Annotated in this window: 105 protein-coding genes and 1 tRNA gene (1 of these 106 running past the window's edge); 47 read left to right on the top strand and 59 right to left on the bottom strand. The window is 40.7% G+C overall.

The annotated features are described in order from the left end of the window. On the top strand, positions 1-691 hold the 3' portion of the coding sequence (cfa, locus tag PSF42_RS08170) for a cyclopropane fatty acyl phospholipid synthase (RefSeq protein WP_272679810.1). The gene continues 473 nt to the left of window position 1, outside the view; 691 of the gene's 1,164 nt are visible here — the last part of the coding sequence; the start codon falls outside the window, past its left edge; the stop codon is at positions 689-691. Between the two features lie 51 nt (positions 692-742). Here cfa and torS read toward each other — a convergent pair whose 3' ends face one another. After that, positions 743-3,496, bottom strand: coding sequence for a TMAO reductase system sensor histidine kinase/response regulator TorS (torS, locus tag PSF42_RS08165; RefSeq protein ID WP_272679809.1), 2,754 nt, complete (start codon positions 3,494-3,496; stop codon positions 743-745). A gap of 93 nt (positions 3,497-3,589) precedes the next feature. Here torS and torT point away from each other — a divergent pair, with 93 nt between their 5' ends. Continuing rightward, on the top strand, positions 3,590-4,612 hold the full coding sequence (gene torT, locus PSF42_RS08160; protein WP_420793950.1) for a TMAO reductase system periplasmic protein TorT: 1,023 nt from the start codon (positions 3,590-3,592) through the stop codon (positions 4,610-4,612). Here torT and torR read toward each other — a convergent pair. Further along, a complete protein-coding gene (gene torR, locus PSF42_RS08155) occupies positions 4,585-5,286 on the bottom strand; it encodes a two-component system response regulator TorR (RefSeq protein WP_272679807.1) in 702 nt (233 codons plus the stop codon). The two genes, torT and torR, sit on opposite strands and share 28 nt — an antisense overlap. Before the next feature lie 136 nt (positions 5,287-5,422). Between torR and torC the strand changes: the two genes are divergently transcribed. The 3 genes from torC to torD are packed head-to-tail and all read left to right on the top strand — an operon-like array spanning position 5,423 to position 9,748. After that, on the top strand, positions 5,423-6,601 hold the full coding sequence (gene torC / locus PSF42_RS08150) for a pentaheme c-type cytochrome TorC (protein WP_102140009.1): 1,179 nt from the start codon (positions 5,423-5,425) through the stop codon (positions 6,599-6,601). After that, the gene (torA, locus tag PSF42_RS08145) at positions 6,591-9,137 is read left to right on the top strand and encodes a trimethylamine-N-oxide reductase TorA (RefSeq protein ID WP_272679806.1); all 2,547 of its coding nucleotides are present in this window, start codon (positions 6,591-6,593) and stop codon (positions 9,135-9,137) included. The genes torC and torA overlap by 11 nt, the downstream gene beginning before the upstream one ends. Continuing rightward, positions 9,134-9,748: a molecular chaperone TorD gene (gene torD, locus PSF42_RS08140; protein ID WP_272679805.1), complete on the top strand. Its 615-nt coding sequence runs from the start codon at positions 9,134-9,136 to the stop codon at positions 9,746-9,748. Before torA ends, torD begins: the two co-directional genes overlap by 4 nt. 98 nt (positions 9,749-9,846) lie before the next feature. Here torD and PSF42_RS08135 read toward each other — a convergent pair whose 3' ends face one another. Continuing rightward, entirely contained in the window at positions 9,847-10,797 is a 951-nt protein-coding gene (locus PSF42_RS08135) for an Rpn family recombination-promoting nuclease/putative transposase (protein WP_272679804.1), read from the bottom strand. 314 nt (positions 10,798-11,111) lie between these two features. Here PSF42_RS08135 and PSF42_RS08130 point away from each other — a divergent pair, with 314 nt between their 5' ends. Next, positions 11,112-11,648, top strand: coding sequence for a GNAT family N-acetyltransferase (locus PSF42_RS08130; protein ID WP_125891518.1), 537 nt, complete (start codon positions 11,112-11,114; stop codon positions 11,646-11,648). A 48-nt stretch (positions 11,649-11,696) separates the two neighbouring features. Here PSF42_RS08130 and PSF42_RS08125 read toward each other — a convergent pair whose 3' ends face one another. After that, a complete protein-coding gene (locus PSF42_RS08125) occupies positions 11,697-12,320 on the bottom strand; it encodes an SDR family oxidoreductase (protein WP_272679803.1) in 624 nt (207 codons plus the stop codon). Between the two features lie 479 nt (positions 12,321-12,799). On the opposite strand from PSF42_RS08125, the gene PSF42_RS08120 reads away from it, so the two are divergent. The 3 genes from PSF42_RS08120 to PSF42_RS08110 all read left to right on the top strand — a co-directional run bounded on the left by PSF42_RS08120 (position 12,800) and on the right by PSF42_RS08110 (position 18,068). Beyond that, complete coding sequence (locus PSF42_RS08120) at positions 12,800-13,546, top strand: Slam-dependent surface lipoprotein (RefSeq protein WP_272679802.1); 747 nt, start codon at positions 12,800-12,802, stop codon at positions 13,544-13,546. Positions 13,547-13,624: 78 nt separating this feature from the next. Then, positions 13,625-15,079 (top strand): porin family protein, encoded by a 1,455-nt coding sequence (locus PSF42_RS08115; protein WP_272679801.1) that lies wholly within the window; start codon positions 13,625-13,627, stop codon positions 15,077-15,079. Between the two features lie 25 nt (positions 15,080-15,104). Continuing rightward, a complete protein-coding gene (locus PSF42_RS08110; RefSeq protein ID WP_125891522.1) occupies positions 15,105-18,068 on the top strand; it encodes a TonB-dependent receptor domain-containing protein in 2,964 nt (987 codons plus the stop codon). A gap of 77 nt (positions 18,069-18,145) precedes the next feature. Here PSF42_RS08110 and PSF42_RS08105 read toward each other — a convergent pair whose 3' ends face one another. After that, complete coding sequence (locus PSF42_RS08105; protein WP_272679800.1) at positions 18,146-18,592, bottom strand: GNAT family N-acetyltransferase; 447 nt, start codon at positions 18,590-18,592, stop codon at positions 18,146-18,148. 811 nt (positions 18,593-19,403) lie between these two features. On the opposite strand from PSF42_RS08105, the gene PSF42_RS08100 reads away from it, so the two are divergent. From PSF42_RS08100 to PSF42_RS08085, 4 genes are all read left to right on the top strand, one after another. Further along, on the top strand, positions 19,404-20,192 hold the full coding sequence (locus PSF42_RS08100; protein ID WP_213914141.1) for a DUF3100 domain-containing protein: 789 nt from the start codon (positions 19,404-19,406) through the stop codon (positions 20,190-20,192). 12 nt (positions 20,193-20,204) lie between these two features. Further along, on the top strand, positions 20,205-20,681 hold the full coding sequence (locus PSF42_RS08095; RefSeq protein ID WP_004262394.1) for a hypothetical protein: 477 nt from the start codon (positions 20,205-20,207) through the stop codon (positions 20,679-20,681). Between the two features lie 18 nt (positions 20,682-20,699). Next, complete coding sequence (locus PSF42_RS08090; RefSeq protein ID WP_272679798.1) at positions 20,700-22,025, top strand: amidohydrolase; 1,326 nt, start codon at positions 20,700-20,702, stop codon at positions 22,023-22,025. A gap of 572 nt (positions 22,026-22,597) precedes the next feature. Beyond that, the gene (locus PSF42_RS08085) at positions 22,598-23,776 is read left to right on the top strand and encodes a M20 metallopeptidase family protein (protein WP_125891525.1); all 1,179 of its coding nucleotides are present in this window, start codon (positions 22,598-22,600) and stop codon (positions 23,774-23,776) included. 80 nt (positions 23,777-23,856) lie between these two features. On the opposite strand, the gene PSF42_RS08080 is transcribed toward PSF42_RS08085, so the two are convergent. The 5 genes from PSF42_RS08080 to PSF42_RS08060 all read right to left on the bottom strand — a co-directional run bounded on the left by PSF42_RS08080 (position 23,857) and on the right by PSF42_RS08060 (position 28,939). Beyond that, the gene (locus tag PSF42_RS08080; protein ID WP_125891526.1) at positions 23,857-24,834 is read right to left on the bottom strand and encodes a LysR substrate-binding domain-containing protein; all 978 of its coding nucleotides are present in this window, start codon (positions 24,832-24,834) and stop codon (positions 23,857-23,859) included. Between the two features lie 304 nt (positions 24,835-25,138). After that, positions 25,139-26,434, bottom strand: a complete 1,296-nt coding sequence (locus PSF42_RS08075) for an arsenic transporter (RefSeq protein ID WP_272679797.1) — start codon at positions 26,432-26,434, stop codon at positions 25,139-25,141. 128 nt (positions 26,435-26,562) lie between these two features. Then, the gene (locus PSF42_RS08070) at positions 26,563-26,898 is read right to left on the bottom strand and encodes a metalloregulator ArsR/SmtB family transcription factor (RefSeq protein WP_125891528.1); all 336 of its coding nucleotides are present in this window, start codon (positions 26,896-26,898) and stop codon (positions 26,563-26,565) included. A gap of 1,045 nt (positions 26,899-27,943) precedes the next feature. Next, positions 27,944-28,381 carry a type II toxin-antitoxin system YafO family toxin gene (locus PSF42_RS08065; protein ID WP_125891530.1) on the bottom strand — a complete coding sequence of 146 codons (438 nt, stop codon included), beginning with the start codon at positions 28,379-28,381 and terminating at the stop codon, positions 27,944-27,946. Positions 28,382-28,384: 3 nt separating this feature from the next. After that, positions 28,385-28,939, bottom strand: coding sequence for a hypothetical protein (locus tag PSF42_RS08060; protein WP_272679796.1), 555 nt, complete (start codon positions 28,937-28,939; stop codon positions 28,385-28,387). 154 nt (positions 28,940-29,093) lie between these two features. Between PSF42_RS08060 and PSF42_RS08055 the strand changes: the two genes are divergently transcribed. Both PSF42_RS08055 and PSF42_RS08050 read left to right on the top strand, forming a co-directional pair. After that, positions 29,094-29,285, top strand: a complete 192-nt coding sequence (locus tag PSF42_RS08055) for an Arc family DNA-binding protein (protein ID WP_125891632.1) — start codon at positions 29,094-29,096, stop codon at positions 29,283-29,285. Between the two features lie 14 nt (positions 29,286-29,299). Next, complete coding sequence (locus PSF42_RS08050; RefSeq protein WP_272679795.1) at positions 29,300-29,560, top strand: hypothetical protein; 261 nt, start codon at positions 29,300-29,302, stop codon at positions 29,558-29,560. 310 nt (positions 29,561-29,870) lie between these two features. Here PSF42_RS08050 and PSF42_RS08045 read toward each other — a convergent pair whose 3' ends face one another. Continuing rightward, positions 29,871-30,191, bottom strand: coding sequence for a DUF3024 domain-containing protein (locus PSF42_RS08045; RefSeq protein WP_272679794.1), 321 nt, complete (start codon positions 30,189-30,191; stop codon positions 29,871-29,873). A gap of 508 nt (positions 30,192-30,699) precedes the next feature. Here PSF42_RS08045 and PSF42_RS08040 point away from each other — a divergent pair. Beyond that, a complete protein-coding gene (locus tag PSF42_RS08040; protein WP_272679793.1) occupies positions 30,700-31,272 on the top strand; it encodes a HEPN family nuclease in 573 nt (190 codons plus the stop codon). A 108-nt stretch (positions 31,273-31,380) separates the two neighbouring features. Here the strand turns inward: PSF42_RS08040 and PSF42_RS08035 are convergent, their stop codons facing one another. The 10 genes from PSF42_RS08035 to PSF42_RS07990 form a co-directional block, all read right to left on the bottom strand. Next, positions 31,381-31,710, bottom strand: coding sequence for a hypothetical protein (locus PSF42_RS08035; RefSeq protein ID WP_272679792.1), 330 nt, complete (start codon positions 31,708-31,710; stop codon positions 31,381-31,383). Positions 31,711-31,847: 137 nt separating this feature from the next. Continuing rightward, positions 31,848-32,678 carry a hypothetical protein gene (locus PSF42_RS08030; protein ID WP_272679791.1) on the bottom strand — a complete coding sequence of 277 codons (831 nt, stop codon included), beginning with the start codon at positions 32,676-32,678 and terminating at the stop codon, positions 31,848-31,850. Positions 32,679-33,755: 1,077 nt separating this feature from the next. Further along, positions 33,756-34,427, bottom strand: coding sequence for a hypothetical protein (locus PSF42_RS08025; protein WP_110592221.1), 672 nt, complete (start codon positions 34,425-34,427; stop codon positions 33,756-33,758). 465 nt (positions 34,428-34,892) lie between these two features. Further along, positions 34,893-37,610, bottom strand: a complete 2,718-nt coding sequence (locus tag PSF42_RS08020; RefSeq protein WP_272679790.1) for a DUF927 domain-containing protein — start codon at positions 37,608-37,610, stop codon at positions 34,893-34,895. A 95-nt stretch (positions 37,611-37,705) separates the two neighbouring features. After that, positions 37,706-38,248 (bottom strand): hypothetical protein, encoded by a 543-nt coding sequence (locus PSF42_RS08015; RefSeq protein ID WP_272679789.1) that lies wholly within the window; start codon positions 38,246-38,248, stop codon positions 37,706-37,708. Continuing rightward, on the bottom strand, positions 38,248-38,556 hold the full coding sequence (locus PSF42_RS08010; protein WP_272679788.1) for a hypothetical protein: 309 nt from the start codon (positions 38,554-38,556) through the stop codon (positions 38,248-38,250). Before PSF42_RS08010 ends, PSF42_RS08015 begins: the two co-directional genes overlap by 1 nt. Further along, positions 38,553-38,741 carry a hypothetical protein gene (locus PSF42_RS08005; RefSeq protein ID WP_272679787.1) on the bottom strand — a complete coding sequence of 63 codons (189 nt, stop codon included), beginning with the start codon at positions 38,739-38,741 and terminating at the stop codon, positions 38,553-38,555. The genes PSF42_RS08010 and PSF42_RS08005 overlap by 4 nt, the downstream gene beginning before the upstream one ends. Then, entirely contained in the window at positions 38,734-38,940 is a 207-nt protein-coding gene (locus PSF42_RS08000; RefSeq protein WP_272679786.1) for a hypothetical protein, read from the bottom strand. Before PSF42_RS08000 ends, PSF42_RS08005 begins: the two co-directional genes overlap by 8 nt. Continuing rightward, on the bottom strand, positions 38,933-39,127 hold the full coding sequence (locus PSF42_RS07995; RefSeq protein WP_272679785.1) for a hypothetical protein: 195 nt from the start codon (positions 39,125-39,127) through the stop codon (positions 38,933-38,935). Before PSF42_RS07995 ends, PSF42_RS08000 begins: the two co-directional genes overlap by 8 nt. Continuing rightward, positions 39,120-39,323: a host cell division inhibitor Icd-like protein gene (locus PSF42_RS07990; RefSeq protein ID WP_250249813.1), complete on the bottom strand. Its 204-nt coding sequence runs from the start codon at positions 39,321-39,323 to the stop codon at positions 39,120-39,122. The genes PSF42_RS07995 and PSF42_RS07990 overlap by 8 nt, the downstream gene beginning before the upstream one ends. 142 nt (positions 39,324-39,465) lie before the next feature. Here PSF42_RS07990 and PSF42_RS20810 point away from each other — a divergent pair, with 142 nt between their 5' ends. Both PSF42_RS20810 and PSF42_RS07980 read left to right on the top strand, forming a co-directional pair. Then, positions 39,466-39,657: a toxin-antitoxin system HicB family antitoxin gene (locus PSF42_RS20810; RefSeq protein WP_442959222.1), complete on the top strand. Its 192-nt coding sequence runs from the start codon at positions 39,466-39,468 to the stop codon at positions 39,655-39,657. 3 nt (positions 39,658-39,660) lie between these two features. Then, a complete protein-coding gene (locus tag PSF42_RS07980) occupies positions 39,661-39,813 on the top strand; it encodes a hypothetical protein (RefSeq protein ID WP_272679855.1) in 153 nt (50 codons plus the stop codon). A gap of 82 nt (positions 39,814-39,895) precedes the next feature. Here the strand turns inward: PSF42_RS07980 and PSF42_RS07975 are convergent, their stop codons facing one another. The 7 genes from PSF42_RS07975 to PSF42_RS07945 form a co-directional block, all read right to left on the bottom strand. Further along, positions 39,896-40,690 carry an antA/AntB antirepressor family protein gene (locus tag PSF42_RS07975; RefSeq protein WP_272679784.1) on the bottom strand — a complete coding sequence of 265 codons (795 nt, stop codon included), beginning with the start codon at positions 40,688-40,690 and terminating at the stop codon, positions 39,896-39,898. 21 nt (positions 40,691-40,711) lie between these two features. After that, on the bottom strand, positions 40,712-40,987 hold the full coding sequence (locus PSF42_RS07970) for a hypothetical protein (protein ID WP_272679783.1): 276 nt from the start codon (positions 40,985-40,987) through the stop codon (positions 40,712-40,714). Between the two features lie 15 nt (positions 40,988-41,002). Next, positions 41,003-41,395 carry a hypothetical protein gene (locus PSF42_RS07965; protein WP_272679782.1) on the bottom strand — a complete coding sequence of 131 codons (393 nt, stop codon included), beginning with the start codon at positions 41,393-41,395 and terminating at the stop codon, positions 41,003-41,005. Next, positions 41,395-41,613, bottom strand: a complete 219-nt coding sequence (locus PSF42_RS07960; RefSeq protein WP_272679781.1) for a helix-turn-helix transcriptional regulator — start codon at positions 41,611-41,613, stop codon at positions 41,395-41,397. Before PSF42_RS07960 ends, PSF42_RS07965 begins: the two co-directional genes overlap by 1 nt. A gap of 290 nt (positions 41,614-41,903) precedes the next feature. Then, positions 41,904-42,731, bottom strand: coding sequence for a hypothetical protein (locus PSF42_RS07955; RefSeq protein WP_272679780.1), 828 nt, complete (start codon positions 42,729-42,731; stop codon positions 41,904-41,906). A gap of 215 nt (positions 42,732-42,946) precedes the next feature. After that, positions 42,947-44,158 carry a tyrosine-type recombinase/integrase gene (locus tag PSF42_RS07950; protein ID WP_272679779.1) on the bottom strand — a complete coding sequence of 404 codons (1,212 nt, stop codon included), beginning with the start codon at positions 44,156-44,158 and terminating at the stop codon, positions 42,947-42,949. 165 nt (positions 44,159-44,323) lie between these two features. Further along, positions 44,324-44,400 (bottom strand) — tRNA-Arg (locus tag PSF42_RS07945). Between the two features lie 187 nt (positions 44,401-44,587). Between PSF42_RS07945 and folD the strand changes: the two genes are divergently transcribed. The 5 genes from folD to fruA all read left to right on the top strand — a co-directional run bounded on the left by folD (position 44,588) and on the right by fruA (position 49,916). After that, complete coding sequence (gene folD / locus PSF42_RS07940; RefSeq protein ID WP_102139361.1) at positions 44,588-45,445, top strand: bifunctional methylenetetrahydrofolate dehydrogenase/methenyltetrahydrofolate cyclohydrolase FolD; 858 nt, start codon at positions 44,588-44,590, stop codon at positions 45,443-45,445. An 18-nt stretch (positions 45,446-45,463) separates the two neighbouring features. Then, positions 45,464-45,676 (top strand): ribosome-associated protein YbcJ, encoded by a 213-nt coding sequence (ybcJ, locus tag PSF42_RS07935; protein WP_004260239.1) that lies wholly within the window; start codon positions 45,464-45,466, stop codon positions 45,674-45,676. Positions 45,677-46,108: 432 nt separating this feature from the next. Next, positions 46,109-47,269 carry a fused PTS fructose transporter subunit IIA/HPr protein gene (fruB, locus tag PSF42_RS07930; protein ID WP_125891533.1) on the top strand — a complete coding sequence of 387 codons (1,161 nt, stop codon included), beginning with the start codon at positions 46,109-46,111 and terminating at the stop codon, positions 47,267-47,269. After that, positions 47,266-48,210, top strand: coding sequence for a 1-phosphofructokinase (gene fruK / locus PSF42_RS07925; RefSeq protein ID WP_272679778.1), 945 nt, complete (start codon positions 47,266-47,268; stop codon positions 48,208-48,210). The genes fruB and fruK overlap by 4 nt, the downstream gene beginning before the upstream one ends. 11 nt (positions 48,211-48,221) lie before the next feature. Continuing rightward, entirely contained in the window at positions 48,222-49,916 is a 1,695-nt protein-coding gene (gene fruA / locus PSF42_RS07920; protein ID WP_272679777.1) for a PTS fructose transporter subunit IIBC, read from the top strand. An 81-nt stretch (positions 49,917-49,997) separates the two neighbouring features. On the opposite strand, the gene PSF42_RS07915 is transcribed toward fruA, so the two are convergent. Continuing rightward, positions 49,998-50,768 carry a hypothetical protein gene (locus PSF42_RS07915; protein ID WP_272679776.1) on the bottom strand — a complete coding sequence of 257 codons (771 nt, stop codon included), beginning with the start codon at positions 50,766-50,768 and terminating at the stop codon, positions 49,998-50,000. A 310-nt stretch (positions 50,769-51,078) separates the two neighbouring features. Beyond that, positions 51,079-52,467, bottom strand: a complete 1,389-nt coding sequence (gene cysS, locus PSF42_RS07910; RefSeq protein WP_125891537.1) for a cysteine--tRNA ligase — start codon at positions 52,465-52,467, stop codon at positions 51,079-51,081. 268 nt (positions 52,468-52,735) lie between these two features. On the opposite strand from cysS, the gene ppiB reads away from it, so the two are divergent. The 5 genes from ppiB (at position 52,736) to PSF42_RS07885 (ending at position 57,075) form a co-directional block, all read left to right on the top strand. Continuing rightward, positions 52,736-53,230 (top strand): peptidylprolyl isomerase B, encoded by a 495-nt coding sequence (ppiB, locus tag PSF42_RS07905; RefSeq protein WP_125891538.1) that lies wholly within the window; start codon positions 52,736-52,738, stop codon positions 53,228-53,230. A gap of 10 nt (positions 53,231-53,240) precedes the next feature. Beyond that, positions 53,241-53,966: a UDP-2,3-diacylglucosamine diphosphatase gene (gene lpxH, locus PSF42_RS07900; protein ID WP_125891539.1), complete on the top strand. Its 726-nt coding sequence runs from the start codon at positions 53,241-53,243 to the stop codon at positions 53,964-53,966. A 156-nt stretch (positions 53,967-54,122) separates the two neighbouring features. Then, positions 54,123-54,638 carry a 5-(carboxyamino)imidazole ribonucleotide mutase gene (gene purE, locus PSF42_RS07895; protein WP_125891540.1) on the top strand — a complete coding sequence of 172 codons (516 nt, stop codon included), beginning with the start codon at positions 54,123-54,125 and terminating at the stop codon, positions 54,636-54,638. Next, the gene (gene purK, locus PSF42_RS07890) at positions 54,638-55,720 is read left to right on the top strand and encodes a 5-(carboxyamino)imidazole ribonucleotide synthase (RefSeq protein WP_125891541.1); all 1,083 of its coding nucleotides are present in this window, start codon (positions 54,638-54,640) and stop codon (positions 55,718-55,720) included. The genes purE and purK overlap by 1 nt, the downstream gene beginning before the upstream one ends. A gap of 116 nt (positions 55,721-55,836) precedes the next feature. Next, positions 55,837-57,075: an MFS transporter gene (locus PSF42_RS07885; protein ID WP_213913924.1), complete on the top strand. Its 1,239-nt coding sequence runs from the start codon at positions 55,837-55,839 to the stop codon at positions 57,073-57,075. A gap of 125 nt (positions 57,076-57,200) precedes the next feature. On the opposite strand, the gene PSF42_RS07880 is transcribed toward PSF42_RS07885, so the two are convergent. The 3 genes from PSF42_RS07880 to ybbA all read right to left on the bottom strand — a co-directional run bounded on the left by PSF42_RS07880 (position 57,201) and on the right by ybbA (position 61,940). Next, the gene (locus PSF42_RS07880) at positions 57,201-58,571 is read right to left on the bottom strand and encodes an esterase-like activity of phytase family protein (RefSeq protein WP_272679775.1); all 1,371 of its coding nucleotides are present in this window, start codon (positions 58,569-58,571) and stop codon (positions 57,201-57,203) included. A gap of 238 nt (positions 58,572-58,809) precedes the next feature. Next, positions 58,810-61,257: a putative ABC transporter permease subunit YbbP gene (gene ybbP, locus PSF42_RS07875; protein WP_272679774.1), complete on the bottom strand. Its 2,448-nt coding sequence runs from the start codon at positions 61,255-61,257 to the stop codon at positions 58,810-58,812. Then, positions 61,254-61,940: a putative ABC transporter ATP-binding protein YbbA gene (ybbA, locus tag PSF42_RS07870; RefSeq protein WP_213913918.1), complete on the bottom strand. Its 687-nt coding sequence runs from the start codon at positions 61,938-61,940 to the stop codon at positions 61,254-61,256. Before ybbA ends, ybbP begins: the two co-directional genes overlap by 4 nt. Between ybbA and tesA the strand changes: the two genes are divergently transcribed. The 5 genes from tesA to PSF42_RS07845 all read left to right on the top strand — a co-directional run bounded on the left by tesA (position 61,908) and on the right by PSF42_RS07845 (position 65,797). Continuing rightward, the gene (tesA, locus tag PSF42_RS07865) at positions 61,908-62,549 is read left to right on the top strand and encodes a multifunctional acyl-CoA thioesterase I/protease I/lysophospholipase L1 (protein ID WP_036958279.1); all 642 of its coding nucleotides are present in this window, start codon (positions 61,908-61,910) and stop codon (positions 62,547-62,549) included. The two genes, ybbA and tesA, sit on opposite strands and share 33 nt — an antisense overlap. 77 nt (positions 62,550-62,626) lie before the next feature. Continuing rightward, a complete protein-coding gene (locus tag PSF42_RS07860; RefSeq protein ID WP_272679773.1) occupies positions 62,627-63,430 on the top strand; it encodes an SDR family oxidoreductase in 804 nt (267 codons plus the stop codon). Between the two features lie 75 nt (positions 63,431-63,505). Further along, a complete protein-coding gene (locus PSF42_RS07855; protein WP_125891548.1) occupies positions 63,506-64,363 on the top strand; it encodes a co-chaperone YbbN in 858 nt (285 codons plus the stop codon). A gap of 13 nt (positions 64,364-64,376) precedes the next feature. Continuing rightward, positions 64,377-65,321 (top strand): SPFH domain-containing protein, encoded by a 945-nt coding sequence (locus PSF42_RS07850; RefSeq protein WP_004260315.1) that lies wholly within the window; start codon positions 64,377-64,379, stop codon positions 65,319-65,321. Beyond that, positions 65,318-65,797 carry an NfeD family protein gene (locus tag PSF42_RS07845; protein WP_125891549.1) on the top strand — a complete coding sequence of 160 codons (480 nt, stop codon included), beginning with the start codon at positions 65,318-65,320 and terminating at the stop codon, positions 65,795-65,797. The genes PSF42_RS07850 and PSF42_RS07845 overlap by 4 nt, the downstream gene beginning before the upstream one ends. Here the strand turns inward: PSF42_RS07845 and cueR are convergent. Beyond that, positions 65,751-66,161, bottom strand: coding sequence for a Cu(I)-responsive transcriptional regulator (cueR, locus tag PSF42_RS07840; protein WP_213913914.1), 411 nt, complete (start codon positions 66,159-66,161; stop codon positions 65,751-65,753). The two genes, PSF42_RS07845 and cueR, sit on opposite strands and share 47 nt — an antisense overlap. Positions 66,162-66,279: 118 nt before the next feature. Between cueR and copA the strand changes: the two genes are divergently transcribed. Further along, complete coding sequence (copA, locus tag PSF42_RS07835) at positions 66,280-69,213, top strand: copper-exporting P-type ATPase CopA (protein WP_272679772.1); 2,934 nt, start codon at positions 66,280-66,282, stop codon at positions 69,211-69,213. Positions 69,214-69,307: 94 nt separating this feature from the next. Here the strand turns inward: copA and PSF42_RS07830 are convergent, their stop codons facing one another. The 8 genes from PSF42_RS07830 to PSF42_RS07795 are packed head-to-tail and all read right to left on the bottom strand — an operon-like array spanning position 69,308 to position 78,122. Then, positions 69,308-70,939, bottom strand: a complete 1,632-nt coding sequence (locus tag PSF42_RS07830) for a sodium/sugar symporter (RefSeq protein ID WP_125891552.1) — start codon at positions 70,937-70,939, stop codon at positions 69,308-69,310. Positions 70,940-70,954: 15 nt separating this feature from the next. Further along, positions 70,955-71,713 carry an SDR family NAD(P)-dependent oxidoreductase gene (locus PSF42_RS07825; protein WP_125891553.1) on the bottom strand — a complete coding sequence of 253 codons (759 nt, stop codon included), beginning with the start codon at positions 71,711-71,713 and terminating at the stop codon, positions 70,955-70,957. A gap of 34 nt (positions 71,714-71,747) precedes the next feature. After that, positions 71,748-73,094 (bottom strand): MFS transporter, encoded by a 1,347-nt coding sequence (locus PSF42_RS07820; RefSeq protein ID WP_272679771.1) that lies wholly within the window; start codon positions 73,092-73,094, stop codon positions 71,748-71,750. Between the two features lies 1 nt (position 73,095). Continuing rightward, on the bottom strand, positions 73,096-74,013 hold the full coding sequence (locus tag PSF42_RS07815; RefSeq protein WP_125891555.1) for a dihydrodipicolinate synthase family protein: 918 nt from the start codon (positions 74,011-74,013) through the stop codon (positions 73,096-73,098). Then, on the bottom strand, positions 74,013-75,719 hold the full coding sequence (gene ilvD, locus PSF42_RS07810) for a dihydroxy-acid dehydratase (RefSeq protein ID WP_213913910.1): 1,707 nt from the start codon (positions 75,717-75,719) through the stop codon (positions 74,013-74,015). Before ilvD ends, PSF42_RS07815 begins: the two co-directional genes overlap by 1 nt. An 18-nt stretch (positions 75,720-75,737) precedes the next feature. Continuing rightward, positions 75,738-76,598 (bottom strand): SMP-30/gluconolactonase/LRE family protein, encoded by an 861-nt coding sequence (locus PSF42_RS07805; protein WP_272679770.1) that lies wholly within the window; start codon positions 76,596-76,598, stop codon positions 75,738-75,740. Beyond that, positions 76,598-77,242 (bottom strand): 2-dehydro-3-deoxy-6-phosphogalactonate aldolase, encoded by a 645-nt coding sequence (locus tag PSF42_RS07800; RefSeq protein ID WP_272679769.1) that lies wholly within the window; start codon positions 77,240-77,242, stop codon positions 76,598-76,600. The genes PSF42_RS07805 and PSF42_RS07800 overlap by 1 nt, the downstream gene beginning before the upstream one ends. Before the next feature lies 1 nt (position 77,243). Continuing rightward, complete coding sequence (locus PSF42_RS07795; RefSeq protein ID WP_125891559.1) at positions 77,244-78,122, bottom strand: 2-dehydro-3-deoxygalactonokinase; 879 nt, start codon at positions 78,120-78,122, stop codon at positions 77,244-77,246. A 341-nt stretch (positions 78,123-78,463) separates the two neighbouring features. On the opposite strand from PSF42_RS07795, the gene PSF42_RS07790 reads away from it, so the two are divergent. From PSF42_RS07790 to ybaK, 4 genes are all read left to right on the top strand, one after another. Next, entirely contained in the window at positions 78,464-79,198 is a 735-nt protein-coding gene (locus PSF42_RS07790) for a FadR/GntR family transcriptional regulator (protein WP_125891560.1), read from the top strand. A 203-nt stretch (positions 79,199-79,401) separates the two neighbouring features. Continuing rightward, positions 79,402-79,983: an HdeD family acid-resistance protein gene (locus PSF42_RS07785; protein ID WP_272679768.1), complete on the top strand. Its 582-nt coding sequence runs from the start codon at positions 79,402-79,404 to the stop codon at positions 79,981-79,983. 157 nt (positions 79,984-80,140) lie between these two features. Then, positions 80,141-80,941, top strand: a complete 801-nt coding sequence (locus PSF42_RS07780; RefSeq protein ID WP_248466856.1) for a TraB/GumN family protein — start codon at positions 80,141-80,143, stop codon at positions 80,939-80,941. A 21-nt stretch (positions 80,942-80,962) separates the two neighbouring features. Beyond that, positions 80,963-81,436 carry a Cys-tRNA(Pro)/Cys-tRNA(Cys) deacylase YbaK gene (gene ybaK, locus PSF42_RS07775; protein WP_125891563.1) on the top strand — a complete coding sequence of 158 codons (474 nt, stop codon included), beginning with the start codon at positions 80,963-80,965 and terminating at the stop codon, positions 81,434-81,436. 97 nt (positions 81,437-81,533) lie between these two features. On the opposite strand, the gene ushA is transcribed toward ybaK, so the two are convergent. Further along, positions 81,534-83,204: a bifunctional UDP-sugar hydrolase/5'-nucleotidase UshA gene (gene ushA / locus PSF42_RS07770; protein WP_272679767.1), complete on the bottom strand. Its 1,671-nt coding sequence runs from the start codon at positions 83,202-83,204 to the stop codon at positions 81,534-81,536. A 258-nt stretch (positions 83,205-83,462) separates the two neighbouring features. On the opposite strand from ushA, the gene PSF42_RS07765 reads away from it, so the two are divergent. The 3 genes from PSF42_RS07765 to PSF42_RS07755 all read left to right on the top strand — a co-directional run bounded on the left by PSF42_RS07765 (position 83,463) and on the right by PSF42_RS07755 (position 87,626). Continuing rightward, complete coding sequence (locus tag PSF42_RS07765; protein ID WP_213913904.1) at positions 83,463-84,686, top strand: MFS transporter; 1,224 nt, start codon at positions 83,463-83,465, stop codon at positions 84,684-84,686. 286 nt (positions 84,687-84,972) lie between these two features. Continuing rightward, entirely contained in the window at positions 84,973-86,721 is a 1,749-nt protein-coding gene (gene ybaL / locus PSF42_RS07760; protein ID WP_125891566.1) for a YbaL family putative K(+) efflux transporter, read from the top strand. A 113-nt stretch (positions 86,722-86,834) separates the two neighbouring features. Next, positions 86,835-87,626, top strand: coding sequence for an RHS repeat domain-containing protein (locus tag PSF42_RS07755; RefSeq protein WP_125891567.1), 792 nt, complete (start codon positions 86,835-86,837; stop codon positions 87,624-87,626). A 73-nt stretch (positions 87,627-87,699) separates the two neighbouring features. Here PSF42_RS07755 and PSF42_RS07750 read toward each other — a convergent pair whose 3' ends face one another. The 4 genes from PSF42_RS07750 to PSF42_RS07735 all read right to left on the bottom strand — a co-directional run bounded on the left by PSF42_RS07750 (position 87,700) and on the right by PSF42_RS07735 (position 91,599). Beyond that, on the bottom strand, positions 87,700-88,050 hold the full coding sequence (locus PSF42_RS07750) for a DUF1937 family protein (RefSeq protein ID WP_125891568.1): 351 nt from the start codon (positions 88,048-88,050) through the stop codon (positions 87,700-87,702). 110 nt (positions 88,051-88,160) lie between these two features. Further along, complete coding sequence (locus PSF42_RS07745; RefSeq protein ID WP_102139387.1) at positions 88,161-88,937, bottom strand: DeoR/GlpR family DNA-binding transcription regulator; 777 nt, start codon at positions 88,935-88,937, stop codon at positions 88,161-88,163. Between the two features lie 35 nt (positions 88,938-88,972). Beyond that, entirely contained in the window at positions 88,973-90,202 is a 1,230-nt protein-coding gene (locus PSF42_RS07740) for an NAD(P)/FAD-dependent oxidoreductase (protein ID WP_272679766.1), read from the bottom strand. Next, a complete protein-coding gene (locus PSF42_RS07735; RefSeq protein ID WP_272679765.1) occupies positions 90,199-91,599 on the bottom strand; it encodes an NAD(P)/FAD-dependent oxidoreductase in 1,401 nt (466 codons plus the stop codon). The genes PSF42_RS07740 and PSF42_RS07735 overlap by 4 nt, the downstream gene beginning before the upstream one ends. A gap of 241 nt (positions 91,600-91,840) precedes the next feature. Between PSF42_RS07735 and PSF42_RS07730 the strand changes: the two genes are divergently transcribed. Both PSF42_RS07730 and eutH read left to right on the top strand, forming a co-directional pair. Beyond that, complete coding sequence (locus tag PSF42_RS07730; RefSeq protein WP_213913901.1) at positions 91,841-93,280, top strand: FGGY family carbohydrate kinase; 1,440 nt, start codon at positions 91,841-91,843, stop codon at positions 93,278-93,280. A gap of 22 nt (positions 93,281-93,302) precedes the next feature. Then, entirely contained in the window at positions 93,303-94,553 is a 1,251-nt protein-coding gene (eutH, locus tag PSF42_RS07725; protein WP_125891572.1) for an ethanolamine utilization protein EutH, read from the top strand. 386 nt (positions 94,554-94,939) lie between these two features. Here eutH and PSF42_RS07720 read toward each other — a convergent pair whose 3' ends face one another. The 9 genes from PSF42_RS07720 to apt all read right to left on the bottom strand — a co-directional run bounded on the left by PSF42_RS07720 (position 94,940) and on the right by apt (position 105,410). Then, complete coding sequence (locus PSF42_RS07720; RefSeq protein ID WP_125891633.1) at positions 94,940-96,253, bottom strand: inosine/guanosine kinase; 1,314 nt, start codon at positions 96,251-96,253, stop codon at positions 94,940-94,942. A gap of 106 nt (positions 96,254-96,359) precedes the next feature. Then, the gene (gene wzz(fepE), locus PSF42_RS07715; RefSeq protein ID WP_272679763.1) at positions 96,360-97,481 is read right to left on the bottom strand and encodes an LPS O-antigen length regulator Wzz(fepE); all 1,122 of its coding nucleotides are present in this window, start codon (positions 97,479-97,481) and stop codon (positions 96,360-96,362) included. 123 nt (positions 97,482-97,604) lie between these two features. Further along, positions 97,605-98,570 carry a ferrochelatase gene (gene hemH / locus PSF42_RS07710; protein WP_125891573.1) on the bottom strand — a complete coding sequence of 322 codons (966 nt, stop codon included), beginning with the start codon at positions 98,568-98,570 and terminating at the stop codon, positions 97,605-97,607. Between the two features lie 182 nt (positions 98,571-98,752). Beyond that, a complete protein-coding gene (adk, locus tag PSF42_RS07705; protein WP_213913897.1) occupies positions 98,753-99,397 on the bottom strand; it encodes an adenylate kinase in 645 nt (214 codons plus the stop codon). A 192-nt stretch (positions 99,398-99,589) separates the two neighbouring features. Beyond that, a complete protein-coding gene (htpG, locus tag PSF42_RS07700; protein WP_272679853.1) occupies positions 99,590-101,458 on the bottom strand; it encodes a molecular chaperone HtpG in 1,869 nt (622 codons plus the stop codon). Between the two features lie 367 nt (positions 101,459-101,825). Then, positions 101,826-102,425 (bottom strand): recombination mediator RecR, encoded by a 600-nt coding sequence (gene recR / locus PSF42_RS07695; protein WP_213913895.1) that lies wholly within the window; start codon positions 102,423-102,425, stop codon positions 101,826-101,828. Further along, complete coding sequence (locus PSF42_RS07690; RefSeq protein ID WP_004260403.1) at positions 102,425-102,754, bottom strand: YbaB/EbfC family nucleoid-associated protein; 330 nt, start codon at positions 102,752-102,754, stop codon at positions 102,425-102,427. Before PSF42_RS07690 ends, recR begins: the two co-directional genes overlap by 1 nt. A 48-nt stretch (positions 102,755-102,802) precedes the next feature. Then, positions 102,803-104,746 (bottom strand): DNA polymerase III subunit gamma/tau, encoded by a 1,944-nt coding sequence (dnaX, locus tag PSF42_RS07685; protein ID WP_272679762.1) that lies wholly within the window; start codon positions 104,744-104,746, stop codon positions 102,803-102,805. A 112-nt stretch (positions 104,747-104,858) separates the two neighbouring features. Beyond that, positions 104,859-105,410 carry an adenine phosphoribosyltransferase gene (gene apt, locus PSF42_RS07680; protein ID WP_125891578.1) on the bottom strand — a complete coding sequence of 184 codons (552 nt, stop codon included), beginning with the start codon at positions 105,408-105,410 and terminating at the stop codon, positions 104,859-104,861. Between the two features lie 142 nt (positions 105,411-105,552). Between apt and priC the strand changes: the two genes are divergently transcribed. Both priC and PSF42_RS07670 read left to right on the top strand, forming a co-directional pair. Continuing rightward, positions 105,553-106,101, top strand: coding sequence for a primosomal replication protein PriC (gene priC / locus PSF42_RS07675; protein ID WP_102139397.1), 549 nt, complete (start codon positions 105,553-105,555; stop codon positions 106,099-106,101). Positions 106,102-106,119: 18 nt separating this feature from the next. Next, positions 106,120-106,296, top strand: coding sequence for a DUF2496 domain-containing protein (locus tag PSF42_RS07670; protein ID WP_213913892.1), 177 nt, complete (start codon positions 106,120-106,122; stop codon positions 106,294-106,296). Here PSF42_RS07670 and mscK read toward each other — a convergent pair whose 3' ends face one another. From mscK to acrR, 3 genes are all read right to left on the bottom strand, one after another. Continuing rightward, positions 106,297-109,677: a mechanosensitive channel MscK gene (gene mscK / locus PSF42_RS07665; protein ID WP_272679761.1), complete on the bottom strand. Its 3,381-nt coding sequence runs from the start codon at positions 109,675-109,677 to the stop codon at positions 106,297-106,299. Positions 109,678-109,784: 107 nt separating this feature from the next. Beyond that, a complete protein-coding gene (locus PSF42_RS07660; protein WP_125891582.1) occupies positions 109,785-110,138 on the bottom strand; it encodes a DsrE/DsrF/TusD sulfur relay family protein in 354 nt (117 codons plus the stop codon). A gap of 11 nt (positions 110,139-110,149) precedes the next feature. Then, positions 110,150-110,794: a multidrug efflux transporter transcriptional repressor AcrR gene (acrR, locus tag PSF42_RS07655; RefSeq protein ID WP_125891583.1), complete on the bottom strand. Its 645-nt coding sequence runs from the start codon at positions 110,792-110,794 to the stop codon at positions 110,150-110,152. A gap of 134 nt (positions 110,795-110,928) precedes the next feature. On the opposite strand from acrR, the gene PSF42_RS07650 reads away from it, so the two are divergent. Then, the gene (locus tag PSF42_RS07650) at positions 110,929-112,116 is read left to right on the top strand and encodes an efflux RND transporter periplasmic adaptor subunit (protein WP_125891584.1); all 1,188 of its coding nucleotides are present in this window, start codon (positions 110,929-110,931) and stop codon (positions 112,114-112,116) included. Positions 112,117-112,131: 15 nt separating this feature from the next. Further along, positions 112,132-115,290 carry an efflux RND transporter permease subunit gene (locus tag PSF42_RS07645; protein WP_125891585.1) on the top strand — a complete coding sequence of 1,053 codons (3,159 nt, stop codon included), beginning with the start codon at positions 112,132-112,134 and terminating at the stop codon, positions 115,288-115,290. The last annotated feature ends 53 nt before the right edge of the window (positions 115,291-115,343 follow it).

The following is a 115,343-nucleotide window of genomic DNA, read 5'->3' as shown; positions in this document are numbered from 1 at the left end:
AAAATTAAATTTAATCTGCGAAAAACTGCAATTAAAACCGGGGATGCGATTACTTGATATAGGTTGTGGCTGGGGAGGACTTGCAGCTTACGCAGCAAAGCACTTTGGTGTTTCAGTGACAGGGGTGACCATTTCTGCTGAACAACAAAAATATGCTCAAGCGCGTTGTGTAGGCTTAGATGTCGATATTAAATTAGAAGATTATCGGAATCTCAACGACCAATTTGACCGTATTGTCTCTGTCGGCATGTTTGAGCATGTCGGCCCGAAAAACTATGCGGCTTACTTTGATGTTATCCAACGCAATTTGAAAAATCATGGTTTATTTTTACTTCACACCATTGGCTCTAACCAAAGCAAAGTGAATGTCGACCCATGGATCAATAAGTATATTTTCCCAAACGGCTGCCTACCTTCTATACAAAACATTGGTGAAACCAGTGAAGGTAAACTGGTGATGGAAGACTGGCATAATTTTGGTGCTGATTATGACCATACACTGATGGCATGGTACTCCCGTTTTCAAGCTGCTTGGCCTGAACTCGAATTTAACTATACACCTCGCTTCAAACGCATGTTTTCCTATTATCTAAATGCTTGTGCAGGTGCATTTAGAGCTCGAGACATTCAGTTATGGCAAATACTTTGGAGCCCACACGGTGTTGACGGTGGCCTACGTGTTGCTCGCTAAGCTTTTGTCTTGAACATATATCTTCATTAACCTTACGGGCTAGTTAAAGAATCAATGTGTTTCATTCAACCATTGCTCAATAGCCTGTAAGCCTTGCTGCACATTATCTTTCAAGTGGGTACCCACCATTGGTTGCTGCTCTAATAACTCACACGTTTTTACTGCGCTTTGCATTCCTAAACTGGCACAACTGCTTTTTAACTGGTGAGCAAGACGCTTGACTTGTTCTGTGTTATTTTCTGCTCGTGCAATGTCAATTTGGTCGACCAAAGGCAAGGAATGCTGTTTAAAAATACTCACCCATTCGCGAATTTTCGGAAGTCCCATTAGCTCGGCATCACTAATAAGCTGTTGTAAATCTATAAATTTCTCCTGAATGCTAGGATCAGGCAATGTATATTCGCCGCCTGAAATATATTTAACGATTAATTGATTTAACATATCTCTTGGTACCGGTTTTTGAATAATACCGCGAAAAACTTGGCTGGTTCGTTGGCGCAATGTTTCATCAATCACATGAGCACTAAAACCAATCAAAATCAATGTAGGGTAAGTTCTCGCTATTTGTTTAGCCAAGGTGATACCGTCAATATCTGGTAAACCAAAATCCACCAATGCCGCGGTAAATTGTTGCCCAGTTTGTAGGGCTGCTAGCGCCTCAGCTGCAGAGCCAACAATAGTGACCTGTGCCCCGCTGCGGGTTAACATTTCCCCACTAATTTTCTGAGTCAATGGGTTGTCTTCTATGAGTAATAAATGCACGCCCAACATGTCTAATGGCAGATCAGCCGATTTACTTACGGGATGCGAGGCGATACATAACGGCAGTGTTAAACGAAAACAACTCCCGCTTCCTAATTGGCTGCTCACCGTTAATTCACCGCCCATCGCTTGCGCTAAACTGGCACTAATTGTCAGCCCAAGCCCTGTTCCGCCCCGCTGGCTATCCACTTGTACAAATGGCTTAAAAATATCCGTAAATCGTGAGCTATCAATGCCGCACCCTGTGTCTTCCACTTCAATAAACCAATATTTGCCATAACGGCAACTGCGTAACGTAATTTGCCCCTGCTGAGTAAAGCGCAATGCATTACTCAGTAAATTCGTGATAATTTGTCGGATCCGTAGCGGGTCCCCTTGTAAAGCAATCGGTAAATCATCCGCAATATCTGCAACTAACTGAATAGCAGGGTTTTTATTACTTGCATTCATTAAATACAGAGTGCTTTCTAATAGCGGCTTGGGTTCAAAAGGCTCATCATTGATAGAAACATTCTGTCCTCCTGCTTCAATGGAAGAGTAATCCAAAATGTCATTCAAAATCGCTAACAAGGATTCCCCAGAGTCAGTAATTGCATATAAATCATCGTGATACTCACTCAGTGTTTTATTTTCTAACAATAACTGTGCGGTACCCAAAATCCCATAAAGTGGAGTACGGATTTCATGGCTCATTGCCGCCAAAAATGCCGATTTGGCCTGATTGGCTTGTTCTGCTTCAGAACGAGCTTTACGGTGCTCAACAACCATCACGCGCAGTTCTGCCGTCCTCGCTTTGACTTCGTCTGCTAGCTGTTCACGCTGATGATTTAAGGCATGAACACTTTCCCGAAATGCATCCATTAAACGGCCAATCGTATCAAGCTCTTTCACCCCTGCGGTTTCAGGAAATGCAGAGTCAATATCACCCTCTAATAAGCGTTGAAGGGCTTGGGTTTGCTGTGCCAACGGTTTTGTCACTAAACGATAAACCACTCTCCAAAGGATCAAAACCAATGAGAGTAGAGAGACAATACTCAACGCTAACAACCAATTCTGCCCCCGCTCACTGGCTTGCTTAAGTTGCCCCAATGCGGTTTTATTACGAAGTTCAATAGTGTCAACTAATTGCGCTACTTCACTACTGAAACGGGCAAATTGGTCAATATTATTTTGCGATAAAATCTGTAAGCGCGTTGTGATGTCGTTATCTTGCCGATACAACGCAATTAACTCGGTATAGCGCTTAACGTTATTCAATACGTTCTCGACTTGGCCCCGTACTGTGGGATCTTCAATATACTTTTGCCGACGTTGTAAGATTTTAACGGCAGAACTCAACTGTTTTTCTAGTTCAGCCATATTACGATGGGGCTGGTTTGAACCTAAATTAAGTACCATTTGCTGTACACGCATAGCACTTAATCGAAGCTCATTCATTTGGCTGGCATATTCAAGGTCAATATCAATTAGTTGATCAAGGGCTTGTTGGGCTTGTTCCCCTTGTTTTCTTTCAATAAGGTCATAAATACTGACCTGAGTTGCTCCCGCTGAAGTGGCGGCATTATTTGCCTGACCATGTGCCATTTGGGCGATATCACCTGCCGCTGCAATTATATGCTGCCTTAATTGTTGTTGCTCTGCGCGCAGCTTTAACCGCTGCCCGACCAATTCACCCTGTTGGCTTAATGATTGAGCAATTTCTTTTTCTTGCTGTTCAATATCTTGTGTATTGAAACCTTGTTCTCGTAATGTTTTCAGTATATTCGTGATTTTCAGGCTTTGGGCTGTTAACATCCGCCCTTGTGCTAACCAAATACTTTCGCTATCCGCATTTGTGAGATTTTGCGCAGAAAATAATTCCCAAGCGCTGGCTTCGCTCAGTTGTCTTGCCATATTCATCGTTGGGATCAGAGCCTCGGTATTGGCCTGTTCAACTTGGCTAACAAAACGTAAGTTGTACCACCCCACAAGGGTGCTGATAAAGGTCAATGCGGCCATCAGCGCAAAGCCCATCCACAATCGTCTAGTTAGTGATAAATTCACGGTTTGGTTAGCCTAAAAATTAAAATGGTTGAGTTAACAGCAAGAAAGCATTTAGGATAACGGTTTCTGGTTTGTGAGGCTATCATGCGTGTATTGATTTTACTTCTGTTCATATTTCACTCGTTGTTGAGCCTAGCAATGGCACAGAATAATTCACTTATTCAGTGGCGCGATAACCTACATTTTAATCACCAAGCACATGATCCCGTAACCGCCACAAAAACCTGGAAGTTGTGCGCGCTTTACCCTAGTTTAAAAGATTCTTATTGGTTATCAATTAATTATGGTATGCAAAAAGCGGCAAAACACTATGGCGTTGACCTAAACGTACTAGAAGCCGGTGGTTATAACCAACTAGCAACCCAACAAAAGCAAATTACGCAATGCCAACAATGGGGAGCCGATGCTATTTTACTGGGGAGTAGCACCACAACCTTCCCAAACCTTAGCCAATTAGTGGGAAATACGCCTGTCATTGAAGTCATCAATGCCACCCACGATAACACAATAAAAACTCGTGTTGGTGTACCTTGGTTCCAGATGGGCTATCAGCCGGGGCGCTATTTAGTGCAGTGGAGTCAGGGTAAGCCATTGAAAGTTTTACTCATGCCCGGGCCATTGAATGCCGGTGGCAGCCATGAAATGGAACAAGGATTCCGAGAAGCTATTGCAGGTAGCCAAGTACAAATTGTGGACGTCGCACAAGGGGATAACGACCTTGAGGTTCAACGCAATTTGTTGCATGGAATGTTAGAGCGTAACCCTGATATTAATGTCGTCGTTGGCACAGCGATTGCCGCCGAAGCCGCAATGGGTGAAGGTCGTAACTTAACGAAGCCACTAAATATTGTTTCTTTTTACCTTTCTCATCAGGTCTACCGCGGCTTAAAAAGAGGCCGAATAATTATGGCCGCCAGCGACCAAATGGTTTGGCAAGGTGAGTTAGTGATTGAACAAGCCATCAAAGTACTACAAAAGCAGCCGGTGCCAAACAATATCAGCCCGCCGATTTTGGTGCTTACTCAACAAAATGCTGATAGTGAACACTTACGCAATTCATTATCTCCTGGAGGCTTTAGGCCCGTATATCAATATACATCCGCAGCTAAAAAATAACCTTCACCATGCTGAGTCACTAATAAATCCGCATTGATTTTATGGCGTAAACGGCGAATAAGTACATCCACGGTGCGTAAATCTGGGTGGTCAACGCGTCGGGCAGATAACATACGTAAAAGGCGCTCTCGGGTTAAGATCTCTCGCGGGTTCGTCACAAAAGCCACTAGCATTTCATATTCCGCCCGTGTGAGTTTGATAGCCTGATTTTCAAATTGGAGTGTATGCATTGAAACATTTAGGCAATAGCCAGCAAACTGATAACAGTTATCTTGAGAAGTAGCTTGGGTTTGCGATGGCTTAGCAAGGTCAATACGCCAAAGTAAATTTTTAACGCGAACGACTAACTCCCTCAATTCTAAGGGTTTAGTCACATAATCATCAGCCCCCATTTCTAATCCCACAATACGGTCTATTTGATCACAGCGGCTAGTGACTAAAATAATCCCTACAGTGAAACGCTCACGTATTGCTCTTGTTAACATTAATCCGTTTTCATCCGGTAAATTAATATCTAACAGAATTAAATCAACGGCTTGCTGATCCATAATTTCGCGTAGACCCGCACCGTTCCCCGTCACAGAAACACGATATCCTTCTTGCTCAAAGTAAGCCTGTAAGCGAGCCTGAGTAACGGGTTCGTCTTCAACAACCACAATATGATGTGATGTCATTGATACACTCTCTTCTGTTCATATCTGTTCATATTTACGCATATCTTGCCGTAAGCTGTTCATCCTGGCTAGTACCGCTATTCATATTAACTCAATAAGATCGCCTGTATTAAACCATATAATTACAGGGGCTATTATGCGGAAACTCTGGAGAGCGTTACGAAAACCAAGTGCTCGTTGGTCAATGCTAACGTTAATCGTTGTCGGGATTGCAGTGGGTGTTGCGTTAATCGTTGTCCCCCATGTTGGGATGAAAGTGACTAGCACCACTGAGTTTTGTGTCAGTTGCCATAGCATGGAACCCGTTTACGAAGAATATAAACAATCGGTACATTTCCAAAATGCATCTGGCGTACGCGCAGAATGCCATGACTGCCACATTCCCTCCGACCTTCCAGGCATGATTAAACGGAAACTCGAAGCAAGCAATGATATTTATCAAACATTTATTGCGCATTCGATAGATACCCCAGAAAAATTTGAAGCCAAACGCGCCGAACTTGCAGAACGTGAATGGGCTCGCATGAAAGAGAACAATTCAGCCACTTGCCGCTCTTGCCATGATTATGACTCGATGGATCACGCAAAACAAAACCCAGAAGCGGCTCGCCAAATGCAAATTGCTGCGAAAGAAAATCAATCCTGTATTGATTGCCATAAAGGAATTGCCCACCAATTACCGGATATGAGTAGTGGCTTTCGTAAACAATTTGATGAGTTAAGAGCGAAAGCAAATAGTGATGCTGACATTCTTTATTCACTTGATATTAAACCTCTTTATGCCAATAAAGGGGATAAAGACCCTGCTGGCTCGTTACTTCCTGCCTCAGAGGTGAAAGTCCTAAAACGTGATGGCGATTGGCTACAAGTTGAAATCACAGGGTGGACAGAAACCGATGGCCGTCAACGCGTTCTATCTGAATTTCCCGGTAAGCGAATTTTCGTAGCTTCGATACGCGGTGATGTTCAAGAAAATGTGAAAAATTTAGAAAGCACCGTTGTCGCTGCAACAGATACGTCATGGAGCAAACTGCAAGCAACCGCATGGATGCAACAAGGCGATATGGTCAATGATATCAAGCCAATATGGGCTTATGCAGATTCTTTATATAACGGTTCATGTAATCAATGCCATGGTGCGCCAGATATCGCCCACTTTGATGCTAACGGTTGGATAGGCACATTGAACGGTATGATTGGCTTTACCAGTTTAGATAAGCGAGAAGAGCGTACCTTACTGAAATACTTACAAATGAATGCATCTGATACCGCAGGATCTTCACACGGTGATAACGGAGTACAGAATGAAAAATAATCCAACTTTTCAAGCTTCTCGTCGACGCTTTTTGTTCCAGCTTGGCGGGCTCACTGTGGCAGGTATGTTAGGCCCTTCCCTATTAACACCGCGTAAGGCTAGCGCTGCGACAGTTGGCGAACAAACTGCGGTAGTACAAGAAGGCATTCTGACTGGGTCACACTGGGGTGCAATTCGCGCCACTGTAGTTGATGGCCGTTTTATCGAAGCAAAACCTTTTGAACACGATAAATTCCCATCAAAAATGATTGCAGGATTGCCTGACCATGTACATGGCACCGCTCGTATCCGTTATCCAATGGTTCGTGTTGATTGGCTACGTAAACGCCATTTAAGTGATACTTCTCAACGGGGTGATAACCGTTTCGTACGTGTTTCTTGGGATGAAGCCCTTGATTTGTTCTATCAAGAACTAGAACGTATTCAAACAACTTATGGGCCAAGTGGGCTGCTCACTGCAAATGGTTGGCAATCAACCGGAATGCTCCACAATGCTTCAGGCATGTTAGCCCGCGCCATTGCCCTGCATGGCAATAGTGTTAGTACTGGCGGAGACTACTCAACGGGGGCTGCACAAGTCATTTTACCTCGAGTCGTTGGGTCGATGGAGGTTTATGAACAACAAACCTCTTGGCCGCTAGTCCTCAAAAATAGTAAAACCATCGTATTATGGGGCTCTGACCTGATTAAAAACCAACAAGCTAACTGGTGGTGTCCTGATCATGACGTTTATGAATATTATGAACAACTGAAAGAGAAAGCGGCTAATGGCGAGATAAACGTCATCAGTATTGACCCTATAATCACCTCAACGCATGATTACCTTGGACGTGCAAATGTTCAACATATCGCTATTAACCCGCAAGCGGATGTCCCACTACAATTAGCCATCGCCCACACGCTTTACAGTGAAGGCTTGCATGATAAAACCTTCTTAAAAGAATACTGTGTCGGTTTCGACCAATTTGTTCCCTACTTAATGGGAAAAACGGATGGACAACCCAAAGATGCACAATGGGCAGCTGAAATTTGCGGCATTGATGCCGACACAATCCGAGCTTTAGCCCGCCAAATGGCAGCAGATAGAACCCAAATTATTGCAGGTTGGTGCGTTCAACGTATGCAACATGGTGAACAATGGTCATGGATGATTGTCGTTTTAGCTGCCATGTTAGGCCAAATTGGCTTACCAGGTGGGGGATTTGGCTTCGGCTGGCATTATAATGGCGCGGGTACACCAAGCCGTCAGGGGATTATTTTAAGTGGTTTTTCCGGCTCAACCAAAGTGCCACCTATTCATGATAACAATGACTACAAAGGCTACAGCAGCACCATTCCTATTGCTCGTTTTATTGATGCGATTTTAGAGCCCGGAAAAACAATCAACTGGAATGGTAAAGCGGTTAAATTGCCACCACTAAAAATGTGTGTATTTGCCGGAACCAACCCATTCCACCGCCACCAGCAAATTAACCGTATTATTGAAGGTTGGCGCAAGCTTGAAACGGTTGTCTCTATTGATAATCAATGGACATCCACCTGCCGCTTTGCTGATATCGTATTACCGGCAACCACGCAATTTGAACGAAATGACCTTGACCAATACGGTAACCACTCAAATCGTGGCATTATTGCGATGAAACAACTTGTTGAACCGCAGTTTGAGTCACGTAATGACTTCGACATTTTACGCGATCTATGTCGTCGTTTTGGTCGTGAAGAGGCCTTTACTGAAGGTTTAGACGAAATGGGCTGGCTAAAACGCATTTGGCAAGAAGGCAGCCAGCAAGGAAAAGGCCGTGGTATTCATTTACCCTCCTTCGATACGTTCTGGGAAAAAGAAGGCTATGTGGAATTTGAACATCCACAAATGTTTGTTCGTCATCAAGCGTTTAGAGAAGACCCTGACTTAGAACCGTTAGGGACACCGAGTGGTTTAATTGAGATTTATTCGAAAACCATTGCCGACATGCAATATGATGATTGCCAAGGTCACCCAATGTGGTTCGAAAAAGCAGAACGCTCTCATGGTGGTCCAGGTTCAAAAAAATGGCCACTACATTTGCAATCCGCACATCCCGATTTTCGTTTACACTCACAATTGTGCGAATCCCCTGTATTACGTCAATATTATTCTGTGAGTGGCAAAGAGCCGATCTTTATTAGCCCTCAAGATGCGAAAGCTAGAGGCATACAAAATGGTGATATTGTTCGTGTTTTCAACGACCGCGGGCAAGTGTTAGCAGGAGCCGTAGTTTCTGACTTATATACAGAAGGCGTTGCTCGTATCCATGAAGGAGCTTGGTATGACCCGACTAAGGGTGGAGAAATCAATGCCCTGTGTAAATACGGTAACCCAAACGTATTGACACTGGATATAGGAACCTCTCAACTCGCTCAAGCCACTAGCGCACATACGACGATCGTGGAGATAGAAAAATACACAGGGCAAGTGGATAACGTTAGTGCATTCGATGGGCCTATTGAAATGGTGGCTCAATGTGAATATGTTCCTGCATCACAGGTGAATAAATGACAAAACAAATCACTTTGTCGTCAGAAAAAATAGCCTGTGTTTATGCATGGTTAGCACAATTATTCTCACGTGAATTAGATAGTGCAACGATAGCGCAACTTCAATCTAGCGAAATGATGGATTGGTTTACGACTATCGAACAAGAACCAACTTTAGCTTCGTCTATTCAAGAGGTTAAAACTAAAATCCAATCGCTGGTAATGCGAACGGATGCAACGCTCGAGTTGGCAGCCGACTTTTGCAGCTTATTCTTAATGTCAGATAAGCAATCTGCTTTGCCTTACGCCTCTGTTTATCCAAATAGTGAGCATGGCAATGAACAGATTAAGTACCTATTAGTCGAGGCAGGAATGGAAACCAGTGAAGCATTTAACGAACCTTCTGACCATATTTCAATTTTTTTGGAGCTATTAAGTCACTTACATTTTTCATTAAATGAAGCCCATTTGGCGCAAGAAAAAGTGGAACAATTACGCCTAAAAACGTTGTCACTTTTACTGCAATGGCTACCGATATTTAGCCAAAATTGCCAACGATATGATGAATTTGGTTTTTATGCTGCTTTGAGTCAGCTGTCGTTAGCGCTAGTTCAATGGGATAAGCAAGCCTAATAGATGCCATTTAAATAATTTATATATTATTCAACTATTAAAAACAAAGGGATATTAATAAATAATATCCCTTTTAAATCTTAGTCATAACACCTGAGCTACTGTAAAGAAATAAGTTTTTCACGGCTCAGCCCAGTGCTTTTCATTATTATCTCAATATTAACTCCTTGCTCTAAAAGATTCCGTGCAGTTGTTATATTTGCCTCTTCTTGGCCTTTTTGAAATCCTTCTTGCAGCCCTTCTTGCCGTCCTTCTTGTCGTCCTTCTTGTCGTCCTTCTTGCCGCCCTTTATCTTGCAATCGTTGCGCAATATTCATGATTGTCTCCTTATGCTTTTCTGTCTGTTCCCCTAAAACTTGAATAACTTGTTCAAAATTATGCGAATCTAAAGCAATAAACAGATAATTTAGGATAGTTATGATGTCATTATCACTATTATAATGTTTATTGAGTGCCTTCGCCAAGAGAGGAAGTACCTGTTGGAATTCATCCCGAAGATATTTATGTTTCATCGCTAATTCCATTACCGCAATTTTTCGATGATTAACGAGTTCATTATCGTCAATAACGGTAATATCTACGAGTGGAAATGGTTGTGTGTATAACTTATGTGCAATCTCTGGTAATGGAAAACACTCCGTCCAAAGTTGTGTATATGGATAAGGCGAACGCCCCCCATGGTAAAATAATATCGGTACAACAATGGGTAATGTTGTTTTTCCTTGCTGCATATGCTGATTCATCGCTAAAAACGCATAATGCATTAAACGCCACGCCATGAGTTTATCGGGAGTTGATTGGTGTTCAACTAAAAGATAAATATACCCTTCCCCATGAGAGGTTTGTACTGAATACAATACATCCGATAACCGCGAGCGAAGTTGTTTATCAATAAACGAGGAATTTGTCAGCGATAACGTATTGAAATCACATAATGATTTTATATGTTCCGGTAAATGAATTTCAAAGAAGTCTCGCGCATTTTCAATGTTTGCCATAAATCCTTTAAAAGCCGCATCATGTATCGTTGATGTCGTTTTTTTCTTCATTCAATAATCCTTATTGAAAAGAGCAACGACCACACAATAAAGCAAAACACCTGGATTGTCTGTTCAGTATAACGACATGATAAAATTCGAAATTTTGGAGTGAAATAATATTTATAATGTCAATGTTATATTAATAAAAATAACGTTTGAGTAATACCACAAAGTATATCGATGGCTTTATTAAAAAGCACTAAAATAGTTTTTAACACTAGCACATTAAAATCACCACAACCTATTTTGAACAGCGATATACTACTCTACAAGCTTAACCATTTTTCCATTCTCTCCTCTTTGCAATTATTCCACGGTGCTAAATGACAATAGAATATAAACACAGACACACGTCTCAACTTTCAACAGAAAATAGAGAGGCCTTATATTCCGTGCTATATCAAAGCTTTGAGCAAGATTTTACCCATGATGATTTCGAACATGCTTTAGGGGGAATGCATGTTTTAGCCTATGACCATCAACAGATTGTTGGTCATGTTGCTATTATTCAACGCCATATGGCAATCGGTAACACGCCAATAACGGTTGGCTATGTTGAAGCGATGGCTGTACTAGAAAACTACCGTCGCCAAGGGATTGGTAAACAACTCATGCAGGCTACCAACCAAATTATTGCCAGTTGCTATCAGCTAGGCCTCCTTTCTGCATCAAATGAAGGCTTTCATGTATATCAATCTGTCGGTTGGCAGGTTTGGAATGGACCGTTGTATGAGCTCAACCAAGGCCATTATATCCACTCTGTGGATGAAGAAGGTGGTGTTATGGGGTGGTCAAAAAACAATTTAATTGATTTTTCACAGCCCCTATATTGTGACTTTCGCAGTGGAGACCAATGGTAGCCTATATGTGATAAAAGCCAGATAGGCTAAAAAACAACATTAGTTTTATTAAACGGGTGTTAGGCCGGGTTGTACCACGCTATAAATTTGTTTTTTCAATTCTTCTTGCTTAGCCAATTGGTAAACATGTGAAGCAACATCAGCACGCATCACTAAACCATGGACTTCAACCTCTTGTTGAAGAACTGCTTTTCCCGTTGGCTCACCATGTAATAACCCACCAGGGCGAACAATCACATAATCCAACGAGCTAGTTTGTAGCCATGACTCCGCAAGGGATTTTTCTCTCACTGCCTGACCAAACGCAGCACGTGACCGAGCAGACAAATAAGGCCATGAATCTCCACAACCTAGTGACGTGACCAGCACCATACGAGATATACCCGCTTGCTCAGCACAATCAATCACGGTACGGTGAGCTAAATAATCTTGCCCCCCTCCCATGGTTGAAATAACCGTAGCAGTTGTTCCTGCGGAATGACAAGCTGCCTTAACCACCTCACTATCACAAGCATCGCCAATTAACACTTGTACCCCTAAAGCCTCTAAACCTAATGCGGATTGCCTATTACGTACAACTGCGATGACTGGGCGTTTCTCTGCTATTGCTAACTGAGCAATCTGATGACCAACACCTTTTCCACCCGCGCCAAACATTAGCCATGGTGCCATTTTCTTCTCCCTTTTTTGAGTGATACATCAATCTGTTTGTGATTTAAAAATCTAAAATTACCACAATATAAATGATAATACGCATTATTAGCATTTATTATTTTGCTCTATTTGAACCACAAATGCCTATCACCAGTAATCAAACAATAAACAACACTAACATTAATGTTTTTTATATAATTCATTTAATCAAACTCATTAAAATGTGACTAGTTTAACTTTTTCGTAAAAAAACACTTATCATAAAAATTGATAAACTAACAAATTAATTACAAAAATAAATCGTAATATCAACAAGTAACAAAAAACAAAACACCACTATCTTATTGATACCCATAATACTTTTAATGTTAATGCGAAGAATTATCATTTGCATTTATATTATTATTTGATTTAATACCTACCGCCATATATATGCGAAATAATAATTTCCTAATCAATAGTATCGTTAATATCTTTAATAAAAATGGAGTATTTCGATGAAAAAGTTAACTATTATCGCCCTAGCATTCGCCACCACTGGGGTCACTTTTGCCGCTTCTGCTGAAGTCGGTTTTGACCAAAGCCAATCTTTCAATCCAAATGAACCGTCCATACGCGTTGGTAAAACAGAAGGCACTGGTGGTGGCCATGCCGGCGCTATCGGTGATCCCGGTATTGGAGTGCAAACTGTATATGGTGGAAAAATCATTTCATTCTCAGGACTAACAAAAATGGCGCCAAAAAAACAGGGAAATGAAGCGCATGTGATTTCCATGCCTAATGGCCCTGGTTCACATAACAAAATGGGAGTATTTAACTTTGCCAAAGTCGCGGATGCTGAGGTGTACTTCGGTGAATGGTCATCGACAGGGCAAGTTAATGACGCCACACACACGGCTTACTACTCAGGTAAAGACATCACCACCAATATGCCAACAGCGGGCACTGCGGAATACTCTGTTAAAGGAATAAGCCAATATAACGGAGGTGCAATGGCCGCAGGTACCCTGACAGCTAACTTTGGTACTAAATCTTTAGCAGGGAATATTGGTGCAACGAATATTGATGCCACCATTAAAAATAATGCGACCTTCGCAGGAGATGCGACACTTAATGGCGCATTAGGTGAAACCCGCGGGCACTTTTTTGGCGACCAAGCTAAACATATTGCTGGGGTAACTGAATTTAGCGACCACAGTAAAGATATGGCCTTTGGGGGAAGCCGTGGGAATATTTCCCAGTAACCCGTAGATCAATCTCGGTGGCCGCAACAAAGCATCACGCGTTGCTGGTCACCGCCCTTTATTACCGAAGCTAACCCTATGCAATATCTTTTATTAGCCCTTGCTATCATGGTTCCAATGGTCGTGCCCTCTGCATTTTCAACCAGTTTGGATACAGACCGTGAACAGTTGTTATGGCAAAAAGACAAACAAAATTATCGTGAAAAAAGTGCTGTCGTTCCTAATAAAGATCAATGGCTACTTCCTGATGGTCTATCCATTAATTTGAATGGGGAAAATTATTCCCTTGAAAATAATGCGCAAGACCTAGGCCAAGCTATTTACCTAGCAATCAACCATCGACAATTTCAAGATGTACAACGCTTATTACCTCGCTACCAACAGCTAGCTGATGCAGATCCATTACTCATTTTATTTGCAAAGGCTGAGCTCGCTAAAGCGCAAGGCCATTACCCTGAAGCGATTACTTATTATCACCAAATACTGGCTCTTTCCCCAAAGTTTCTTCGCATTAAATTAGAACTCGCTCGAGCCTATTTTGAAGATAATCAAAATAAAGAGTCATTGGCTTTATTTCAGAATTTAATTCACGATGAAACACTTGCATTACCCGCCAGTGTAAAGCAGACCATTCAACAATTTATTCGCGCTATTGAAAACCGCACAGCTTGGAGCGGTAGTCTCTCTTTCGGTTATAAAAATAACAGCAATATTAACCAAGTCCCTGATAAAAATAAAATTTGGGAAGTACCAGGTGGCACATTAAAAATGGACAACCCCATCGCGTCGTCAGGGCTCACCTATGACGCGAGCCTGAGTAAAATAATTCCTATCTCTGGCCATCATTCATTGCAAATCAAGGGGACATCCTATGGCGACCGCTATCCTCACTATGCCGAATTTAGTGAGAATACCACCTCTTTAGCTACTTTATACCGTTTTAATGATGCGAATACCACTGTCGCCGCTGGCCCATTAATTGAATTAAAAACAGTCAATGAAAAGCGTCGTTATTTAGGGATGGGTGGCAAAATTGAAGCTGATTATCAATTCAGCCCAAACATGATCCTCAGTATGTCCGCGGATCACCAACAGCTTCATTACCAAAAACCGTATGACAGTGCCGATGGCAATCGAAGTAGCCTACACCTAACGGGTATCTACGGTATTACCACCGATACTTCCATCTTTTTGGGAGCAGATGCAACCCGTCTCACGACCGAAGTTCGTAGCGATGATTATGACCAGTTGGGTGTCCGAGGCGGCTTCTATACCGTGCTTACACCTGATGTGCATTTATTAGCGCTAGCCACCTATCGAGAAAGCCAATTTCAAGCCTTCAATTACCTCCTGAATGTGAAACGCCATGATCGTGAAGCGATGTATTTTGCGCGGCTCAATTTTCCCACTTATTCATTATTCACATTTACGCCTTATACCAGTTATCGCTTTCGTAAAAATCGCAGTTCCGCAGATGGAATTTACACCTATCACCAGCACGAAATTTCTATTGGGTTAGAAACCCGTTTTTAAGCGTTATGGCACAGAGAAAAACACTATGCATAAATACAAATTAACACCTATTACGACAGCAATTATTACCGCCCTCTTTATTCCATCGATTGCTTTAGGGGAAAAAGAAGAACACATTGGCACCATTACTGTTCAAGATTCAGCAAAAACCATCAAAGAGCGTGATCAACAAGGCTACGATGACCAATATGATGCAAAAGGCTCTAAAATTTACTTAGGGAAAGACCTTGTTGAACGTTATAAAGGCACCAGCACCGCTGATGTTCTTAACAGCGCAATCGGTGTATATAGCGGAGATGCGCGAAATAGTGGTGCATTAGACCCCAATATTCGAGGCATTCAAGGGCAAGAACGCGTCCCTGTGACGGTCGATGGTACCGAGCAATCACTCACAGTTTACCGGGGTTACAATGGGGCAAATAACCGCAACTATATAGACCCAAACCTTATAAGCAGTATCGAAGTTGAAAAAAGTGGTTCCCTTGCAGGCGATATAAAAACCTCTGTTGGTGGCGGGATAGCCATCAGAACCCTAGGGATAGATGATGTTGTCGCCCCCGATGAAAAATTTGGTGTTAGCTTGAAATTAGAGACTAGCAGTAATTCTACACGGGAACGTATCCCACGTTTTGGTTATGGCGAGGATTATCGTGATCACCCAGAGATTTATAAAAATAATAACTCTGTATTCTCCGATCCTGTCGTCAACATCACACCAAAATCCCGAGGAAGTGCGCAATTTTTCAATTTTAAAGATAATGGCGGAAGGATCGCAGTTGGAACTCGACAAGAAAAATTCGATTTAATGGCCGCCTATGCTTATCGCCGGCAAGGCAACTATTTTGCAGGGAAAAATGGCGCTCACCGTTATAAGGAATCCGTTCAACTAAATGAACAACAAACAGTGCAGCAACAACTTGGCCCAGACCCTTACTTACCTTTTGCTGCGAATGTATTTCGTCCCGGAAAGGAAGTCACTAACACTTCCAATGAGCTGGAATCCTATTTAGTAAAAACCAATTTCTATCTCACTGAGAGCCAAACATTGCATCTGGGTTTTCGCCGGAGTGAAAGTACCTATGGCGAAATTATGCCCTCTCGTTTAGGATTTGCGGAGCTCGAAGGTAAACAAGTGCTACCACAATGGCCGTTGGCTCACTTTACCGTCAATGCCTATAATGCCGAATACAAATGGAAACCCGAAGATAACCAATGGATTGACCTAAATGCGAATATCTGGATGACGCATTCCGTAGGAGATACCAATACCTCTGGCGGCTACCCTCGAGAGCCTAAAGAGCGTGACTGGGCCTTTGAGTATGGCTATGGTGGAGGGAAAGATCCTAACATTGATGGTTCTTTAATTAATACAGCCGCAACTAACTCCGAAAATGATCGTATTGGTTTTAATTTACGCAATACCATGGCGCTCACCCCCGATCTTGATTTAACCATTCGCGGTTCAATGCTCAAAGAAAAATTAGACTCAAATGACGTTCCACCATCGCAAACTGCTAGCCCGTTTATTGCCCTTCCACGTAAAGGCCATCGGCAAGAAACCAGTATTGCCTTTAACTTTAACTATCGCCCAACGAGTTGGTTGGAATTGGATGCGGGAGCAAAATATATTGATGGTTGGACGGAGGATGACTACTTAAAGGAGCAAATGCGCAAGCGCACTAAAGGTTTTCAAAACCCCAATGAGCGCCTCGCTAAACAGATAAATTACAACCGTATTTTAACCCAAGATGAATACAATAAAGCAATTGAAAATGGCTACCAACCCTTCAATGGTGGCTATAGGAATAAACAAATCTTACTCAAAACGATAGGGCTTGAAGACACGAATTATACTGTTTTCATCACCAAGAGAAAGAGCTCTCAACATCCAGAAGAAAATGGCGTTTTAGATGTCAATTTCCGCACGGAATGGAAATCAGATAAAGACGGACGCTATACGACAAAAACTAACCCTTTCCATAACGGCACTTTTGACTCCCAAGCACGCGCAGTCGACCCAGTAACGGGGAAAGAAGTTTATGTCTATGGCGCAAGTTATTCGCACCCTTCAGATGATATCGAGCGAAAACTCACTGAAGAAGAAAAATGGAAATTCTCAGGCAAACAAAAAAGCCATGGCTGGGCGCCTGCTTTTGGTGCCAATGTTTGGTTGTCTGATAACGACCGCGTTTATGCGCGTTACATCGAAACGGTACGCTTACCAAGTATTTTCGAAAATAGCATTGGGTTTGCTGGGGAAAGTGAAGCTCGCAAAGAGAAAATGTTATTCAAACCCGAACGTGCAAAAACCTTTGAATTTGGTTATTCACGTAATTTACAAGGGTTACTCGGTGCTGAGCGCCACGCTGATGTGAAAATAGGCTATTACCATACGGTCATCGAAAATGCATTTGACCGCGATGGGCGTCTTAATTTTGTTCAAGTAAAAGAACATAAAACCGCAGGGATTGAAGCCTTGGCTCGCTACGATAATGGTGGGGTATTTATGGATATTGGTGTTGATTACCGCCTCAAAAATGAGGTTTGTGATGACTCCGCCCCCGCCAATTTGGACCCAACTAACCGTTATAATATATCTCAATGCACTACCGCAGGTTTCCCCGGTGGCTTTTTACGCACACAATTACAGCCTAAATATGCGATTAACTCCAATCTCGGCATGCGTTTTATGGATGAAACTCTCGAGGTGGGAACACGCTTACGTTATACCAGCAGTGTGCAAAATAAAGATGAACGGAAACTAATGCAGCAATTTCCAGGAAGTTATTCAATGGCGAATAATAGCCCAATGCACTGGACCCCGACCTTTACAGCGGATGCCTATGCCAGTTACCAAATTGATAAAAATATCAATGTCGAATTCTTAGTAACCAACTTAACTGACCGTTATTATATTGACCCACTGACACGCAGTATGATGCCAGCGCCGGGCCGCACCTTACGCTTAGGATTAAATGCACAATTTTAGGTAAATACGGTTAATTTATCGCCCTATAAATATCCGCTGCTAACTTTAAGTAGGAGCGGATATTCATCACTTCAGTATCAGAAAAATAACCGCATAATGGTTTCATCGAATTCATCTTGGTCTACAACTGCAAAACCAAACTGCTCAAAGAATGGTTTCATCATGTCATTACCTTCGACATAACAGATTGATACGGACTTATATTTGCCCAAATTTTTAATCTCTTCCAGAACTAGCGGAATAGCCTGAGAACCAAAGCCTTTTCGTTGATGCTTTATATCGATCATCAATTGATCAATAAACACTTCTTCTGGCCAACCATTTTCATGGTTTGAATAATATTGAACGAAGCCAACAGGCTCATCATCAACATAAATCCCTCGATTAATATAATGATCAAAAAATTTTGAGGCTGCGATTGATTCGGAGTTAAGAGCCACAAAGTCTTCCTGCTCTTGGGTTATTTCAAGGCAGATGATATCCACCCAATTGTCTTTGGTGACATCTTTTAAGGTAATGGTCATAAACACCTTGCTTTAAAGTTACCGTTCACAATACCACCATGGTAAAAATACGGCTCAACGTAAATTAACAATAAACTTTTTTGAGTTCGCGCAATTTGTGCTTTTATATTTTTTGAACTTCAACAAACAAATAATAAGTAGATATGTTACGGATAACATTAATATCCCCACATAGACTAAAATAAAATTTCGACTCATTTATTGCTTTCGAATTAAGAAATATTCAGAATTGAGATCCATGTCAAATATCCCCATTAAATACAATATTATTGTAATTTATCAAATTTTTTTGAGGGAAAATAAAAATAATCATTTGGATTATTAATCTAAAAACAAATAAAAATACAGACTAATATAGAACAGGAATCACAAATAACCATAATGACCGCCAATTAAAATTCAATTTTTATCATTATATAAATTTAACAATAATAACGCATTGTCATAAGAAAACACATAAAATCTGAACAACCTCACATTTATTAGGTATTTGATAACTCCTCGCATTTATGCAACAAGAAATCAAATTCACTTATGAAACAACATGTTAAAAAATTACTATTATTTTGTATCAAGCTGAAAAATAAAAACATTTTTATCGCAAAAGTATTGAGGATAATTTCACTCCCCCGACTTTATTAATAAATATTAATTTATTGATTTTAACCATGCCTTTTAGGCATGGCTAAGAGACTTTCGGAATATTGTCAGGAAAATAGATTCATGGATAGTATGAATACGAAAATGATGCATTTTTATTATAAATATATACGAATAACTCTTAAAAACATTTCCAATGAAAGGTAACACTATGGGTATATTAAAAGATAGTAAGTTGCTTTTGGTTAGCTTACTTATCATTCTTCTTTCGGAAGCTATAGGGCAAATTAAAATCAGTCTAGTTATGGTTTTTCCAATGCTTTATTCCATGTTGATGGGTGGTATTATCAGTTTTCCAAAATTCAAGATCCTCAGCGAAAAAAATATGGCACACGCAAGCTCAATTATGAGTGTCGCGTTAGTTATCTTAATTGCAAAATTAAGCACCTCCGTTGGTGCATCTTGGGAAAAAATTATTCAAGCCGGTGGTGCATTAATCCTGCAAGAAATCGGTCACTTTATCGGTACCATTTTACTCGGTTTACCCCTTGCCATTATGTTAGGTATGGGCCGTGAAGCCGTTGGTGCAACCTACTCTATTGGTCGTGAACCCAATATCGCTATTATCGAAGCTAAATATGGCTTAAGTTCACCGGAAGGCCGTGGTGTTATGGCAATGTATATTTGCGGAACATTATACGGAGCCGTTTGGATGGGTATTATTGCCAGTGTTATCGCAGGACTCGATATTATGAGCCCGCTTGCTTTAGCAATGGGAGCCGGAGTCGGAAGTGGTTCAATGCTAGCGGCATCAGTCGCACCATTACTGGAACTGTACCCTGAACAAGCCGCGGATATTCAAGCATTTTCATCCTCAGCAAACTTAATGTCTTCAGTATTAGGTCTGTACATCTATATTTTCTTCTCCTTACCGTTTGCCTCTTTCTTATACAACAAACTCAAAAGAAAACGTGCAACAGCATCAGTAGATACAGAATAAGGATATAAGATCATGAAAAAGATGGCAGAAATTGCAATAATCATCGTGTTAGTCATCATCTTCACTTCACTGGGTGATGCTCTCGGAGGCTCAATTTATGGCCGCGGCAGCTTTGGCGCAGTCTTTAGCGACTCACTTATTGCCATGGCATTATTAGGGGGTATGTCATTTGTGGCATACTTAATTGCACAAATCCCACCATTAGGTAAGTTACCTGTGATTTTCTGGGTATCTTTAATTGCTGCAGGTTTGTGTTCACCATTATTCCCTTACGATAAAGAAATGATCGCAATGACAGGTAAAATCTCACTCGCTGTCATCAGTACGACAGTACTGGCATTTGCAGGTCTTTCACTCGGTAAAGATATTGATAAATTTAAAGCCATTTCATGGCGGATCATCCCAGTTTCACTGGCGGTCTTTACGGGAACTTTCTTATTCGCTGCACTTATTGGTCAAGTGACACTTTCATGGAGCGGCGTTATCTAACCAGAGGAAATATTTACCATGACAATGACCAAAGACCAATTGAAAGCCATCGTCTGCGAAACAATTGCATCCCATAAAGGGGATATCAAAAAATTAGCAGAAGATATTTGGGCAGAGCCAGAACTAGGCTATAAAGAAACGAAAACAGCAAAAAAAGTGGAAGCGGCATTCTCTGCATTAGGCGTTAATTACCGAAAGCAACTCGCATTAACAGGGGTTAAGGCTCGTCTAAAAGGTGGAAAAGGTAGCAAATATAGTATTGCTGTGATTGGTGAGCTCGATGCGATTATTTGTGCTGAACACCCAGAGGCCGATGATTTAACGGGGGCTGCCCACTGCTGTGGGCACAATGCACAAATAGCCAATATGATGGCTGTCACTATTGGTCTGGTTAAGTCAGGTGCTATGCAATACCTCGCGGGAGACGTCGTTCCTTTCGCCGTTCCCGCTGAGGAATATGTTGAACTGGCTTATCGTAATAAACTGATTGAACAAGGAAAAATCAGTTATATCGGCGGTAAACCAGAGCTAATATCCCTTGGCGAATTTGATGACGTCGATATGGCGATGCAAATTCATTTAACCAGTGTCAAACCTGATCGTGATACTGGTTTCATCGAAATGTCGACCACGACCAATGGGTTTATTGGCAAGCTGATTAACTACAAAGGGACGGCGTCCCATGCGGCTGCAGCTCCTCATTTAGGTGTCAATGCGCTCAATGCCGCAATGATGGGGATCATGGGAGTGAATGCAATTCGCGAGACCTTCCAAGAAAAAGATTATATTCGTTTTCATCCGATCATCACGCAAGGCGGTGATTTGGTCAATGTCACCCCAAGTGATGTGCGTATGGAAAGTTATGTTCGAGCGTCAAATGTCCCAGCGATGATCGATGCAAATGAACGAATTACTCGTGCCCTTGTTGCTGGCGCAATGTCTGTTGGTGCAGAGGTAGAAGTCAAAGATTTACCGGGTTACCTCCCACTGTATAACAACGATACATTGAACTGTTTATTGCAACAAAATGCCCACAACTTGATTGGCGAAGAAAATGTTTGGGTTGCTGGCCACATGACTGGAAGCACGGATACGGGTGACTTATCACACATCATGCCAGTGAGCCATCCATGGATTGGCGCTATCCGTGGAGGTTTGCATGGTAAAGATTACGTTGTTTTCGATGATGATATGGCCTACATCCGCCCAGCTCAAATGATGGCAATGGCAATTATTGACCTGTTATTTGATGATGCATCCCAAGCAAATGAGATGCTAGCGGATTACACGCCATTAATGAGTAAAGAAGAGTATCTCTCATTTATTGGCTCTTTCAAGAACTAATTATTAAAATATTCCCCTTATTGCTATGTTTATTATAATAAGGGGAATATGATATTTTTAGCTTTTATCCCACTTTTAAAATTTTTTCTTCGCATTAATTTAATTTCTTTTTACATTCACCATCTCATTTAAAAAATTCCTGAAATCATGCCTCTCCCTCTACTTTAAATAAAAAATTTAACTTATCCCCCACTCATGCAGACTTTAAAACAGCAATATTCCTAACATCAAAAACACAACAATAACATATTGATATTAATGGATTTAGTTAATCAAACACTCTTTCTGTTATTATTTTAATAAATTACCATCCTTATTATTCATGAGCCATGCAATACTGATATGATATAAATACGATCTCCGTCACGCTCACTTTTTTAATATCCACGTTAAAATTAATCTTATAAATTGATAGATAAAAAATAACGAGTAGAAGTAGACATCATCCTATTTCTGAATCTAATTTTTAAAATACACATAAATTAAATGAGCGCGCTGTTCATTATTCCATGCTCACACCAGGGGCCCTTTAACAGCATTAAAAACGCTTTCTGTATACGGGATAAAACGTAATGACCAACAAATACAATATCAGTGAAAAACTCTTTGCTTTAGAAACATTTAGCAAAAAAACACGTCAGGATTTACATAAAATCCCCGAATTGTCTGGGCTAGAATTCAAAACCTCACAATATTGCCGTGAATTGATGGAAAGCTTTGGCTATAACATTCGTTTATTCGAAGGCTACACAGGTTTTACCGCTGAATTGATTGTCGACCCAACCAAGCGCTTAATTGCCTATCGTACTGATATCGATGGCCTTGAAATGCCTGATTTAACCTGCAATGAACACAGTTCTGTCCATGAAGGTTGCGCCCATAACTGTGGCCATGATACCCACATGACCATCGCCTTAACCGCAGCGAAATACCTCAGTGAAAACCGTTCTGAACTCACCCATAACGTCCGTTTTATCTTCCAAATGGCGGAAGAGGACATGCGAGTACCGGGCGCTAACAAAATGGTCGAAATGGGGTGTATGGAAGGCGTCGACGAAGTTTACGGGTTACACAATGATGCGGCCTTTGAAACGGGTTATATTAAATTCAATTCAGGAGTTATGTCCTCATACGGTTCAGCATGGACACTAGATGTCCATGGTGTGTCTGCTCACGGCTCAACCCCTCATAAAGGGTTAGATGCTATCCGCGAAGCAACACGTATCATTGATTATATGGACTACATTGTTGCCAAAAAGACCGATCCTTTCAGTCCCGCTGTATTTGGTTGTGGCATGATTAATGGCGGAACGATCCCAAATGCGCTAGCTGACCATGTTCAAGCACGCGGAACTATCCGTTCAATGGATGAAGAAACAGACAAAATATTAAAAGCAAGTTTCAATGAAATTGTAGCTCGCAGTGAAGCTGGTGGGTTTAAAACCACATTGGAAGCCAGCGGTTATCCCGCTGTCGTCAATCACCCGCAAGCGGCCAAAGTCATTTATGATGCTGCAGCCGCCTTTTTACCACTTGAGCACATTGATTCAAACGGTAAGCCGATGACAGGAAGTGAAGATTTCAGTTATATGATCAATGCCACTAAAGATAAACTCGGTGCCATGTACTTTTTAGGAAGTGGTAATCAAGCAAAAGGGATTAATAATTACTTACACGCAAACCCGTATTTTGTTGATGACGATTGCTTGCTGATTGGCGCTCAAATCTTTATTAATATCGCCACTCGTTAGAATAAATATAATACACACAGTAATATTAAAGCCGAGTAAACTCCATTACTCGGCTTTTTTCTTAATCATCCGCAGATAAGTCATAGCTCAGGCAATTCTCTATATAACCTATCTTTCTCACTTTGTTCTGTAGGTACCCATTGATTTGGCTGATGTATATAATTCAAATCAAGATGGGGAGCGTAATGGGAGATAAAATCATACATATAATCTTTTAAATGCATGTGCCGATTAATACAAACATGTGTATAACTTGGCTTGACTAAGTGGCTAATATCAATACAACATAATGCTTCACTGTCTTCCTCTGGGTCAAAAGCGACCGTTGAAATAATACCTACCCCAGCACCACGTTTCACATAGTATTTAATGATTTCAGTATCTACCGCAGTTAAAACAACATTTGGCGTTAATTTATGTTGATAAAAGACTTGATCGAGCTTTGAATGCCCTGTAAAACCAAATACATAGGTAATTAGCGGGTAGTCTGCAAGGTCTTCAATCCTAAGCTGTTCACATTGAGCCAATGGGTGGTCATGAGGAACAATAATACTGCGAGACCATTGATAACAAGGCATTACCAATAAATCATCATAAAGGTGCATAGACTCAGTCGCAATGGCAAAATCCACATCGCCATTATTCACCATCTCTGCTATCTGAGCAGGCGCGCCTTGGTGAAAATGCAAAGAAATATTGGGGTAACGTGCGTTAAAACGCTCAATCACTTGCGGTAATTTATAACGGATCTGGGTGTGGGTTGTTGCAATATGCAGATTTTGTTTTATCGTCGTATCTTCATGAGAAACAATACTTTTTATTTTATCGAATTGTGCAAGAATATCACACGCGACATGATGAACTTTTTCACCAATCGGGCTCAGCGACAATAGGTTATTATTTTTCCGATTGAATAATGAAACGTTCAGCTCATCTTCCAATATTTTAAGTTGCTTACTTACCGTTGGCTGAGAGGTATACAGTTTTTCAGCCGCATTCGTGATATTAAAATCACTTTTTACCACTTCAACAAAGCTTTTAAGCTGACTAATGTTCATTGCTGGATTATCCAATGTATAATGGACTAAAAATAGAGATACAAGCACAGTCCAAGATTTAACATCTTGGTTATTCTGTGCAGGAATTATACCATAACGAACTGATTAGCAATAAGTACACTGTGGTTTATTCCCTAGTAAAAACAGTCCAAAACATAAATCATAAAATAAATATTCTACAAGAACCTATAATATTCAGCGCGATAAAACCACTGTTCTCAACACCCCATTGCGGATCATGGCAAGGGGCTGCGTAAAGTTTCACTGTCAGAATTGCGATAAACAGTGATTTCATTCATTTGGCTTACCCTAAATGAAATAATGATAGTCGAAGCACTAAAGCAACGAGTGTGACAATGAGTACAGGGAGTGTCATGATAATCCCTGTTTTGAAATAATATCCCCATGTAATGGTCATGTTCTTTTGTGATAAAACATGTAGCCACAGCAATGTCGCCAAGCTCCCTATTGGCGTAATTTTTGGCCCCAAATCAGCCCCAATCACATTCGCATAAACCATCGCTTGTTGAATAACTCCTGTTGCTTGACTGCCTTCAATAGAGAGAGCACCAATTAATACCGTTGGCATGTTATTCATTATTGATGATAAAAATGCAGTGATAAATCCAGTGCCTAGAGTTGCTACCCATAACCCTTTGTCTGCAAGGTAATTCAGCGTTTCAGAAAGATAATCGGTTAACCCTGCATTTCTTAAACCATAAACAACCAAATACATTCCTAAAGAGAAAATGACGATTTGCCACGGTGCTCCACGTAATACTTTGTTGGTATTAATTGTATGGCCTCTGGCTGCAATCACCCAAAGAATTAAAGCGCCAATAGCCGCAATTGCACTCACTGGAATACCTAATGGTTCTAAGACAAAAAAACCGATAAGCAACAGCACTAATACCAGCCAACCTGCTTTAAACGTTGTCATGTCCTTAATGGCTAAAGTCGGTTCACTCAGTTTGGTAACATCATATTGTTTAGGAATATCTTTACGGAAAAACCAATGCAGCATCGCTAATGTTGCAATAATTGCTGCAAAATCCACTGGCACCATAATTGATGCATATTCCGTAAATCCAATATTAAAGAAGTCCGCAGAAACGATATTCACGAGGTTCGAAACAATCAGCGGCAAGCTCGCTGTATCTGCGATAAACCCGGCAGCCATGACAAAAGCTAATGTCGTGCCTTTATTGAAACCAAGTGCCAATAACATCGCAATCACAATGGGCGTTAATATCAATGCTGCACCATCATTGGCAAATAAGGCCGCAACCGTTGCTCCAAGTAACACAATATAACTGAATAACAGTTTTCCTTTACCCCCGCCCCACTTGGCAACATGTAATGCCGCCCATTCAAAGAAACCACTTTCATCTAAAAGTAGGCTAATGATAATGACGGCAACAAATGTCGCCGTGGCATTCCAAACAATATTCCAAACAATCGGGATGTCTTGAAAACTGATCACACCAAAGATCAGGGCTAATATTGCCCCTATTGTTGCACTCCAACCAATACCCAACCCTTTAGGCTGCCAAATAACAAACGTAATCGTTAAAATAAAAATTAATGCAGCAATCAACATAACGACCTCATGAACAAGGGTATAGATATACCTTCCTGAAATAAATTGGCTAATTAACCGACCCAATTAACTTTGCTCATTCCCATGCCAATATATATGAATATTCATATATATTGACTTAAAAAATTTTATACTGCACAACGGCCAGCAGGTTCTTTTGTCTCTAGGCTGTTAAGCAAATCTGCAACTCTATTTTTCTCTGTGGCATAAGTTACATCAATGATACTTTTCACCCACGGTAGTAATACTGGAGATAAACGATAATGAACCCATTTACCCTGTTTTGAATCGAGCAAAAGACCTGATTCTCTAAGCATTGCTAGATGTCGAGATGTCTTTGGTTGCGATAGATTTAAAGCCGTATAAATATCACACACACACAGTTCACCAGCTGCTTTCAAAAGCAGCACGATATCGAGCCTTGTTTGATCACCTAAAATTTTAAACAGTTGTAATGGTTCCATGTGTACCTCTTTAGTCTTTTCTTTAAGTTACACCCAAAAGACACATACGTCAAAACGTATATATTATATTTAGCGCGATAGTGCCGTATACCTCAAATATGACTTAATATCAGTAGACGCCAGTTGAACGAAGAAGAGTTAAAGCTTCAGCTTTCGCAAAGCCACCAGTATTGCAAGAATATCATCATCTGATAATTCTATTGTCAGTGATGAAAGGCTGACAAAAAAATAATCCTACCCGTAGCATACCTGTATTTTTCACTGCCTCCGTTTCAAACGGAACCGTAAAATTAACACTAATGCGATTTCAAATTGAACCTGCTATTAATCAATCTTATTTAAACTTTATCTTTCAGGTTTTAACTTGAACATAATCGTCGTTGATTCAAGAGCGCCATTAACTGATTGAGCGAACTCAGGGATTTCACCGCTAGCATGCTTTCCCTTCGGTGTTTACCATTTGGTTTTATACATAATTCAAGTCCAACAACTGAATAGCACCAGCTATTGAAAAACTTAACCCTAATATAGAGTATGAAGTAACAAGAAGACTGGCCGAAATTAATGGCGTTATTTACGCTAATCTCATGAGTCCGCAAGGAACTAAATCAGGCAAGCTATTGGTCTAACTACCCAGCCAAAGGACGAGCTAGATCCCAACCGAGTGTTAGCTTAGCGGGAGTGCATCAGGATTTGTATTATGTAAATATCCACAGTCCTTCATCTAAAACATAACTAAGAACTTTATAAGCTAAATTAGTAAAAATTATATAAATAAAAACCCACAATAAAAAAGGCATCCATTCTCTAGCTGCTTTCTTTTTTGCTCTAATGTTTTTTCTCACCTTGTCTACTAACAGGGTAAGGCCAGCAATAACGAAACCCAATAAACAGACCACAATCAATACATAGACAGCTAACATCAAAAAAAGCATACATAAGTGTTCGCACTGTATTATATCCTTATAAAGGTACAACTAAACTTAACTTAAATTCCATATCTAACATATATTATTTCAGGCAATAAAAAACCCACCGGAGTGGGTTAGTTTTCATCTCTAAATTTTTGGGCTATTTGAGCCAACTCATCCATGACCTTATAGTCTTGTGCTTTCAAGTGAGCATCAGGATGTAGTATGGCTATAATTGAGTATCGGTGATCTTCAATAAGCCCCTGCACATACACCAAGCAGATATCTTTTTCAGGATTTCCATTTTTGTGAGTTCTGTAATATTGAACCCTATCATCTGGAAATCTATCTGGTGGTATTTTTAAATGAATGTGCATCAAACAAGCTTTTTCAGCTGAATATGGCTTAACGTATGAAACATCTCTTCCGAAATAACTAGGAACAACTCCGTCGGACTTATATTTCTTAAAATCTTTGAGTAGCTTGGCTTCGAGATCTAAATGTTTTTGGAATAAGTCGCCAAAAAATTGATTTCTTGTTTGCTCGTTTATAGTTACTTCTATTTCGTCCATGAATTAGCCAGTAAAGGAGTAATCACCTGAAATTATTTTCTTAGTTGTATAATCAGCTAATTCCCCTAAAGCATTAAAGTCGATATCACTTTCGAATGTTTTAGGGATAGTGAATAACTGACGAGAAAAATCATTTAAACGAGCTATTGCATGTCTAGCCTTAGCAACTGTTCGCAAGTATGATTTCATTTCCGTTTTTTCTTCATCGGACAAGTCGCCTTGCTTAACCATTACTTTAAGAACATTTTCAAATCCTCTTAAAGCAGCTTCGCAAGCTTTGTTTTCATCAAACCCATTTTGAAGCATAACGCCATGAGCTTGATAATCATCCATCTCTAACAGATTAAAGTAGTACGCGTTTATTTCATCAGCTAGCTTATTAACTATCTGATTTCTTTCTGCATACTCAGACTTAAGCTCTGTAACATTATCAATCACATTTCTCTTCATGACATGCGACTCCTTATCATTACATGCGTCAGCGAGCGAATACGAAGGAACGCTGAGCACTCCACCCGCTAAAATCGCTGCAAAACAATGTTTTAGTAAAGGATTCATTTTCATGCCTTATCAAATTGCTAAATATACCTTGGAGTATATTAGAATTAAGTTAACTTAACCGCAAGCTCTACTTGTATCTTGAATATCGAGGTGTATAATACCGCGCCTCGATAATACCCACCATAACAACTATCAAGACTGGTAATAAAAAATTACCAATAAAAATACCCATCAGCAGGTTAACCTCAGATTACCGATTGATTTAAAAGATAAAGTTCAAGAGTTAGCTGAATTTAATAATCGCTCAACCAATCAGGAAATGGTCACAGCTATCGAATATTGGATACTGCGTAATTCTCATGTTGAAGTTTTAACCATAAAGGTCGTCTTTCCTTTTGGTTAGATCACTTCGACGGTGTGAAGCTGAAAGATATTACAGAAGCAAAAATTTATGTAGCTGTAAGCAAGATGAGAAATAGGAAGGTTAGAGAGCGATGGGAAAAACAAGCTGAAGCAGCCAAGCGTAAGGGAAAGGAAATCCCTGCTTATTCAGAGACCCAAGTAACAACAGCCACCAAAGAAAAGCATTTGGCAATAATAATGAAGTCATTGCTGAGAACTGCTGAGAGAGAATGGAAATGGTCAGAAGGTATGCACATCTTGCGCCTAATCATTTAAGCGAACACGCGAGACATATTGATACCATTTTTAATGATAACGTACAATTACGACACAATAAGGAAATCAAGCAGGATTAAAACCAGCATAACTCATTGAGTTTAAATGGTACCCCTACAGGATTCGATATAGCGACATATCATACTGATTACATTTAATTTAAATTCATTCAATTTCGTATCATGCCTCCAATTATGCCCCCTTTTTATTTTGTGACTCAAAAATTAAGAGGTTCAGGCTTCTGTTTTCCCAAAGCCACCAGCATTGCATAAATATCATCAATGGCAATTTCATTGCAGATAATGAAATGCTATCCAAAAAAATATGACGAATCATCTTCATCAATTACAATAAGCACTTCTTCTAGGGTATACGTGCATGTTTTGTCATAATTGACCCAATGGTCAACGTTAAACCAAAACAACCGCCAATTTGAATTATTCTTATCAAACTTTATTTTGATAATGGGGATCGATGACTCATCGCCACAGCATGTACCTCTTTGTGAAATAACTATTTCCTTATTTCGTACACTGTAAGTTAAGTAGAAAACATCCCAAGCATTACCGTCAGGTGCCCATATTTTGATATATTTTTCAATAAGAAACTTAACTCCTGATTGCTTTATCATTTTCTATACCATACACAAAATTATTAGTTTCATTTCAATCTAATTTTACACCTAAAGCAATATCTGAGTGGTATTTACTAAGCTAGTTCGATATTTTCGGGTTAGTTGAACTGGTTATCTTAAAGATGATCAGTTGTGAGCTATAAGGCTGAAATTTCAGGGGCGAGTAAATACAGAAAAATATGCCATTAGATCGACAAAAAACACCTTATATTATTGACGTTACGTTGACGTATACTTTTTCTCACAACCATCATGTAAACATTGGTACAGCTAGCTTTAGAACACATTTAATCATGATCAATTCAGACTTATAGAGATTAATTTGTATAAGGGTGATTTTTCGATAACGTCAAGCGTATAGGCAATCTCATAAGCGTAATGTCAACAATTTCTAAGACTTTAGGTCAATGTAACGTCATTATTTAGCTGATATAGTGTAGTAGTCCATCGTTGATATAAAACACTTTGTTTACTCTACATTCATATTGAAATAAGGACGTTAAAAATGTCACAAAATTACACTCCAGAACAAAGAATAATCATAACTTCAATACTCAATTTTTCTGTTTTACTCTCCTTATGGAACAAGAATTACTATAAGAATGAAGAATTCAAACAAATCTTATTAAATAACAGTGAAATAGATGGCGGTTTTATATTTAGCGCATTAAAAAATGTTGGTATATTCAATGAAGGCACATTACCAGCCATCTTGTATTCTCTATTGATATACCCTCAAGAAGCTATAAAAAAAATAAATTGCAATACTTATGATGCTGCAATAAATAATATAGATAACAATCTCAAAAACAGTCACTACAATATAAAAATAACGACAAATGATTATCCCGATTTAGCCAAAAGATCGTTATTAAAACACATAAGAAACGCAGTATCGCATGCAACTTTTAAACTTGATAATGACATGTATATTTTTACAGACATTAATCCTCATAATAGTAAAAAAATAACTTTAGAATTTAATAAAAATGATATAGGCGCCTTTATACAGGATTTATATAACTCTCTTTTGTTAATAATTAAAGAAATACAGAATAACCAACAAAAAACACCTTAATAAATTCAAAATACTTCAACATTTTGACACTAGCTTAGCCCCTTGGGAGGATTTTCTTACCGATAGGCTAAGCCCATCATAACCATTCATTGATTTAACCTATAAGAGCTATTGCCCTCCAACGTTAGCTATCAATCTAGCCCCAGACAACTGATAGCCATTAAACCAGCCATAAGAACCTATGGCCGTAACCTTATCTCCATGCTTGCACATCATCAACTCTATAGCCTCAATATCAAAAGCAACTAAGCGTAATGGATAAGCACTGCGACATTCGCTTTCAGCGTCGATTGTCATCGTTGCATAGACTTTACCCTTAACCGTTTTGCCTCGTTCTGGTGCTTTGATTACAACACCAGAAACCGTCGAAGTGATCCCTGATTTAGATTTTTTCTTCACTCGTTTCGTCGTGGCTGGTGGACGTTGCTTTATTGGCATGGTGATTTATCCAGTAACATAGAAATATAGCCATTCTAAATTCGTTCACAGGTCACGATTAATTGGTTTGTCTGTGTGCTCGAGCCTACTGTGGGTCTGCTGGTGTTGGTTCTTCCTAACTTCGGAGTAAATTACATTTATCCAATTAATTTAAGTATATCCTCTATATTAAAACTAACCTTTCTTTCACCTAAAAATTTCTTTGCATATCTTTCTACTAATGATTGTTCTGGAATCAATTTTTTTTTGATAGTTTGTCTCGCAGATTTTAGATTAGATTTCGTGTTAGGAACCCCACTCTCCATAAGTTCTGTTAACAGACGTTCTCTACGCTCTCTTGCTGACCTTCCTTTACAGCCTTTCAATATGTAGCGAGCCAATATCATAAATAAAGTTTTTTCACAGTGGTAATAGTGAAATTTATCTTTCAAAAATTGATTATATGCTAAGTCAATACTCCCTGAACTAAATAAAATTCGATAAAATTCTAGTATGTTAGTAGCTAAGAAACCACCATCTACAGTTTTTTCAGGTGCAATCAAAACAAAAAAAGGAGTTAGCTCATTTTTGTTAATGCTCTTAATAACGTTAAGACTAAAACACGCCGTTAAAATAATGCATAGATTATTATTTGTAACATTGTTCAATTCCCTAAGTTTGTCACAAAGAACATTCCATGGCATATACTCCTTTGACTTTTCTATATAAATTCCTTTTTCCTCATCTCCATGCATATCCAAATGTAGTAATGGATAAAACTCATGCTCACGAGCAGTGTTTACTAGTTCGCTAAGAGCATCAACTAAATCATTTACACTGTTAACATCCCAGCACTCAAAATATCTATTGTTTGTTTTTAATAAAGGCTCCAAATCCTCTATTATTCGATTTGTTATTCCTTCATCTTCTGGGGGTAAACTTTTAATCCATATCACTGAATCACAACTAAAACTACTGTCTATAACCATTCTTTTCCTCTTAATTACATGACGTTATATCTTAATCCTTATTTTCCTTATGAATTATACTTCTAAATATATTTATCTCTATAACTAGTTACTTATAACAATACTCACAGCGACCTGTAACCGTGACTTTATTTCCTTTCTGGCAGGTCATAAGCTCCGGCACGTTAATATCGAATAACGCTATCTTTAGTGGGTACGGACTATGCTTGTCACTCTCAGCCTGATGAATCGTCATTGTGACCATAGTTTTACCTCTAGCTATTTAGCCTTGTATTGGTGCTTTGATCACCACACCGTAAATAATAGAAATACTCCGCGCTTTAGATTTCTTTTTCACACGATTAGTCGTAGCTAGTGGATGTTGTTTTATTATTATGGTGATTTATCCAGTACATAAAATATTATTTACCCCCGTAAAACTTGGGGATCATGCGCAATTTTTTGCGCACATTAAAAAAAACCTTAGCAAATCTTAGCATTGTAATGCGCAAGTTACTGCGCACAATTTATGATAATGCATTGTATTAGATGACTTTTAAGAAGTTCGCACTCTGCGCAGACTGGTTCGCAATGCGCAGTCTTTTTGCGCACGATGCGCAATCCACCTCAATAAATCTATATATCAAAATACAAGAATATCCTTGTAACTAATTGTTATAACTGAATTTCATTAAGGTTCGCACTCTGAGCAATGCGCAATTTTAAGCGTGGTTTATCATGGTAATGCGCAGTTGACCTTAGCATTTCTATACATCCAAAATTGCGCACGAATCACTCTAACCCTTGCCGTAACTGACTTTGAGAGCATTCGCACTCTGCGCAGTTCGCAGTTCGCAGTTTATTAGCTTATCGCCTCGACATTTCTATACACTAAAATTGCGCATAAAGCATCGTGAAGCCTTGATATACCTCCCTTTAGCGTGATTCGCATTTTGCGCACTAATTCCCGCTCGTGCTCAGAATACCGATACATTCCGATACATGCGTGCGCAAAATGGTTTATAGATTTTTTAAGGTACCAGTGACTCTTTAAAGGGTTAACCCTATAACAGAAAGAAAGAGAACAAAAAATTCACACTAACTGCCTTTTTTACTTTCAATTACTACAGGCTGACTGAATCCAAACCAAGGTTCAAACTTATAGCACTGCCTGTCATTTTTCCTTAAATAAGACACGCTAGGCTGTACTAAACCGCAGTCTGAGACTGTATAAGAATCAATCCTTAAACTCACCATAAACACCTTATTCTGTATTACTGACATGCCTATTATTAAAGGAATTACTCCAAATAAAGCACAAACTAACGTGAATAAAATACTTCCAACGTCTTGTTTCTTTTCTTCTTTAAATTTGATTTCTAACTTACTATTAATTAAAGATAAAAGAAAAAATACTATTACAACGATTTCTAATGTCAGAAATATTAATAAAACACTAAAAAATATAGCTCCTATCCATGGCGAGTTACTCAAATACTCCCTTTCAATTTGAAATTGAGAATTTAAATACTTTTCTGCAATAAAATAGCTACAGGAAAATAATATACCTAAAAACCAGATAAAAATTTTGTGAGTTGTAATACGGACTAAAAGACCTCTTTCTTGCAATATCCGAAACCAGCCACCTAAAACAAAAAAAGTAATAGCTCCCACATCGTGGGAATAACCAAGTAAGGCAATTCCACCAAGTACAAACATAACCCACATTAACCAACCTAATACCTTATCCAGTCTGCTTTTTTCTTCCATTTTATGCCCCTTGTCAGATTTCCAATAACACACGAAAAAATTTTTATATAAATACACAAAAGTGGTGGTCTCAGTGGTCTCAGTGGTCTCAATTCCCGTAACTAATTGTATTTATACAGTTAAATTATTTTTACTGAGACCACTGGCCGATTTAGAGTGGTCTCAATTTCCAAATTACAACCAGATGAAATCCATATCTATTTGATAAATAATGATTAAATGAATTATTTTTAGTGGTCTCACTTTTAAATATTAGTGGTCTCAGGTTCTTTATTCCTACCAGCAAGATAAACTGTCAATTTATTCTGTGGTCTCAAAAACGCCTCAAGTGGTCTCAAAAATGGCTTGAGTGGTCTCAGAGTGGTCTCAATATTTAAAAATAAACTCTTTAATATCATACTACTAATAAATATATCCTTTATTGAGACCACTGAGACCACTACTATTTATCGTTCTAACAAGCGATCAATCGTCATCATCATCCTGAACTAGCATCATGATGTAGGCTCGTTGCTGAGTTCCCCCTAGATGCTTAAGGCGAGGCGTTTTTCCTTGTAGGCGTTTCCCTTTGGCTGGCTTTTTCAGTATTCCCATAGTGGCTAACACTTCTGCGAACGTTTCGGCATTGAACCCTTTAGCAACCTCAGCCCTAAATACATTCGGTAATGTATAAAAAAGAATTGGCGCATCATCATGACTGCCTTTGCGTTCTCGATAACCGGCTAAATCACGAATAGGTAAATCACGTTCGTCATAAGGTAGTGGGGCATACCGGCTTATTCCATAGGTATTTAAGAACGCTAAAGCCTGTTCTGTGATCTGCTCAATTTCTTTATTGCCGGTACCAAATTCAGCCAACCAGACATTAAACACGGCTTGAACTGCGTCCCTACAATCCTGCTCATCCCAACCGGTAATCACTCGCCCCATTAATAACGCTGACTCTATAGCAGAAAAGCGATCACTGGCACGGTGTACCTGTTCCCCATAACTACTGGGAATTAATTTGCCCCAGCGTTGCTGTGCGGCTCGGTAGGCTTCTTTCGCGTCTTCTTTGTGTTTTGATAAGTACTCAATCCAATAGCGCCCTGCCGTGCCGTAGTTAGCACGACAATTCACCTTAATTAAGTCAGCGTGCTCTTTCCCTGTTTCACACTCATGTAACTCAGTAGCTCGCTCTATTGGAATATTGAGTAACCGCACCAGTTGGCCAGCATTCACTTTTACCCCAGAATTTAATAAAAAGGTTTCAATGTCTTTTTCGCCGGTACTAATGGCGACCGTTCGCCAGCTCTGAACCTGTCGATTACCGCCCTCTTTTGCGCCTTGGATCTTACCTTTGCCATTAAATAGCGTGTACGCCGATTTATAGACGTGTTTAGGGTCAGCCCCTTGTCCAACTTCATCAAGATATAAAAGCCCGTCATTGTGCGCTACCGCTTCGTTAGTCATGCCGTATTCAGTGCCATACCACGTTAAACGCTGTAAATCAGGGTCACCGTACAAACTCACGGCCATATCTGCGGTGGTGCTTTTCCCTGCTGTGGATTGGGCGTAAAGATGAATACCAAAGCTATCCGCTTGTGTAATACTGGTCATCGGTGCGGCTAATGCTGCCCCAATAGCAAACATCATAAAGCTGTTTTTGTTCGCCAATCGTGCAACATCATTCCGCCAGCTATCCAATGTTCCACTTGTTTTGTAAGCTGTAACGGCTGCGCTTTGGCCATTAAATAATATTGGCTGTTCTGGCTCTCCAATTACTGAACCATCAGGCATGATATATGCTCCTTTATACCAGCCTGATTTAGCGGTAATACTCCAATTCTCTTTAAACGGTTGACGCAATAACCAATCAGATAAAGACTGCCTTAGCCCTGATTTGGTGGTGACTAATAACCCTGCATTTTTCAGAGAGCGCCAACCCTCACGCTCGCCAATATCCCCCATGGGGATCGCTTGAATATTAGACTTACCCCATTCAATAATTAAATACTCCTGGTATAAATCATTAACCCCTTTCGTAATACGTTTGATCTGGTTAGATAACCATTGTTCATGATGAATGATTTCCCCTGTTTCTTTATCTGCTTTTGGGGTAACAAGAAATACACCATCTTCTCGTGATTCGATACGGATCTTCATCGGGTCATTTTTAGCCGGTACAGTCGATATAACCTCGCTATCTGATACGTCAACTATCCCCTCTGGTTGGTATATTCCTGCGTTGAAAATGCTTACTGTGGCTTCCTCACCATTAGATTGTAGGTAGTCATTCCAATCACCATCACAAGGGGGAATGGAAACATGACCATTCACTTTTTGCGCTGCTGCCTCCGCTTTAACTTTTCCTGTGTTAATGTCATTTTGTGAGTCATTATCCGCTGCAATAATAATATTGGCCGTTGGGAATTGACTTCTCATAGCCTTAGCAACATGAATTAAATTACCTGCGTCTATGGCTGCCACTGTCAGTGCTTCCGGCTGAATTAAATGACAAGTTATTGCGGTTGCTAGCCCCTCAGCAATAATCACCGTAGTAACGGCTACAGGCTCATTAATTTGGTAGTAACTCCCTGATTTAATGCTATCGGCTAATAACCGTTTCTCACCATTAGGTTTAATGGTCTGTGCGCCTGTAATTTTGCCTCGAGCATCCACCAGCGGAATAATCAGTGAGCCATCCAGTAATAAATCCATTTCAAAACCATGTAGCCCCTTAGCCTTGAGATAGTTAGACTCCCCAAGCTGAACATTGCCAATAGCACGGTTATACCGTTCAATAAAGCGTTTATGCTTCTCTATCTGTTCATTAGCTTGTTTTTCTGCTTGCTGCGCCCTCAGTGCGACCTGTTGCGCTTTTACCTCATGGCTACGGTAAGCTGGTGGATTATCTGAACGGGTATCAATACCAATCATGTCAGCGACCTCTTTTGCTGCTTCGGTTACACTGACACCTAACACACGTTGAACGAGATCTAATCCATCACCAGAACCGCACAGATTACAAATAAACGTACCGTTACCATCTTTGTTATCAAATCTAAACCGGTCTTTACCCCCACAATGAGGGCAAGCGGTATGCTGATTTAGGAGCACTTCTGCCCCAAGGTTAGATAATATGTTTTGCCATTGCCCGTTCGCTTTTAGCTTCACATCACGGATCACATCAATATGGCGCATAGCAAAACTCCCCTAAGTCAGCGTGACATGTCACAAAATACAAATTAATCGCTAAATGCCTGTTGAGATGTTGAGTAATTTTGTTCATTGCAACCTCAACACCAATAAGTCGATGTGGATTTTTTAGAACTGGCTTGGCTAACGATCTGGCTATAAAGCCTATTCATTATTTCGTGACCATCCGTTGATAAAGCCAAAATACTGCTGTCATCTAACATATTGCGATAAGTACCAATAATGAGATCATCAGCAACAGCATATTTGTATTGTTGATAGAGTGGTTTATCAACACACGTTTTAAGCACTCGTCTAACACGCTCAAACGATAAAGGCAGTTCACGCCCTTGGTAGGTATAGATTGCGTTTCCGTTCTTACGGGTACAGTAAACAACAAAGACCGTTGCCACCGTCCAACGGAAAGTTTTAATTAAATCAGTCGGTTTATGACTACCTTTATCACTGTTCCAATAGTCATTAAGGAGCAACAAACCTAATTCAGGTAACGCGTCCCACTCACCTAAATCAATTCGATTGGGAATACTGGCCAGTGAGATAGTTGCTATTTCTAAGGGCGCATTATGCGTTGTTTGTATAAACACATAGCTATAACCGCCATTAACAACCGTTTTATAGTTCATTATGATTCACCCCGCTGGCGCAATGCTAATTCAGCATGTTCAGAGTTATGTAAAAGACAATGTAAGATTTCAGCCGTAAATGTCATGCACCAGCTAAGTTTTTGTAAGTCATTATTCGCCTCGCCAAAATCGATATAGTCCTCATGCTCTGTGGCGAAAAAAGCCAAACTTGCCGTTGCCGATAACCCGCCCAATATTGCGTCAACAGCTTCACGTTGAGAGGTGCTAATGTGCTGGAGTTCTTCGGTGGTTTTACTATAAAACTCTTTCATTTTGAGTGAGTTTCTAAAGTTATCGATCGCATTCATAGCCCATTCTCCACATGACTTTTTAACGCTTGCCATATTTCACCGTTTAAATCACAAGCGATTGAAATCAAGTCTAATAATTCACTAGAACACTCTGTATCCGCCTGCTCTAAAATCACGCTATACAAAGAACTGACTTGCTGTGCTTTGTAGGCGGCAGCATCTAGCGGCAATGGCTTACTCATGAGGCACCTCGTTAACAGTTTCATTCACACAGCTAAATAACGTTCCGCCAATCTCACCAGCCAGCCTTTTGATCAGTGCAAAAATAGCGGCTGTTTCACTCATTTCGAGGTCAAAATCAGAATCTTTGATCAGGGAAGCAATAATCTCTATTTGAAAGGCTTTTTCGGCACTTTGATTAATTTGGGTTGAATTAAGCATGGCTAGCCCCTTTATCAGTTCCATTGATTTTTGTAATACGAGGGAGAGAACAGCCTATTTCAGAAAAACCACTCCGTAACATCGCGTGAGCCTGTTTCGCATCAATCGCCTGAATATTAAGGTTGAAGCCAACGGCTGAGCCGCCCTTACTTGTTGTATAGCCTGTAAGATGAAAAGTTTTAAGCATGAGTCACCCCCACGCGAATACGGGCGGTGAATACCAACGAAAGGTTAGGAAGCATCGAACGGGCTTCATTTTCGGTATGTGCAATAACTAAGTGATAAGTGGCTTTATTTTGCTGACATTCGGCAAAACGCCATATAAATACGATATTTTGGGTATGACTATTCCGCCCAGTTAAGGGTGTGATATGATCTTGCATAGCTACCTCGATAGTTTTGGTATCGCTGGTGGTTAGCCCTCTAATAGTGTTGGTAGCATTATTAGGGGGCGTTGATTTTATCGGCTTTACCGTGTTAAGGTGACCACCTATAAAAATCAAGACTAATTCAATAGGTGACCACTTGTCAACGATTAAACGTGATAAAAGCCCTAAAGGTGATGGACAGTCGCCACAATTTAGAATGCGCATAACACCAGAGCTAAAAGAACAGTTTGATAAAGAAGCGAGTAAAGATGGTGTAAGTCTCGCAAACTGGCTTAAAGAACTAGGTCGCTCTGAATTACAGAAACGTGGAATAGAGCCAAAAGGATAGATTATGAAAGCTATTTTATGGATTTTAGCCCTAGTATTAGCCTCATTATTCTTTATTAGGTCTTGTGCCCCATCACTTTCCCCTTGTGGTACAGGTAAGGGTGACTTACTCAGACCTACCTGTGAAAAAATTTTTGGCGTTAAATCCCAAAACTGATGTACGTTTGCAACAAGCGGCATGTATTCCTTAGATAATATCTCATTACTCAAATAGCATCGGTTTACTTGGTAGGCGTTCATTAGTTCGCCTCCAAACGTTGAGCTAACCAACGCTGTGCCAGTTCAGTCAATTGAGCCTTTCTTTGTACTGAGGGCGTATCTATATCAAGGAAAGCACAATTACGAGCTTCTAAATAAGCGAGTAATTTCAATTGATCCGCACTCATGTTATCTCTGATTTCTTTAGACTTAATACCTCTGCTTTTAGCCCATTGAGTAGGATTGATACCAAGTACCAATTTATTGATAAAGCGGGACTCATTGCTATACGCAAAACCTTTTTGGCTGTCGCCTGTGCGCTCAATATAGCCTTTCATCGCATCGGCCATATTTTTATGATCTTCACATGCAGCAACACGATTTTTGCGCCAGTTTTGCATAGCGGCTTTATGTTCTTCTGGCGCAGCTCTGCGTAGTCGCTCCTCACATTCGATAAAATATTGGCGTGCTAATTTGCCCTGATCATTACGTTCAACCATAGACAGCTCTTTTCCCATGCTTAGGCTGACAATATAGTCATGCTCGAATTGCTGCCTAAATTTTGTGCTCCCCCGTTTTGGTGAGCTCAAATTTTCCACAACGATATAATCGATATTCTCAATAAAGCCATATTGTTTAATTCGTCCTTTAATCCAGCTCGTATAGTCACGACCAACTTTTAAAAATAAATGTAATTTCCGGCTACTCACTGATTGAATTTCTTTCCCATTAATACGGTTATTAATAACAGGAATTAAATAATCAAATGTGTTCATTAGCTCGTTTTCAGGTTGAGTGAAACCCTGACCAGCTATGGTCATATTTTTATTTTTCATAAGTTTTGCCCTTTTATTTAGTTAATTAAGAGCTGTCGCGACAACACGGAATAGCTTGACTAAATTTATCTGCAAATACCCGCAAAACCGTACATAAAGTATAAAAACATTATTTTGCGTGAATTTGCAGATGTATTGTGATAGCCCTTTAAAACTTAAACCACTCCTTTCCAAACCGTTATATTTCGCAGTTATATCAATGAAATAAATTAAATCAGAAATAACATTTAGAATATTTCCACTCCTAATTTCAGGGTGAGCGAATCCCTGACCCATTACGGTCATTTTATTTTTCATATTGCTATTTCCTGATTATTCCTTTGGGTAAAGCGATAAAATCAAATCTGATTGATGGTTAGAAATGCCATCATACCCACCAGCACAAGCTCGACTATTGATAAGGTCAATAATCCTCTTTGCATCTTTCTGGTTACGAATATGGTAACGATAATGCGACCCTATTCCGTCTGGGTTCGGTTCGTCTGTACGCTCTAATTTAATATTGAGTAATCGTTCAAGTTCAGTTAAATAATTACGGCCAGAGGATAACCGGCACTGACGTAAAATATCGTTTTCAGTGATCCCCTGGTCTGAATATAAAAAACAAATCCATGCTTTATTTTTCTTTGGTGGGCTCTTTGATAGAATAGATGCTGTCGCGTTATCCTGAGAAGCCACCTGTAACGGGTGGTTTTTCTTTTTCATTAAGCCACCCCGCCAGTACGTGATTCAGCAATCTTATTTGCTACCCACTCATCCACTTCTGATTCAACGAAAGCAATAGAACGAGTGCCAATTTTTACTGATTTAGGGAATTGACCTGTTTCGATAAGACGATAAATCCATGCTCGTCCATACCCTGTACGACGCATAACTTCCGGTAAGCGAATGAGGTTTTCTTTTAAGGTTGTTACTGTTGGCATGATGCCCCCTGATATCTGTTTAATGATACGCCTTAATAGACGTTCTTGGATTCATGGGTATCTTTGCATGAAAAAATGCTTTTTGATCATACCATTAGGCCTAATGGTTTTTTTGAGAAATTTACTATGAGGGTTGTACTTCAAGTGGTTACTAATTAAACAAATGACTATAAGGGTAGAGGGTAAATAGTGGTTAATTACCATCATGGCTAAGGGTAAAAGACCATTTTAACCCTCCGGGTTGAGGGTCATTTTACTTTAGAGTAAATAATGCTGATATTCATAACCATCTATTTACGCTTAATCGGGCAAGCTACTTTCTCAATTGCTAGAGCTTGTATCTCTGCCATTCCAAACTTTTTATATTCTTCTCTTAATTTTTTAACTACCCAATCTTGAGTTGGAATTGTTACTCTGTCATCTTCATTATAGTTCACCCATAACTCATTTCTTACTTTAATAGCTATTTCTAGTGGATCATCTTCTCTATATTTACCTAGTCCATATGGTATTTTTAATTCCAGTTCATTTATTTGATTTTTTAAATCCTCTATCTGATTTTCTAAATCATCAATATTTTTGGACTTACCAAAAATATCATCTAAAGCAGCAAGGCAAGACTCTGAATCTTTGTCAATTATCTTCTTTCTAAACTCATATAATTTCTCCAACCTAGGCAAGTCAGATAAAATACAAGTAGGTATAGGAAAATCATTATATTTTAAAAAATTATATATTTCAGTAGCTTTAAAATAAAATCCACTGAAATTGGCATGATAGCTATCAAATTCATCATCAATATAATAGTTACCAGAATTTATAGAATTAGGGTCTTCATAATAATCTTTCCCTAATGATATATTATATAAAAATTTCAAACATTCTTTTTCAAACCCACTATTAGTATAAAATCCAGTGACGCTATTATAATCATAAAAATGAAATTCAACTCCATCAAATGGATGTTTTCCTCCAAACCTTATAAAGTTACGATATAACATTACACTAACATCACTTATACTTCTATTTGTTATATTCGATAATTCACATAATAATTTATCAAAGTGAATACAATCGGCTTTTTCTTTGTCTAAATCATCAAATGAATACATAGCCATACTACGCCACCTCACGCCCTCATTTTGTAGGAGCTATGCCAGCTAGTAGAGGTGTACTAGTTTTCGGGGATCAGCCTAGACATAGCTTTATTCTTTATAGTCTATTCAAGTCTACTACAGTCTATAATCACTGTCTATTTGTCCAGTTATAGCTATTTTAGCCACAAAAAAACCAGACCTTTTATTGTCTGGTTCTGTATGTGGTTGCTGGTGGATTAAGCGCGTTTAAAGTTGCCGTGTACAACATTATCCCTGTTCTCTAATGCTCCCATGTAATCAGCGTACCATTGAAGCATTTCTCTACGGCCATCGATATACTGAGCATGGTTATACGTTCCACGGATAGAGTTTTTATCAACGTGCGCTAGCTGTGTCTCAATCCATGCAGTGTTATAGCCTTGTTCGTGTAGGATGGTGCTCATTGTGTGCCTGAATCCGTGGCCTGTGGCTCTGCCATCATAACCAATACGCTTTATGACCTGATTTATTGCCGCTTCACTCATTGGCTTAGAAGCATCATTCCTGCCATGAAAGATATACTTAAAGCGCCCTGTTAAAGTTTGTATTTCTCTGAATAATTCTAACGCCTGTGTAGAGAGTGGCACCATGTGAGGACGACGCATTTTCATACGCTCTTTTGGAATTTCCCAAATAGCTTTATCAAAATCAATTTCTAGCCATTCAGCAGCCCTAAGCTCAATAGTACGAACACCTGTTATCATTAATAGCTTTGTCGCAATCTGAGTGATCTTACTTCCACTACATACAGATAGTGCCTGTAAAAACTCAGGTAACTCATTAACGTTTAAATGGGGAAAGTGTTTTGCTTTTGGTGTAGACAGTGCGCCAGCTAATTCTGATGCAGGATTATACTCTGCCCGCCCCGTCACAATTGCATAACGGAATACTTGGTTACATGCCTGTCTTATCTTCTTTAGCTTATCCAACACACCACGCTTTTCTAATTTTCTAAGCACCTCTAGCATATCTAGCGGCTTAATTTCCGTAATGCTAGCTTTACCAATATAAGGGAAGATATCTTTCTGGAAGGCTTCTAATAAGTCATCAGCGTAGCCTTGCGACCAATTCGGCTTTTTATAGTCATGCCATTCAAGTGTGATTTTCTCAAAGCTATTATTTACCTGAGACTCTTTTTCTCGCTTTTCGGCTTTCTTTACCAACGATGGATCATCACCTAACGCCAATATGCGCTTGGCTTCTTCTCTTTTCGCCCTAGCTTGTGCGAGTGATATTGATGGATATACACCTAAAGCCAGCCTTTTCTCTTTACCGGCATATCTATATTTCATGCGCCAATACTTAGAGCCATTCGGCGCAATTTCTAAATACATGCCCCCACCGTCAGAAAGTTTATACGCTTTCTCTTTGGGCTTGGAAGTGTCTACTTGTCTGGCTGTTAGCTTCATTTGGGGGCACCAATTTTCATTGAACGGGGTAATACCCCCAATTATGCCCCCACATATATGTAGATTTCAATAGACGTGACTAGACCTTGGAATACTATAGATTCTTGTGAACACTGATTTTATAAGGGTTTTATAGACTGTTGTAGACGTTGAAATACTTGAGAATGGTACGCCCTACAGGATTCGAACCTGTGACCTACGGCTTAGAAGGCCGTTGCTCTATCCAACTGAGCTAAGGGCGCATTGATAATGCGGGCAGCCTATCTGGCTGATGGCGTTGAATTATACGGTTGCTGAGCGCTGAGTCAATGGCTTTTCGCTACTAAAATAACTATATGCTCATTTTATGTAACAGTTTGAACTGACAAGGGCGTTAACTTCTGACAAAATAGAGTCATTACTGTGTCTCATATATGGATTAAGTTACAGATGTTAGCAAAAATTATTGATGGGAAAACGATTGCGCAGACAATTAGGCAAGAAGTTGCCCAAAAAGTACAATTACGTTTAGAACAAGGAAAACGTGCTCCCGGCCTTGCCGTTATTTTAGTCGGTGCTAACCCTGCTTCACAAATCTATGTCGGCAGTAAACGCCGTGCTTGTGAAGAAGTCGGTTTTATTTCGCGTTCTTATGATTTACCGGACACAACGACAGAAGCAGAATTACTCAAGTTAATTGATGATTTAAACCAAGACCCTGAAATTGATGGCATTTTAGTTCAACTTCCATTACCTGCGGGGATTGATAACGTCAAAGTCATTGAGCGTATTCACCCAGACAAAGACGTTGATGGGTTTCATCCATACAATGTCGGCCGCCTGTGCCAACGGGCACCACGCCTTCGCCCATGCACCCCAAAAGGGATTGTTACGCTACTTGAACGTTGTGGTATCAACACCTATGGTTTAAATGCTGTAATTATTGGTGCATCGAACATTGTTGGTCGTCCAATGAGCCTAGAGCTTCTGCTAGCAGGCTGCACCACAACAGTAACCCACCGCTTTACTAAAGATTTAGAGCACCACGTTCGCCATGCTGATTTAGTCGTCGTCGCTGTGGGGAAACCTAATTTTATTCCTGGAGAATGGATTAAACCAGGGGCAATTGTGGTCGATGTCGGCATCAACCGTTTAGAGAGCGGAAAAGTCACAGGAGATGTCGATTTTGACGAAGCTGCGAAAAACGCCGCTTGGATAACCCCGGTTCCTGGTGGTGTTGGCCCAATGACCGTTGCGACTTTAATTCAAAACACCCTTCAGGCATGTGAAGAGTACCACGATATTTAATGTAATTTTGGAGTTTTCATGGATATATTCAATTTAAATGGCCACCCACACGTAGAACTGTGTGATTTGCTAAAAATTGAAGGCTGGGCGGAAAGCGGTGCAATGGCAAAAGCTATGATTGCAGATGGCTTAGTTGAAGTTGATGGCGTGGTCGAAACACGCAAGCGCTGTAAAATTGTCGCGGGTAAAATCGTTTCAATGGGTAGTGAAAAGATTAAAGTTGTAGAATAATACCTTTAGGTAGGCTGAAAAATTTCAGCCTACCTCTTTCTAAAGTCAGCAATGCCCTCTCTCCGCCTTTTCTTTACAGCAACAATATTTACGCTAAGAACGATAAAACGCTTTTTAGGTTTCAGATAGATTTTTTCTTTGGCCATTTTTCACTGCAATAAGCATTTAAATAACTAGGCATATAAAAAATCAATTTATTGTTTTATATAAAAAAAATATTTCAGCACTCACTTCAGCTTTGTCATAAAACAGACAAATCACGCCCTTAAAAAATTTAACTTAGCTCTCATTTTTTGTATTTCACACCTTAATTGCATAGACAAGATTAAACGATTCAGCTAGTATTGTTAACGATAACATGATTAACAAGTAATCAGATCCGCTTGCAGGTCTTCTGGCTGATCCGGCTATGAATAATAATCAGGAGAAATTATGTTTAACTTACCAATAAGCGATATTCACCTTGCAGCTGCTGCATCTGATAAAAAAAATGCAATCGAACAGGTTGCCAATGCCTTAGAAAATGCAGGTTATGCAAAAAGCGGTTATGTGCAAGGAATGCTTAACCGAGAAAACCAAGCTCCTACCTTTTTAGGAAATGGTATTGCTATTCCACACGGGACAACAGAAACGCGAGATCAGGTATTGAAAACAGGTTTTGCTGTCTTTCAATTTCCTGATGGTATTGATTGGGGTGATAACCAAACAGCTTATATTGTTATTGGCATTGCCGCTCAATCAAATGAGCATCTCGAATTGCTTCGCCAATTAACCCACATAATCAGTGATGAACACACCGCTGATGCAATGGCTAAAGCTGACACAGCCGAAACCTTAAAGCAACTTATAATGGGTGAGCGCACAATTCAGCCAGTAAAATTTGATGACTCCATGGTCACGGTAAGTGCTCAGGTTGATAATATAAATACATTGAAAATACAGAATATTATTAGCCTACAAAACGCCGAAGCTATTAGTACCGACTTTATTACCCAAGTTCTTACTCAAACACCATCATATTTAGGTCAAGGTATTTGGTTAAGTGATAGCCCTATCGGAAATATTCAGAATGCGATTGCGCTATCGACAGTAAAAAGATCATTTAACTTTCAAGGTAACCCTGTCAACGTCCTAATTACACTCTCTTACGCTAATTATCAAATAGAGACTTTGTTACTAAAAATAAGCAATTTATTGAAAAATAAAGAAGCGAATCGCATTCTTGAAAATGATAACGTTAACAAACTAATTAATTTATTGCGCCCTGATGACTCACACGCAGAAAGCGAATCATTGAACACAAATACATCTGGCATGACTCAGGACTTCACCATTCTTAACCCACATGGGTTACATACGCGACCTAGCACACTATTAGTCACCGCCATTAAGCAATTCGAAAGCAAGATTACAGTCAGTAATCTTGATGGTACTGCGACTCCCGTAAATGGTCGAAGCTTAATGAAAATTGTCAGCTTAGGCGCTAAATGTGGGCATCGCTTACGTATTCACGCAGAAGGTGTAGATGCACAAGAAGCCATTGCTACCATTGGTGAGGCAATCAATTCAGGACTTGGAGAAAAAGTCGCATGAGCAGAAGAGTCGCAACGATCACGTTAAACCCTGCCTACGATTTGGTTGGGTTATTACCTGATATTCATCGCGGTGATGTGAACTTAGTCAAAACGGCGGGTCTTCATGCCGCTGGAAAAGGCATAAATGTGGCTAAGGTGCTTAAAAATTTAGGAATTGATGTCACTGTTGGTGGTTTTTTGGGTAAGGAAAACCAAGATGGCTTCCAAAAAGCATTCAGTGAAACCGGGATTGCTAACCGCTTTCAAGTCGTCGAAGGTCGTACTCGTATCAATGTCAAACTAACAGAGCATACGGGAGCTGTTACCGATTTTAATTTTTCAGGATTCAGTGTCACCAAAGCGGATTGGCAACGCTTCGTCACCGATTCATTAAGCTGGGCGGGTCAGTTCGATATGATTTGCGTCAGTGGCAGTTTACCTCAGGGTGTTGATTTAAATGATTTTACGCATTGGATGTTACGCCTTAGAGAACAATGTATGTGTGTCATTTTTGATAGTAGCCGCGAGGCCTTTGTCGCTGGGCTCAAAGCGTCTCCTTGGTTAGTAAAACCGAATCACCGTGAACTTGAAATTTGGGCAGGAAAACCTCTCCCTACCCAGCAAGATATCGTAAATGCTGCAAATCAACTTCGACAACAAGGTATTGCCCATGTGGTGGTCTCTTTAGGCGAAAAAGGCGCTATGTGGGTCAACTCCTCCGGCGCTTGGTTTGCTAAACCACCTGAGTGTGAGGTTATCAGCACCGTTGGCGCAGGGGATTCAATGGTAGGCGGATTAATTTACGGGCTAATGATGAGACAAACAAGTGATCACACACTACGCTTAGCTACCGCGGTTTCTGCACTTGCAGTCTCTCAACCCAATGTCGGTATCACAGACCGAGCACAACTTGCGTATATGATGACGAAGGTTGACTTACAACCATTTACGGCTGAATGAGGATGAAAGTCATGAAAATATTAGTCGCACCAAGCCACCAGCAAGGCCCTGCAATTTGTTGGCTAGCTATCGATGCCTTAAAAAATGTATCTGCCTCACAAAATATCACTTTCACTGAACAACTTACTGATGCTGATATCGTGATTTGTTTTGATACTCAGTTGCCTGAAAACTTTAATTGCACAGATAAAAAAATCTATTTCGGTCCCCCCGATATCGCAGTGAGGCAACCCGCTGAATTTTTGGCATCTGCAATTAACGAAGCGACACTTTGTGAGCAGAAAATCACCGAGCCACAGCATGCAAAATCTTACTCTGTATTAGCCGTTACCGCTTGCCCGACAGGGGTTGCGCACACCTATATGTCTGCAGAAGCACTTGAAGCTGAAGCAAAAAAACGCGGCTGGAATATCAAAGTCGAAACCCGCGGATCTGTCGGGGTTGGAAATGAAATTACACCAGAAGAAATAGCACAAGCCGACTTAGTCATTGTCGCAGCCGATATCGAAGTCAATGTGGATAAGTTTGCGGGGAAACCCATGTACCGCACCTCCACCAGTGCTGCATTGAAGAAAACAGCACAAGAATTAGATAAAGCAATAAAAGAGGCCATTACATTCACACCTCAAAGCGGAAAAAAATCATCGCAATCAAGTGGATCTAATGAGAAACGTGGAGTCTATAAGCACTTACTCACTGGGGTATCATACATGCTCCCGATGGTTGTCGCTGGAGGGTTGTGTACTGCGCTTTCATTTGCATTTGGCTTAGATGCATCCAATGTAGAAGGCTCTCTAGCTTGGGCGCTTAGCCTAATTGGCGGACAAACCGCGCTTGCGCTGATGGTGCCCGTGTTATCCGGTTATATCGCCTATTCCATTGCTGACAGAACGGGGCTAACCCCAGGTTTGGTCGGTGGGGTACTTGCGACCACTTTAGGTGCTGGATTTTTGGGTGGTATCATTTCCGGTTTCCTTGCCGGTTATAGTGCTCACTTTATTAGTACCCGACTAAAATTGCCGCAAACGATGGAAGCGTTAAAGCCAATTCTAATCGTACCGCTTATTTCCACTTTATTTACAGGTTTAGCGATGATCTATGTCATTGGCCACCCTGTAGCGTGGTTAATGGATTGGCTAACTCACTGGTTAAATACCATGGGAACCACTAATGCGGTGATCTTAGGCGCAATTCTAGGGGCGATGATGTGTACGGATATGGGAGGCCCAGTCAATAAAGCGGCATATGCCTTTGGTGTCGGTCTATTAAGTTCACAAACCTATGCACCAATGGCAGCAATTATGGCGGCAGGAATGGTGCCACCTCTGGCAATGGGCGTTGCAACCCTATTAGCACGACATAAATTTGTTCCTGCTGAACGCGAAGCGGGTAAAGCCTCTTTTGTTCTCGGTTTATGTTTTATTTCAGAAGGTGCAATCCCATTTGCGGCCAAAGACCCGATTCGTGTTCTTCCTGTTTGCATTATTGGTGGCGCAATAACAGGGGCGCTATCCATGTACTTTGGTATTCAGTTAATGGCACCTCACGGTGGTTTATTTGTGCTGTTAATACCCGGAGCTATTAATCATGTATTGATGTATTTATTCGCGATAGTGGCTGGTACGGTGGTTTCAGGTGTGCTTTATGCCATTGTCAAAAAAGCAACGCCTAAAGAAGCCCAACAAGCAATGGCGAGTATCGCTTAATCACACAACTTTAAGTTCCATTCCTAGTCCCTGTTGGTAGTCTTACTTCCCCCTTAACTGGGGGATTTTTTATCCATTTAATCACGTCCCTATGAGGTTTGCCGCATATTCATCATTAAAATGAAGTAGAGAAACACCGTTATGAGATTGATATAACTCTGATTTTGCTCTAATCTTAGCTTTTTCATCCCCGACTTTATCCGCGTAATTGGATAACTCATACCAATCATTTTTTTCAATTACCATTTCAGACCAGTTTGTGACATGTACAACTCTCATAGAAACTGATTTTCCATTTTTAGCAATACATACTGTACGGTTATCAATATCAAGATAACCCAATTTATTTTCAGATAAAGCACAAGGAAAAGAGGAAACTATATATTCGCCATATTGCTTAATTTTGGGATGACTAAAATATCGAGGAACATTATTCTCCAAAAAACTATTATCTGACGCTAAGACAAGTAAAACATCTGGTGCATTAGTGAGTAATTCATCGAAATGTTTTGTTAGATGCGCTATATTCACTGGCGTTTTTTCAACAACAGTATTCGCATTTATGGTTCCCTGAGAACGTATTTCCCCAATCTCAAATTTTTTGACCATATTCCTAGAACTTGGTTTTACTCGGGTTTCTACATTCACTGTTTTATCTGTATTTTTAATTACTCTAATTAATGTGCTAAACCAATTATATAAACGATTTTTTAATTTATGCGTATTACTAGGCCTCTTAACATTAGTGCTATTTATTAATCTAATAGTGTCATATACTTTATTTCCTCTTTTACTATCGTGCACTCGAAAAAAATTAAAGTTCGCGTTAATTGTATTAACCTTTTTAGACATAATCCCCCCTATATTATTGTTGTTAATTTAAACTATGCTCCATTAACAACGATTATTTTATAAGTGAATAATCATGTCTTTCAAATTTAGCCATCCAAATAAAAGCGGCTAGATATCTATATCTAACCGCTTAAATATTTATAACTTTTTTTAACTCAATTAGCATTCGAAATATGACTAATATTAATACGCCAAATAGTTCGTGTTGTGGCTAGGCACCGAACACGGATAACTTGGGGAGCATACAAAAGTATGTGACCCAAGTAGCCAAGTGATGACAACACCGCCACAGCGCGAAATATGACGCGTATTATTTGCGACGCCACGTAGTGCCAGATGCACCATCTTCAAGCACTATCCCCATGGCAGTAAGTTCATCACGAGCCGCATCCGCTTGCGCCCAATCTTTATTCTTACGTGCATCTAGACGTTGTTGAATTAATGCCTCAATTTTTGCCACTTCCGCATCATCTTCAGTTTGTGCGCCGCCTTTTAAAAAGACTTCTGGGTCTTGTTCTAGTAAACCCAGCACGCTTGCTAACTCACGCAATTGTGCAGCCATACCATTTGCTGCTGACATATCTTCTGATTTCAAGCGGTTAACTTCACGAACCATATCAAATAGTACCGAATAGGCTTCAGGTGTATTAAAGTCATCATTCATCGCTTCAATGAAACGTGCTTTAAACTCATCTCCACCTGCTGGTACGGCTGACTTATCTGTACCACGTAATGCCGTGTACATGCGCTCAAGCGCAGTACGTGCCTGTTTCAAGTTCTCTTCTGTGTAATTAAGTTGGCTGCGGTAATGGCCTGACAACAGAAAATAACGCACCGTTTCTGCATCGTAATACTCAAGCACATCACGAATAGTAAAGAAGTTATTGAGAGACTTAGACATTTTTTCTCTATCGACCATCACCATTCCTGAATGCATCCAATAATTCACATAAGGGCCATCATGGGCACAGGTCGATTGAGCAATTTCATTTTCATGGTGAGGGAACATTAAATCAGAGCCGCCACCGTGAATATCAAAATGGTTACCTAACGTTTTACTGTTCATAGCCGAACATTCAATGTGCCATCCAGGGCGGCCTAAGCCCCACGGGGACTCCCAGCTCGGCTCCCCCTCTTTAGACATTTTCCATAAGACGAAATCCATCGGATTGCGTTTTACATCAGCCACTTCAACGCGAGCTCCCGCTTGTAGCTGTTCTAAGTCTTGACGTGATAACTGGCCATAGTTTGGATCGGTTTTCACCTCAAACATCACATCGCCATTCGTCGCGACATAAGCATGACCACGTGCAATCAAGCTTTGAGTTAATTCAATAATTTCATCAATATGACGAGTTGCTCGTGGTTCGCTATCTGGACGCAAAATATTCAATGCATCAAAATCTTTATGCATTTCTGCCAACATGCGCGTAGTAAGCTCTTCTACACTTTCATTATTTTCTGCTGCACGTTTAATGATTTTATCGTCAATATCAGTCACGTTGCGTACATAATTTAAGTCGTAACCCAAATAACGTAAATAACGGCTAATTGCATCAAACGCCACAAATGTACGGCCATGGCCGATATGACACAAGTCGTAGATAGTGATGCCACACACATACATCCCAATCTTCCCTGCGTGGATGGGCTTAAACTCTTCTTTTTGACGACTTAGTGTATTAAAAATTTGTAGCATCTGAACTTTTCCATTTATTTGAAAAATGATTATCGATTTTTACCGATAAAATATCATGTTATTGAACCCCGATCATCTTAAGAATGCAAGGGTTTACCCCGCTTCCTTTTCAGTTTACTCATTGGGTTTAATACACATCTATTATGCTATAAAACTGCCGACTAAGCTTCCTTCCGCTTCAAGTCAGGTTTTATCTGTGATATAAACGTGCTGATCTCAACGCTTACGCAAGTTAGCGCACAAAAAACAATTATTCAGGATAGCTATTATGGTTACATTTCATACCAATCACGGTGACATTGTTATCAAAACGTTTGACGATAAAGCCCCCGTTACTGTCGAAAACTTTTTAACTTACTGCCGTGAAGGTTTTTACAATAATACCATTTTCCATCGTGTTATTAATGGCTTCATGATCCAAGGCGGTGGTTTTGAGCCGGGCATGGAACAAAAAAACACTAAAGCACCTATCAAAAATGAAGCTAACAACGGTGTAAAAAATACCCGTGGTACTTTAGCAATGGCTCGTACAAACGACCCACACTCTGCAACAGCACAATTTTTCATCAACGTGGCTGATAATGACTTCTTAAACTTCCGTTCAGAACGCCCTGACGGATGGGGTTACTGCGTGTTTGCTGAAGTGGTTGAAGGTATGGACGTTGTTGACAAAATCAAAGGGGTCTCAACAGGCCGTAGTGGCTTCCACCAAGACGTTCCTCGCGAAGACGTCATCATTGAAAAAGTGACTGTCAGCGAGTAAACCTGAACGCATGTCCACTTACATCATTGCAGATTTGCATTTGAGTGAAGATGAACCGGCGATCACCGCCGGTTTTATTAATTTCATTCAACAGCAAGCCATCCATGCCGAAAGCCTGTATATTCTCGGTGATTTTTTTAATTATTGGGTGGGCGATGATGATACCAATCCGCTACATCAGCAAGTTGCCAACGAACTAAAACAGCTCACTGACCGTGGAGTTCCTTGCTATTTCATTCATGGAAATCGGGATTTTTTAATTGGTAAACGCTATGCGAAACAGTGTGGCATGACCATACTCCCACAAGAAACATTGCTCGAACTTTATGGTAAGCGTATTTTAATTCTGCATGGTGATACTTTATGCACCGATGATGCCGCCTATCAAAATTACCGTAAAAAAGTTCACACACCTTGGATCCAACGAGTATTTTTACTACTCCCTCTCTTCATACGTCGCCGTATCGCACAAAAAATGCGGCAAAACAGCCAATATGCAAGCAGCATGAAAGCCGAATCGATTATGGACGTCAATTCAAAAGCCGTTATTGATGCATTACAAAGGCACCAAGCGCAATGGATGATCCATGGTCATACTCACCGGCCTGCCATTCATGAGATAAATGTTGGCGGTAAATTGCATTATCGGGGTGTATTAGGTGCATGGCACCACGAAGGTTCCGCCTTTGTGATTAACGAGCAAGGTATTGAGCTGATTTTCTTTCCCTTTGAGTAAGTTCGCCTAACTAACCATTTTCAATATATTTCCATGCTCGTTTGCTTAATTATTAATCACGCAAACGTTTTCCTTACTGCTTTACCATGATATGATCAAGCCAATTCAATTTCCCACCTCAGGGTGATGTTTTTTTTCAATACAGGAAAGCACCAAATGACTGCCCAAGTTCCTGCTCAATCTGCGGCAAAAATCGCCATTGTTATGGGTTCTAAAAGTGATTGGACGACCATGCAGCACGCGGCTGATGTATTATCTGAACTCCAAATTCCTTTTCATGTCGAAATCGTCTCTGCACACCGCACACCAGATAAACTATTTTCTTTTGCTGAAACCGCCAAAGTGAACGGCTTTGATGTGATTATTGCAGGCGCGGGTGGTGCCGCACATCTACCAGGAATGATTGCCGCTAAAACATTAGTCCCTGTTTTTGGGGTTCCGGTGCAAAGCGCTGCATTGAGTGGTGTTGATAGCTTATATTCTATCGTGCAAATGCCTAAAGGTATTCCTGTTGGTACGTTAGCCATCGGTAAAGCAGGTGCCGCAAACGCAGCGCTGTTAGCCGCACAAGTATTAGCGATAAGTGATACTGCTATTTTCAATCGCCTCACCGCATGGCGGGAAGCGCAAACCAAAGATGTGTTAAACAACCCAGATCCGAGGAACGCCTAATGAAACCCGTTTGCGTTCTTGGTAATGGCCAATTAGGCCGTATGCTGCGCCAAGCTGGCGAGCCATTAGGCATTGCCGTCTTTCCTGTTGGGCTTGATGCCGAGCCGGAAGCGGTTCCTTATCAACAAAGCGTCATCACCGCGGAAATTGAACGCTGGCCAGAAACCCCACTAACAAAAGAATTAGCTCGCCATAATGCCTTTATTAATCGTGATATTTTTCCACGTTTAGCGGATAGGTTTCCACAAAAAAGCATATTTGATAGCTTAAATTTAGCTACCGCGCCGTGGGCGTTACTTGAATCCCCTGAGCAATGGCCTGAACTTTTCGCCACCTTAGGTGATTTTTTGATCGTGAAACGCAGAACGGGCGGCTATGACGGCCGCGGCCAATGGCGTGTTCGCCCCGGCGATGAAAAAGAGCTACCAGCAGAAATTTATGGTGAGTGCATCGTTGAACAAGGTATCCCATTTGATGCCGAAGTTTCTGTGATTGGGGCGCGTAATGCTGCGGGTGAGTCTGTTTTTTATCCGATCACCCATAATTTACACCAAGAAGGTATTTTGCGGACAAGTGTGGCTTTCCCTAAGTCAACTAACCCACAACAAGAACACGCTCAAGCCATGCTTAGCGCGGTCATGGATGAGTTAGGATATATTGGTGTGATGGCCATGGAATGCTTTGTCGTAGGTGATAACCTACTGATTAACGAGATTGCGCCTCGAGTACACAATAGCGGCCATTGGACACAAAATGGCGCATCCATTAGCCAATTTGAGCTGCATTTACGTGCCATATTAGACCTACCGATGCCGTCACCTGAAGTGTATAGCCCTGCTGTTATGGTCAATTTAATCGGTACTGATGTAAATATAGACTGGCTGAGCTTACCCCTCGTTCACCTTCACTGGTATGAAAAAGAGGTACGCCCTGCTCGTAAAGTTGGCCATTTAAACCTTTCTCATAGTGACCACGACCAGTTATCTGCAACACTTAACGCATTGACTTCACTTTTGCCAAATGAGTACAAAAGTGGCATTGAGTGGGCAAATGCAAAATTAGACTGGTACTCTCATCAATAAATAGGGAAAATAGCCCTATTCGATGCCCGAAACTATTTTCGGGCATTATGCTATTTTCGCCGTCATCCAGAAAACAAATATCCTGATTTAAGGTGTGCGGCATTACTGGAGTCAATATGTCCTCGCAGACTTTTAGTCCGTTTTATCAGTGGTGCATTCTTATTCTGTTAGGGCTGGTTTACTTTTTAGCCACCGCGACAACCTTTACCTCTCTTGGTGTGGTTTTACCTGAGATGATAAGTGAGCTCAAATGGAGCTGGAGCGAGGCTGGATTTGGTTTTACGCTGCTGGGCTTAACCTGTGGACTGGCGAGTTTCCTCCCGTCTCTGTTGATCCGTAAAGTCGGTGTACGGGTTACTTTATTGCTAGGCACCAGTGTATTTGTTGCCGGCTTTTACAGTCTGTATTCCACCCATGCCATTAGCACCTATTTTTTAGGCACAGCATTAATTGGTATTGGTTTCACCTTACTCGCCACCGTTCCGGGGACTTACGTACTTTCGCGGTTATTTGAAAAACAATCCCTTGCCTTTGGGTTATATTTCACCATCGGGGGCCTGGGGGGTGTTGCAGGCCCTTGGATTTACTTTTACGCATCAAACCAATTAGGCTCATGGCGCATGCATTGGGTTCTATGTGCCGTTTATCTTAGCATCGTCACGTTAATCACGATTTTTATGCTACGTGAAGGTAAAAAAGAGCAAGAGCACGCAAAAAAGGTGATGCAGAAACAAGTTAGTGATGCAAGTAAGCCTATTTATCGCACTGCTGAAGTATGGACCGTCGGCAGAGCGCTACGGACATGGCAGTTCTACTTGATTGCTGCGACTTATACCTCGTTTTTATGGTGCGGGATCACAGTAAACAGTTTTGCCGTTGCCCATATTGAAGAGCGTGGATTTGGTATGACGGTTGCGGTTTCATTACTCAGCACAATGGCTTTCGTTAATGCATTTTCAAGATTTATTGGTGGGGCGGCGGGTGAATGGTTAGAACCGAAGAAACTATTAATCGGTAGCCTAATTATCATGGTGTTAGGTGTTATTTTCCTCAGTATTGCCACCTCATGGCTTTGGCTTATTCTGTTTGTGTTATGCGTGGGTATTGGCTACGGCATGACCTTTTTGGCATCCAGTGTTTTACTGTCAAATTATTTTGGTCGAGGCCCATACCTAGAGCTATTTTCTGTGGTGAATTTAATCTCAACCGTTGCCTGTTTAGCGCCTTTCATTGCCGGTGGTATCAAAGACTTAACTGGCAGTTTCACCCCTGCATTTTTGGTTATTGCCGCGCCTGTTATCATCATTTTATTGCTTACTTTGATGATGAAGCCCCCTGCCCTCTATCACAAATAAAAAATCCCGAGTGATTAACTCGGGAAAAATTGAAACCAAAGGGAAAATAAGCTTAAGACCAGATATTGGATCAAAACATACCGTTTATTTGCGCCTCCGAAAACCAAACAGAGGCGCAAAATTAATTAAGGTTTTAACAACTCGGGGACTTTTAATAAGATAAATTCGTTATCATCCGCTTTATTTGGTTCGCGGCTAGATGAAAACGGAAAATTATTGTCATTACCAACAATAATATGTTCACTATCAACCATATCAACGTTTTCAATGGTGAAGAATGGGAAGGTAAACACGCCATCATTTAGCGGCTTTCTTGCCATATTATTCGGGTCTTTGATATTCATCAAATCAATATAAGCCTGCTTATCTACTGGTTTGCCTATATTGTTATCTGAAAATTCAATACGATAGACTCGCTTAAATTTAGCGAGATTACTGAAGCAATTTTCCGTATTAGCACTTTTCGTCCCACAAGCTTTATCTGTCGTGCCTTCACCATTATCACGCTCAATAATTAAGCCGTGGGTATCATCAATGAGATTGAAATCACCAATGGCATTTTGATTGTCTTCAAAGACATACAACCAGCTTCTACCCGTCCAATCTTGTTTTTTAACATCAAACTCAAGAATACGTGCTGCGCGTTTGCCCTCAACATTCTCATAGTCTTGCTTCTCATCAAGCCAAATCGCACCTTCTAGCATTGGATAGAGCTTAGAACCGTCTGGTGATGAAGCCATACCTTCAAAACCTTTCGAACGATTAACTTGGAAAGTTACTTTATCTGCAGGTTTACCCGGTGTTGTGATTTGATAGTGATCAGGAGAAACCACTTTCTTTCCGTCAACTTGTGTTTCAAACAAGGCTAATACCTTGCCATCCAAATCCATTTTGATTAGGTAAGGGCCAAACTCATCGCCAACCCATAGAGCACCATCCGCAAATTGAAAGCTTTCAGGGTCAAAATCACTGCCTGTTAAATAGCGTTCTTTTGTGCTCTCATTCGTAATATGAAAAGGAATAATTTTATCGGGGTCATGGAAGAAAACCGTTTTTAATGGCGTTGTATTACCTGATTGAAAATCAATATCATATTGAGTGACATACAACATAGAATCAGGGGAATTTACTTTATTGCCGAATCCATTGTCGGTTAAAACCCAGTAGGTCCCGTCCGCCATGCGTTTGATACCCGAGTGCCCTTGCCGTGGCTGGCCTTTGATTGGGATATGCATTCCTGTTGGGCGATCCGCGGATTTACCTTCCACTGTCCCTAAGCTATCAACACGAGCGCCAGTGGTAAATTTACCACTTACTTGCATGTCTGAAGGTGCATTTTCGGGGGAAGAAACCGTTGAATTAACAGGAAGAATGGAGTGACCCGCCAATGTCGTGGGCACTTCTTGTTGTGCAAACCCTGTGATGCTAAATGAAATTAAACCAGCCAATAAAGAGAACGAGCCTAGCTTACGTTTAATCGAATGGTTATTCTGCATTGTTATGTTTCCATTATAAGGCTATCAATAATTGATGGCGGAATCATAACGTCGATGAATGAAGATTTTATGAAGGATTTTAGACAGTTATTTTACTGAAAAACATGTATTTTATAATGTTCAATATATAGTGGTATTAAGCTATTTCCTTAATACCACTATATTTTAAATAATGCGATATGTGTTCCAGCTATCCGAGCGCAATCAACGCCCATTCAGCTTGAAGTATCACGAGTATTTAACTATTAGGTAAGCGCCGGTGTTGCCCCCCCGTCCCTAACAAACGTAGCCCCAACCAGCTACCGCAAATAGACAGTAAAATTGCTGCACACAAAGGTAAAAACACCCACATACGCCATTCTGGCTGCCAAGGAAAATCAAACACTTTACTTTGCAACAACCATAATGCAATTTCTGCCCCAAATGCCGCGGCAAGCCCTGCCATTAAGCCAAGTAAAGCAAATTCGCTCCACAGGGTTCGACGCATCAATTTTTTACTGGCTCCCAGAGTTCGGTACACCACTAATTCACGTTCCCGTTGGCTCATACCCACTTGAATTTGAGCCAATAATAGCAACAGCCCACAGAAAATAACCAGCACTACCATCACCTCAAGAGCTTGGCTCACTTGCTGAAGAATTTGCTGAATTTGGGTGATAATGGCACCGGTGTCGAGCACATTAATGGTTGGGTAATGGCGGCTAAGTTGCGTTAATAGCTGCCCATCACCTTCATAGTGGAAGCTGCTCAGCCAAGTAGCTGGCATCTGAGAAAGACTTTCTTCAGAGAAAATAAAATAGAAATTCGGGCGCAAGCTTTCCCAATCAACCGTACGAATGCTACTTACTGTCGCACTAAAGACCTGAGCCCCTGCGTTAAATGTGAGTTTATCACCTAATTTCAATCCGAGCTCTTTAACGACCGTTTGCTCAATTGAGACTTCCCCTGCTTTTGGTGGCCATGTCCCTTCGTCAACCACATTCGCTGGCGCTAAATCAGATTGCCAAGTTAGGCTTAATTCACGTCGCACGGTATTATTATTTGGATCACGTTGGTCGGCCCATTCAATCGCTGACTGGTCATTAATATTGGTTAAACGCGCTAACACCACCGGGTTGAACTCTGTGGGTTTCACATCAAACTCAGCTAATAGCTTGGTGACAGGCTCAAGCTGTGACTGGTTCATATTGATCAAGAAATAATTTGGGCTATCCGCAGGTAATTGCTGTTGCCAACGGTCAAGTAAATCACCGCGCACTAAAATCAGCAGCGCCAATAACATAAATGACAACGAAAATGCACTCATTTGTGTGATGGTCTGCAACGGCTGGCGCAGTAGGCGGCTTACCGATAAACGCAAACTTAATTGGCGGAACTTAATATGACGCAGCCCCCACAAACCAACCCAACCAATCAGCGCCAGTAGAATGGCAACCACGACAATACCGGCCAAAATTGACCACAACAGAGGGTTAACGCCAGCAAATACAAATAAGCCACCAACCACAATTAAAATAACAATCGGCAGATAATAATATAGCGGCCAAACGGGTGACTTGGCATCTTCACGTAATACTCGTGATGGCTGAGTTGCCATTAGTTGGTAATAGGGACGGCTGCCAACAATAATGGCAATAATAAATAATGTACCGATCGCCCAAACCCAAGGCATTGAACTCGCAGGCGGCAATTCCTTCGGCAACATCGCCCCTAAGATTTGCATTAAAATGCCTTCAAAAGCCAAACCTAATAGTGAGCCAAGTAAAGCTGCGGCAATTAAAATCACTAACCACTGCCCAATAATCCATTGACGTAATGCGCTACGCCCTGCCCCTAAGGTTTTTAATACAGCAATTAATTGATGGCGGCTACGGCAGTAATGCGTCATGGAAACCACGACCGCAGCAATGGCTAATAGCAGGGTTAATAAAACTGACAGCAATAAAAACTGTTGAGCACGTTGGAAGGTTTTCCCCACTGCACCGTTATTTTCGCTTAACGTAAACCAACGCTGATCATTTCGCAGTTCTTGATCATATTTTTGTTGAAATGCATCAATAAGCTGGCGATCGCCGGCAAACATGTCGCGATACGTTAATCGGCTACCTAATTGAATTGCTCCTGTTAATGGTGCATCCTCAATTGCTATTAATACTCTTGGGGCAATCTGAAAAGGATTAAAACCGCTGTCAGGCTCTTGAATTAATTTACCCGAAACTTTTAGCGTCGCATCTCCGATATCAATGTTATCCCCTACATTGAGGTTCAATAATTCTAATAACCGTGGTGCGACTAATACCTCCCCTTTTGTCGGGGTTAACCCAGCCGGTTCAGTGATAAGATCGCCATATAATGGGTATGCCTTATCCGCTGCTTTCACTAACACCAGTTGTGGCCGAGCTTCTTCATCTTCCGTCGCATAAGCCATGGTAGAAAATGATATTTGCTGGCTGAGCGTTAACCCCTCTTTTTCGGCCTCTTGTAACCATGCAGGGTCGCTTGGATGGGAAGATCGTAACACTAAGTCACCCGCTAACAGTTCACGGCTTTGGTAGCTCATACTATTTTCAATGCGATCGCTAATTCGCCCTAAAGCCAGCACACAAGCAACAGCAAGGGTAAGTGCAAGCCAAACAATCAGTAGTGAGGGGGTTTTCCATTCACGCCAAAACCAACGCCAAATCATGCTTCTTCCCTCAATTGCCCATCGACCAAGCGCAAGCGGCGTTGGCAGCGTGCAGCCAGCTCGTTATCGTGGGTAACCAAAATCAAGGTTGTTCCATGCTCTTTGTTCATGGCAAATAATAAATCAGCAATTTTATCCCCGGTGTGGCGATCGAGATTTCCCGTTGGCTCATCGGCAAATAAAATCTGTGGGCGGCCATTAAAAGCACGAGCCAGTGCAACACGCTGCTGCTCACCACCTGACAACTGTGCTGGCATATGTTTTAGGCGATCTTTTAAGCCTAAATCCGTCAGTAAACTTGCCGCGTGTTGGTAGCTTTCAGACTCAGATTCACCACGTAACAAAGAAGGAAGTTGCACATTTTCAATAGCATTTAAGGTTGGGATCAACATAAAGGATTGGAACACAAAACCGACACTTTGTGCCCGTAAGCGTGCCCGTTGTTCTTCGTCCATTTTAGTAAGGTCTTGGCCTAATAAATTAACCGTTCCACTGGAGCCGTCATCCAATCCCGCAATGATCCCTAACAAGGTTGATTTCCCCGAACCTGATTCCCCAATTAACGCAATTGTTTGCCCGGACTCGACAATTAGCTCAACTCCTTGCAATATAGTCAGTTCATGTTCACCTTGACCAACACGTTTAATGAGATGATGAACTTCAAGAATATTATTCGCCGACATATATTGGTATTTCTCCTGTTACTGACTGCAAGTGGGCACGCACTTGCGTCAACTAAGCTATTAATCTTAGGTGATAGCCTGAGTGCAGGCTACCGTTTACCGGCTGAGCAGGCTTGGGCCTCCTTGCTTGCCGAACGCTGGCAGAAGCTTTCCCCACCCGTTGCTATTGTTAACGGTAGTATTAGTGGGAATACCTCTGCACAGGGGTTAGAACGCCTTTCCGTTTTACTCGAACAAAACAAACCTAACTGGGTGTTGATCGAATTAGGTGCAAATGATGGCTTACAAGGTCTCCCAGTAGAGCAACTCGAAGCTAATTTACAGCAAATTATCGATCAAATCGTGCAATCGGGCGCGAAACCGCTCTTAATGCAAATTCGCATTCCACCTAACTATGGCAAACGTTATACGACAAGTTTCGAAAAAGTCTATCCGAAATTGGCGCAAAGTAATCAAATCCCATTACTGCCGTTTTATATGGAAACCGTGATAACTAAGCCTGAATGGATACAACAAGATGGTATTCACCCTACCGTTGAAGCCCAGCCATCCATTGCTGATTTTATGGAAAAACAGCTTTTCGAACATATTTTACCGTCTAGTAAATAAAATAGACGTTAAACAAGGGTATTAAACGCTCTTTTATACCCGAAATAAATTCAGTTGCATGAAACCAAGGTAAAGTTATGCAAACATCGGCACGAAACAAAAAATCAGTCCTGGTCACAGGTGCATCAAGCGGTATTGGCTTTTGTGCTGCACAAACACTTCGGCAGCGTGGCTACCATGTTATTGTGGCCTGCCGTAAAGAAAGCGATATTTTGCGCCTAAAAGAGCTAGGTTATGACACAGTATCCCTTGACCTCGATGATAAGAATAGCATAGAAACCGCGGCTAAAACGGTGCTAACGCTCTGTAATCATCGCCTTTTCGGATTATTCAACAACGCGGGTTTTGGGGTGTATGGCCCATTAAATAGCGTCAGCCGCGAACAACTTGAAGCGCAATTTTCCACTAACTTTTTTGGTATTCACCAGTTAACTTTTTTGCTATTACCTGCAATGCTAGCACACCATGAAGGGCGGATTGTCCAGACTAGTTCGGTGATGGGAGTTATTTCAACCCCCGGTCGTGGCGCTTATGCCGCCAGCAAGTATGCTCTGGAGGCTTGGTCCGATGCGCTACGCTTAGAATTGGTAGGAACAGGGGTGAAAGTGAGTTTGATTGAACCGGGCCCGATCCATACGGCTTTTACTGAAAATGTTGAACAAACACAAAAAGATAAACCTGTTAAAAACCCAGGTATTGCTTCACGTTTCACCTTAACACCAGAACATGTGGTAGAAAAACTGATCCATGCGTTAGAAAGCCCGCGCCCAAAAGTACGCTATTCTGTCACGTTATTAACCGTTGCAGTGCGCATCTTAAAACGTATTTTACCTGACAAAATAATGGATAGAATACTGGCAAATAAGGGGAAAAAAGCTTGAAAAAAGTAAAATCAGCCCCATTTTATGACTATTGCTCACCAATTCTATTAATAACAAATTCAAAAGAGACTTCTTATGTTTGCTAACGCTCAGATAATTGATATTAACGAAACCAACCTACACCAAGTCATTGAACAATCAATGAACTTACCCGTCATGTTTTACTTTTGGTCACCGCGTAGCCCTCATTGCCAAGATTTCGGTACTATGTTGGAAAAAATTGCCAACGACTACGCAGGGTCATTTATTTTAGCTAAAGTTAATTGTGATGAAGAACAAATGATCGCAAGCCAGTTTGGCTTAAAAGCGATCCCTACCCTGTATGTATTGCAAAATGGTCGCCCTGTTGATGGCTTTGAAGGGCCACAGCCCGAAGAAGTGGTGCTGGAAATTTTATCTCGCGTGTTGCCAAGCCCAGAAGAAATGAAAGCAGCACAAGCCGCTGAATTAATTGCAGAAGGTAAAGCACAAGAAGCGCTGCCATTGTTAAAAGAAGCACATCAGCTGAACCCCAAAAATAGCGATATCACATTATTATTGGCAGAAACCCAAATCGGTTTAAATCTCGTTGATGATGCACAAGCTACTTTAGAAGTTGTTCCATTACAGGATAAAGACAGTCGCTACCAAGGTCTAATCGCACAAATTGAATTATTAAAACAAGCTGCGGACACGCCTGAAATTCAGCAATTACAAGATGAATTCAATCAAGATCCGCAAAATACAACGTTAGCTGTTCAGTTAGCACTAAAACTGCATGAAGTGAACCGCAACGAAGAAGCGCTGGAAATGTTATTCAGCTTCTTACGTACCGACTTGGGTGCCGGTGACGGCGCGGTAAGAAAGACCATGATGGACATTATGTCTGCAATGGGGACTGGTGATGCTATTGCCAGTAAATATCGTCGCCAAGTATATTCATTACTTTACTAATTAAGGGTTAAATATGGACTTGTTCGCCTTTGGTGCAATACCGATTATCATTTTTGTTGCTGTCGTTATTGTTTTTACCTGTGTTAAAACAGTACCTCAAGGCTTCCAATGGACGGTTGAACGCTTCGGTCGCTATACCCGTACGCTACAACCGGGCTTGCATATTATTGTGCCATTTATGGATAAAATTGGCCGTCGTATCAATATGATGGAACAAGTCCTTGATATCCCATCTCAAGAAGTTATTTCCCGCGATAACGCTAACGTCACGATTGACGCCGTCTGCTTTATTCAAGTGGTTGATCCTGTACGTGCAGCCTATGAAGTCAGTAACCTTGAGCTTTCAGTCCTGAATTTGACGATGACCAATATTCGTACCGTATTAGGTTCCATGGAACTGGACGAAATGTTGTCACAACGTGATTCCATTAATAGCCGTTTGTTGCACGTAGTGGATGAAGCAACCAACCCTTGGGGTGTCAAAATTACCCGTATCGAAATTCGTGACGTGAAACCACCAAAAGAATTGATTAGTGCGATGAATGCGCAAATGAAGGCTGAACGTACTAAACGTGCCGATATACTTGAAGCCGAAGGGATCCGCCAAGCGGCAATTTTAAAAGCTGAAGGTGAAAAACAGTCACAAATTCTCAAAGCCGAAGGGGAACGTCAGTCGGCATTTTTACAAGCCGAAGCACGTGAAAGAGCCGCGGAAGCGGAAGCAAAAGCGACACAAATGGTATCTGAAGCTATCGCAGCCGGGGATATGCAAGCAATTAACTACTTTGTGGCGCAAAAATACACTGATGCACTGACTAGTATTGGTTCCGCCGAAAATAGCAAAGTCATCATGATGCCATTAGAAGCCAGTAACTTAATGGGTGCAATTGGCGGGATCACTGAACTAATCGGTGAAAGCAAGAAAACCAGTGCCATGAAAAAGCAGGTAAAAGAATGATAGAGCTTATCAGTGCTCAACCTGCATGGTTTTGGCTGTGTCTTGGTGGGCTATTGCTGGTTGGTGAACTTCTTGGTACCGCGGGCTATCTTTTATGGTCGGGTATTGCTGCAGTACTTGTTGGGGTTATCGTTTGGGCACTGCCATTCATCGGTTGGGAGTGGCAAGGAGTCTTATTTGCCATTTTCACTGTGGTTTCTGCCGTATTATGGCGTAAATGGTTGAATAATAGGCAAAAAGGCAAAGCGGATAATGTCAATCAAATTAGCCATCAACTCATCGGTGTTAAAGGCCGTTTATTGTCAGATACTGAAGAAGGTTTTAGCAGAGTACGCCTTGCTGATGGCAGTTGGCGTGTCTATAGCGACACGCCATTAAAAGCCAACACGGAAGTCGTCGTCATCGCAGTAGACGGCATCACCTTGCAAGTTAAACCTTCTCATGATGACAACACCCACGAGCCAAATGGTCAATAATTGGGCAATCCGCCCCATCATCCCCAGGGCACACGTCCACAAGCTCTTGTAATGTATCTCGAATGGCAGACAATTTAACGATTGTCTGCTCAATTTCATTTATCTTAGCTATCGTTGTCGTTTTTACATCTGCGCTATGTCTGGTTGGATTACGAAACAAACCTAATAGTTCGCCACATTCATCTAAGGTAAAACCCACATCTTTTGCCTGTTTGAGTAATACAAGTTCGTTTAAATGACGCTCTTGATAATAGCGGTAGCTATTTTCTCCCCTTTCAGGTGGTGTAATTAGCCCTTTTTCTTCATAAAAACGAATAGCTTTTGCTGTTAGGCCTGTTTTTTTGGCAATTTCACTAATATTCATAATTCCTCTTGACCTTAACCTTGCTGGAAGGTGTAACCTTTGTTCATTGTCGAATTATAGACCTAATTGTAGATAAAGTTATAGACCCAATACATCAAACGGGTTTGGAGGCTGCAAAATGAGTAACATGATTATTTTAAAATTACAGGGGCTAAGCTGCATGCACTGTGTCGGCTCAGTCACTAAAGCGCTCGAAGGGCGCGGTGATGTCACTAACTTAAAAGTCACTATCGATTATGCTGTGATGGAAAGTGATAGCAATATCGATGACATAATTAAAACCATCGTCGATGCAGGCTATGAAGCTGAGGTGGCTAAGAGCCCAGATATCGAATTACAACTTTCTGGCCTCAATTGTATGAAATGCGCAGGTAAAACACAAAAAGCACTCGAAGAAGTTGACGGTGTCGCCGCTGCTGTTGTCGATACTACTAGCGCCAAGGTATATGGCACTGCTGATGCACAAACGTTAATCGCTGCCGTTCAACAAGCAGGCTACAACGCAGAAATTGCCCAAACTAAGGCGATCACTTTAGCCCTTTCGGGCCTAAGTTGCATGAAATGTGCCGCTAAAACACAACAAGCGCTAGAAGCGGTTGATGGTGTTGAAAGCGCAACTGTCGATACCCAAACTGCTGTTGTTCATGGTACGGCCTCCGCAGACGCCTTAGTTGCTGCGGTTCAAGCCGCTGGCTACCAAGCCACTGCGGATGAATCTCACCCAAAAACTGAGCCGCTGAGTACCACAACTGAACAGCCGGAAGCTGATTCAGCGGCAATCTGTGAGATCCCGGCACAAGAGTCTGATTTAGGTGAACAACCTGAAATTAGCCCAATGGATGACAGTGTACAGTTACTGCTTGATGGCATGACCTGTGCCAGTTGTGTCAATAAAGTTCAGAAAGCCTTAAATAGCGTACCGGGTGTTGAAAATGCACGGGTCAACTTAGCAGAGCGCAGTGCTTTAGTCACCGGAACTGCTGAACCTAACGATTTAATCGACGCGGTTGTCAAAGCAGGCTATGGCGCGGAGATCATTCAAGATGAAGCCAAACGCCGTGAGCGCCAACAAGAAGTCGCGCAAGCCAATATGCGCCGCTTCCGTTGGCAATCAGCATTAGCTCTTGCCCTTGGTATCCCTGTGATGGTATGGGGGATGATGGGCGATAACATGGTGCTGACTGAGCAAAACCATACCATTTGGCTTACCATTGGTGTATTAACCCTTGCGGTCATGGTATTTGCAGGTGGGCACTTTTATCGCAATGCATGGCAAAGCCTAAAAAATGGCAGTGCCACCATGGATACCTTAGTTGCGTTAGGAACGGGAGCGGCTTGGCTCTATTCAATTGTAGTGAATATTTGGCCTGATTTATTCCCAGATCAAGCTCGCCACCTTTATTATGAAGCCAGTGCCATGATCATCGGTCTTATTAACCTTGGTCATGCCCTAGAACAGCGAGCTCGCCAACGTTCATCAAAAGCTCTTGAACGACTGCTAGACCTAACACCGCCAACTGCCCGTGTTGTCACAGAGCAAGGCGAAGTGGATATGCCACTGGAGCAAGTCAAAAAAGGGATGGTTTTACGCTTAGCTACGGGTGATCGTGTACCTGTGGATGGTGAAATTATCGAAGGCGAAGTCTGGTTAGACGAAGCCATGCTAACCGGTGAGCCGATCCCACAGCAAAAGAGTAAAGGGGATCAAGTCCATGCCGGAACCGTGGTACAAGATGGTACCGTGCTATTCCGTGCCGCTGCTGTCGGTAGCCAAACGACTTTAGCACGAATTATCCACCTTGTTCGCCAAGCACAAAGTAGTAAACCACAAATTGGCCAGCTTGCTGACCGTATTTCTGCGGTATTCGTGCCTGTAGTTGTTGCTATTGCTTTGATTTCAGGGGCTATTTGGTATTTTGTTGGTCCTGCGCCACAAATAACTTACGCATTGGTTATTACCACAACGGTATTAATTATTGCGTGTCCTTGTGCGCTAGGCCTTGCAACACCAATGTCGATCATTTCTGGCGTGGGCCGAGCCGCTGAGTTTGGCGTGTTAGTACGCGATGCGGATGCGTTACAGCAAGCCAGTGAGTTAGATACCATTGTGTTTGATAAAACAGGTACATTAACTGAAGGAATGCCTCAAGTTACGGATATCCATGTGTTTAATGGGTTCGAACAAGACACCGCCTTACAGTATGCCGCTTCATTAGAAAATGGCTCTAATCACCCACTAGCCCGCGCTGTTTTAAATCGCGCAAAAGGTTTAACACTGCCGGCTAATGAACAATTTAGAACCTTAGCTGGGTTAGGCATTAGCGCAATAATTAACGGCCAAACTATTCTGTTAGGTAACCAAAAACTGTTAGCGCAAAATAATGTTGATACCCTTGACGTAGAAGAAACGCTACACCAACAAGCGACTCAAGGCGTAACACCTGTTCTACTGGCTGTTGATGGTAAAGTTGCCGCACTGTTATCTATCCGTGACCCATTGCGTGAAGATAGCATAAGTGCACTGGCGCGGTTACATAAACAAGGTTTCCGTTTAGTCATGTTAACCGGAGACAACCCAGTAACCGCCAATGCAATAGCCAAAGAAGCGGGTATTGATGAAGTGATTGCGGGTGTCATGCCAGACGGCAAATCTGCGGCAATTGAAGCCTTACAAGCCAAAGGGCACAAAGTGGCAATGGTGGGTGATGGTATCAATGATGCACCTGCTCTCGCTCGAGCTGACGTTGGTATTGCGATGGGGGGCGGTAGTGACATTGCGATTGAGACCGCATCGATTACCCTGATGCGCCAAAGCTTACATGGCGTTGCCGATGCGGTGTCTATTTCAAAAGGAACACTGCGTAACATGAAACAAAACCTGTTTGGTGCCTTTGTTTATAATACATTAGGCATACCTATCGCGGCGGGGATTTTATACCCAATTACGGGGACTTTACTTAACCCTGTCGTTGCAGGTGCGGCAATGGCGCTATCGTCAATAACGGTCGTGAGCAATGCCAACCGGTTATTACGCTTTAAACCTGAGAAATAAGAGCTAACTTATTGATATTTTATTCCTATTATATTAAATAACATATTAAAGGGCCTCAAATTACTGAGGCCCTTTATATTAAAAGTATCGGAAACTACCAGAAAACAGCATATAACATAGCGAAAATAATAAAGATGGCATATGACGAGATATTAAATGCCGTACTCGTTTTAAACTCTTTCGCTGTCAGTATAATCGCCTTCGGATCATCATCACCTGTATTATTAGTCAAACTCACTACAAAAATACAAACGATAGTAAACAGGAATGTATATAGCATTTGATCTAAGAATGGCATACCAAATGGCATCAACTTAAGGAATAAGGCGAATGGAATTGATAAAACCACTCCCCAAATAGCGCCTTTAGACGTTGCTTTCTTCCAGTATATCCCTAATAAGAAGACCGCTAAAATCCCTGGGCTGACTAAACCAGTATATTCTTGAATATACTGAAACGCTTGCCCCAGATTTTTCAATAATGGTGCAATAAAACTCGCAATAATTAATGAAATAATGGCAGAAAAGCGACCGACATTAACTAAAACTTTTTGGCTAGCTTTAGGCGCAATGTACTCTTTATAGATATCCATCGTAAATATTGTCGCGATAGAGTTAAGCATTGAAGCTAATGAAGAGACAATTGCTGCAGTTAAAGCTGCAAATACAAGCCCTTTAACACCTGCAGGTAAAAATTGAGCTAACCATGGGTAAGCTTTATCCGCTTGTTCAAAGCTTGGCAAATTAAATGTCGCATATTCTCCTAATCCAGCCAATAAAGCAGGGTCATTTACAATAACATAAGCTGCTATTCCCGGTATAACCACAATGATAGGCAATAAAAATTTAATAAAGGCAGCAAAAACTAATCCTTTTTGCGCTTCATTTGTTGATTTAGCCGCTAATGCTCTTTGAATAATATATTGATTAAATCCGAAATAGTATAAGTTAGCGACCCACAATCCCCCGAGTAAAACAGCGATACCCGGTAAATTTTCAAATTGAGGGTGGTCTTTACTAAGGATCATTTCGAAATGATCTGGTGCCGCTTGCGTTAATTGGCCTAACCCTGAGAAAAAGCCTTGTTCTCCGCCAATGTAGTCTATCGCTAAAAATGCAGTTAAAAAACCGCCAAGAATGAGCACAAAAACTTGAACAACGTCAGTCCATGCTACAGCAGATAACCCACCATAAACTGAATAGACGACAGCAAATATTGATAGCCCTGCAATCGCATACATCATTGGTACATTTAGAATCGTTTCTAATGCTAATGCACCTAAATATAATACGGAGGTTAGATTTACAAAAACAAATAACCCTATCCAGAAAATAGCCAGAATTGTTTTTAACGATTTATTGTAACGTTTCTCAACAAACTCCGGTATTGTATAGATTCCTTCTTTTAAAAAAATTGGTAATATAAATTTAGCTACAACCACTAATCCTATTGCAGCAATCCATTCATATGCTGAAATCGCTAACCCAATTGAAAAACCAGAACCAGACATGCCGATAAACTGCTCTGCGGATATATTCGCTGCAATTATTGAGGCACCTATCGCCCACCAAGGTAAGCTTTTACTTGCAAGGAAATAATCCTCAGTTGTTTTTGTTTGACCATTTTTCGTTCTGGAAACCCATAAGCCAATTCCAATAATAACGATCGCATAAGTAATAAAAATCACATAGTCTAAAGTACTTAAACCAATTATTTCTGTGTTCATAGTGTATTCTCCACACTAATCTTGCATAACGGCACTACGACCGCCATCAATTAAAATTGTTGTCCCTGCAATAAAACCAGCATCATTACTCGATAGAAATAAACAAAGCTTACCTACTTCTTCCGGCTTACCTATCCGCTTAACACAATGCTTATTTTCAATTTCTTGGCGTGCTTTATGTGAATCAGCAAAAGAGTCAAAATAGGTTTGATTACCTTCTGTATCAATAAAACCCGGTGCAATACCGACCGTTCTTATTGTGGGTCCCCAATTTAACATTAAGCTTTGAACGAGAGATAGAAGAGCCCCTTTGCTAATATTATAAGGTGCGCATTCTGGTAATGTGTGATATGCATGATTAGATGTAATAATAATAATTACGCCATTACTTTTTTCTAATAATGGCTTAAACGCTTTAGCCATTCTCCAATGTGATTTTAAATTCAAGTCAAAATTGTGATCCCAATCTTCTTCCTCACAATCGATACCTTTGAATATATTTTTCCCTGCATTTGAAACTAAAATATTAATTACCCCAAACTTTTCACTTACTATTTTTGAAAAACTTGTGATTTCGTCTTTTTTAGAAACATCAACTTCATAATAATGAAAATTATCAATGTATTTTTCTGCTAAAAGAGAAATGTTTTTATTTTCAGGTTCACAAGCGCATCCAATAACAATATCTCCATTCTTCAAATACGTTTCACAAATACTATAGCCAATACCTTGACTGACGCCAGTAACAACAACGACTCTAGAATTATTATTCATATTAAGATACCTGTTCTATCTTTTGCTATGTTTATTAATTATTTTTTATTTCAGGATTAACTAATTTAGCGGGAATGAGAAATATCAAAGGTGCACACAAAGCAAGAAAACCGGCTAAAATAAGTAACCCAATACCAGAACTACCTGTTAAATCATTTAACCATCCTAAAACTGTCGGCCCAAAAAAACCTGCCAGATTTCCAACCGAGTTGACTAACGCTATACCAGCAGCTGCAGCAGTTCCTGAGAAAATCGTACCCGGTAAACTCATATAAGTAGGGATCAGAGCTAAAGTTCCTGAAATCGCAACACAAATCCAAAACATCATTGCTATTGTTGAACCTTCATTTAAAGAACTAAATACTAGCCCTATAGAACCTAATATCGCAGGAATAGCAATATGCCAACGTCTCTCTTTTTTAAGATCTGAGTGATAACTATTCCACAACATAAATACAGAACCAAATAAATAGGGTAATGCCGCTATAAAGCCAATAGATAAGTCATCAGTTATCCCAGACGATTTAATGATAGATGGCAACCAGAAATTAATTCCATAATAACCAATATTAAAACTAAAGAAAATCAGTGATAATAGCCAAACATATTTATTTTTTAACAAATCTTTCAAACTAACAGCAATTTTTCCATCGCTATTTTTCTTCTTTTGCTCTCCATCTTTTTTTAGATCATTTTGTATGACCAATTTCTCTTCATCTGTTAACCATTTTGCTGATTTAACATCATTATCTAAATATTTTAAAACAACAAAAGCCAATAAAAATGAAGGTATTGCTTCAACCAAGAAAAGCCATTGCCAATTGTACCAAGGCCCAACACCGTCAAATATTTTTAGAATAAAACCTGATAGTGGGCTACCTAAAATTGTCGATAAAGGTGTTACTAATATAAATAACCCCAATGTTTTAGCTGAACGCCATGATGGAAACCATAGCGTCAAGTAGAAAACAATCCCTGGAAAGAATCCCGCTTCCGCAACACCTAATAAAAAACGGACAACGTAGAATTGGGTCGGTGTTTGAACAAACATCGTTAATGCAGATAATATTGACCAACTGACCATTATTCTAGCGATCCAAAACCTCGCACCATATCGCTGCATTAATAAGTTGCTAGGTACTTCAAATAAAAAATAGCCAATAAAAAATATACCAGCTCCGAGCCCGTAAACTGTATTACTAAAGCTAAGATCCTCCTGCATATGTAATTTTGCGAAACCTACATTTACTCTATCTAGGTAAGCAAAAAAATAACATAGCACAAGGAAAGGAATTAACCTAAATATCACTTTCCTATAAACTTTATCTTTTTCTTTCTCTATTATTTTATCATTTTCAGAGAACAGTGATGAATTAGCCATATCACCCCCCACCTTTAATTGGTGTTAAGTTAAATTCATTCATAAATTTAGCAATTATTTTCATATCATCATTATTCAGTGGGTAATTGGGTTTTCGACAATAATCGCTTTTTAAAATCCCTCTTTCATTTAGAATTGTTTTTTCTACTTGAATAATATATTCGCAATGTGTCATCCATTGAGTAATATATTTCAATAATCGACCATGTAACTCCCTCGCTTTATCTTTTTCTTGATTTATCCAAAGACGATATATTTCGACATAAATTTCCGAAAAAGAGCAGCCTGGCATAACACCTTTCCCACCAATATCTAGCATGTCAAGCATATAGAGGCCTGCATAGCCATTAAGTACTACAGCATCAGGGGCATAGCTCAAGAATTCTTGGGTATATTCTGTCGGAGGATTACACTCTATTTTGAAAACCGCATTAGGATAAATTTCACTCCACTGCGCCATTTTTGATGGCGTAATAAGAAACCCCGTTTCATTGGGAGCATATTGCAACATAACAGGAATTGATACTGATTCTAATACCTCTTGAATATGCTTCTCAACCGCAGCCTGAGATGGATTCAAAAAAAAGGGAGGAAGCAGCATCAATGCATCCGCACCAAGCTGTTCATATTTTTTTGCTCTTTTAACTGCATTTTCAGTTGAATGATCAGTGACTGACAATGCCTTATAAAAATTAACCTCTGATTGATTAAGGTAAATATCTGCTAGTAAATCACGCTCATAATCATTAAATTTAGCAAATTCACTCGCAACACCAAATAGCGTTGCACCATTAACACCAATCGAATTTAAATAAGAAATAATATTAGAAAAACCCTGTTCATCTATTTCACCATATTTATCAAATGGTGCAGCAATAATTGGATTAACACCAATTATGTCTTTAACTTGATATTTCATTACAGATCCTCATCATCAATAAATATAGCGCCAAGAGCTGCTGAAGAAGTACTTTTTCGATATAAACGTAAAAAACCACGGGGAACTTCTTTTCGAATTGGAGTCCAATTTTGCTTTCTAGAATCTAAAATTTCATCTGATACTTTTAGTGATATTTGTCGATTAGGAATATCTATAACTATAGAGTCACCATCTTCAATTAAACCAATAATCCCTCCTTCTACAGCCTCAGGAGACATATGGCCAACAAATAAACCTCGATTAGAGCCAGAAAATCTTCCATCTGTAATGAGTGCACAACTGTCTGATAAATTCATACCTTCGAGTAATTTCATCGGTAGGTACATTTCAGGCATGCCCGGCCCTCCTTTTGGCCCCTCATAACGTAGGACAAGAACGCTACCAGGTTTTACTTGACCATTCATAATTGCATCAACAGATTCTTTCTCACTATTAAAGGTGATTGCTTTGCCTTCAAAAAACATCAGGTTTTCAGGAACCGCGGCAGGTTTAACCACACAACCTAGAGGCGACAAATTACCTGTCAGAACCGCAATTCCTGACTCTTTGCGAACAGGATCACGCAAGGTTTTTATGACTTCTGGGCGTGTTGTCTTCACATTTCTGGCTAACAAAGCACCTTTTTCTTCACCATCAACAGTCATTGTGTCTGAAAATAAAATAGATGAAATTTCATGCTCGACGGCAGGAACGCCACCTGCTTCCCAATAATCAATCATGTCGTGCTCTGATGCGGGATATAAAGCAGATACTAGAGGAACTTTATAACTCAATTCATCAAATGATTTTAAAGGCAAGTGCCCTAGTCCTGCTTCATAATGAATCGCTTGTAAGTGAAGAATGGCATTCGTTGACCCGCCTGTTGCCAGTAGGTAAGCCATTGCATTATGTATAGATTTCTTATTAATAATTTGACGTGCGGTGATATCTTTCAGTACTAAAGAAACTATCTTTTTTCCTGACTCAATAGCAATCAACCTACGCTCCTTCGATACCGCAGGCAACGTGCTACCTCCAGATAAAGACATCCCCATCGCTTCTGCAATACAGCACATCGTATTCGCTGTACCATACATTGTGCATGAACCTGGCCCAGGCTCTGCGATATTTTCTATATGTTCAAATTCGGCCTCATCGATTAACCCTTGTTTTTTCCATCCAATTGCTTCCGTTATTATGTTTCCGTCCCAATGTTTTCCTTTATATTCAGCTGGATACATTGGTCCACCATTAACAAGGATCGCAGGGACATCTAAACGCGCTGCGGCCATTAGCATAGCTGGAACTATCTTGTCACAAGAACCGAGTAGCACCATTCCATCAAATCGATGCGCCCTCATCATACATTCAATAGAAGCGGTGATAACTTCACGGGATGCTAAGACATAACGCATACCAAAATGACCTTCCGCAATACCATCACAAGGCGCGATAGTACCGAAAACCATACCGACACCGCCTCCTTCATCGATCCCTTTTAATACATTTTCGGTAAGTTCATTTAGATTAACGTGACCCGCAGTTGCATTAGTGTAGCTATTAACTACCGCAATAACTGGGCGTTTTAATTGTTCTGTCGTGTGGCCACTTGCTTTATATAAAGCTCGTTTTAAAGCCCCACTGTCTCCTTGTAAACTCGGGTTAAAGTGTGTATTACAAGAAGAACACCCTCCACAATTACTCATTATTTTCTCCATCAATTTTTACAGTACAAATGTATTACTAGGTTGACCAATAAAATTTGTTTTAATGGACGTTACCATTCCATCATTTATCGTTATTTTTTCTAATCCGTCATAAGCAGAAGTTACATAAAGAGTTGAATGGTCAACTCCTGAAAATAGGCAACTTGTTGGTTGAGAGGAATCAACTATTATTCTTCCTATTAATTGCATTGAATTATTCAGGTCGTATAAAGCGAGACATTTATCTCCCCAGCAAGCATTAATTAAAATACCCTCTTTGGTTAGAGCTGAACCATCTGCAATATAATTAACTGGATACTCTTTAATCGCATTTGTATTTAAATCTTTTCGATAAAAAACTTTACGTCCTGAGTCTGCAAACCAAAACCCACCGCCAAACCACTGCATGGTATTCGGGATTAGTAAATTAGAATGAATACAGTTCAATTCCTTTCTTTCAGCATTGAACTCATAAATCACACCAATAGGATTATTCGCATTTTTATCCATTACACTGATAAAAATATTTCCATCAGGTGAGACTTGGCATTCATTTGTTCTTATTTTTTTATTATTAAATTTAAATTCAAAGTAAACACTCAACTCTCTTGTCTTATAGTTTAAGACATAAATTCCATCGATATTAATCAAAACAAATAGGTCTTTTATATTTGTAGGTAAAACAGCACTTGTTAACGTTGGAATATTCTGTACTTCTACAGCATCACTTAAATTAGGGTAAAACCTAAACAATTTCCCTTTTTTAATATCAACCCAAAGTAGTGAATTCGTGTGATAACACCAAATTGGTGACTCACCCAATTCAGCTTGGGGGCTTTTTATAATTTTAGTATCAAATGCAAAAATACTTTTTGACATTATCGATTATTCCATGCATCAATTAATTCATCTGCATTTTTCAAGACTTCTTCAACGCTCATCGTTGGCTTATATAGGCTTCCACCAATACCGAATCCATTAGCCCCTGATTTTATATATGCGTTTAATTGATTCGAATCCGCGGAAATCCCCCCAACAGGAAAATATAAGCCTGTTTTAGGCAGAACAGTTAACATTGCACTCAGTACTTTTGGAGTGATCATATCTGCGGGATAAAACTTTAAAATATCTGCACCATATTCTATTGCATTAAAAGCTTCAGTCACTGTGTAAACACCAGGACAACTAATCATTTGTAGATCTTTAGTTTTTCGAACAACATCTTCATTCAAATTAGGCGATATAATAATTTCCCCACCAATATCTTTGATTTTTTGAACCTGTTCTGTTTTTAGAACGGTTCCTGCACCAATAATTGCTTGGTTACCAAACTCTTTAATTAACAATTCAATAACTTCATATGCATAATCGGTATTTAAGGGTACTTCTATATATTTTATCCCCTTATTAATCAAACCACGACAAACTGGAATTGCATGTTCTACCGTTAACCCTCTCAATATAGCAATAAATGGATATTTATTATTACTCCAATTCACCTTAAACTCTATTCCATTTTTCATTTTAATTACCTAATTGATTAATTAATTTGTAAGCACCTTTTAGAAAGCACTCATTACCAGACACATACTCCATATTTAGTCCAAAGTATTTTCCTGCGACAATATATTTTTCACCTAATGACTCATTTGTAATAACCCATATTTTGTTTTCACACTCAACATTATTTAATTCGATTCCAATTAAAATCCCCGACAAGTAACTACCAACATACTCAGCAGGTATTTCTTTATTTAATTGTTTCGTTCTGGCAGAAAAAATTAAATGTGTAAATGGGATATTTTTCTTTGACTTTTCGAGTCCCATTAAGAAATATTTTTCATTATCAATCTGTTTTGGTAATCCTTTACCAATCATTGATGATTTTATTAATAAGGAGTAGAGTTCTCCCGTCATAAAGCTAGTAAAGGTTTTAATTTCACCATGAGAAATAACGCTGTGCTTACTATGTGTGCCAGGCAAAATTGCATAAGTATCCGCACTGTCTACTAATCCTAGTAATTGGGTTTCTTCTCCACGCATAACATCTGGTAATGCATACTGGCTTAGATTTTGAATACCTGGAACAATCCATGCTTTACTACCCCAGTATGTGGTTATTTCTTTCAGTGACTCAGTTAATCCCTTTGCGGTTATTGGTACTGCTTGATATGGAACTTCATACCACCCTTTTTGGGAACCAACCATTCCAGCTAATAAAATAGGAAGGTGCCCTTTCGATGTCAGCCAATGCTCAATATTACGGTGTAAAACAACATCAAATTGATTTTCAGTAACGGATAAAATCCCTTCGGTTCCAATAACCTCATCAATGACTTCATCTTTTTCCATTAAAAAGGCACGAAAATTTGTAGTACCCCAATCAACCGCGATCCAATACACTTTGTCCACCCCTCAATCTTGTAATACAAGTTTATATAATTTGTATCACATGATTTTATTGTGTCAACTAGCTCAAAATAGGAGGAAAATAATAAACAATTGATAATGCTGGATTTACTGGCATTTGTGGGATAATTTGTTTTTATTATTTGTTATCTACGTCTACTTTTTTGTAAGTATAAGATTTACCTTACAGTAAAAATAAACTGTATAGCTGACGGTAGAATCGATATCCGTTACGTTATTGTAATCACACGAACAAAGATCAGCAGGCAGTTGGACGTCAATCATGATAGATTGTTACAGTCCTCACTATTACATCAAAATAAGGTTTTAATTTAATGGCCGAGCCTCAGCAAACATTAGCTCAATCGATCATGCAACAAATCGGGATGCAAATTATTCTTGGGCATTATAAAGACAATATGCTGCCTGGTGAAAATGAGCTCGCACAACAATTTTCTGCGTCAAGAACGTCAATTCGCAATGCACTACAGCAACTTTCTAGTAAAGGGCTTATTTCTATTCAACCAAAGAAAAGAAGTGTTATTAATCCAAGAGATGAATGGAATTTTCTTGATTTCGACCTACTTAAATGGGTTGGCAAAGCAGGAGTTTCTCCTGAACTATTCAAACAGCTCGTTGTATTAAGACTCATGTTTGAACCTAATGCTTCTGCACTCGCCGCCAGCTTTGCTACAGGGGCAGATTTAGCAGACTTAGAGAAAGCCTGGTTTTTAATGCAAAAAGGCCATGAACAAGATTCTTTGGCTTTATTTGAACAAGGTGATATTGACTTCCACTACGCATTACTCAAAGCATGTCATAACCCTTTTTTATTCTCAATTGGGAATGCTATTCAAGAAGCACTCATTTTATCGTTTAAACATACGCAAGAAAAAAGTGCGAGAGAAACAACCGAGTCAGTTAAAATGCATAAATTATTGTTTGATGCGATCCGCTTAAAAGACAGCCATAACGCAAAAAAACTGATGAAAGAAATTATTTTAACTGCTGCGACTCGTCATTTTCCAAATTTAGATCAAGAAAAATATTTAGATATTTTAGATCACTAACTAAAATTGGCCATAATATTGATAGTTTCCAGATTCTATTTACACTATACATCGACTTCCCTACGTCATTTAAAGTATAAAAATGATGCAAACTTACACGAAGACAACTAAAGCGGATTAAATTTATACTAACTAAGATGTTATTATGTGAAAGCTAAGCCTATACTTATAAATAGTTGGTTATTTAATATTTGGAGTACAAAATGCTTAATATTGATCGTGAGAAACTCGCCAAACTTGCGGGAGAAGAGTTTAAAAAACAACGCACCTTTCTAATGATCTTATCCATTTTACTGTTAGCGGGTGGGCTTTTTTGTATCATCAACCCGATGATCTCCGGTATTGCCGTCAGTACAGTACTGGGCGTACTCCTGATTATTGGAGGTGTTGGTGCAATAGTCAGCATCTTAAGCACGGTGATTTATACTGGTTGGTCTCGGTTGTTTGGTTTTATTATTGGCCTTATTTATATTATTGTCGGCTACTCTTTCATTAAAGACCCATTACAAAGTCTGGTCGCTTTGGCTATTTTAGTCGCAGCATTATTTATCGTGGGTGGAGTGATCCGGCTCTATGTCGGTTTCCAAAAAATTAGCTCAGCCAGTGGCTGGTTACAAATCATCATTGGGCTGCTAGATTTCTTTATTGCCTATTTACTCATCGGTAATGGCCCAATTACATCAATTACCTTACTGACAACCCTAATTGGGATCGAAATGGTGTTTAGTTCCTTTAGCTTATTCGCTTTACTCAGTGTATTTAAAAGCATTAGTAAGAATAACTAACCTTATAATGCCCCTGTAATAGGGGCATTTTTTTGCATTATTTCGCCTCCACGAAAAAACCAGTTAGCTAAAAAATGCGTAATCAATGATAAGCATTCGCAAATTGCAGCAAGATTGTTTAACCTAATAAAATGAGAAATAACGCAGGGACGAAATCGTGGGCAAACTGATTGAAAATTTTAAAAATTGGCTTCATACGGAAACCGCTCCGGTTTATCCTTACCCTGCTATTGATATTCGGCTATCAAAAAAATGCAAATTGCACATTGTGGGTAGTATCCATATGGGAACAGAAAATATGTTTCCTTTATCTGCCACATTACTCGATAAACTCAATTTCGCAGATGCCTTAATTGTTGAGGCAGATATCACTGAGACATCTCCCCCATTTCCTAATGATGCAGCAGAATATCTTCCTGTCGAGCAGCGGTTAACCCAAGATGAATATCATCTTTTTCAACAATATTGTTTAGAGCTCCGCCAATCCCCCGAGCGTTTTGATACCTTACCCTCATGGCAAATTGCCCTGATCCTACAAGCGACGCAAGCTCAAGAACTTGGGCTCAGAGGCCATTATGGTATTGACTACCAACTTATCCGTAATGCGCAATCACAACTCAAACCGATTATTGAGTTAGAAGGAACCGCCTCTCAAGTTGAATTGCTGCTTTCTTTACCTAATAATGGGTTAGCGTTATTACAAGATTCGTTGAACCACTGGCGTGCAAACGCGCGCTCGCTACAGACAATGATAAGCTGGTGGCTAGATTACCAACCCAACAATCGCGCCACTTTACCCAATACGTTTAGCGAAGACATTTACCAAGTATTGATGAAGCAACGAAATGCGAATTGGAGCGAACAGCTTAAGTCACTTCCTGATGGTAACTATGTTGTTGCCGTTGGTGCATTGCATCTGTTTGGTGAAAACAGTCTGGTAGAATATTTGCGAAATTAAGTTATACATAGAAGGCTCAAAATGACCCCAGCCGTTAAATTACTCGAGAAACAAAAAATTTCCTTCACATTACACCCCTACGATCACGACCCAAATGAAAGTAACTTTGGTGATGAAGCCGTACGAAAACTTGGGTTAGATGCCAAACAAGTGTTTAAAACCTTATTAGTTGCACTCAATGGCGACCAAAAAACGTTAGCCGTTGCCGTTACCCCTGTTTCAGGGCAATTAGACTTAAAATTAGTCGCCAAAGTATTCAAAGTGAAAAAAGTAGAAATGGCTGATCCGCAAGTTGCGCAAAAAACAACTGGGTATTTACTCGGTGGCATTAGTCCATTGGGCCAAAAAAAGCGCCTGCCAACGGTGATTGACGACCAAGCTCAGCAATATGCCACACTGTTTATTTCAGGTGGAAAACGTGGGCTAGATATTGAACTTGCGCCTAACGATCTCGCAAAAGTACTGAATGCAACCTTCGCGGAAATACGGAAATAGCATTGCACTTTGATGATATTGGGGATTATTGGGTAGTATTAAACTAAAAAGCCCCACTGTGAAATAAAGTGAGGCTTTCAAGGTAATAATGGTTTAATTATTTATTATTATAAATAATTTCACCTTTTGGTTCATAATCTGCCGCTTTCAGAGGGGAATGCTTTTCAATATACCCTTTGAGAACTTCTGCATCGACAAAACCGGTATTAACGTAATTAGGGTGGTTGTCAATTTTTGGATAACCGTCTCCACCAATCGCATTGAAGTTCAAAGTTGCCATACGATAGGTTTTCTCTGGGTCAACTGGCTTACCATCAATTTTGACATCACTAATCGTGCCGTCTTTATTCAACGTTAAGTTCACATTGTAAAACTGGCCATACGCCCCTGCATCTGGTTTCATGTTTGCAACCGCAGTCAAGTATGGGATCACTTCATCGCCTTTGAAATCCACATAAACTAACTCATTGGCAAACGGCTGAACTTTAAGAACATCTTTATAAGTGATATCGCCACTTTCGATAGAGTCACGAACACCACCACCGCTCATAATCGCGAAGTCTGCCCCTGCGCGTTCTTTCTGTGCGGCTAACAGAAGGTGCCCCATATTGGTTTGAACAAAACGTACTTTGCTGCGATCGCCTTCGAGTTTACCTTCAACAGATCCCACTTTAACGCTTAGTTGCTTGTCACCTTTTTCTTGATAAGGTGTCAGTAATTTCATCATATCAGGGTTATGAGCAATTTCTTGCGTATAGTAAACTCGCTCGCTAGTTCCATCTTCTTTTGTGACTTTTTTCTTCAAGTTAATTGGGATTAACTGGTAATGCTTCAGGGTAAACTTACCGTTTTTAAATTCAAAATCCGCGCGGCCAACATATTTACCCCATTCATGGGCTTGAACAATCCAAGTCCCATTTTGGTTATCTGGTGCACATGGTGTACCGGGTACATAGTCTTCTTGTTTGTAGTTTTTCTTTTCTTGAGACATACAAACAGGATCTTGTGAGTGACCACCCACTATCATATCTAAATAGCCTGCGGGTAAGCTGCGCGCCATTTCGACATCGCCTGGGGCATTGGAGCCATGATTGCCATCGTCATAGTGGCCCATATGCGTTGCGGCGATGATAATGTCTGGTTTCTCTGTCGCACGGAGCTCTTCAACCACTTTTTTGGCTTCGTCCGCAGGCACACGGAATTCAACATCAGGGAAGTTAGCAGGGTTACCGATACGCACGGTATCGTCGGTTGTCAGCCCCATTACTGCAATTTTCACACCTTGTTTATCAAAAATTTGGTAAGGTTTGAAAAGGCGTTTGCCTGTGCTGGTTTGATAAATATTGGCTGATAAAAACGGGAAAGTTGCCCATTTTTCTTGCTGACGCAGTGTTTCAAGTGGGTTATCAAACTCATGGTTTCCTAATGCCATCGCATCGTAACCCACTAAGTTCATTCCTTTAAAATCGGGTTCTGCATCTTGTAAATCAGACTCTGGTACACCGGTATTAATATCACCACCAGAGAGCAATAAAACACTACCCCCTTGTTTAGCGACTTCGTCACGGATTTCATCAACCACCGTTTTTTGCGCGGCTAAACCATATTCTCCATGGTCGTTGTGCCAGAAATGGCCGTGATGGTCATTGGTATGTAAAATGGTAATATTGTATGTTTTGTCTTTTTCCCACGCATTTGCCATAGTCGCGGGTATTAACGCTAACGATACCGTTAATGCGCATACGGATGCCTTAAATGCAAGTTTCATACATTTCTCCCTGCTGATATAGGAATTTTTATTCAGTCATATTAGATTATAGTTTGTCACTACCTGCTGTTTTATAGCACAAAAATATGATCAGGATTTGATACCTATTGCAGAATAAGAAATTCGTTTCATAAAAATGAGATCATCATCAAATAATTAACCGGCACTAATTATTCACGTGATTTATTTATTCATTTAAATAAATTGTATTTCAGTTATATTGATAACAATTATGTAACACAGAAAGTTGATAATAATATGAGTGAGCAAACCACAAACCCTAGCAACCCAAGCCCGTCAAAGCCATTAAACAAAACGGGAAAAACGGTTTTTAGTATCCTAACGGCGATCAGTGTCTCTCATTTACTTAATGACATGATCCAGTCACTGATTTTAGCAATTTATCCTTTATTACAGTCTGATTTTTCATTAAGTTTTGCCCAAATAGGGATGATCACCCTCACTTATCAGATTACGGCATCATTACTTCAACCCATTATCGGCTATTATACTGATAAACACCCGCAACCATATTCTCTACCAATAGGTATGAGCTTTACGTTAACGGGATTAATATTGTTAGCAATGGCAGAAACCTTCCCGACCATATTACTTGCTGCAGCACTTGTTGGTACGGGCTCTTCCGTGTTCCACCCTGAATCTTCACGCGTTGCTCGTATGGCTTCAGGAGGACGACATGGCCTTGCACAATCCTTTTTCCAAGTGGGTGGTAACTTAGGGGCCTCCCTTGGGCCATTACTTGCAGCGCTGATTATTGAACCTTATGGAAAAGGCAATATTGGCTGGTTCTCACTGGCGGCTCTACTTGCAATTGTTATTTTGCTGCAAGTCAGTAGTTGGTACAAACACCAACACCGTGCCGCAAGTAAAAAGCCGATCAGTGCGGGAGATGTTAAAGTCTTACCACGCAAAGTCATTGTTGGTTCTTTAGCTGTCCTGTTAGTTCTAATTTTCTCCAAATACTTTTATTTGGCCAGTATTAGCAGCTATTACACCTTTTATTTGATCGATAAATTCGGTGTTTCTGTGCAAAATGCGCAAATTCATTTGTTTGTTTTCTTATTTGCCGTTGCCGCTGGCACGATGATTGGCGGGCCAATAGGTGATAAAATAGGGCGTAAGTACGTTATTTGGTTCTCAATCCTTGGTGTTGCACCATTTACCTTAATTTTACCCTACGCATCCCTCTATTGGACTGGGGTACTGACTGTCATTATTGGTTTGATTTTAGCCTCTGCATTTTCGGCTATTTTAGTCTACGCACAAGAGCTAATCCCCGGCAAAACTGGCATGGTATCAGGGTTGTTCTTTGGACTCGCATTCGGTATGGGGGGCGTTGGCGCAGCAGTTTTAGGCCATATCGCTGACCAGACCAGTATTGAACAAGTTTATCATTATTGCGCTTTCCTACCATTACTTGGGATTTTCACAGTATTACTGCCAAATATTGGCAATAAATAGATTTATTTTCTTATTTTACCCATACTTACACAAAAATAAGTATGGGTCTTTCCATCCATAATCCAAACAAATTTCAGATAAAAATCCCACAAACACAGCGCTTGTAACGATTTAGCACCTTTAAGCTGTCTTTTTTTTAAAAACATTTCATTTTTTTAAGGAAATTTATCTCAAAAAAAGTTAGAATATAAAAACATGCAAATTGCATTTTAAAATGAAGGTCTCATTTTAAAAGTCAACGGCATGTACCCACCTTTCTATTTTTATATTCACCAGAGGAGACTAAATGGAGCATTCAACGCCCTTAATTACAACCATTGTTGGTGGTCTCGCCCTTGCATATTTGTTAGGTATGATCGCGCAGCGATTAAAAATTTCCCCTTTAGTTGGCTACCTTGCAGCCGGTGTCCTCGCAGGCCCATTTACTCCCGGGTTTGTCGCTGATGCAGCGCTTGCCCCTGAACTTGCTGAAATCGGTGTTATCTTACTGATGTTTGGGGTTGGCCTACACTTTTCATTAAAAGATTTACTTGCTGTTAAAGCTATCGCTATTCCAGGTGCCATTGCACAAATCGCAGTAGCCACTTTACTGGGTCTTGGCCTCTCTATGCTATTTGGCTGGGGAATATTTACAGGTGTTGTATTTGGCCTATGTTTATCCACCGCCAGTACCGTGGTATTACTACGTGCTTTAGAAGAACGTCAATTAATTGAAAGTCAGCGTGGGCAAATTGCTATCGGCTGGCTGATTGTTGAAGACTTAGCCATGGTCTTAACACTTGTTCTACTGCCTGCCGCTGCCGCTATTATGAACACGGATGACGCAAGTTTCAGTGAGCTCGCATTAGGCCTTGCATGGACAATTGGTAAAGTAGTTCTATTCATATTCATTATGATTGTCGTGGGTCGTAAAGTGATCCCATGGATTTTATCGCGTACCGCATCAACCGGTTCTCGTGAACTATTTACCCTTGCGGTTCTTGCTCTTGCATTAGGTATTGCCTATGCCGCTGTGGCAATTTTTGATGCTTCATTTGCCCTCGGTGCGTTCTTCGCAGGGATGGTATTAAATGAGTCTGAACTCAGCCATCGCGCTGCACAAGACACTCTGCCATTACGTGACGCCTTTGCTGTTCTGTTCTTTGTCTCGGTTGGGATGCTATTCGACCCAGTCGTGTTAATTGAACAACCTTTAGGGATTTTAGGGGTTCTGGCCATTATCATTATTGGTAAATCTGCAGCGGCCTTGGTTCTTGTCAGGATGTTTGGGCACTCACGGCGAACAGCGCTAACCATTTCCGTCAGTTTGGCGCAAATCGGTGAGTTTGCCTTTATCTTAGCTGGCATGGGCTTGACCCTTGGCGTGATGGATAAAGACGCTCAAAACTTGGTATTAGCGGGGGCAATTGTCTCTATTATGCTAAATCCTGTGTTATTTAGCTTATTAGATAAATACCTTGAGAAAACCGAGACTATCGAAGAACAACTGCTGGAAGAGACTTTGGAAGAAGAAACTCAAGTTCCTGTCGATATCTGCGGCCACGCTATCATCGTCGGTTACGGCCGAGTCGGTGGCATGCTTGCAGACAAACTACGCAGAAAAGAAATTCCTGTCGTTGTCGTTGAAGATACCCGCGCTCGGTTTGAGGAACTTGCTGAAAATGGCTTTAGCGCAATTTTAGGCAATGGCGCAAATAAAGATATCATTAGCCTTGCACGTATTGAGTGCGCCAAAACATTGCTTTTAACCATTCCGAATGGTTATGAAGCTGGGGAAATTGTCGCAACAGCAAAAGAAATGAACCCAGATATCACTGTGATTGTTCGCGCCCATTATGATGATGAAGTCAGTTTTATCAAAGAACGAGGGGCTGAGCATATCATTATTGGTGAACATGAAATTGCTAAGTCCATGGCAACACTCATGTGCAATGATGTGGAAGAGTTCGGTTGTTCTATCGATGATTTTATTGATAACGACAATAAAAAAGTTGAAGGCAAAAACTTAGATGAATATCTAAAACCTAGCCACTAAACACCACCCTATTTTTAAAGCCGTAGCCTTTGGGTTACGGCTTTTTTACGCAAACTTTTTGCTCATCTCTTAGGTAGTATTCCGTAAACATAAATCATCTAGGAACTTACCGAATGAAAAAAACAGTTTTACTTTCTCTATTAACCTTGCTTGCTTCATCTGCTTATGCCGTTGAAAACTGTAGTGATGAACAACGGAATATGCATGATGATAATTTGCATTTGATGACGCAAAAAATCGTGTATGGCCCTATCAAAACAATTAAAACCGTAAACTATAGCTCAGCCCATACAGGTTCATCCTTAGACAGTAAAACACTTAAAATGGCATTTTTACCTTGCGGTGAACTAGAAAGCTATCAAAGTGAATCAAAATGGTTTTTAAATGGAGAGCTCAATTCATCACTGAAAAGAACAATCCAGAGAAAACCAACTTATCAAATGGTGAACCTGATTTCATTAGGTCAACCCGTGCAGAATATGGAAAGCAAGTTCACTTTTGAACAAGATCCATCCGGCAAAATATCAGCAGTCAAAACTCAAGATCAGGCAGGCAAAGACTACACTGTCACTGCTAAGTATAACAATGGCAAAATAGATTCGACAAAAGGGTTTTCTGAAGGGATGGAGGTGTTTTACCAATATTCTTATGATGACCAAGGTAGGTTAGCCGCTATTCATGGAAATTCAGGGCGTGATACTCGCCAATTTACTTATGACTCTGATGGCTTCTTTCAGAAAGAAACTCGGACAATTAAAATTGATACTGATGAGATAACTACCATTATTGAATGCCTAGAAACTGATAAATATGGTAATTGCTTAACTGAAACAGTAACCAATTCACATAGTAGCCAGCCAGCCCCTTTAATTGAGACGTTTAAATACCAGTACCAATACTATTAAAATTAATTAATATTCCACAAAAAATCCATGACGATAAAACGTCATGGATCATCAAGATAACTATAAATAAACGTTATTCTGCCATTTGTAGTTTAAACTCATCCCCTGTCCAAACTGGCAATCCTTGGTCTTTAAAAAATTGAATTTCCGCTGCTACACCACCACTTTTTTCCCAGCCTGGTAATGTCAGCACAATTAAACCATCACAGCGCTTTAGAAATTCCATATCAATAGAAGACCAAGCAACCTTTTGCCCTTGTGAGGCAAGGTATTGGTTAATAGGATGGGTCATCGTGATTTGGCTGTAAGTAGCGATACCTTTAAGCGCAAGCTCCGCCGCAAATTTGGTACACTCTTGGAAGCGCATTTCCACAACATTGCTATCAGGGTCTGAATAAGGGCAAGCAATAAAATAGAGGCTCATAATAATTCCTAGTATTGGCGTTAATCAAATTTTAGGTAAAGTAACCCTATGAAAAATAATTAAATATATTTCATAGGGTGTGTTTATAATTGAATGATAATAATTAAAACTTATTCAACATCCGCAACAATAATCTTCGTTTTAGGGTGTTTTTTATTTTCAGGTAATTTAAATTCTTTGCTAGTTGTCACCAAATAATCAATATTTTCCCAACTCGTCACAAAATTAATCGCATGCTTATTGGCCTTTGTGCCATCCGCTAGTACCATTAATTTATCGCTATTTTCCATCATCTTTTGCGCAATTGCAGCTTCATCGACGTGCTGGTCCATCACACCATGCAGTGCGTGTATCGCCCCTGCGCCAATCACGGCGTAATCAGCAAAAAATTCAGCAATATTTTTTAGCGCAATCGCACCTAAGCACGCGTTTTGCGCTGCATTAAATTGCCCACCAATCAAAATTGTTTCGATGGTTGAGTTTTCTTGTAACGTATTTGCCAATAAAGGCGAATTCGTAATGACGGTTAAATTATCAATCAACTTGATTCTTTGGCTAAATTCAAAGGTGGTTGTGCCAAAATCAATAAACAATGTGTCTCCGGGTTTTATTAGCTCAGCCGCTTTTGCTGCAATCGCTTTTTTCTCATCAACCGCGGCTTGTGCTCTTTCCGTAAAATTACGCTCAAATTTTGACTGGATATTGACCGCCCCACCATGGACTTTTTTCAGTAACTTTTGTGTTTCAAGTTTACTAAGGTCACGACGGATAGTTTCTTGCGCGACATTAAAATGTTTTGCAAGCTCCTGTACGTAAACCTGCCCTTGAGTAGAAAGTAGCTCAATGATGGTTTGATGACGTACTTTTGAGGAACGTCCCTCACACATAGTTTAATCCTTCTTAACCATTTAACTTTCCAGCACTATACAACAGTGATACTAATTTCAGTAGCGTCCCGTTGTATTTTTGTTAAATCAATATTTTTCAGTAAAATACGTCGTGTTGGTAAACAGCGATGGCGTTTTTCATATAACAGGGTATTTCCTGCCATAACTCGAATAGTTCCGCTCACGGGTTGTTCAACTTTGATATTAAAATCAATTTGTCGCACTGATAAATTATCAATATCAATACATGCAGGAACACTAAAACAAATTTTCGAGTCAAACTGCACAGGAATATGTTGGGTTTCTTTTAATTGTTGTTGATGATGATTTGCTAATAAATCGTCTGCTATCCGCCCCCCTGTCACTAAGCCTTCTTGATAACATTGGTCGCCCATATCGGCCGGATGCAACATATTGCCCGCAGCATAGTAACTGGCATCTGAGCAACGTCCATATTGGTCTGTTACCGGTTTTCCTGTCGCCGCATCAAACCCCAAATGACTTTTACGGATTAACGTGTTTTCACCGACAAATTGCCCGGTAAAAATGACCGAATCACACATAATTTTGTGGCTTTTACCTTTGGTTTCAACAATCACATATTCCACGCGATCTAATCCACCAATCTCCGTAATCTTACTGTTTAGATGAATGGGAGTCCCCATTGCCTTGGCAAATAACGTCGCGGGTTTAAAGGCTAAAATCCGTTCGCCACTTTCAATCATCGCTTGGGCTTTAACGCCTGCGTTTTTTAATGTCCATAGCGCCGAAAAACTCACTAATTCACTGCCAACTATCACAGGATTACGGCAAGGCTTCTTACCATTTAAATAAACAAATTGCTGTAATGCCCCTGCCGTTAATACCCCTTGAGGGCGTAAGCCGGAGACCAAACGTGGGTGGCGTGGTGTTTCTCTTACCCCTGTTGCTATCAGAACCCGCTTAGCTTGCATTTCAACAAGGCCTTCTGGTGTTGAAACCGTTAGTTTTCCATTAGGCTGTAATGCCGTTACCGTACTACGGGTGAAAATCGGCGTATTTCCCAGTTGATTGACAATTTTTTCAGCAAATTGATTGCCTTTCATTGGGCGTTTGAATGCGAGTATGCCAAAAGTTGGGTGTTGGCAATGACGCGGAACACCGCCTGCCTGCGCTTCACGTTCAATAATGGCAATATTTTGAATACCGCGACGACGCAAAACCTGTGCCGCAGCAACACCAGTAGGACCCGAGCCAATGATAATCACATCATAATTTAAACTCATTTTACGGCCTCCACTGCCAGTGTGTGGTCGAAACGACCATTAATGATTTCAGCCACCTGGCTACTACAATAAAACCCATTACAGCGCCCCATCATCACTCGCGTTCTGCGGCGTAAAGCGCCTAAACACTCGGGAGGAATATCCGAATCAAATGCGGCTTCAATCTCCCGCTGAGTCACTAATTCACAATGGCAAACAATACCGCCATTGCTTTTGCATTGGTAATCCCGTTGATGATATTCAGAAATCATTGGCATAGTGGGCCAAATGAGCGCTTCTGGCGGTGATAATTCAAAAAGTGGTGTGAAGTTTTCTTGATACAATTTACCAAGATAGCTCGCCACACCTAACGCTGAGGTTAAGCCTGTGGAACGAATTCCCCCCGCACATATCCACTGCTTTTCAGGGTAATCATTAATGCGGTAATATTTTTCTTCTGTCGCAGGACGTAACCCCGCATAGGTTGCGGTCACACTGTAATTGTGCAATGAAGGTAACATACGCGAACCTTGAGCAATTAAGTCCTCAAGGACTTCCTGTTTTACCTCAGCTTTCCAACGGTCATCTTGTTCTTCCGCTGTTGGGCCAAGTAAGAGGTTGCCAAAGATGGTTTTTGATAGCAAAACACCTTTTGTGATAGCCGTTGGCACAGGCAAGATAATCGCATTGATATCTGCCGCTGCGGCTTTATCATAAACAAGAAACTGCCCTTTACGTGGTTTTATTTGAAACGGTGATGGGTGGCAAATGGATTCAACAATATCCCCATTAATTCCTGCACAGTTAATGACTAAACGGGCAGAAAACTCACCTTTTGATGTGGTTAAATTCCATACTCCATCATTAAGTGCTCCGCCGCTTACCTCACAATGAAAACGGTATTCAGCCCCATGTTTCACAGCTTGAGTTAAATACGAAAGCGGTGTACTCCATGGGTCGATAACCGCCTCACCGGGAACAGAAACGGCTGCTAGAGCACCTTCCGCTAAATGTGGTTCTCTACGATAGAGCTCTTCTTTATCAATAATTGCCACATCTAATACATTGTTAGTATGCGCTTGTTCGACTATCGCAGGTAATTTACTGAGTTGCTCATCATTCCATGCAACCACTAATGCTCCTGTTTCAAGAAGAGGTAAATTCATTTTTTCTCTAATTTCAATGAATTCACGATACCCTTCTTGCATGCACTCAAGCTCTAGACTCCCTGGTGTGGCGTCAAAACCTGTATGTAATAGCGCACTATTTGCCTTACTTGCTCCCGAAAGGATGTCACCGCCACGTTCGAGTAACAACGTGTTGGCTCCCATCAGTGTGAATTTGCGTGTCACTGCACAGCCAATGACACCACCGCCGATGACAATGACATCCCAAATTTTTTTATTATTAATATCCATGGCTGAGATCCTTAACTTAAAACTTGCACACATAAAACCACATAATTCCCACAATCACAATAAATAAAACAACACAAAGCACAACAACAACCAAAAACTTACTCACATTGTTACTTTATTGTGATTTTTGTCACATTAGTGAAACTTACTGTGAGTTTTTTGTGGATTTTATTTCCGATTGAACGATAGTAAGCAAAAAAACAGACCTATTTACAACATTTATAACACTGGGAACATTGTGATGCTCAATCAACGTTATGCGGCTATCGATCAGGGAACAACGGGAACCCGGGTCGTTGTCTTTGAAGAAGGCGGCCATTATCACTCCCCTATGAGCATTCCTCATAAGCAAATCACATTAAATAGTGGTTGGGTTGAACACGACCCAGAGGAAATACTGGCAAACATCATTAAGTGCTTACACAGTTGTGAAGTTGTTGATGCTATTGGGCTTTGTCACCAAGGTGAAAGCATTGTGGCATGGGATGCGGACAGCAAGCGCCCTTTATACAATGCCATTGTCTGGCAAGACTTACGGACAGAAAAAACTATCTCAATGCTCAAAGAGGCAGGATTAGAGCCACTGGTGCAATCTAAGTCGGGATTACCTCTCGATCCGTATTTTTCCGCCAGCAAAATGGGGTGGATAATTGAAAATGTCGTCGGCGCGAAAACATTAGCGGATAAAAATAAACTGCGTATCGGTACGATGGATGCTTTTTTTCTCGACCGCTTATGTGGCGTATTCGTCACCGACTATAACTCTGCATCTCGAACGTCATTACTCAACATTCATACCTTGGAATGGGACCAAGAGCTATGTGACATTTTTGGTGTTCCCATCCACTGTTTACCGCCTATTAAGGACAATATTGGTGACTTTGGCGCAATAAATCTCGATGGGCATCTCACACCAGTCACCGCCATTATTGTTGACCAATTTGCAGGCACATTTGGCCATGGTTGTCGTGAAAAAGGCGATGCAAAAATTACCTTCGGTACAGGCGCTTTCTTACAAGCATTGACTGGCACCGATATTCCACAAACTCATCACAGTGGTTTATTACCCACACTCTGCTGGAAGTTCCCCAATCAGCCCCCTGTCTTTGGGTTAGATGGCGGCGTATACAACGCAGCATCAGCCATCAATTGGGCTCGTAAAATCGGTTTATTTGACTCATTCGATGAACTCGGTGATTTCAGGGCTGAATCCGCTATTAAACGTGGTCTCGCCTTTGTCCCTGCGCTATCGGGTTTAGGGTGCCCATACTGGGATCGCAGTGCCGCAGGTCTCTGGGCTGGGCTTTCATTAGATACTGACAAAAAAGACATGATGCAGTCCGTCTTGGAAGGTATAGCAGCACGCTCCGCTGAAGTTATTTTTGCAATGGAAAAAATTTCACCACTAGGCCAATCAATCTCAGTCGATGGAGGGCTTTCTTCAAATCAATATTTTAAGCAGTTTTTAGCGAATTTATTACAAAAAGACATTGAAGCACCAGCAAACCGTGAAGTCACCGCACTAGGCGCAGCCTTGCTGGCTCGCAAAGGCATCGGTATCACTCACGAAATGGCGGTAAGACGCAACGCGACTGTGACGCATCCTGATGGAACGAACATGCAAGGTGTGATGGAACAATATCACGACATCATTGCCCGTTCTCGCCAATTAAGACACTAAAATAATAAAAGGAAACCCTACCATGGCTGAATTCGGAAATTACATTATTTATTTGATTATGTGCGGAGCCATCATTGGCGCAGTCGCATCCATTGTGAAACCAACCAGTGAACTGGGGAAAGAGTTTGTTAACGGGATCTTTTCTATCGGCCCCGTATTTCTTGCTCAAGCGGGGATCATGGCTGCAGTTCCACTACTCTCACAGTTAATATCTTATGTACTCGGCCCCGTGTTTTCATCGGTCGGGTCTGATGTTTCAATCGCGGCTTTATCCATTATTGCCGTCGATATGGGGGGCTACCAATTAGCGGATGCCTTAACCACTAATCGAGATATGTGGATCACCGCAATGTTGATCGGCTATACCTCTGGGGCCACCATTGTTTACCTGATCCCAGTAGGGTTAACAATGTTAAATCGCAAAGATCATAAATACCTTGCACTTGGTGCAATGGCTGGGTTGATCTCAATACCATTTGGCGTACTAGCTTCACTGCTATTAATTACGTTCAATAATATTCCAGTCAGGGACATTATTTCTACGAACTCACCAGCGGCACATCAATTAACCTTAGATTTCTTTACCATGTTGCAATACTTGATGCCGCTGTTTGTATTCTGTTTTTTATTGGCTGCTGGGCTAAAATATCGCCCGATGTTAATGGTAACCGGCTTCCTGATTTTCGGTAAAATCATGGATGCATTCGTCAAATTAGTCTTAGCATTTTCCATTGTTGAGCACTTTACCGGAGTATTCACCAAAGTTTTCGGTGCATGGGGCTTCGACCCACTGTTTGCAGACCAAAATGAGCTATTCCGTGCCATCGAAATTGCAGGTTATATCGGTATTATGTTAGCGGGTACATTCCCAATTTGTTATTTGTTCCAACGCTACTGTAAACCTTTAGTACGTGCATTAAGTAACCGTTTAAAACTGAGTGATACGGGTTCTTTAGGTTTTATTATGGTGATGGCAAACATTATCGCGACTTATCACTTATTCAAAGAAATGCGAGCGAGGGATAAAGTATTATGTGTCGCATTTGGTGTCTGTGCGCAAGCGACCATCGGTGATCACCTTGCATTCACGGCCAATTTCCAACCTACACTCGTTTTGCCTATTTTGCTTGGTAAATTGGTCGGTGGCTTCTTAGCCGTATTTATTGCGATTAAAATTTCAGTACCACAGGCGATGCGTTATGAAGCTGATGATATAAAAGCGGCTGAAATATCCAAAGAAGAAAGTGAACTCGCGGTTGCGAAACAACATTAATTAACATTAATCACACTTATATATTTAAAGATAAAACCCGCTGTATGCTAAATATGAATACTCATAAAGTAGCATACAGCTTTTATTTATTAGCCTAAAAGCAACTAAAATACTCGTCCATTATTAATATTAAACTCATCCATTATTAACATCAAATTCATTAGATAAATTATCTATATTTAGTCATCACGAACTATTATATGGCCCATCTTTAAATGATATTTTTAGATAAATAACTATCAACAATAAATAAAATGCAATAATAACAATTTATAAAAGAGTAATTTATCAAATAACAATTCTCCCAAAATAAAAACACCTCAATAATAGAGATATTGAGGTGCTTCAAGATAAATACCATTAACTTAAATAAGAATCATTTCGCTTTAACGTTCCCAATACGATTCTTCTAGACTATCTTCTTTTTCAGGTAAACCACGAGTCAAGCGAGGTGAATGCTGAGTTAATACTTGATAACTTACACGATTAGCATATTTACACACTTGGGCTAAAGATGAATACGTTAAGTATTGGCGCTCATGTTTACTGGAATTCGGTACATTAGAGCGATGATAAGAATTGGCGGTAATATCGTGAAGTAATGCAGATAAAGCCCCGTCTCCCGCCCCATTCGTGTTCATGATTTTCTCAGGTCCGCCCATATAAGGCTCAATATGCGAGAAAATTCGTAATGGAGTTTGGCAATCTTGTTGGCGCATTGCTCGGCTAAATTCATACAAATTAAATTCTGCAATTGCACCCGGCAATAATGGGTGCTGCGTCGTGCGTTTATAAGCGTCTTCGGTATAGCCAGCCATATACAAGCCAGACGGGCCAGCGGTACATAAAACTAAATCGACCCAGTCTAATGCCATATTAGAGGCAAGTAATGGGTCACTCAGCCCGGTCAGTTCCTGCGCTTCGTCTTCATTCATTGCAACGACTGAAATATGTTCCGCCAAAAAATCACGCCAGAACTGAGGGTCTTGAGCGATGACGAATTTTGTTCCAAGTGTCAACACAACGGGGACATTATGCTTTTTCGCATACGCAATAGCCTGCATCGTCGCATCCGGCATAGTTTCTCCGGGTTTACAGCGAACTAAATAAGCCGTTAATACCAGTGCGGAAGCCCCCGCAATGATATCTTCTGGAATGCTATTTGGGTGCAAGCGGTTCATATGGCCGGGACTGATAGCAAAAGTCCGCTCACCATTTTCAGTGACTAAAGTAAAACAGCGCCCAATCGGGCCATCCACACCCTGTAGAAAATTTAAATCCATACGGCTGGAGGTATGGCATAAATAGCGATAAGCATAGCTGCCAATTTGGATGTTATTGCACATTGCCCCTAATAACACAGATCTGTCATCTGCTAATACTGAATAATTGTGCAGTGTGTTGCCAATCGTTCCACCCGCAAACTCATGAGTAATCAATGCATTATCTGTAAGTTCTTTATATAACGCTTCGGCGGCATCATCTTCAATAACCAGTGAATGCCCCTTACTCAACTGATAGCGTTGAATGAATTCGTCATCCACTTTCGCTTCAATATCGACTAATGTTTGGTCGATACCAACGATATAGGACTTACAATTCTCATCATCTACTAACGTTTCTTTTAAAGGCTGTAATAAAGGATCTCTGAGACTGACAGGGAAATAGTGTTTTGACTTGCGTTGACCGGGGAATTTCATAATTAGAAGATTAACAATGGAACATCGCCCTATTCTAGCACGATAAAATAAAGCCAGCACCTGCAAAGAAGACACTGGCTCCATTGTTTGTCATTTGGTGGTAATTTTACTGATTCTGATGTTTATAATCGCGGTAAAGCTCCCGACTTAACACAAATGCACAGCTCAAAATTAAACCTAATATAGCGCTTAACGCAACAATCAACGCTGATTTAGGCGAATCTTTCTGTAACGGTAAGTCTGGCGTTAAAATAAACTTAACAGGCGTAAAAGCTAATTCTTTCGCGGTTATCTCTTGTAAATTATCGAGATAAATTTTACGATTTTGTAGATTTTCACTCATCAAAGCCAAATCACGGTTTTGAGTTTCAATCAGTAATTTTCGCTCTAAAGCTTCAGTTCCTAACGCAATTGGGTAATCGGGATCATCATTAATAGCAACGGATTCGCTGGCGATTGGTTTTTCAATTCCCGCAGCTTTTGCAATATCAACGGCACGCTTAAGCCTTTCAACTTTAACATCATATTCTGTTTGAATTTTGCTGACTTCGCGTTTTAGTGACTCACTAGCATAAATAAGTTTCTCTGAAATCATATTATCGATTTCAACTTTTAACTGCTGCCTTACTTTCGATGCACTATAACGAATATAGCCTTCAAGCAAATCTTGGGCTTCTGTAGGCGAGGGGGCAGTAAAGCTTAATACAATATCATTTGAGGTACTGTTCTTCTCTTTTGAGAGATCTTGAATTCTAATATCATTAGAAATGATTGAATTCACTAGCCTTTGCTGCGCGATAACATCATCTTTTGGGTCAATTTTCTCGACAAGATTATGGTAATACTCAGTACTTCTTATATAATTTTCTTGATTAACTTTTGAACGACACTGGTCAATAAATGCAGTAAAAACACGTTGAGCACTAAGGTCAACAGGAACATCTAAGACATCCAATTGCGCTTTAAATGCATTGACTTCTTTAAGCTCCTCAGATGCAGGAGGAATAACAATAGCAGTACTGCTCCATTTTTGAGGTAATAACTTAACAACACCAGCACTTACCCCAATACAAACAATCGTAAATATAAGAATCAAAAATTTATGTTTTAACAAAATGGAAAACAAGGCCATCAAGTCAATTTCATCGTTTTGTTGTATATGAAATTGATGAGCAGAAGTCGTCTTCTGCTCTATATTACTCTGTGGTGGCTGCTGCTTATTGCTCATATTAATTCCAAAAGACATAACATTTGTTCAATCATTTATAATTTCAGATAAGTGATTATAGTCTATAATCCGCTTATTGATATATCGATAAGCAAACTTTTCTACATTATTTTGCTGAATAGATTATTTTAGTATACCTTGAATTATTGTATTAATCATATGAATACTATTTGGATTGTCATTTAAAGCTGGTATGTAATTATATTGATTACCACCGCTACTCATAAAAAACTCTTTATTTTGTTCGCTAATTTCTTCTAATGTTTCTAAGCAATCAACTGAAAAACCTGGGCAAATAACCTGAACTGATTTTACACCTTGGCTGGGTAATTCATGCATCGTTTTATCCATATAGGGCATCAACCATGGCTCACGCCCAAAACGTGACTGGTAGGTCAGCATGACTTTATCCTTTGGATAATTCAACGCCTCACGGAGTGCCTCAGCCGTTTTTTCGCATTCTTGCTGGTAAATATCTCCAGTATCACAATAACGCTGTGGAATGCCATGGAAAGACAGTACAAGCCTATCGGGCTCACCATGCTGAGCGAAGCTTTCTTCTATCGAGCTGACTAGCGCTTGAATATAAGCGGGATGTGTCGCATAACTGCGAATGAATTGCACGTTTGGAATGGTTCGTCTGCTGGCAAATGCTCTCGTTAGTGCATCATACACCGCGGCTGTGGTCGTACAGGAATACTGTGGATACAGTGGGAGGACGACTAAATCGGTCACGCCTTGGTCTAACAAACTATCCACTGCGCTTTTAATTGAAGGGGAACCATAACTCATACCTATCTCTACGGCAGTATCCGGCAATAATTCCGCTAACTTCTGTTTTTGACGTAAGGAATAGACCAGTAATGGCGAGCCATCTTCTAACCAAATCGATTGGTATAATTTGGCGACTTTAGAAGAACGAAGCGGTAAAATCGCCCCATGCAAAATGGGTTTCCAAATCAAGCGAGGTACATCAATAACGCGCTTATCACTAAGAAATTCGGCTAAATAGCGTTTCACTGCTGAGGTTGTTGGGGCATCAGGGGTTCCTAGGTTAGCTAACAAAATGCCGGTTTTTTTTTCTGACATGAAACAACTCCTAATTGATAATTATTCCCAACTTTAGCACAGTTAATTAACGATTTTTGTCACCAAGTGGTATAAAAAAGAAAGGCAGCGATCACCGCTGCCTTCATATAATACCTTTATACTTAAAACAATTCGAATCACAGTAACTATAACTGCAATGCAAAGCATAATAAGTACAAATATTAACCTAAAATTTTCGCCAGTTCTTCACTAACTTCGGCTACTTTACGCGTACCATCTAATTTGAAGTACTTGGTATTCCCTTTTTTAGCTTCATTTTGGTAATACGCAATTAAAGGCGCAGTTAATGCATGATATTCTACCAGACGCTTACGTACGGTGTCTTCTTGGTCATCTTTACGGATGGTTAGTTCTTCACCTGTTATATCGTCTTTGCCTTCAACCTTTGGTGGGTTAAAGTTAATATGGTAAACACGGCCTGATGGTGCATGTACACGACGACCAATGATGCGCTCAACAATAATTTCATCAGGTACATCAAATTCCAGCACGTTATCAACCGTGATGCCTGCTTCTTTCATGGCATCCGCTTGAGGGATAGTACGAGGGAACCCATCCAACAAGAAGCCATTGCGGCAGTCATCTTGTTTGATGCGCTCTTTAACTAATGCGATAACTAATTCATCAGTAACTAATTTACCGTTATCCATCAGCTCTTTAGCTTGTAAACCGAGCTCGCTCCCTGATTTAACAGCGGCACGTAACATGTCACCAGTTGAAATTTGAGGGATCCCAAACTTTTCCATAATAAACTGAGCTTGAGTGCCCTTACCAGCGCCCGGAGCGCCAAGCAGAATGATACGCATTGCGTAAACCCCTTGCTATTTAGATTTTTATAATTTGAAAAGAAAACAAGCTACCATACCATTAGCATGCCGCTTTACTCAAGAACACACGTAAACGATTTCTCATTTATCTTTTTTCGCAAAAGAAAAAAACCACGCTAAAGCACAAGCAAAAGCGTGGTTTATGCTCAATAACGAAAATACCAAATTAAATTACTTTAGAAGTAATTCATTGATTTTTCGTATAAATAGGTTTGGATCTTCCAATGTACCGCGTTCTGCTAGTAATGCTTGATCCAACAATACATCAACCCAATCTGCAAATACGGACTCATCTGTGACTTCAGCTGCTTTTTTCACCAACGGATGCGTTGGGTTCAGTTCGAAGTTATATTTCACTTCCGGCGCGGCTTGCCCTGCTGCTGCAAACAGTTTCGCCATCTGAGTACTCATTTCATCTACGTCGGTTGTCACAATGGCTGGAGTATCCGTTAAGCGGTGTGTAAGTTTAACTTCTTTAACACGCTCACCTAAGAATGATTTTACGCGCTCAATAAAGGGCTCTAACTGCTTATCGGCTTCCTCTTGCTCCGCTTTGTTTTCATCCGCTAGCTTATCTAATGACTCATCGGCTTTACTTACGGATTGGAACTGTTTGCCGTCGAATTCCGATAAGTAATTCATCATCCATTCATCTATACGGTCAGATAACAGCAAGACTTCTATACCTTTTTTACGGAATAACTCAAGGTGCGGACTACCTTTTGCCGCTGCATAGCTGTCTGCGGTGATGTAATAGATTTTATCTTGGCCTTCAACCATACGGCTTACATAGTCTTCTAAAGAGACATTCTGTACGCTACTATCGGTATGAGTCGTTGCAAATCGCAGAAGTTTAGCAATAGTTTCGCTATTTGCCATATCTTCTGCTGGGCCTTCTTTCATTACTAAGCCAAATTGTTGCCAGAAGGTTTGGTATTTTTCGGTATCAGATTTAGCCAGCTTTTCCAACATTTGCAGAACGCGTTTAGTTAATGCGCTGCGTAAACTACGGGTTAATGCGCTGTCTTGCAGTATTTCCCGTGAAACGTTCAGCGGTAAATCATTGGAATCCAACACCCCACGAATAAAGCGTAGGTAATTCGGCATGAACTGCTCTGCGTCATCCATAATAAATACGCGTTGAACATAGAGTTTCAAGCCGTGCTGTTGGTCACGATTCCATAAATCAAACGGCGCTTTAGAAGGTACATATAGTAGGCTGGTATACTCTTGCTTACCTTCTACACGGTTATGTGACCATGTTAGTGGGTCTGCGTAGTCATGGGAAATATGTTTATAGAACTCGGTATATTCTTCATCTGAAATTTCAGACTTACTACGCGTCCATAATGCTTTCGCTTGGTTAATTTTTTCCCAAGTAACCGTACCGTCTTCTTCATTTTTTTCTTCAATTTCAACCGGTAAGGCAATATGATCAGAATATTTGCTAATCACTGAACGCAAGCGCCAGTTATCCAAATATTCTTTTTCATCATCGCGCAAATGCAAGGTAATTTCAGTGCCGCGTTCTGCTTTTTCAATATCAGCGATAGTGTATTCACCTTCACCGGCAGATTCCCAGAACACACCTTCGTCTGCTGGAGCACCTGCCGCACGGCTACGTACTGTTACTTTGTCAGCCACGATAAATGCGGAATAGAAGCCCACACCAAATTGACCAATCATTTGGCTATCTTTGACTTGATCACTACCTAATGATTCTAAGAATGCTTTTGTGCCTGATTTCGCGATAGTTCCGAGGTTTTCAATCACCTCTTCACGGCTCATACCGATACCGTTATCGCTGATAGTTAAGGTACCTTGGTCTTTGTCGGCACTAATACGCACGCGCAGCTCGCCATCGTTTTCATACAGTTCGGGGTTAGATAATGCACGAAAACGCAGTTTATCCGCCGCATCAGATGCGTTAGAGATCAATTCACGTAAGAAAATCTCTTTATTGGAATAAAGGGAGTGGATCATTAACTGGAGGAGTTGTTTAACTTCTGATTGGAAACCACGAGTTTCCTGTCCTTTCATACTCATTAATCGCCTCTATTTCATCAATCTAATTTAATTGGATAGGTTTGACTTATCGATGCAGATTAATTGGGGGCGAAAAAATAGAATTCAACCACTAACCACAAATTAGCAGCTAAATTAATATGAACGAAAGGAAATGACCGAAGACTACGATGCTTTTGCTTGAAGGATATTTTTGAATTAAGGGTTTTGCTTTGAGGGGTTTGCCTTTAAATTTTAAAAACAGCACCTCACCATCATCCTCTAAATAATTTGTGCCGTAGCTAGGCGTCGAATGCATTAATCCCTGGGAGCATACACAAGTATGTGACTAGGGTTGATGCATGAAGACAACAACGCTACGGCGCAAAGAATGACGAGGACTTTAGAGCCGTTGGCGCCCCGCCAACGAGTGAGAAAGTGTGGTTCCATCAACCATTTCCAACTCCCCACCCACAGGCACCCCGTGCGCAATTCGGCTCGCTGCCACCCCATATTGGCCACACATTTGCCCAATATAGTTTGCCGTCGCTTCCCCTTCTACCGTTGGATTGGTTGCTAAAATGACCTCATTGACCGTCTCTGACGCCAAACGCTCTTCAAGCCTATCAAGGCCGATATCCATTGGGCCAATACCATCAAGAGGTGACAAATGCCCCATCAACACAAAATAGCGCCCGGAAAATTGACCAGTTTGTTCAATTGCATAGATATCTGCTGGGCTTTCAACCACACAAATTAAACCATTTTGTTGGCGGCGTGGGTTATCGCAAATATTACAAACATCTTGTTCTGTAAATGTTCTGCAATCACGGCAGTGACCAATTTCAGACATGGCTCGAGTGAGTGATTGTGCTAAACGCATTCCACCACTACGGTCACGCTGTAAAAGGTGAAAAGCCATTCGCTGCGCTGACTTGGGGCCAACCCCCGGAAGACAGCGCAACGCTTCCATCAACGATTCAAGAAGCGGACTTGTTTGCATTAGAATGGCATCTTAAAGCCTGGTGGTAATTGCATACCACTTGAAACGCTAGCCATTTTTTCTTTTTGCGTTTCTTCGATGCGACGCGCAGCATCATTAAATGCCGCTGCAATCAAATCTTCTAACATTTCTTTGTCGTCTTCGAGCAAGCTAGGGTCAATTTCAACACGGCGGCAGTTATGTGAGCCATTAATGGTCACTTTAACTAAGCCAGCTCCAGACTCACCTGTAGCTTCGAGTTGAGCGATTTCTTCCTGAACCTTTTGCATTTTATCTTGCATTTGCTGGGCCTGTTTCATCAGGTTACCCAATCCACCTTTACCAAACATAGTTATCTCTCACAACTGAGGCTACAGCTTAACAATGAGACTGTAGCGTTAAACGGGGCGAATACTCTCTTCATCTAATTGCGCATCAAACATTGAGCGCAGTTTTTGAATCGTTTTATCCGCAATAATAGACTGGCGCGCTTGTGCCAGTTTTTCTTCATAAATCGCCTGTCGCCATTCTAGCGGGGTTTTCACCGCGCTATTATCATCATGAACGATTTTCAGTTCAACAGTACGACCATATAGTTCGCTCAGAGCTTCTTCCAACGCTTTGTGTGCCGATGGTTTATCCAGATGCTTCTGAGCCGAGCGCAAATGTAAAACAATTTGCGACTCGCTTAACTCTTCTATATATGAATTCAAAGCTAATTGTTCAACCAGTTTGGGAATATTTAATTTTGCAATCTTCCCAGACCAACTGTCACGAATTCGCCCTTCCTCAATAATTTTAACGGCTAACTCAGGCGTTTTTTCATATTCCAACGCCTCTTTGATCCCGCTTGGCGTTGTCACTGCCTCTTTTGGCGCCATCGCCTCTTCATTTTGAGGCTTCCATTGGTACTGCTTTGGTTTTTGTGGTTTAGCTGCCAGAGACGCTTTATTGACCACATTTTGTTGATGTTTGCTGGTCACGGCAGCCAGCCTTTCCAGTGCTGATGCCGCCGGCTTAGCCCTTTCAGGCATCACCGGTTTAGCCTTTTTTGGGCTAGGATCCTCACTTTGTGGAGATTGTAACGCCTGCCTAGCCTTCAATAACTGTAAAGTTGGGCTATTGTCTGGCAGATTTTCTGCTCGCGCTTGTGCCGGAGGCACCCTTTGCGCCATATTTGATGCCGCAGACGGTGCAGATTGAACAGCGGCTTGTGGAATAACTTTTGGCGGTGCTTCAATTTCAGCAATCACATTTTTAGGATGAAAAGCCAATGCACGTAATAGTGCCATTTCAACCCCCATACGCCGCTCAGGGGCATAGGGGAGTTCTTTTCTTCCGACTAATAACGTTTGGTAAAACAGTTGAAGGTCTGCAGGGGAAATGACCCTTGCGACCTGCCGTAGCCGCCCTTCTGTCGATGACGGATCTGTTTCTTGTTCAGCAGGAAGCAGTTGGATCATCGCGATACGGTGTAATTGCGACAAAATTTCCACCAGCAAGTTTTCCCAATCCGCACCGCGGCTGGCAGCTTGCTCTACCTGTCCCATCACCGCCATGCTATCAGCACGTACTAGTGCTTCAATAATGGCTAATGGCTGTTCGTCATCAAGGGTGCCTAGCATTTGGCTGACAATATCAGCCGTGACTTTCCCTTGCCCCATCGCAATGGCTTGGTCAGTTAAGCTTAATGCATCACGTAAACTGCCATCAGCCGCTCTTGCTATCAGCTGGCGAGCACGTTGGTCATGCTCAATATTTTCTGCATTCAGGATGAGTTCAAGTTGCTCACTGATTTGCGTGACATCTAACGCTTTTAGATGGAATTGCAAACAGCGAGACAAAATGGTCACGGGGAGTTTTTGCGGGTCCGTCGTCGCCAATAAAAACTTCACATGTTCAGGCGGTTCTTCAAGGGTTTTTAACAACGCATTGAAACTATGACGAGACAGCATATGTACTTCGTCAATTAAATAAACTTTGAAGCGCCCACGTGCTGGCGCATATTGAACATTGTCTAATAATTCACGCGTATCTTCGACTTTGGTTCGGGAGGCTGCGTCAATTTCAATTAAGTCGACAAATCGCCCTTGTTCTATTTCAAGGCAATTAGCGCATTGTCCACAAGGTGAGGCTGTGATCCCTGTTTCGCAATTAAGGCCTTTAGCAAATAGACGCGCAATCGTTGTTTTCCCTACACCACGTGTGCCGGAGAAAAGATAGGCATGATGAAGCCGCTGATGCGTTAGCCCATTAGCGAGTGCAGTCAAAACGTGCTGTTGGCCAACAACGTCTGAAAATTTTTGGGGGCGCCACTTACGGGCAAGTACCTGATAGCTCATGGATTCCACTGTCATTTAACATGGTACGTGAATATATATAATCATAGTACCATGCTACCACAGCCTCAACCTATACAGCGAGGCTGTGATAAAAATAGAGGGAAAATAAAGATTAGTGGCCTGGAAACTCAACAAGGCTATAAGAAGAAACACCTTCTTTTTGTAGACGTTCAACGCCACCAAGATCAGGTAAACAGATGATAAATGCCGCATCAACAACATTAGCACCAAGCTGTTTGATCATTCTTACCGTTGCTTCCACGGTACCACCGGTCGCGAGTAAGTCATCAACAACTAAGACGTTATCTTCAGGGCTGATGCTATCTTTATGGATCTCAAGCGTATCGGTGCCATACTCAAGGTCGTAAGTCATACTCAATACTTCACGTGGTAATTTCCCTTTTTTACGCACAGGGACAAAACCTACGCCTAAACGTAATGCAACTGGCGCGCCAAATAGGAAACCACGCGCTTCAGTTCCTACAATTTTAGTGACGCCTTTATTTTGATAATGCTCCACTAACATATCAATCGTTGCTTGGTATGCAGCAGGGTTATTTAATAAAGTCGTAATGTCACGAAAGATCACGCCTTCGATTGGATAATCTTGAATCGATGCGATACTTTCTTTAATCAATTGCAGTTGTTGCTCTTTAGCGGTCATAATAAAAGCCATGTAGTAAACACGAAAGTGTAGAATCTATGTAAAGTACCATAAAAATGCAATAAGAAGCCGTCAATTTGGCATCAGTTTTGTTGCTGAATATCAATATTCCGCTATTTTTGACACTTAATGAGAACAAAAAATGAAAATTCCCGCTCTTTTGGACGCGTTAAAAAAGCAAATTGATGAATTGAAAACACGAGTGGAACCCATAAAGGATCTTGAATTTTCACATTCACGCTTCGATATGCAATTGTTTAGTCGCAAATCAACCCGTTTGGGTGATTGCCAAAACGAATTGCAGACCTTATACCAGCAATTGTGCCATAGCGTAACGTTAAACCACAGCGAGCAGGTCAATTTTCTGACTGAAAAAATTGTCCATCAAATGCAAGCAATTTCACGAGAGATCTCTACACAAACGCTACGTGAAAAAGAATCCAGTTTTACTAAAAAAAGGGAACAGGTTGATTTATATGAACGTTTATCACAACATCAAGACTATGAACGACGCTTGCAGGCCATGGTGAGTGAAAAAGAACTTCATTTAAGTGAGCTAACCGACCACCGTTTGCAGCACCAATGCCAAAAAGAACTTGCTGTACTCGCAGGCCGTTTGTACCGATGCCGCCAAGCACTTTTGCGTATTGAAAAAGCCATTGAACATCAAGAAAATCAATATTTTGATTAAATCTCAGAAGGGATCACTATGAATTCGCTCAAAGATGCCCCCCAAGAAGTACAACTTGCCGTTGATTTGATTTATTTACTCGAAAATTCAGGTATTGAAGCCGATATTGTATTAAAAGCTCTTGATATTGTTAAAAATGATTATATTTCCAAACAGATGCAGGCGGCACAAGCCACCCGCACAGATGAAATCTAATTAACTTGGTAGGTTGTCATCACTGTCTTTTGGTGTACGTTTCACTTCTTGCACTTCATCCCCTTTGCTATTATGCAAATGAACCTCTAACTGGTTGAATGCAATATCAATATCATTTTCTCGACATAATTTATCTATCGCACGGTTCACTTCATCGCTGGTCACACCACGGTCACCTATCTGCCGCACATAAAAACGCAATTCATGATCTAGCGTACTTGCCCCAAAACTGGTGAAGTAAACATTAGGAGCAGGTTCCGTCATTACCTTGCTATTACTGGTGGCTGCAGATAATAAAACGCGTTTTACTTTATCGAGATCTGAACCATAAGCTACCCCAATCGCTATCGTTACTCGTGTGACGGTGTCTGAAAGCGACCAATTGATCAACCGTTCAGTCACAAAGGCTTTATTGGGTATGATCACCTCTTTACGATCAAAATCGACGATCGTGGTTGCCCGAATACGAATTTTACTAACTGTTCCTGAATAGGTCCCAATCGTCACCGTATCGCCAATGCGGATCGGCCGCTCAAACAACAAAATGATCCCTGAAACAAAGTTAGCAAAAATTTCTTGTAAACCAAACCCTAACCCGACCGTTAAGGCTGCCGCCAACCATTGCAGCTTGTTCCACGTGACACCAATCATCCCTAATGAGGCGATCGCCCCAATTCCCACAATAATATAAGTCAATATTGTCGTGATAGCATAAGTGGAACCTTGACGAAGTTTTAACCGCGATAAGACCAACACTTCGAGCAACCCCGGTAAGTTCCGTGTCATGACCCACGACACGACGATAATCACTAGCGCTAAGATTAAATTAGCCAGAGTCACGTATTGCAAGATATTGCCACCGTCTGCAGAGGTGGTGGTATAACCCCACAAATTCACGCTATCTAAGAAAGAGAAAATAGTTATAAAATCAGACCAAATTGCGTAAAACGCCAATGCAAAGATAATAAACAACACCATCGTGGTGAGGCGTAACGATTGCTGGCTAATCAGCTCAATAGTCATTGGTGGCTCTTTGATTGGCTCATTTTCAGCATCTTCTTGCTTCGACATCGCACGGCGTTCTATGGCACGTTGATATGCTAATTTACGAGCAACCAATGTTAACCCCCTCAAACACGCGCTATAAGTGATATACCACAGCAATAACAGGTATAAACTGTCTATCCAACGGTTTGCTAAGCGTAACGTGGTGTAGTAGTAGCCCGCCATCATTAATCCCACTAAAATTAATGGCGAAAATGTCAGCAATGTCACGACAATACTACGCGTTAAGTGGCTGCCCTTCTCTTGCCAAACTTGTTTGCAAAAAGGAATCGTAAAGATACACAACAAGATAAGAGAAACCAGTACAATTAACTGACCTATCACGTCCTCAGACACTTTCAGTGGGTTAGTAACCCCATAAGTGGAGAAGAAAATGAGTGGTACCAACGGAATCGATAACCGGAGCATTTGGCGCCGCGTCTGGGATATTTTCTCTTTTTCGATACCAAAATGTTTTCGCGCAATACCTTGCGGTTTTAACACGCGGAAAGTTAGCTCAAATAACGCCCAAAATATCGCCAATTGTTGGCAAAATTGCCAAAAGAAGGGCCCTTGTACATTTCCTGTTTTCAAAAACCAGTAACCTAATGCCAGTAAAAACAGTGAAATAGGCAAGGTTTGTATTAATGTCAGCAGCAGCGCAAAAGGTGTGCTTAACACACTATCGTTACGCAAACTGGAAAGCCGCTGGTCAATATCTTGCAATCGATTATTAATTTTACGGTTAAACCAAATAAACAACAGGGCAACCAAAACAAGTGGAATAACCACTAACAGAGAGTTACTCATTCCTCGTTTAATACTGCGGTTCGATAAACTAAAATCAAAGCTATTAATTTGTGTCGCTGCGGCTTCAGGGAAACCTTTAACCCATTCCAAATCGATTGGCTTATTGCTATTCACCCAAAATATTTGTTGCGCCAAGGTATTTTCAAGAGAGCTCACCACACTCAATAATTGGTTTTGATCCAGTTGCAAGTTGATAGCTTGCGAAATTTGCCCACCAAGCTGCTGGTTGAGTTCGTCTAATAAACCCCGGCGTACTTCCAATAATTTCAATAATGTAGATTTATCTTCAGCTGATAATAGTGTGCTATTTGCTGGCTCATCCCCTGTTTTTATCTCAAATTGCTGTTCCAACTTCGTAATATAATCATTAGGTTGGTAAAGCTCATCACGCTGTTGGTTAATATCAAACTGTTCAAGCCGCAAATCGGCAATCGTTGTGGGTAAATTTTTCGTTAAAATGTCAGGTGGCAAGTCAATTTGTTGTTGAAATAAAATTCGTGAAAGCAATAAGCTACCGCGTAATACATTAATTTGCTCTTTTAAATTTCGTTCAGACTGTGTCGCTCTTTCAAGCCATGTTTTAACTCGAATACCATTTTGCACCAGTTTATTGCTATTTTCGGTCACTGCGATTAAACGGTCACTGAGCGCATTATTAATCGTAATTTCTTTTTGAATAATGGGATTCTGTTGCGCTTCAATATCGGTTTCAGAAGTACTCAATGCTTCACGCACTGTTGATTGGGAGTCATTTAGTCGGCGATGGCTAATCGCGTTTTGTACTTGCTGAATATGGTGCTCCAATTGCTCAATATAGGCTGCGGTATAATCACGTTGTTTTTGCAGCACATCTTGTAATTGAGTGTTCGCCTGTAGAATACGTTTTTGATATTCATTTTGTTGCTGCAATAAATACTGTTCAACTTGCAGCATGGTAATTTGAGTCGGTCTTAAATTCACAGATTCATTCAATGAACTATTTAGCTCATTACGAATTTCTTGTAAGCGCCTCGCATTTTCCAACATCATCGCTTGTGCCCTTTCAGGCTGCGTTTGTAAGCCAATTAATTGGCTACTATAGGTTGCAAGGTCATTTTGCTCTATTTGCAGACTTTCTAAATAAGAGGCTTGTAATGCTTCTAATTGTGAAAGAGAACTATCTTGTATTTTTCGTAGGAAATTTTCGGTGCGTTGCTCATTTTCATTTTTTATTTGCAACAAACCTTGTGCTGCTTGTTTCGATTCTTCACTCGCGCTACTGAGTTTTTTTTGCAGTTCAGCCGTTCGCTGTTCAAGTTTATCCAGCTCGTTATAAAAATCTGAGGTTTTTTCCAGATCAGCGAGAGCAAGTTTATCTTCTTCACTGAGAGAACTTTTTTTATTCAATGCGCTGAGCGCACTTTTTATTTCATTCTTATCAGGTAAGTTATTAGATGTTAATGCCGTAATTGAACTGGAAAAAGATATGATGAAAAAAAACAGTGTTATCGATACTAACTGCCGCCACTTCCATTGTTGCTTCATCATAATGGCATTCCTTTATACAAATAATAATATTGTTTAATTAGGCAAAGTGCCGATAGTCGCCTACCAACACTTACTTTCATCTAATTAAACACATTTTACGTAAAATGCTAGAAAGTTAATATCTTATCAGCTGTTAATGTCCAGCTTGCAAGCTCAACCAATGTGCCGACCTCAACACCATCAGCAAGAGTTAAGTCACTCACACCACGGGCGTCTGTACACGTTTTACATAATTTAACAGGGACATTTTGTGCCGTTAAAATCTCTAACATTTGTTGAAGATTATAACCTTCCTTCGGCTTTTGAGCTGCCAATCCTGCGCTCACTGCATCTGACATCAGAAAAATTTTTAAATCTAACTGTGGCTCTTGCTCTTTTAACGTTATCGCTAGTCGTAATGAGTTGAACAGTGTTTCACTGCCGTAAGGTGCCCCATTGGCAATAATCAAGATAGAGGACATATGGACTCCACTTATTCAGTTTGAATTGGTTTTAACCGGATTGTCGTACTACACTTTAGTGTTTCTAATAGTGTATCAACCAATGTGATTGTATGTTGATTAAAATTTTCTGATTGGAGTAGCCAGTTCTCTAATAAACCCGACATTAGTGAACGGATCATAATCGCAGCACATTCCACATCAAGGTCTGCGGGAAGCTGTCCTGCATCAATACAGGCAGTCAAATTGCCAACTATTCGGCATTGACTCGCAATATAATTAGCGCGTTTAAAATCAACTAACTCAGCCATTTCACCAACTAATTCACACTTCAAAAAGAAAATTTCCATCAAAGCGCGATTTTTTGGGCTTTCAATAAAGTCAGTCAAAATATAAATTAATAATTCTCTTAGTATTGAAAGTGGATCATTGGTATATTTAGAACGATAATATTCTTCAGCTTGTATTATTTGATTATCACCAAATTCACAAGCTTGATAAAAGAGATCAACTTTGTTTTTGAAATGCCAATATATTGCACCTCGGGTAACCCCGGCTGCTTTTGCAATATCGGCTAATGATGTGGCAGAAACTCCTCGTTCAGAGAATGTTTTGATGGCAGCATCTAATATTTCCTGACGGGTTTCTTCAGCCTGTTGTTTAGTTTTTCGTGCCATTGTGACCCGTTTCTATCGAAAGCTGATTTACATACATTCGTGTATGTTTGTACTATAGCATAGTGATAAATCATATTGTTTACCATTTTTCTTATTTTTGTTTTGAACTCATATTGATTAATTGAGGTTAACTTATGCGAAAAAACAGAGGGGTGTTACCTCTGGCTCTGTTAGTTCTTTCAGGTGGCTTGGCTTTATCTGGTTGTAACGATGAACAACAAGGTGGCGGAGAACGCCCGGCGCCTGAAGTAGGAATTGTTACGCTTAAAGCCGAACCTCTGACTCTCAAAACCGAGTTACCAGGCCGTACATCCGCATTTCGTGTTGCCGAGGTTCGCCCTCAGGTTAGTGGCATCATTTTAAAGCGCAACTATAAAGAAGGTAGCGACGTAGAAGCAGGAACATCTTTATACCAAATTGATCCTGCACCATTCCAAGCAACCTATGACAGCGCAAAAGCGGAGCTAGCAAAAGCACAAGCGAATGCAAATCTGGCTGCCTTAACGGTGAAGCGTTATAAACCATTATTAGGAACTAATTACATTAGTCGTCAGGAATACGACCAAGCAACCTCAACCTATGCGCAAGCACTTGCTGCCGTCAAAGCAGCTGAAGCAGCGGTTGAAACTGCACGTATCAACCTGAATTATACCAAAGTCACCGCACCGATTAGCGGCCGTACTGGCAAATCGAATGTGACTGAAGGGGCTTTAGTATCATCAGGGCAAACCACTGAATTAATGCGAGTTCAGCAACTTGACCCTATCTATGTAGACGTAACGCAATCGAGTGACGATTTTTTACGTCTGAGAAATGAGATAGCGAAAGGTGCTGTGCAGCAAGAATCAGGGCAAGCGCCTGTCCGTTTGATCAATAATAACGGTCAAGAATATGCTCAAAAAGGCGTTCTAGAATTCTCTGATGTCACTGTTGATGAAACAACAGGGTCTATCACGATGAGAGCCATGTTCCCTAACCCGAACAAAGAGTTACTTCCAGGTATGTTTGTTCGTGCTGTATTAGAAGATGGTGTTATTGATAATGCGATTCTAGTTCCGCAACAAGGCTTAACTCGTACGGCTCAAGGAACTTCTCAAGTCATGGTTGTTAATGCTGAGAATAAAGTTGAAGTCAGACAAGTTAAAGCAGGACAAGCAGTTGGCAACAAATGGCTGGTAACTGAAGGTCTACAAGCAGGTGATCGTGTCATTGTCATCGGCTTACAAAAAATCAAACCAGGAATTGTTGTGAATCCTAAGGAAGCAAACTTAGAAACGCAATCCATAGACAATCAGGCAAAACCTGAAGAAAAGTCTAAATAAGGGAGCGGCTGATTAATGCCTAAGTTTTTTATAGAAAGACCAATTTTTGCGTGGGTAATTGCAATTATCACCATGCTTGCTGGTCTGTTGGCAATTATCCAGTTACCTGTTTCACAGTACCCGACCATCGCGCCACCAGCTGTTTCTATTTCAGCTAACTATCCAGGAGCGGATGCTGAGACGGTACAAAATACAGTAACGCAGGTTATCGAACAGAATATGAACGGTATCGATAACTTGGTATATATGTCATCGAGCAGTGATTCATCAGGTTCTGCTAGCATTACGCTGACATTTGAAGCAGGAACTGATGGTGATATCGCGCAAGTACAGGTGCAAAATAAATTGCAACTGGCAATGCCATTGTTGCCACAAGAAGTTCAGCAACAAGGTATTAGTGTCGATAAATCAACTAGTTCATTCTTAATGGTTGCGGGTTTCGTTTCTAGCGATGGCTCAATGGGGCAATACGATATTGCCGACTACGTAGGGTCAAATATTAAAGACCCACTTAGCCGAGTTAACGGTGTAGGTGAAACCCAGCTGTTCGGTACCCAATATGCAATGCGTATTTGGTTAAAACCAGAGCAACTCGTTAAGTACAACATGACCACTACAGATGTCATTAATGCGATCAAGGTACAAAATAACCAAGTCGCAGCAGGGCAACTCGGTGGAGCACCTTCTATTGCGAATCAGCGTTTAAACGTATCTATCATTGCGCAGACACGTTTAAATAGCCCTGAAGAATTTAGCAATATTTTATTACGTGTTAACCAAGATGGTTCTCAAGTACGTATTAAAGATGTTGCTGATGTTCAATTAGGTGCTGAAAACTATAGTACGATTGCCCGCTTTAATGGTAAGCCAGCAGCAGGTATTGGTATTAAACTGGCAACTGGCGCGAACGCATTAGATACATCTAATAACGTCCGTGCTGCGCTTGAGGAAATGAAGCCTTTCTTCCCTCAAGGATTAGAGATTGTTTATCCATACGATACAACCCCATTCGTTAAAATTTCGATTAACGAAGTAGTTAAAACGTTAGTGGAAGCAATCATGCTGGTTGTTGTCGTTATGTATTTGTTCCTACAAAACATCCGTGCAACACTGATACCAACGATTGCAGTACCTGTCGTATTGTTAGGTACCTTTGCTATCTTGTCGGCATTTGGTTATTCCATAAACACCTTGACCATGTTCGCGATGGTACTCGCCATCGGGCTTCTCGTCGATGACGCCATCGTCGTTGTTGAGAACGTTGAGCGTGTTATGCAAGAAGAAGGCTTGTCACCAAAAGAAGCGACCAAAAAATCAATGGGTCAAATCCAAGGTGCATTAGTCGGTATTGCAATGGTTCTATCTGCGGTATTTATCCCAATGGCCTTCTTTGGAGGTTCTACCGGAGCAATTTATCGTCAGTTCTCTATTACCATTGTATCGTCCATGATCTTGTCAGTACTGGTTGCGATGATCTTAACGCCAGCACTGTGTGCCACCATGTTGAAGCCAATTGAAAAAGGCAGCCATGGTAGTCAAAAAGGGTTCTTTGGATGGTTTAACCGTACATTTGAAAAACAAGCACACCACTACACCGACAGTGTAAGCCGTATGCTTAACGGCACTGGCCGTTATTTAGTGATTTACCTGCTGTTAGTGGTTGGTATGGCGTTCATGTTCGTCCGCTTACCGTCTTCCTTCTTACCCGCGGAAGACCAAGGGGTATTCTTGTCGATGATCCAGTTACCACCAGGCTCAACACAAGAACAAACCCAAGCGGTATTGGATGAAGTTAATAACTACTACCATACCGAAGAAGCCAAAAACGTTGAATCGGTCTTTACCGTTGGGGGCTTTAGCTTCGCCGGTCAAGGACAAAATATGGGTCTCGCTTTCGTCGTTCTGAAAAACTGGAGCGAACGTAAAGGCGATGAAAACCACGTTGATGCGATTGTACAGCGCGCGAATATTGCACTGTCACAAAAACAAGAGGCATTGATTTACGCCTTTAACCTACCCGCAATTGTTGAGTTAGGTACCGCAGACGGGTTTGACTTTGAGTTAGTCGATAAAGGTAACTTGGGGCATGATAAATTAATGCAAGCCCGTAACCAGTTACTTGGATTAGCGGCTCAGCACCCAGAAATGCTTCAAGGTGTTCGTCCAAATGGTCAGGATGATACCTCGCAATACCGTATTTATATTGACCAACAAAAAGCACAGGCTCAAGGTGTTGCTATCAGTGATATCAACGCAACATTGAGTTCTATGTTTGGTGGAAGCTACGTGAATGACTTTATCGACCGTGGTCGTGTGAAGAAAGTTTACGTACAAGGTGACGCAGAAAGCCGTATGTTACCTTCTGACATTAGTAACCTGTATGTTCGTAATAACCAAGGTAAAATGGTTCCGTTCTCGGCCTTTATGGACGAATCCAAAGATCCTTGGAAGTATGGTTCACCGCGTTTAGAGCGTTATAACGGTGTCCCTGCGATGAACATTCAAGGCCAAGCAGCTCCTGGGAAAAGTACGGGTGATGCGATGCTGTTAATGGAAAAACTCACCACTGAAAACCTGCCTGAAGGAATTGGTTACGAGTGGACAGGTATGTCATATCAAGAACGCTTAGCAGGTAACCAAGCCCCTGCTCTGTACGCAATCTCCTTGATAGTGGTCTTCCTGTGTTTGGCGGCTCTCTATGAAAGCTGGTCAGTTCCATTCTCAGTTATGTTAGTCGTTCCATTGGGGATTATTGGTGCATTACTGTTTACCAGTGTTCGTGGTCTAGACAACGACGTTTACTTTAAAGTAGGTCTCTTAACAACCATTGGACTCTCGGCGAAAAACGCAATCTTGATTGTTGAATTCGCCAAAGACTTGATGGAGAAAGAAGGTAAAGGGTTAGTCGAAGCAACGCTGAATGCAGTTAAAATGCGTTTACGACCAATTCTGATGACATCTTTAGCATTTATGTTAGGTGTTATCCCTCTGGTATTTAGTAACGGTGCAGGTTCAGCATCCCAGAACTCAGTAGGTACTGGTGTTCTTGGGGGAATGTTTGCCGCAACCTCATTGGCTATCTTCTTCGTACCTGTCTTCTTCGTGGTGATCCGCCGCCGCTTTACCAAGAAGTCAGAGGATATTGAACACAGCCATCCACCAACAGCACAATAATTGCTGATAGGTAAATTGAAAAGAGCCACATAAGTGGCTCTTTTTTTTGTGTA

The sequence above is a fragment of the Providencia sp. PROV032 genome (genome assembly GCF_028484875.1).
Taxonomy (GTDB): Bacteria; Pseudomonadota; Gammaproteobacteria; order Enterobacterales; family Enterobacteriaceae; genus Providencia; species Providencia rettgeri_E.
The sequence above is the reverse complement of the archived record's forward strand: the minus strand, read 5'-3'. Positions and strand labels throughout refer to the sequence as shown.

Bases quoted from the DNA above. Each gene is read 5' to 3' on its own strand.
- PSF42_RS08015 (WP_272679789.1), bottom strand. From the start codon at position 38,248: ATGAACTATAAAACGGTTGTTAATGGCGGTTATAGCTATGTGTTTATA.
- PSF42_RS07885 (WP_213913924.1), top strand. From the start codon at position 55,837: ATGTCCTCGCAGACTTTTAGTCCGTTTTATCAGTGGTGCATTCTTATT.
- PSF42_RS07785 (WP_272679768.1), top strand. From the start codon at position 79,402: ATGCTTAATATTGATCGTGAGAAACTCGCCAAACTTGCGGGAGAAGAG.
- PSF42_RS07765 (WP_213913904.1), top strand. From the start codon at position 83,463: ATGAGTGAGCAAACCACAAACCCTAGCAACCCAAGCCCGTCAAAGCCA.
- PSF42_RS08005 (WP_272679787.1), bottom strand. From the start codon at position 38,741: ATGAGTAAGCCATTGCCGCTAGATGCTGCCGCCTACAAAGCACAGCAA.
- PSF42_RS08010 (WP_272679788.1), bottom strand. From the start codon at position 38,556: ATGAATGCGATCGATAACTTTAGAAACTCACTCAAAATGAAAGAGTTT.
- PSF42_RS07720 (WP_125891633.1), bottom strand. From the start codon at position 96,253: ATGAAATTCCCCGGTCAACGCAAGTCAAAACACTATTTCCCTGTCAGT.
- PSF42_RS07955 (WP_272679780.1), bottom strand. From the start codon at position 42,731: ATGGCTATGTATTCATTTGATGATTTAGACAAAGAAAAAGCCGATTGT.
- PSF42_RS07850 (WP_004260315.1), top strand. From the start codon at position 64,377: ATGGACTTGTTCGCCTTTGGTGCAATACCGATTATCATTTTTGTTGCT.
- PSF42_RS07800 (WP_272679769.1), bottom strand. From the start codon at position 77,242: ATGAAAAATGGAATAGAGTTTAAGGTGAATTGGAGTAATAATAAATAT.
- PSF42_RS08105 (WP_272679800.1), bottom strand. From the start codon at position 18,592: ATGACCATTACCTTAAAAGATGTCACCAAAGACAATTGGGTGGATATC.
- PSF42_RS08035 (WP_272679792.1), bottom strand. From the start codon at position 31,710: ATGCCAATAAAGCAACGTCCACCAGCCACGACGAAACGAGTGAAGAAA.
- ushA (WP_272679767.1), bottom strand. From the start codon at position 83,204: ATGAAACTTGCATTTAAGGCATCCGTATGCGCATTAACGGTATCGTTA.
- PSF42_RS08135 (WP_272679804.1), bottom strand. From the start codon at position 10,797: ATGAAGAAAAAAACGACATCAACGATACATGATGCGGCTTTTAAAGGA.
- PSF42_RS07980 (WP_272679855.1), top strand. From the start codon at position 39,661: ATGAAAGCTATTTTATGGATTTTAGCCCTAGTATTAGCCTCATTATTC.
- PSF42_RS07740 (WP_272679766.1), bottom strand. From the start codon at position 90,202: ATGAGTTTAAATTATGATGTGATTATCATTGGCTCGGGTCCTACTGGT.
- PSF42_RS07860 (WP_272679773.1), top strand. From the start codon at position 62,627: ATGCAAACATCGGCACGAAACAAAAAATCAGTCCTGGTCACAGGTGCA.
- PSF42_RS08080 (WP_125891526.1), bottom strand. From the start codon at position 24,834: ATGAACATTAGTCAGCTTAAAAGCTTTGTTGAAGTGGTAAAAAGTGAT.
- PSF42_RS07815 (WP_125891555.1), bottom strand. From the start codon at position 74,013: ATGAAATATCAAGTTAAAGACATAATTGGTGTTAATCCAATTATTGCT.
- purE (WP_125891540.1), top strand. From the start codon at position 54,123: ATGACTGCCCAAGTTCCTGCTCAATCTGCGGCAAAAATCGCCATTGTT.
- ilvD (WP_213913910.1), bottom strand. From the start codon at position 75,719: ATGAGTAATTGTGGAGGGTGTTCTTCTTGTAATACACACTTTAACCCG.
- PSF42_RS07830 (WP_125891552.1), bottom strand. From the start codon at position 70,939: ATGAACACAGAAATAATTGGTTTAAGTACTTTAGACTATGTGATTTTT.
- PSF42_RS07805 (WP_272679770.1), bottom strand. From the start codon at position 76,598: ATGTCAAAAAGTATTTTTGCATTTGATACTAAAATTATAAAAAGCCCC.
- PSF42_RS07745 (WP_102139387.1), bottom strand. From the start codon at position 88,937: ATGTGTGAGGGACGTTCCTCAAAAGTACGTCATCAAACCATCATTGAG.
- PSF42_RS07790 (WP_125891560.1), top strand. From the start codon at position 78,464: ATGGCCGAGCCTCAGCAAACATTAGCTCAATCGATCATGCAACAAATC.
- PSF42_RS08125 (WP_272679803.1), bottom strand. From the start codon at position 12,320: ATGGCACCATGGCTAATGTTTGGCGCGGGTGGAAAAGGTGTTGGTCAT.
- PSF42_RS08110 (WP_125891522.1), top strand. From the start codon at position 15,105: ATGCATAAATACAAATTAACACCTATTACGACAGCAATTATTACCGCC.
- ppiB (WP_125891538.1), top strand. From the start codon at position 52,736: ATGGTTACATTTCATACCAATCACGGTGACATTGTTATCAAAACGTTT.
- PSF42_RS08060 (WP_272679796.1), bottom strand. From the start codon at position 28,939: ATGAATCCTTTACTAAAACATTGTTTTGCAGCGATTTTAGCGGGTGGA.
- fruK (WP_272679778.1), top strand. From the start codon at position 47,266: ATGAGCAGAAGAGTCGCAACGATCACGTTAAACCCTGCCTACGATTTG.
- PSF42_RS07660 (WP_125891582.1), bottom strand. From the start codon at position 110,138: ATGTCCTCTATCTTGATTATTGCCAATGGGGCACCTTACGGCAGTGAA.
- torC (WP_102140009.1), top strand. From the start codon at position 5,423: ATGCGGAAACTCTGGAGAGCGTTACGAAAACCAAGTGCTCGTTGGTCA.
- adk (WP_213913897.1), bottom strand. From the start codon at position 99,397: ATGCGTATCATTCTGCTTGGCGCTCCGGGCGCTGGTAAGGGCACTCAA.
- PSF42_RS08030 (WP_272679791.1), bottom strand. From the start codon at position 32,678: ATGGTTATAGACAGTAGTTTTAGTTGTGATTCAGTGATATGGATTAAA.
- recR (WP_213913895.1), bottom strand. From the start codon at position 102,425: ATGCAAACAAGTCCGCTTCTTGAATCGTTGATGGAAGCGTTGCGCTGT.
- PSF42_RS08100 (WP_213914141.1), top strand. From the start codon at position 19,404: ATGGGTATATTAAAAGATAGTAAGTTGCTTTTGGTTAGCTTACTTATC.
- htpG (WP_272679853.1), bottom strand. From the start codon at position 101,458: ATGAAAGGACAGGAAACTCGTGGTTTCCAATCAGAAGTTAAACAACTC.
- PSF42_RS07915 (WP_272679776.1), bottom strand. From the start codon at position 50,768: ATGTCTAAAAAGGTTAATACAATTAACGCGAACTTTAATTTTTTTCGA.
- PSF42_RS07755 (WP_125891567.1), top strand. From the start codon at position 86,835: ATGAAAAAAACAGTTTTACTTTCTCTATTAACCTTGCTTGCTTCATCT.
- PSF42_RS07880 (WP_272679775.1), bottom strand. From the start codon at position 58,571: ATGCAGAATAACCATTCGATTAAACGTAAGCTAGGCTCGTTCTCTTTA.
- purK (WP_125891541.1), top strand. From the start codon at position 54,638: ATGAAACCCGTTTGCGTTCTTGGTAATGGCCAATTAGGCCGTATGCTG.
- PSF42_RS07645 (WP_125891585.1), top strand. From the start codon at position 112,132: ATGCCTAAGTTTTTTATAGAAAGACCAATTTTTGCGTGGGTAATTGCA.
- PSF42_RS07670 (WP_213913892.1), top strand. From the start codon at position 106,120: ATGAATTCGCTCAAAGATGCCCCCCAAGAAGTACAACTTGCCGTTGAT.
- PSF42_RS08115 (WP_272679801.1), top strand. From the start codon at position 13,625: ATGCAATATCTTTTATTAGCCCTTGCTATCATGGTTCCAATGGTCGTG.
- PSF42_RS07960 (WP_272679781.1), bottom strand. From the start codon at position 41,613: ATGCCAACAGTAACAACCTTAAAAGAAAACCTCATTCGCTTACCGGAA.
- hemH (WP_125891573.1), bottom strand. From the start codon at position 98,570: ATGTCAGAAAAAAAAACCGGCATTTTGTTAGCTAACCTAGGAACCCCT.
- PSF42_RS07950 (WP_272679779.1), bottom strand. From the start codon at position 44,158: ATGAAGCTAACAGCCAGACAAGTAGACACTTCCAAGCCCAAAGAGAAA.
- PSF42_RS07735 (WP_272679765.1), bottom strand. From the start codon at position 91,599: ATGGATATTAATAATAAAAAAATTTGGGATGTCATTGTCATCGGCGGT.
- cueR (WP_213913914.1), bottom strand. From the start codon at position 66,161: ATGAATATTAGTGAAATTGCCAAAAAAACAGGCCTAACAGCAAAAGCT.
- PSF42_RS08040 (WP_272679793.1), top strand. From the start codon at position 30,700: ATGTCACAAAATTACACTCCAGAACAAAGAATAATCATAACTTCAATA.
- PSF42_RS07730 (WP_213913901.1), top strand. From the start codon at position 91,841: ATGCTCAATCAACGTTATGCGGCTATCGATCAGGGAACAACGGGAACC.
- PSF42_RS08070 (WP_125891528.1), bottom strand. From the start codon at position 26,898: ATGGAACCATTACAACTGTTTAAAATTTTAGGTGATCAAACAAGGCTC.
- PSF42_RS08025 (WP_110592221.1), bottom strand. From the start codon at position 34,427: ATGGAAGAAAAAAGCAGACTGGATAAGGTATTAGGTTGGTTAATGTGG.
- PSF42_RS07965 (WP_272679782.1), bottom strand. From the start codon at position 41,395: ATGAAAAAGAAAAACCACCCGTTACAGGTGGCTTCTCAGGATAACGCG.
- PSF42_RS08090 (WP_272679798.1), top strand. From the start codon at position 20,700: ATGACAATGACCAAAGACCAATTGAAAGCCATCGTCTGCGAAACAATT.
- ybbP (WP_272679774.1), bottom strand. From the start codon at position 61,257: ATGATTTGGCGTTGGTTTTGGCGTGAATGGAAAACCCCCTCACTACTG.
- PSF42_RS07845 (WP_125891549.1), top strand. From the start codon at position 65,318: ATGATAGAGCTTATCAGTGCTCAACCTGCATGGTTTTGGCTGTGTCTT.
- PSF42_RS08120 (WP_272679802.1), top strand. From the start codon at position 12,800: ATGAAAAAGTTAACTATTATCGCCCTAGCATTCGCCACCACTGGGGTC.
- torD (WP_272679805.1), top strand. From the start codon at position 9,134: ATGACAAAACAAATCACTTTGTCGTCAGAAAAAATAGCCTGTGTTTAT.
- PSF42_RS08085 (WP_125891525.1), top strand. From the start codon at position 22,598: ATGACCAACAAATACAATATCAGTGAAAAACTCTTTGCTTTAGAAACA.
- cysS (WP_125891537.1), bottom strand. From the start codon at position 52,467: ATGCTACAAATTTTTAATACACTAAGTCGTCAAAAAGAAGAGTTTAAG.
- eutH (WP_125891572.1), top strand. From the start codon at position 93,303: ATGGCTGAATTCGGAAATTACATTATTTATTTGATTATGTGCGGAGCC.
- PSF42_RS07750 (WP_125891568.1), bottom strand. From the start codon at position 88,050: ATGAGCCTCTATTTTATTGCTTGCCCTTATTCAGACCCTGATAGCAAT.
- tesA (WP_036958279.1), top strand. From the start codon at position 61,908: ATGATGAACTTCAAGAATATTATTCGCCGACATATATTGGTATTTCTC.
- PSF42_RS07825 (WP_125891553.1), bottom strand. From the start codon at position 71,713: ATGAATAATAATTCTAGAGTCGTTGTTGTTACTGGCGTCAGTCAAGGT.
- torR (WP_272679807.1), bottom strand. From the start codon at position 5,286: ATGACATCACATCATATTGTGGTTGTTGAAGACGAACCCGTTACTCAG.
- copA (WP_272679772.1), top strand. From the start codon at position 66,280: ATGAGTAACATGATTATTTTAAAATTACAGGGGCTAAGCTGCATGCAC.
- PSF42_RS08075 (WP_272679797.1), bottom strand. From the start codon at position 26,434: ATGTTGATTGCTGCATTAATTTTTATTTTAACGATTACGTTTGTTATT.
- PSF42_RS07995 (WP_272679785.1), bottom strand. From the start codon at position 39,127: ATGCTTAAAACTTTTCATCTTACAGGCTATACAACAAGTAAGGGCGGC.
- PSF42_RS08000 (WP_272679786.1), bottom strand. From the start codon at position 38,940: ATGCTTAATTCAACCCAAATTAATCAAAGTGCCGAAAAAGCCTTTCAA.
- apt (WP_125891578.1), bottom strand. From the start codon at position 105,410: ATGACCGCTAAAGAGCAACAACTGCAATTGATTAAAGAAAGTATCGCA.
- PSF42_RS08065 (WP_125891530.1), bottom strand. From the start codon at position 28,381: ATGGACGAAATAGAAGTAACTATAAACGAGCAAACAAGAAATCAATTT.
- PSF42_RS08095 (WP_004262394.1), top strand. From the start codon at position 20,205: ATGAAAAAGATGGCAGAAATTGCAATAATCATCGTGTTAGTCATCATC.
- acrR (WP_125891583.1), bottom strand. From the start codon at position 110,794: ATGGCACGAAAAACTAAACAACAGGCTGAAGAAACCCGTCAGGAAATA.
- PSF42_RS07975 (WP_272679784.1), bottom strand. From the start codon at position 40,690: ATGAAAAATAAAAATATGACCATAGCTGGTCAGGGTTTCACTCAACCT.
- PSF42_RS07690 (WP_004260403.1), bottom strand. From the start codon at position 102,754: ATGTTTGGTAAAGGTGGATTGGGTAACCTGATGAAACAGGCCCAGCAA.
- folD (WP_102139361.1), top strand. From the start codon at position 44,588: ATGTTAGCAAAAATTATTGATGGGAAAACGATTGCGCAGACAATTAGG.
- fruB (WP_125891533.1), top strand. From the start codon at position 46,109: ATGTTTAACTTACCAATAAGCGATATTCACCTTGCAGCTGCTGCATCT.
- ybaK (WP_125891563.1), top strand. From the start codon at position 80,963: ATGACCCCAGCCGTTAAATTACTCGAGAAACAAAAAATTTCCTTCACA.
- PSF42_RS08045 (WP_272679794.1), bottom strand. From the start codon at position 30,191: ATGATAAAGCAATCAGGAGTTAAGTTTCTTATTGAAAAATATATCAAA.
- PSF42_RS08130 (WP_125891518.1), top strand. From the start codon at position 11,112: ATGACAATAGAATATAAACACAGACACACGTCTCAACTTTCAACAGAA.
- PSF42_RS07990 (WP_250249813.1), bottom strand. From the start codon at position 39,323: ATGCAAGATCATATCACACCCTTAACTGGGCGGAATAGTCATACCCAA.
- mscK (WP_272679761.1), bottom strand. From the start codon at position 109,677: ATGATGAAGCAACAATGGAAGTGGCGGCAGTTAGTATCGATAACACTG.
- PSF42_RS07650 (WP_125891584.1), top strand. From the start codon at position 110,929: ATGCGAAAAAACAGAGGGGTGTTACCTCTGGCTCTGTTAGTTCTTTCA.
- PSF42_RS08020 (WP_272679790.1), bottom strand. From the start codon at position 37,610: ATGCGCCATATTGATGTGATCCGTGATGTGAAGCTAAAAGCGAACGGG.
- PSF42_RS07820 (WP_272679771.1), bottom strand. From the start codon at position 73,094: ATGGCTAATTCATCACTGTTCTCTGAAAATGATAAAATAATAGAGAAA.
- ybcJ (WP_004260239.1), top strand. From the start codon at position 45,464: ATGGATATATTCAATTTAAATGGCCACCCACACGTAGAACTGTGTGAT.
- PSF42_RS07855 (WP_125891548.1), top strand. From the start codon at position 63,506: ATGTTTGCTAACGCTCAGATAATTGATATTAACGAAACCAACCTACAC.
- lpxH (WP_125891539.1), top strand. From the start codon at position 53,241: ATGTCCACTTACATCATTGCAGATTTGCATTTGAGTGAAGATGAACCG.
- priC (WP_102139397.1), top strand. From the start codon at position 105,553: ATGAAAATTCCCGCTCTTTTGGACGCGTTAAAAAAGCAAATTGATGAA.
- torA (WP_272679806.1), top strand. From the start codon at position 6,591: ATGAAAAATAATCCAACTTTTCAAGCTTCTCGTCGACGCTTTTTGTTC.
- ybaL (WP_125891566.1), top strand. From the start codon at position 84,973: ATGGAGCATTCAACGCCCTTAATTACAACCATTGTTGGTGGTCTCGCC.
- dnaX (WP_272679762.1), bottom strand. From the start codon at position 104,746: ATGAGCTATCAGGTACTTGCCCGTAAGTGGCGCCCCCAAAAATTTTCA.
- PSF42_RS07970 (WP_272679783.1), bottom strand. From the start codon at position 40,987: ATGAAAAATAAAATGACCGTAATGGGTCAGGGATTCGCTCACCCTGAA.
- fruA (WP_272679777.1), top strand. From the start codon at position 48,222: ATGAAAATATTAGTCGCACCAAGCCACCAGCAAGGCCCTGCAATTTGT.
- ybbA (WP_213913918.1), bottom strand. From the start codon at position 61,940: ATGTCGGCGAATAATATTCTTGAAGTTCATCATCTCATTAAACGTGTT.